Origin of the sequence: Diaphorobacter nitroreducens (assembly GCF_002214645.1) — a bacterium.
GTDB classification, from domain to species: Bacteria; Pseudomonadota; Gammaproteobacteria; order Burkholderiales; family Burkholderiaceae_C; genus Diaphorobacter; species Diaphorobacter nitroreducens.
Window position 1 is genome coordinate 1,578,624 of sequence record NZ_CP016278.1, and the last position, 110,391, is coordinate 1,689,014.

The window sequence follows — 110,391 nt, forward strand, 5'->3', positions numbered from 1 at the left end:
CAAAGACCACGGCAAACGGCACCAGAAACGCCAGCGCCCACGCGGCGGTGACCTTGCCGAAGTGGTGGTGCCAGAACAGCGGCGCCAGCAACGGCAGCAGCGCAATGCTCAACAGCACGCCTGCAAACGGAACACCCCACAGCACCGACAGCTGGCTGCCGTCGATCTCCGCCGCCCCCGCCAGCGCGGGTGCCAGGCACAGCAGCCCAAGGGCCAGGGTGCGGATCGGGTTCATGGACAGGTCTCCTCGGGTCGTTCTTGGGAAAGTTGAAATGCCGCCGGCGGCGCCAGGCGCGCGCTCACTGCGGCGAGGGAATCTCGAACACCTGGCGCAGGTAAGCCAGGTATTTCTCGTCGTTGCACATGTTCTTGCCGGGTGCGTCCGACAGCTTGGCCACGGGCTGGCCGTTGCAGCGCGTCATCTTGATCACGATCTGCAGTGGCTCGTAGCCCAGATCGTTGGTCAGGTTGGTGCCGATGCCGAACGCCAGCTGGCAGCGGCCATTGAAGCGCTGGTACAGCTCGATGATGCGAGGCACGGTCAGCGCGTCGCTGAAGATCAGCGTCTTGGTCAATGGGTCCACGCGGTTGTCGCGGTAGTGCTGCAGCAGCCGCTCGCCCCATGCGAAGGGGTCGCCGCTGTCGTGGCGCGCGCCATCGAACAGCTTGCAGAAGTACAGGTCGAAGTCGCGCAGGAAGGCGCTCATGCCGTACACGTCGGACAGCGCGATCCCCAGGTCGCCGCGGTATTCCTTGGCCCACATCTCGAAGCCGAACACCTGGCTGTCGCGCAGCCGCGGGCCGAGGGACTGGCAGGCCTGCAGGTATTCGTGTGCCATGGTGCCCAGCGGCGTCACGCCCAGCTTCATTGCGTACAACACGTTGCTCGTGCCCGCAAACTGCCCCGGCGCGCAGCGCCGGTCGTCAGAGCCCAGGCGCACGCACAGCACGCGCAGCACCTCCTCGTGCCAGGCGCGCGAAAAGCGCCGGCGCGTGCCGTAGTCGGCAATCTTGAGGCTGTCCAGTCCCGGCTGCTGCAGCTGGCCGATCTTGGCTTCGAGCCGGCGGCGCCCCTCGGGAAAGTCGGGCACCTTCTGCGTGTTGCGGAAGTACACCTCGTTCACGATCGCCAGCACCGGGATCTCGAACAGGATGGTGTGCAGCCAGGGCCCGGTGATGGTGATGTCGATCTCGCCCGAGGGCAGCGCGCTCACGCGGATGTACTTCTCGTTGAGGCGAAACAGCCCCAGGAAGTCGACGAAGTCGCTCTTGATGAAGCGCAGCGAGCGCAGGTAGGCCAGCTCCGCGTCCTGGAACTGCAGGCTGCACAACGCGCGGATCTCGTCGCGGATCTCGCTGACGAAGGGCGCCAGCTCCACACCCGGGTTGCGGCACTTGAAGCGGTACTCCACCTGCGCACCCGGAAACTGGTGCAGCACCACCTGCATCATGGTGAACTTGTACAGGTCGGTGTCGAGCAGGCTGGTGATGATCATGGATGCGCGCGGGGCAGACTGTCCCGCTACTGGACATGGCGATGGGGATCCGCCGCGCCGCCACACACGCGTGGCCGGGCCGGCGAGCCCCTGATTCTGGCATCAACCCACCCGGGCCGCCGCAAACCGGCGCGCCGCCCCGGCAGCCCTCAGGGAAAGCCGGCGCGCCACGCCCGCGATCAACGCGCCACGCACAAGGGCTGCAGTGCCTGGCGCAGCCGATCGGGCAGCGCACGCGGACGGCGGTCGTCCCGTCCCACGTACACATGCACGAAGTGGCCGCAAGCCGCACTCATGGCCTCGCCCTGGGCGAACAGGCCGACCTCGTAGCGCACGCTCGTGTCACCCAGCCGCGCCACACGGATGCCGGCGTCGATGGTTTGCGGGAACGCCAGCGACGCGAAATAGTTGCACTGCGTCTCGATGACCAGCCCGATGGTGTCGCCGTGATGGATGTCCAGCGCGCCCTGCTCGATCAGGTAGGCGTTCACCGCGGTGTCGAACCAGCTGTAGTACACGACGTTGTTCACATGGCCATAGACGTCGTTGTCCATCCAGCGTGTACCAATGGAGCGAAACACCGCGTAGGCCTCGCGCGGCTGCGGCCGGGGCCGCTGGGCCGTGCCTGCAGCGCCTGCCGCACCTGAGGGAGAGAGGGACGTGTTCATGAGGCGCTGATTCTGCCAGCGGCCAGCGGCGGCCTCCCCTTGTCCCCTGTCTTCGTAATAGGCAGCGCGCAGTCCACCGCCGGTCCAGATGTAACCAACAGAACTTTGGGAGTTGCCCCTAAAAATGCTGCATTGCAACAAAAATGCTTGCGCCTATCGACAGGATCCCTAAAATTCGGTTCATGCTGCACTGCAACATGACGCACAGGTCAGTCAGGGCAGATGTCTCAACCCGCCCATCCCGGGCATTCAATGGAGATATGACATGTCGCTGACCCCTGAGCAAATCCTCGCTTCCCACAAGGCCAACCTGGAGACCCTGTTCGGCCTGACGAACAAGGCCTTCGAGGGCGTGGAGAAGCTCGTCGAACTGAACGTGACCGCCTCGCGCGCCGCCCTGGCCGAAGCCGCCAGCCACACCCAGGCCGTGCTGTCCACCAAGGACGCACAAGAGCTGCTCGCACTGCAAGCCAGCCTGTTCCAACCCCTGGCGGAAAAGGCCGTGGCTTACAGCCGCCACCTGTACGACATCGCTTCCGGCACGGGCGCCGAGTTCGGCAAGACCTTCGAAGCCCAGGCCGCAGAAGTGCAGCGCAACTTCACCAACCTGGTGGACAGCGCCGCCAAGAACGCCCCCGCTGGTTCCGAGACCACCGTCGCCGTCTTCAAGAGCGCTGTGTCTGCCGCCAACAACGCCTTCGAGTCGGTGCAAAAGGCCGTGAAGCAGGCCAGCGATGTGGCCGAAGCCAACTTCAACGCCGTGGCCAGCTCTGCCGCCACCGCGGCCAAGACGGCGACCGCCGCAACCGCGGCTCCCCGCAAGCGTTGAGTGAATCGCTGCCACGTCGCTGGCAGATTTCAGGGTTTACCCCTATAATTCACTCACTGGCCCGGCGATGGGAATGAATGTCGCAGGGCCCTCCAGTTGTCTCCTTGGATCCTCTCGAAACTCTGGTTTCCTGGATCCCTTCAAGCCCAGTCCCTGACTGGGCTTTTTTTTGGGCGGATGACCGCCGCGGCCTACCGGCGCCTTCGGCAGCAGCCGAGGCCCCGGCAGCGCCCGTCAATCAGCGGCCTGGATGGCGCCCGCCTGCGTGAGGCGCTCGGCCACCAGCAGCTTGTGCATCTCGGCCTGGGTCATGATGCCCAGGTCCTCGGCCACCACGGCAATCGGCTTGCCCGTGGCAATGGCCGACTTGGCGATGGCGGCCGCCTTCTCGTAGCCGATCAGCGGGTTGAGCGCGGTCACCAGCGTCACCGACGCGGCGATGCGTTCCGTCAGCAGCCCCTGGTTGGCCACGATGCCCTCCACGCAGTTCACCTGCAGGGTGTGGCAGGCCCTGGCCAGGTGGTGCAGGCTCTTGTGCAGCGCCCAGCCCATCAGCGGCTCGAAGGCGTTGAGCTGCAGTTGGCCCGCTTCGGCAGCCATGGTGATGGCGGCGTCGTTGCCGATCACTTCGAAGCACACCTGGTTCATCACCTCGGGGATGACGGGGTTGACCTTGCCGGGCATGATGGACGAGCCCGCCTGGCGCGCGGGCAGCTGGATATCGCCCACGCCGGCCTGCGGGCCCGAGGACAGCAGGCGCAGGTCGTTGCTGATCTTGGAGAGCTTGGCGGCGATGCGCTTGAGGACGCCAGAGATGTCAACGAAGGCCCCTGTGTCCGACGTGGCGGCGATCAGGTTGGCCGCAGCCTTGACCGGCACGCCCGACAGCCGCGCCAGCTCAGGGATGACCACGTCCACGTAGCCGACGGGCGCGTTGATGCCGGTGCCGATGGCGGTGCCGCCCATGTTCACCTCGGTCATCAGGTAGGCGGACTCGCGCAGGCGGCGCTCATCGTCGGCAATCATGGCGGCGAAGGCGGCGAACTCCTGGCCCAGCGTCATGGGCACGGCATCCTGCAACTGGGTGCGGCCGATCTTCAGGATGCCCTTGAATTCCTCGGCCTTGGCCTCGAACGCGCCGCGCAGGGCCGACAGGGCCTTGAGCAGCGTCTCGATACCGAAATAGGTGGCGATCTTCAGCGCCGTGGGGTAGGCATCGTTGGTGCTTTGCGATGCGTTGACGTGATCGTTCGGGTGGATCGTGTCATAGCGGCCTTTGGGCAATCCCAGGTGCTCCAGGGCACGGTTGGCGATCACCTCATTGGCGTTCATGTTCGTGGAGGTGCCGGCCCCACCCTGGATCACGTCCACGACGAACTGGTCGTGCAACTGTCCGGCGATCAGGTCGTCGCAGGCTTGGGCAATGGCGTGGGCTTGGGTTGCGTTGATCGCGCCCAGCTGCAGATTGGCGTGGGCGGCGGCCTTCTTGACGAAGGCAAAGGCCCGGATCAACTCGGGCATGTGGGCCACGGTGTGGCCGGTGATGGGAAAGTTTTCTACGGCACGAGCGGTGTGGACGCCCCAATACGCGTCCGGGGGAATGGTCTTGATACCGATGAAGTCATGTTCTTGACGCATGGTCGATCTGCTTTCTAGCGAAATGGAATAAATAAAAGGGGAACAAAGCCAGGCCCCAAGTGAAAACACCGCCTGAGGTGCAGGCGGTGCTTGGTGGGTGCAGCCGTGGAGCGCCCTGGAGCCGGGCGCGCACCTTGTGGGCGCAAGTGCCGGGCCAGACGTGGCAATGCCCCGGGCACCATGGCGCCCAGGGCATTGGGTGCGGATTATGGACCACTACCACGCGCGCGCATGAGAACCTTAGCTTTGCGCATAACCATGCCCACGCGGCGGGCAGGCGGCGGCCAGGAGCGCTCTACACTGCGGCCGTGCCATTCCCTTGCGACCCCACTTTTCCGCCCCTTTCCCCCTCAGGCGCACGGCGCCGCACGCTGCTGCAGGCGCTGGGCCTCGCCCTGGCGCCCGGCATGCCCGCGCTGGTCCGGGCGGGCACCGCCCAGCAATGGCCGCAGGCCCTGGCCGTGCCCGGGGGCGTGGCCCGGCTGTCGCTGGGCCCCGCGGCCGAGCGGCCGGTGGTGCACGCGGGCGACATCCCGGTGCTGGTGCTGGGCGATGCGATCGAGTGGACGGCCATCGTCGGCATCCCGCTTGCCGCGCCCGTGGGCGAGGCCGAGGTGACGGTACAGGCCACGCCGACCGCACCGGCGCGGCGCGTGGCTTACCGCGTGGCAGCCAAGCAGTACCGCGAGCAGCGCCTGACCGTGGCACCGCGCACGGTGGACCTGGCACCCGAAGACCTGGCCCGCCACGAGCGTGAGCGCGCGCACCAGCAGCACGTCATGGCCACCTTTTCAACGCCCCTGCCAGAGGGGCTGCAGATGCGCCAGCCCGTGCCGGGACGGCGCTCCAGCAGCTTCGGCCTGCGGCGCGTGTTCAACGGTCAGGCGCGCAATCCGCACAGCGGCATGGACATTGCCGCCGCCACGGGCACCCCTGTCGCCGCGCCGCTGGCGGGCCGGGTGATCGATGTGGGCGACTATTTCTTCAACGGCGGCACCGTGTGGCTGGACCATGGCGGCGGCCTGCTCAGCATGTACTGCCACCTCAGCCGTATGGACTGCCAGGTGGGTGACGTACTGCGCACGGGCGATGCGTTCTGCAGGGTAGGGGCCACCGGCCGCGTGACCGGCCCGCACCTGCACTGGGGCGTGATGCTCAACCGCACCATGGTGGACCCGGCCCTGTTCCTGCCCGCATGAGCACGCCCCCCGCCCCACGCCCACGCCCGCGCCTGGCGCTGCGCCGCCCCGCGGCCGCGCCAGCACCCGCCCCCCAGCGCGCGGCGCGGCTGCTGCGCTTCAACAAGCCCTATGGCGTGCTGAGCCAGTTCACGCCCGAGGGGCGCTGGCGCGGGCTCCAGGACTTCATCGACGTGCCCGGCGTCTATGTGGCGGGGCGGCTCGATGCCGACAGCGAGGGGCTGCTGCTACTCACCGACGACGGAGCGCTGCAGGCACGCATCAGCGATCCGCGCCACAAGATGGAGAAGACCTACTGGGTGCAGGTGGAGGGCATTCCTGACGAGGCCGCGCTGCAGGCCCTGCGCCATGGCGTGCAGCTCGGCGACGGCCCTACCCTGCCCGCACGCGTGCGCCGGCTGGAGCCGCCCCCCGCCCTCTGGGAGCGCGATCCGCCCATCCGCGTGCGCCAGAACATTCCCGACTGCTGGATCGAACTCATCATCCGCGAAGGCCGCAACCGCCAAGTGCGCCGCATGACCGCCGCCGTGGGCCACCCCACGCTGCGGTTGGTGCGCGCGGCCATCGGCCCCTACGCCCTGGACGGGCTGGAGCCGGGCTGCTGGCAGCCCGCCAGCCCGCCCTCGCCGGTGCCGCACCACCGCAAAAAGTAGAGCTGCTGGCGCTTTCCTGCATTGGCTTTGCGCCGGGTTCTTCACCTACGCTCAGCACCCTCCACCCAGCAGCGACAATCGCGGCGGGAGGAACTGAACACCATGACCACAAACCCTGGCGACGGCCTGTCCCTCGCCCCGCTCGACCCCGCGCCCACGCAACCCGCGCCTGCTGCGGCCTCATCGCACGTCGCACGCACCTGCCCACGCTGCCACTACACGCGCCAGGCCAGCGACACCGCCCCCGCCTGGCAATGCCCGCGCTGCGCGGTGGTCTACGACAAGGCCACGCCGCGCCCACGCGCACGCGCGGGCCACGATGAAGAGGACGATACCCAGCCCGTCCCGCTGGACCCGCGCCGCGCCCGGGCCAGCGCGGGTCTGCCCTGGGCCTGGATCGCCCTGGGCAGCGCCGTGCTGGCCGGGGCTGCGCTGCTGGGCTGGAAGTGGAACGGCGAGCGCCAGCGCAGCGCCCAGCAGGAGCAACGCGCCGCCAGCGACAGCCGCGCCGCCGATGTCAGCCAGGCCCGCGCCGTGCAGGACGGGCGGGCGCGCATCGATGCACTGGAACACCAGTGGCGCATGGGCGAAGGCGCCCAGGCGCTGCCTGCCGTGCGCGCGCTGGCCGATGAGGGCGAGCCGCGGGCCATGGTGCTGCTGGGCTCCATGCTGCTGGGTGGCAGCAGCTACCGCAACGCCATCGGCCAGCCGCTGGACCCGGCCGAGGCGCTGCAATGGCTGGAGCGCGCCGCCCGCGCGGGCGATGCCACCGCCGCCGTGCGCCTGGGGGGGCTGTATGAGCGCGGTGAACATGTGCCGCGCCAGCCCTCACTGGCCGAGAACTGGTACCTGCGTGCGGCGCGCCAGGGCGACGGCGCGGGCCTGTACAGCCTGGGCATGCTCTACGCGCGGGGTGCCGATCCCGTAAGCCAACGTCCCGTCCCCGCGTGGATGCTGCTCACGCTGGCCGAACGCGCCTCGCGCGCCGCGCCGGTGCGCGACGCGCTGCTGACCGAGCAGCACTACCCGTCCAGCGCCCGTGCAGGCCTGGTCCGCCTCAAGGACAAGCTGCATCCCAGCGACATTGCCGAGGCCGAGCGCCTGGCCGACGCCTGGAAGCCCGGCCAGCCGCTGGGCTTCTAGCGCGGCACGCGCCCGCCAGCGCCACGGGCGGCCTGCACGGTGTGCAGTGCGCCGCGCGGCGCTAGCGCTTGCGCCACCAGACGACCAGCGCGAGGAACACCACACCCGTGAGGAGCGGCACGGCGGACATGAGCAGCTCGACAAACGAGCTGCGCCGCATGCCGGACCACACCTCCACGCGCACGCCGTCCAGCCGCAGGTTGCTCGCGCCTGCGAACTCCAGCGCCGGCGCCACCTTGCGGTCCTCCTTGAAGCTCACCGGCCCGGCCGTGCCCGCCAGCTGCAGCACCTGGCCCGCGCGCGTGCCCGTCCCGAACGAAGCGCCCTGCACCATCGACAGGCGCGTGCCGTTGTCCGTGTCCCAGCCGGCCATCCAGCGCGTGAGGCCTTCGCCGTCGGCCTGGGCCACGCCGGCCACGTGCACCACCAGCGTGTAGGGGTTGCCGCTGGCGGGCAGGTCCAGCGCGCGCGGCGCCTTCCAGGCCACCGTTTCGGAGAAAAAGCCCGCGGGCTTGCTGCCGGCCGTCTTGTCCTGGTGGCGCGCCAGTCGCGCCAGGTCTTCGGGCGTCAATTCGAACGACTCCACCAGGCGCTTGCCCCAGGCGGTAGACGCGTCGCGCGCGCCCGCGGGCGTGGCGGGCAGCGCCAGCAGGCCAGCGGTGGCCAGGGCGAAGCACACGCCCGCCGCAGAAAAGACGCGCAAACGCTGGCGCGGACAGGACACGGTGGCGTGCATGTGGGGGCTCCCTCGGGTGGCTGTGCGGTGCTGCGAATGGCACCGTTTGCATCGATTTTAATAGCTGCCAGCGCTTGATGGACGGGCGCTAGAGCGGTTTTTTGTCTTGAACCTGCACGGCTGGACGGCGCAGGCGCAGTGCGCCGTCCAGCACCAGCAGAGCCACGGCGGCGAAAATGGGGCCGTAGGTGGGCCACTGCGCCGCGCCGATGCTCTCGCCCAGCGCCAGCGCCACCAGTGCCAGCAGCACCGGCTCCACATAGCTCAAGAGACCAAACAACCCCAGCGGCAGCAGGCGGCTGGCGGCCATGTACAACGCCAGCGCCACGGCACTGAGCACGCCCAGGACGGGCACCATCGCCCATAGGTGCGCATGCTCCAGCACCAGCGGCAGGGACGACGGCGCACGCACCACGAACCACAGCGCCGCGGGCACCAGCAGCAGCATGTCCAGCCAATGGCCACCCAGGTGGTCGGTGGCCAGGCGCCGGCGCAGCACGAAATACGCGGTGTAGCCCAGCGCGACCAGCCATGTCTCCCACGACATGCCGCCGGCGCGCAGCACCTCGTGCAGCACACCCGCGCCCGCCAGTGCCGTGGCCAGCCCCTGCAGGTGCGACAGACGCTCGCGGTACAGCACCCGCCCGGCCAGCACCATCACCAACGGCAGCAGGAAGTAGCCCAGCGACACCGGCAGCGCCCGCCCGTGCAGCGGCGCCCATAAAAACAGCCACAACTGCACGCCCAGCATGGCGGCGCTGGCCAGCAGCCCCAGCGCCAGCAGCGGCTGCCGCCACGCGCGTGCAGCCAGCAGGCGCACGCGCGGCCACTGCCCGCGCGCCAGCAGCAGCGCCGTGGTGAACGGCAGCGTGCACAGCACGCGCCAGCCGAAGATCTGCTCGCCATCCAGCGGCGCCAGCGCCGGTGCCAGGTAATACATGGCGCCGAACAGAACGGACGCGACGATGGACGCAACAAGACCTTGGATCACAACGGCAGCAGGTGGACAAGAAACGATGCGGGAAACCCGGCGACGACACAGCGTCGCCGCCGCGGGCAAGACACGAGAGGCACGCATCCGGACGAGGACAGCAGGCAGGCGCCCGAACGAGGAAAGGGGTGTTCGCCCGCGTGCGACCCGCGATTGTCGGCCATTGGCGCATGCCCCGCCGCCGCACCTACTTATGCCCACCGCCTGTGGGCGGCCCTGTGGACAACCGCCGGGACAACCGCGCGCAGGCCGCGCCGGCATTGGGCTGCAGCGCATCGCTCATTTTTTAGGCAATCGGTACGGGCAAGGCCGCGATGCCGCGCGGACCGGTAAGCGTGCACCCCACGCGGTTATAGTGCGCGCCCTTGCGGCGTCACCGTGCGACACCGGCGCGGCCGCAGCGGCCGCATGCCGACGCGCCACCGCCACCGCGCCGCGCTTTTATCCGCTCTTCACCTTTGCCCCACCCGTGCCCGCTGCCGCCCTCCTCTGCCTTGTGATTGCCATCAGCGATGGCGACACGCTCACCGTGCGTTGCGGCACGGCGGGGGCCTGGCGCCCGCAGCGCGTGCGCGTGGTAGCGATCGACGCGCCCGAGAGCCGCCAGGCCTTCGGCCAGCGCGCGCGCCAGAACCTGGCGCGCCTGTGCTTTCGCCAGCAGGCCGCCCTGCGCACGCTGGGCCACGACGACTACGGCCGCACGCTGGCGCATGTGCGCTGCCAGGGGCAGGACGTGGGCACGGCCCAGGTGCGCGCCGGCCTGGCCTGGGTTTATGCACCGCAGGCCAAGCGCTATCCGCACCTGGTGGCGCTGCAGCGCCAGGCACGCGCCACCCAGACCGGGCTGTGGTCGCAGCCGCGCCCGCAGGCGCCCTGGGACTACCGGCGCCGGCAGCGCTAGGCGACTATCATTTCAATAGCTGTTCGCGCTTTTCCATCAAGCGCTACAGGCCATTTCGGCTAACAATTCACACCGTTCCATCGGCCTGGAACACGCCTGACAGCAACTGCGCCAGCCGCTCGCCAGGCAGGCGAAAGCCGCAGGCCTGGGCATGGCCGCCGCCGCCCATGCTCACGGCCAGGGGCGAGCAGTCATAGCCGCGCTGCGAGCGCAGGCCCACCTTGACCTGCCCGTCCTTGCCCACCACCCACATCAGCGCGAAGGTGCCGCTCTGGCGCGACAGCAACTCGCCCACCAGGCTGTGGAAGGCGCCGGGCGCATTCACCATCAGCCCGGCCTCGCCGTTGAACACCAGCGGCTGCGCACCGCCCGCCACGTCCTGCGCCAGGTGGCGGAACTTCTCGTCCATGGCCTGCCCGCGCGCGACGAAGGCCGCCGTCTCGGCGGGCGTGAAGTCGGCGATCTGCTGCCAACGGGCGAAGTCGAACGGCTCCATGTCCAGCGCCGCCACGTAGCCCGCGGTGTCGGGGTACTGCCAGGCCCACAGGTCGCGGTCTTCCACGTGGCGCACCAAGGCGGGCAGTGGTGCGTCACGGTGGAAAAACTCCCACGCCAGGCGCGCGCCAGACTTGCCCATGTCGAAGTGCAGGCCCCCGCAGCGGCAGGCAAAGCCCTCCAACTGCTCGGCCGCGCTCTTGTGGTGGTCCAGCAGTACCAGCCGGGCGGCACGCGCGTCGATGGCGGCGAGCAGGTCGGGCGCAAACGCAAAGTCCAGCACGTACACGGCCCGCCCCTGCAGCGGCGGCAGGTCGTCCACGGTGGCCACCTGCCCGTGGGTCAGCCCCAGGCATTCGACCTGACCGCCATAAAAACGCCAGGCGGCCAGCGCGGCGGCAAAACCGTCGGCGCAGCGGCCGTGGTACAGCACCAGCGGGTGCGGGTCGTCCCGCTGCGGCGCGGCCAGCAGCGACAGGGGCAGGAAGGTGGAGCGCGAAGACACAGTCATGGCGGGATTGTCGGTCAGCGCACGGCAACGAACTGCCTACTTGAGAACGGGGCCTTTGTTGTACCGGCCTCGCCCCAGGGGCCACAATAACCCCGTCCGCCGCACCGTTTGCGCGGCGCAGCACCGGGAGCCAGTCACATGCCCATGGAACTTCTCCGTCAACTTGCGCAGCGGGACCAGTTTCCCGCCCCCGTCGTCGGTGAGGCAGAGGTGGACAAGCTGCGTGTCCTGCGCGCCGCGGGCATGGTGCAGGCTGAACTGCCCGGCGAAGGCGAATCCGTGCGCTCGGCACGCGTCATCACCATCACCGGGCTGGGCCGGGCCACCCTGCGCGCCCAGGCGGCCCGCGAATTCATCGCCCGGCGCGACCGGCTCCCCGGCTCCCCCCTCTCCACCGCCAAGGCGTAGCGCGCCCGCGTCGCCTGCGGGAGTTCCTGGCCGCTGCAGCCCCCGCCACTGTTATCATGGCTGTACAAACATCCAGTTAACACCCTATCGCCACGCAACGGCCACATCACCATGGGACTTGACCAGATTGCCATCGCCCTGCTGGGTGCCACCGCCGCCTGGCTGTCGCAGGCGCGCAGAACGGCGCTGCGCCGCTGGGCCTGCATCTTCGGGCTGCTGGGGCAGCCGTTCTGGTTCTACGCCTCGTGGAAGGCCGAGCAGTGGGGCATCTTTACCGTGTCCATCATCTACATGGGCGCGTGGCTGCGCGGCCTGTGGGTGTACTGGCTCACCTCGCAGCAGGACCCGCCCCATTCGGGCCTGAGCACCATCCAGCTCACCCCGGGGCGCAACCCCTGACGCCCGCGCACCCTCCGCTGCGCCTGCTGTGGCAGGACGCGCACATGGTGGCCGTTTTCAAGCCGGCGGGCTGGCTGGTGCACCGCACAGGTCTGGACGCAGGCGAAACGCGCTTCGTGATGCAGGCGCTGCGCGACCAGATCGGCCAGCACGTCTACCCCGTGCACCGGCTGGACAAGGGCACCTGCGGCGTGCTCGTCATGGCCCTGCACCCCGCCGCCGCGCGGGCCCTGGCCGACGCCTTCGCCCGGCATGCCGTGCGCAAGCAATACCTGGCGTTGGTACGCGGCTGGGCACCGGCGCAGGCCGAAGTGGACCACCCGCTGCGCCCCGACGACGCGCCGCCCGACGCCCCCACCCAGCCTGCCCACACGCGCCTCATGCGCCTGGCGCGGCTGGAGCTACCCGAATGCAGCGACCCCCGCTTTGCCACGACGCGCGCATCGCTGGTGCTGGCCGAGCCGACCACGGGGCGCCGCCACCAGATCCGCCGCCACCTCAAGCATCTGGCCCACCCCATCCTGGGTGACGCCACCCACGGCAAGGGGCCGCTCAACCGTTGGTGGGCAGAGCGCCTCGGCCTGCACCGCCTGTGGCTGCATGCGTGGCAGCTCAGCCTGCCCCACCCCGCAGACGGCCGCCTGGTCACGCTGCACAGTGGATTGCAGTGGCCCGCTGCCAGAACATCCACCACCGACAGCGCACCCCCGCAGCCAAACGCGGACGCAGCGCCGGATTGGCAGCAACACATCTGGACCCTGCCCTGGCAGCAGGACATCGAAGATTCGCTACCAAAAGAGTAGCTTTTAGCGCTTACCTAGCAAGCGCTACCGGCCAATTTTTATCTAACGCCCTGCAGCTTTTCGGAGCATCCCGCCACCCGGCCGTGTCCTACCCACAGGAGCGGCGGCCGCCGCTGCCCACCCCTGTCTGCGCGCTTCACACTGGCGGCCATGCACCGTGCAGCGCCCCAAGCTTTCCTCCCCGCTTTGCCCCTTTGTCGCCTGGTCTTCAGGCGTGGCACGCCATGACCGGCTGGTGGGCTGACGCCCTGGCCGTGGCCGCCCACGAGTTCTCGGACATTGGCGACCCCCAACAAACCACGCGGGTGGTCTTGCGCATGGGCGTGGCCGCGTTGCTGGGCGGCCTGCTGGGGTGGGAGCGCGAGCAGGCCGGCAAGGCCGCAGGCATGCGCACCCACATGCTGGTGGCCATGGGCGCCGCGTTGTTCGTGCTCGTCGCGCAGCAGGCGGGCATTGCCCCGGCGGACAACAGCCGTGTGCTGCAAGGGGTGATCGCCGGCATCGGCTTCCTGGGCGCGGGCACCATCCTGAAGGGCGACGCGGAAAGTCAGGTCAAGGGCCTGACCACCGCAGCCGGCATCTGGCTCACGGCCGCCATCGGCGTGGCTGCGGGCCTGGGGCGTGAGAGCACGGCCATCCTGGCCACGCTGCTCGCAGTGGTGGTGCTGTGGGTGATTCCGCTGGTACAGCGCGCCGCCCCGACGGGCCCGGGCCAGCCCGCGGCTCGACGCAAACGCCTGCGGCGCAAAACGCGCGCTGGTCTGACAGCCGACACCCCGCAGGATGGCCTGTAATGCGGTAGGGGGCACCCTTCCCCCTTTTGACCGCAACGACCCAGGAGCACGCACATGCCCCAGCAAGCCACCATCCAAGGCCACGTCACCTACCGGGAAGGAGACGGCATGCCCATTGCCATTCCGGAAGGACCGGTGGAACTCACCTTCGCCACCGACAGCGTCACGCTGAGCTGGCGCGACGACAACAACACCGCAGGCCTCACCGCCCTGCCGCGCGACCAATACGAGCTGTATGTCGCCGACGGCAAGATCGTGCTGTAGTCCGTCCCGCGTGCGGGCCCCGGTCGGCAAGGCCCCGCGCTGCCCGCCGCAGCGGCAGAACCCAGGCCAAGCCATGGCCGACGCCCCGCTACCCAAGGCCTGTAGGGGCCCACGGGCCGCACATTGATGGCGCAGCGGTGTCGGCGCTACCATGCGCCACACAACCGTGCGCCTTTGCCATGTCCAGCCCCTCTTCATTCGTGCCTCCGCCTGCCAGCGCGGTCAAGCCGGCTGTGTCCGAAGAGCCCGGGCTGCCGGTGGACGACGGATTGTGCGCAGGCGATGCAATGGACGCGGCGCAACTGCGGCGGCTGCTCCAGGCCGCCCTGCCCGACAAGAGCCAGCACAAGGCAGCCGGCTGGTTCGGGCAGACGGACTTTCTGCTCACGCGCAGCCACGTGGATGAAGACCAGGACGCCTACCACGACGCCCTGTTCATCACTCTCTGGAAGCGCTGGGACTTCTGGCTCGCCCTGCCCCCGGCCGAGAGCGCACCTACCCACGCGCTGGCGCAGGCCTGGGCGCGGTTGCGCTCTGGCATCCCGCCTCCGCCCCCCGGCGCGGACGGCCTGGTGCGCCAATACCGCGCCTACGACAGCGCCGGCCAGCCCGGCGCATGGCAACCGCTCCCCGCACAGGCCGGGGCGGGCGACGCGGCAGCCGGCGCGCTGGTCGCCTGCGGAGAGGGCTGGCGCGAGGTGCTGGCCTACTGGCGCCTGGCCGAGGGCCAGCGCCGCGCCGGCCGGCCGCTGCGCGAGCGGCTGCATGCCACGCTCACCCCCGCACGCATCGAGGCGCTGACGCTGCTGCCCGTATTCACCACCCGTTACAACACATGGAGCGACCCCGAGCGCAACGGCTGGTGGGAGGGCGACGTGTGGATCGGCGCGCGCCAGCCCGGCCAGCAGGGGGGCATTCATGGGGGCGGGCGCTCAAGTTCAGCTGGCGCAACGGCAGCGAGCGCGCCGGCGACCCCGAGGACGACGCACATGCCTGCTACCAGATCGACCTGACGCCCGGCGATGCCCTGCCGGAGGGCACGGCCCACCCGAACGGCCTGCGCATCAGCTACAGCCAGCGCCAGAGCGATCCGCGCACGCCGCTGCCCAACCACGCCGTGCAGCACATGCAGCACCTGCTGGAGCTGTTCACCACGCTGGAGCAGCGCCTGCACGCCGCCCATGCACAAGAGCAACAGGCGCTGCACTCCAGCGGCTTGTCCGGCGATGCCCCGCCCCTGCCCCGCCTGCCGCCCTTCGCGCCGCACGAGGCCGACGCCGAGGTGTTCGGGCCCGTCCTCATGGCGCTGTCGCACGACTGGCAGGCCCACGGCCGGGCCCACGCCGCCCGCGTGCGGGAGCACTGGCTGAAGCAGGCCGTCGCCGCTGAGGCCGCGGCGGCCCTGGAGCACGGCACGGAACCCGCGGCGTCATCCGCTGAGGCGGCGGCCGCTGCCGTGGCGGCCGCTGCGGTAGGCGATGCTGTACCCGCCCATGGTGTGGCGCCCGGTGCCGCGGCAGCCGGCACGCCCCCGGTGACCGTACCGCCGCCCGCCCCTGTGCACTTCATGCCTGCGCAGCCCACCGACCCGCGCGGCCCCCAGGCTGGCGCCGTGCTGCAACTGGCACGCGCTGTACACGCGCTGGCCGACGGCGACCTGTCCGCACGCTTTCACCGCCGCTTTGCCTTCGCGCCCCATGTCTATGCCCACCACGCCGCACGCACCGGCCACGCCGTGGATGCCCTGCAGTGGCTGGAAGATGGCCGTCTGCTGGCCCGCACGGAGCCCGTGCATCCCACGCAAGCACCCGCGTGGTGGCGGGTCAGTGCCGATGCGTGGGCGCTGAGCCCCACGGCCGCACCGGCAAACCTGCCTGCATCGTGCCCCGCCGCCACCGTCCATGGCCTGCGTGTGGAGGGCGACGCACAGGGCGATCTGCACGGCCTGGCCGAGGACGGCACGGCCCTCTGGCGCCACCACATCGGCGGCGCCATCCTGGCGATCGCCGCAGCGCCCGACGGCCACACCCTGGCCGTGGGCAGCGCCAGCGGCTACCTGGTGCTGCTGCGCAAGGGCAGCGGCACCGACCCGGCCCTGCTCAGCACGTCGCGCTATGCGGAGCTGCGGCGCTTCATCTTCTGGGCGGATGCATCCAGCCCCCTGGCCTGGTAGGGGCAGCGCGTGCATTGCTTCAATATCCATAGCTGCTCGCGCTTGACAGGCGGTCGCTAGAGGCATTTTTCATTCAAACACCACCATGGCCATTTACCACGCCGAAATCACCTGGACGCGCGACGCCACGCCGCAGGACTTCCTCAAGAACCGCTACAGCCGCCGCCACCTGCTGCGTTTTGACGGTGGCGCGCAGTTGGCCGGCTCCTCGTCGCCCCATGTCGTGCCGCTGCCCTGGTCCGACGCGGCCGCCGTGGACCCGGAGGAAGCCTTCGTCGCCGCACTGTCGAGCTGCCACATGCTGTGGTTCCTCTCCATCGCCGCGCGGCAGGGTTTTTGCGTGGACGACTACCGCGACGCAGCCGAGGGCGTGATGGCCCGCAACGCCCAGGGCCGCATGGCCATGACCGTGGTCACGCTGCGCCCGGCGGTGCGCTTTGGCGGCGACCCGCAGCCCACGCACGAACAGCTGCACGCCCTGCACCATGAGGCGCATGAACAGTGCTTCATCGCCAACTCGGTCACCACCGAGGTGCGCTGCGATCCGGTGCTGGCCTAGGGCCTGTGAACTGCGCAGATCCTGCGAGCGGACCTGGCCCCGATCAGTCCTCGTCCCGCGGGGCGTTGCGCGCGCGGCGCTCGTTGCGGCGCAGCTGCTCGGCCTTGCGCGCGGCGCGTTCCTTTTCCTGCACCTCGGCGGCGGCCAGCCAGGCCTCGAACTCGGCCGGCGTCTCCAGCGTCACACGGCCCAGCGCTGCGCTGCGCAGGTCGGTGAGCACGATCTCGGCAGCCTTTTGCAGGTTGAGGCGCCCGCCGCTCATCACCGCGCCGCGCTTCCTGGCAATCAGCTCCAGCAGCTCGTCGTCGTGCTTGGCGGCGATGGCCGCCGCGTCCAGCCCCAGCTTGTAGCGCGCATCCAGCAGCGGCGCGTAGTGCTGCTTGAGGTAGGCCAACAGTTCCAGCGCCACTTCTTCCTCGTCGTACGCATTGCGGCCCACGGCGCCGCTGGCGGCGAGCTTGTAGCCGCTTTCGGGCACGGTGATGCGCGGCCACAGCATGCCGGGCGTGTCCCACAGGTAAAAGTCATCGTCCAGCACGATGCGCTGCTCCTGCTTGGTCACGCCGGCCTCGTCGCCCGTCTTGGCTTCGCGCTTGGCGGACAGAGTGTTGATCAGCGTGGACTTGCCCACGTTGGGAATGCCGCAGATCAGTACTCGCATGGGCTTGGAGAGGCCGCGCCGGTTGGGCGCAAGCTGCCGGCACGCGTCGATGAGCCGGCGCGCGGGCGCGGCGTCGGACGCATCCAGCGCAATCGCGCTCGTGCCGGGCCGCGCGTTGTACCAGGCCAGCCACGCCGGCGTGCGCGCCGGGTCGGCCACGTCCTGCTTGTTGAGCACCTTCAGCGCGGGCTTATGGCCCGTCAGCTCGGCCAGCAGCGGATTGCTGCTGGAGCCGGGCAAGCGCGCATCCAGCAGCTCGATCACCACATCGATGTCCTTGATGCGCTCGCCGATCGCCTTGCGCGTCAGGTGCATGTGACCGGGAAACCACTGGATGGCCATGGACTGTGTACTTTCACGAATGGGGCTTGCGAAGCCGCCAAGGATAATCGCCGCCATGCCCTCTTTCTCCCAGCGCAAACAAGATTCCGAGCTGCTGCTCAAGGGCGCGGTGTGCGCGCTCATTGGCGTGATCATCCTGCTGGCCCCCTACATTGCCCGCTCGCCCGACGTGCGCGAGATGATGGCCCAGGGCCACGTCGTGGGGTGGTTCGCGCTGGTGCTGGGCTGCGCCTTCCTGGCGCGCTACGGCCTGATCCGTTGGCGCGGGCGCCGGTAAGGCCCCGTCACCTTCATGCTGCAAGCCACCCGCCAGCGCTTCGCCGCCCTGCAGGCGCAGGCCGCCCACGCCGGTGTAGCGCTGCGCCCACCGCCGCCTGAGCCCACCACCTGCTGCGGACGCGGGTGCAACGGGTGCGTGTGGGAGGGCTTTTATGCGGCGGCGCAGTGGTGGTGCGAAGATGCGCAGGGCGCGCTGGCGCAGCCCGGCGGGGGCCCCTCCTGACGCTGCACCGGGGCTGAACGTGTACCGCGGCCCGCGAGGCTCTTGCATGCCAGGAAGAGCCGCCTCTGCAGGTCAAGGCTCCAGCAGAGCCCCCAGCGCCTTTGCGCCCACGGGCGGGGTCGCCGCCCAGGGAATCAGATAGAACCGGCCTTGTGCCAATGCTTGAACCCGCTCCATCTGCCGCCTCTCGCTGTTCAACCGGGCCTGAAGAAGGGGATCGCGGGTGTTGCTGGCCAACAGTGACTTGTTGACCACCCAGGCGAAGGTGCCGATCCGGGCCCGCTGCAGGTCCTCCTTCAGCGCGGCGGCCTGCGACACCGGAGTGGCCTCGGGCAACGTCACCAGAATGATCTTGGTGTAGTCAGGGTCCTGCAGCCGCATCAGGGGCGTGGTGATGCGCCCGGACGCCTTGCCTTCAAACTCCCGCACCATCTGGCGGTGGTAGGCGCCCGTGGCATCCATGAGCAGCAGCGAGTGGCCCGTGGGCGCGGTGTCGAGCACCACGAACGCACTGCGGGCCTGAGACACCACATGCGAGAACGCATGGAAGACCGCCACTTCCTCCGTGCATGGAGAACGCAGATCTTCCATCAACAGGTCCTTCTCCGCCGGCGTCATGCCGGCCGACTTGGCGGCAACGACCTTGTCCACGTATTTCTGGGTCTCTGCTTTGGGGTCAATGCGCCCGACGGTCAGGCCCGGGATCTCGCCGTCCAGCGTCACCGCCAGGTGGGCGGCGGGGTCCGTGGTGCTCAGGTGTACGGACTTGCCAAGCTTGACCAATCCCAGGGCGATCGCCGCGGCAATCGTGGTCTTGCCCACGCCACCCTTGCCCATCACCATGATCAATCCACGCTCGCCCCGCGCCAGCTCCGCCACCAGCGCGGACAGTTTCTGGTGCGCGAAGTCGGGTGCTTCCAGGGCGGCCGCAGGCACCTCGGTCGGTGATGGCGACAGCAGCGCCCGCAGCGCTTGCAGCCCCACGGAATCGACGGGCCGCATGGGAATCATGTCGGCCGCCAGACGTTTCAGCGCCTGCGGCATCTCCCGCATGGCCTCCTGTCCCAGAGCCTCGATGGCCAGGGCGACGGCATCGCGAGGGTCTTGCGCCTTGAAAACCGCGTTGATCACCAGGCGCTGGTGGGAAAGGCCCAACTCACGCAGTTCGTTTGAAGACCTGGCGGCTTCGTTGAGCGCTCCCGCCTCAGGCCTCGCCACCAGAACAATGGTGGTGAGCGAAGCGTCGTTCAGGGATGCCAGCGCCCGGTTGAAAAGCTGCTCCTGCATCTTCAACCCCGAATGCGGCCCCAGGCAGGATGCTCCGCGGTCATTGCCCTTGAGGAACCCGCTCCATGCCTTGGGCAGGCTGAGAAGCCTCAAGGTATGGCCCGTGGGGGCGGTATCGAACACGACATGGTCGAAACCCCGCCCTCCCTCCGACAGAAGTTGAGAGAACTCATCGAAGGTGGCGATCTCGGTGGTACAGGCACCCGAGAGTTGCTCGCGCACGAGGTCCACCTCCTCAGCCGTAGCCTGCGTGCCCATCTGTTCAATGACACGGGCACGGTAGTTCTGCGACGCGGCTTCCGGATCGATGTTCAGGACCATCAGGCCCGGAACCCCTGGCACAGGAACCGGATGGTTGCGCAGCGCAATGCCGAGCATTTCATCAAGGTTCGATGCCGCGTCGGTACTGACCAATAGAACCTTCTTGCCCGCGTCTGCCAAGGCGATGGAAACCGCTGTGGATACCGAGGTCTTGCCGACACCACCCTTGCCGGTGAAGAACAAGTACCTGGTGGGCGCGTCCAGAAGGGTGAAGTGAGATGGCATAAGCGTTCGTGGTCAATGCACCGAATGGGCGGGGATAAGGGATTGCCTCAGGCATGCGTAATGTTGCACCGAAGAAATTTACAATAATTCCAATATCGTTGTATAGTTGTTTTATGCAAGAAATCGATGTCATCCGCTCCCTCGCAGCGTTGGCCCAAGAAGTACGCCTGCGGGTGTTTCGCGCACTGGTCGTGGCTGGCGCAGAGGGACTCACACCGGGCTCGTTGTGCGAGCAACTGGCGGTAGCACCCAACACCTTGTCCTTTCACCTCAAGGAGCTGGTGCACTCCGGCCTCGTCAGCCAGGAGCGTCAGGGGCGCAACCTGATCTACCGGGCCTCCTTCGACACGATGGACGATCTGCTCGGCTACCTCACGGAGAACTGCTGCCAGGGCGCGTCCTGCCTGGCGGAGGCAGCAAAGAGCTGCGACTGTTGACCCACTTTTGAAGGAGAACCCCCATGAAGCGATTCCATGTCCACCTGCATGTAGAAGACCTGGCCCAGAGCATCCGTTTTTACTCCCAGCTTTTCGCGGCTGAGCCCGCTCGCGTGGAGGCCGATTACGCGAAGTGGATGCTCGACGATCCGCGGGTCAACTTCGCGATCTCCACGCGGGGCAGCCAACCGGGCCTTGACCACCTGGGCTTTCAGGTGGACGACGCGGCCGAACTGTCAGAACTGAAGGCCAGGGCCGCATCAGCCGACATGGCCCTGCTCGACGAAGGCGCCACGACCTGCTGCTATGCGCGCAGCGAGAAGCACTGGGTTACCGACCCGCAGGGCATCGCGTGGGAGCACTTTCACACGCTCGGCGACATTCCCATGTTCAACGAATCCAGCCCAACGGGTGCCGCCGGCGCGTGCTGCGCGCCAAAGGGGTCTGCGGCCACGGCATCCAAGGCGCCCTGCTGCGGGCCCGCCACTTCCTCATCCACCTGCTGCTGATCCGCTGAAGGTTCTTCATGACAACGCCCTTGAACGTTCTTTTTCTCTGCACGCACAACTCCGCGCGCAGCATCCTGGCCGAGGCCTTGCTCAACGCCATGGCGGGCGGCCGCTTCAAGGCCTGGTCTGCCGGTAGCAGCCCGCGCGACAACCAGCAGCCGCATCCCCTGGGCCTGCAGGTCCTGCAAAAGGCAGGCGTCTCCACCGAGGGCTTGCGCAGCAAGAGCTGGGATGAGTTTGCCGCCCCAGGCGCGCCCACGATGGACCTGATCATCACCGTGTGCGACAACGCGGCGGGAGAGGTCTGCCCGATCTGGCCGGGGCACCCCGCAACGGCGCACTGGGGCTTTGCCGACCCGTCCGAAGGCGACGCGCCTGATTCAGAAAAGCTGGAAGCCTTCCGCCAGACGCTGCACCTGATCAAGCGCCGCCTGGACCTGCTGATCAACCTGCCCTCCGACAAGCTGGAGAAAGCGGTATTGCAGACCAGCGCCCGCGAACTCGCAGGGAAATGACATGAGTGCCCAGTGCGAAACGACCGCCCAACGCGCGGCAGGCGCTCCCATGAGCGTGTTCGAGCGCTATCTCACCGTGTGGGTGCTGCTGTGCATCGTGGTGGGCATCGGGTTGGGCCAGGCGTTTCCCGGTGCAGCGCGGACCATTGGGTCGTGGGAAGTGGCCCGCGTGAACCTGCCGGTGGGGCTGCTCATCTGGGTGATGATCATCCCGATGCTGCTCAAGGTGGACTTCTCCGCCCTGGGCGAGGTGCGGCACCACGTGCGCGGCATCGGGGTCACGCTGTTCGTGAACTGGCTGGTCAAGCCGTTTTCCATGGCCTTTCTCGGCTGGCTGTTCATCCGCCAGTGGTTTGCCCCCTACCTGCCAGCGGACCAACTGGACAGCTACATCGCCGGCCTGATCCTGCTGGCCGCCGCCCCCTGCACGGCCATGGTGTTCGTATGGAGCCGCCTGACCGGCGGCGACCCCCTGTTCACGCTGTCCCAGGTCGCGTTGAACGACAGCATCATGATCGTGGCGTTCGCGCCGCTGGTGGCCTTCCTGCTCGGCCTGTCGGCCATCACGGTGCCATGGGACACCCTGCTCACCTCGGTGGTGCTGTACATCGTCATTCCGGTGGTGCTGGCCCAGTGGTGGCGGCGCGCCTTGCTGGCACGGGGGCAGGCCGCGTTCGATGCGGCACTCCAGCGCATCGGGCCATGGTCCATTGCGGCGCTGCTGCTCACGCTGGTGCTGCTGTTCGCCTTCCAGGGCGAGGCCATCCTGCGCCAGCCCCTGGTCATCGCACTGCTGGCCGTGCCCATCCTGATCCAGGTGTTCTTCAACTCGGCGCTGGCCTACTGGCTCAACCGCGCGGCGGGCGAGAAGCACGCGGTCGCCTGCCCGTCCGCCCTGATTGGCGCATCCAACTTCTTTGAGCTGGCCGTGGCCACCGCCATCAGCCTGTTTGGCTTCGAGTCGGGCGCGGCACTGGCCACGGTGGTGGGCGTGCTCATCGAAGTGCCGGTGATGCTGCTGGTCGTCAAAGTCGTGAATTCATCCAAGGGCTGGTACGACGCGGGTGCAAAGCGTGCAGCGTAGAACCACCACCACGCTGATGCTGGGCGTAGCCCAGACACTGGCGTGGGCGTCGTCGTACTACCTGCCGGCCGTGGTGGCCGCGCCGATGGGGCGAGACGTCGGCATGTCCTCGTCGGCGGTGTTTGGGGCGTTCTCGATGGCGCTGCTGTTTGCCGCAGCAACCGGCCCCTGGGCGGGGCGCGCCATTGACCGGGCTGGTGGGCGGCCGGTACTGGTCGTCAGCAACCTGGTGTTTGCCGCAGGGCTCGCGGCGCTCAGCCTGGCCTCACAGCCCGCCCATGTCTTTGCTGCCTGGGCCCTGATGGGCCTGGCCATGGGCAGCGGCCTCTACGAAGCCGCGTTCGCCACCGTGGTCCGCCTGCATGGCCAGGACGCCCGGCGGGCGATCACCGGCATCACCTTGCTGGCAGGCTTTGCAAGCACGATCGGCTGGCCATTGACGGCCTCCCTGGAGTCGGCGTTCGGCTGGCGGCAGGCCTGCCTGACATGGGCGGCGCTGCATCTGCTCATCGGCCTGCCGCTGAACGCGATGCTGCCCACGGCCGCGCCGGCCGCTTCGGCCGATGCGCAGGCCGCTGCGGCAGGGAGTCCTCATCCACAGGCAGCGGCAAGCCTGGCACCGGCCCGGCGGCGTGCGGCCGTGCTCATGGCCTGCGTGTTTGCCATTGCGTGGTTCAACAGCACCGCGATGGCGGCGCATCTGCCGCAGGTCCTGCAGGCTTCGGGCGTGGCCTTGGCTGGCGCGATCGGCATTGCGGCGCTGGTGGGGCCGGCCCAGGTCGCGGGGCGATTGGTCGAATTCACCGTGCTCAAGCGGTCGCATCCGCTGTTGTCGGCGCGGCTGGCTACGCTGGTGCATCCGCTGGGCGTCGTACTGCTGATGCTGCTGGGCAGCTACGCGGCGCCCGCGTTCGCCGTGCTGCACGGGCTCGGCAACGGCATCCTGACCATTGCCATCGGCACCCTGCCGCTGCTGATCTTCGGCGCACAAGGCTATGGGCAGCGGCAGGGGTTCCTGATGGTGCCCGCGCGCATCGTGCAGGCCGGGGCGCCATTCCTGTTCGGGCTGGCCGTGGAGCGCTGGGGCGGCGCGGCGCTCTGGCTCTCCGCCACACTGGCGGTCCTGGCGTTCTTGGCACTGGCCGCCCTGGCCGCAGGCATGAAACGGTCCGGCGACGCTTGACCACTATTGCCAGGGAAGGTGCCCGCCCACAATGCGCACCATGCGCTCATCCGCCAACGCGGCCCAGCTCCCGCTGGCCCGCCACCTCCCGCAGCCACGCCCTGAAGGCCTTCACCCCCGCCGACTCTGCCCGCGCCAGCGGCACCACGAGGTAGTACGCATCGCTGCTGGTCAGCACGCCACCGGGCAGCTCCACCAGCGCGCCGCTCGCCAATTCCTCCTCCATCAGAAACCGCGGCAGCAGGGCCACGCCCAGGCCGGAGATGGCGGCCTGGGCGATCATGGCGAACTGCTCGAAGCGCGGGCCGCGCAGGGCCTGGGGCGCGGGCACGCCCTCCTGCTCGAACCAGTCGGCCCACAGCATGGGGCGCGTGGTCTGGTGCAGCAGGATCAGGCCGGCCACGTCGGCAGGGGTCTCGATGCGGTGGCGGGTGCGCAGCGCGGGGCTGCACACCGGCACCACTTCTTCGTGCATCAGGTAGTCGCACACGGCGCCGGCCCAGTGGGGCGCACCGTAGTGGATAGCGGCATCGAACGGTTCCTGGGCGAAGTCAAAAGGCTCGCCACGGGCAGAAAGATTCACTGTCAGCTCCGGGTGCAGCGCGGCGAACGCAGGCAGGCGCGGCACCAGCCAGCGCGCGCCCAACGTGGGCAGCACCGCCAGGTGCAGGAGTCCGCCGCCATCGGCCAGGGCCATGGCCTTCTGCGTGGCGGCACCGAGCTGCTGCAGCACGGCGCGTACGTCGGCGGCGTACAGGCGCCCCGCATCCGTCAACACCACGCGCTGGCGCACCCGGGTGAACAGGGCCTGACCGAGCTGTGCCTCCAGTTGGCGCACCTGGCGCGAGACGGCGCTTTGCGTGAGGTGCAGCTCCTCCGCCGCACGTGAGATGCTGGCGTGGCGCGCGGCGGCCTCAAAGGCGAGCAGGTCGGCCATGGGCGGCAGGAAGAGTTTGCGAAACATGGCGTTAATTCATGCAATCAGAGAATGAACCCTACCAAGGCTTGTGCTAACACATAAGGCGCCAGCGCTTGATCCATAAGCGCTGGCGGCAGGCAGGGTTGAGACGGGATATTGCCACTTGATGCGATTTAAGCAACAAGTCGTTCCGCTTTTTTGCTATGCAAGCGCGCATGGCTGGGCGATATTTGCAGCTTCGCCTTCTCTTTGACCTCCATGCCGCACACCGCTACCTCCACCGCCGCATCCCGCACGGGCGGGCAGATCCTCGTCCAGCAGCTCATCGTGCACGGCGTGCAGCAGCTCTTTTGCGTGCCGGGCGAGAGCTACCTGGCCGTGCTGGACGCCCTGCACGACGCCAACATCGCCGTCACCGTGTGCCGCCAGGAGGGCGGCGCGGCCATGATGGCCGAGGCGCAGGGCAAGCTGACCGGCCGGCCGGGTATCTGCTTCGTGACGCGCGGGCCGGGGGTCACCAACGCATCGGCGGGCATCCACATCGCGCACCAGGATTCGACGCCGTTGATCGTCTTCGTAGGCCAGGTGGCGCGCGGTGCGCTGGGGCGCGAGGCGTTCCAGGAGCTGGACTACGGCGCCGTGTTCGGCACCATGGCCAAGTGGGTGGTGCAGATCGACGATGCGCGGCGCGTGCCGGAGCTGGTCTCGCGCGCATTCCACGTCGCCACCTCGGGCCGCCCCGGCCCCGTGGTGGTGGCCCTGCCCGAGGACATGCTGACCGATGCCGTGCAGGTGGCCGATGCCCTGCCCTACTCCGTGCCCGAGACCTACCCCGGTGCGCCCGCACTGCAGGCACTGGCGGCGCGGCTGCAGGCGGCCGAGCGGCCGGTGGTCATCGTGGGCGGCAGCCGCTGGTCCGACCAGGCGGTGCGCGACATGCAGGCCTTTGCCAGCGCCTGGCGGCTGCCGGTGTATTGCTCGTTCCGCCGGCAGATGCTGTTCCCGGCCAGCCACGCCAGCTACGCGGGCGACCTAGGCCTGGGCGTCAATCCCCAGCTGCTGGCGCGCATCCGCGCGAGCGACCTGGTGCTGGTGCTGGGCGGGCGGCTGTCGGAGATCCCCTCGCAGGGCTACGAGCTGTTCGACATTCCCGTGCCGGCGCAGCCGCTGGTGCATGTGCATGCCGACGCCGACGAGCTCGGCCGGCTCTACCGCCCGGTGCAGGCCATCCACGCCACGCCGCAGGCCATGGCCGCCGCCCTGGCCAGCCTGCGCCCCGCGGCCGAGCCGCGCTGGACCGCGCACACCGAGGCTGCGCGCGCCGAGTACCTGGCCTGGAGCGACCCGGCGCCCATCCGCATCCCCGGCAAGCTGCAGATGGGCGAGGTGATGCAGCACCTGCGCGAAGTGCTGCCCGCCGACACCATCTTCTGCAACGGTGCGGGCAACTTCGCCACCTGGGTGCATCGCTTCTGGCCGTTCACCACCTATGCGAGCCAACTGGCCCCCACCAGCGGCTCGATGGGCTACGGCCTGCCGGCCGGCGTGGGCGCCAAGCGCCTGTGGCGCGAGCGCGAGGTGGTGGTGTTTGCGGGCGACGGCGACTTTCTGATGCACGGCCAGGAGTTCGCCACCGCCGTGCAGTACGGCCTGCCGTTGATAGTGGTGCTGCTGGACAACGCCATGTACGGCACCATCCGCATGCACCAGGAGCGCGAGTACCCCGGACGCATCAGCGCCACACAGCTCAAGAACCCCGATTTCAAGGCCTATGCCCAGGCCTTCGGCGGGCACGGCGAGCGCGTGGAGCGCACCGAAGACTTCGCCCCGGCACTGGCACGCGCACGGGCGAGCGGGCTGCCCAGCGTGCTGCACTGCCTGATCGATCCGCAGGCGATCACACCCACGGGAACGCTGGATGGCATCCGGTCGGCGGCGATGGCGCGCAAGGGGTGATCTGAAGGGCTAAATGGGGCTCTGCGCTTGTGGGGCAAGCGCGGACAGCTATCGTTTTTGAGTTTTTTGCTGCCGAATGCTTGGGTGCCGACCGGGTTATGCGCCCCCGCGCAGCAACATCAAAAAGAATAGCTGGCTGCGCTTACGCCATAAGCGCCGCCCTCAAAAAACTACCCCAACTGCTCGACCGCCATGAACCGCTCGCGCCACGCCTCGAACGGCAGGTCATCTGCCACTTCAATGGCCCGCTGCTCCTCCAGCGACCGCTCGGCCAGCGCCTGGTAGCGCGCCTGCTGCGACTCGCTCCAGGGCTGCCCCATCAGGATGTCCCGCGCCGACTGGGAATGCGCAAGTGCGAAGGCGGTGAAGTCGTTGTCATGCTGCTGTTGCAGCTCGGCCAGCACACGCGCGGACGGTGTGGAGTGCGGGGCCGCCAGTGTCGCCTGGGCCGCCGTCAGCGCGTGTGCGTAAGCCTCGCCGCCGTGGGCGGCATCCAGCGTGGCGGCGATGGGCGCGCATTCGGCCAGCACCTCGGCGGCCCAATCGGTCAGCAGCACACGCTGGCCGCGGCGCATGAGCTGTAGGCCGGCCTCGCGCCCGCGCTCGGCCGCCAAGTGCTGGTTGTTCTTGAGTTCGGCGATCTCGGCCGGCGTGTCGGGCGGGCTGTCCGACAGCAGGCAGTGCAGCAGGAACACGTCCAGCAGGCGCATGGTGTCGGCGGTGATGCCCACGGGCACGAACGGGTCCAGGTCCATCAGGCGCACCTCGACATACTCCACGCCGCGCTCGCGCAGCGCGTGCAGCGGGCGCTCGCCGCTGTGGACGGTGCGCTTGGGCCGGATGGTGCCGTAGAACTCGTTCTCGATCTGCAGCAGGCTGGTGCCCATCTGGTTGTAGTCGCCGCCGGGGTTGCGCACGCCAATCGCCTCGTAGGCCGGGTAAGGCCGCGTGAGCGCCTCATGCAGCGAATCGGCATAGCCCTGCAAGCCGTTGTAGCTGACGGCCAGCGTGGCCTGGGCGTCGCTCTGGTAGCCCAGGCGCCCCATGCGCAGCGAAGTGGCATGCGGCAGGTACAGCGCGCGCTTGCCGTCGCCCAGCGGCTGCAGGCTGTGTTGTCGCCCTTCGACGAAGCACGGGCACAGCGCAGGCGATGCGCCAAACAGGTACAGGAGCACGAACGCGTGCCGGCGGAAGTTGCGGATCAGCGCAAAGTACTCGTCGCTGCCCACGCCGGGCAGCGACCAGTTGTAGTGAATGCCCGAGATGGTCTGCATGCGCCGGCCGTAGCGGTGGCCCAGGCCCATGCGGTACACGCTCTTGGCACGTCCCGGGTTGGACGAGCCGTAGCGCGCCAACGGAATGGTCTCGTCCGTAGGCAACATGCAGGGCATGCTGGACACCCAGAGCATCTCGCCGCCCGGCTGCTGCTGCAGCACGCGGTGCACGAACTGGTGGATCTCGGTCAGTTCATCCTGGCATTCCTGCACCGTGCGGTGGGCACCGGTGATGAGCTCGATCTGCGATTCGCTGTAGTCCGTGGTGATGCAGGGGTGCGTGAGGGCCGAGCCCAGCGCCACCGGATGGGGTGTGAGCGCCAGGGCGCCCGTGGGCAGCACGCGCAGCCCCTCCTTCTCGATGCCGCGGCGCATGCCTGCCAGCCGGTCGGCGGACAGGGCTGCGATTCGCTGTGGGAGTGTGCTCATGGTGGTGGTTGATCCATCTTTTTTGAGGTGGGGCCGGAACTTAGCACGCCGCGCTGCGGCCTGCCCGCGCCCACATCAAGCGCCGGCCTGACACCGGGGAACTGCCGCCGGCCTCTGCACGGTCGCTCTTGGTACGGTAGCAGCGGGGCAGCACCGCCCCGGACAGGCCGTGTCAGCGGTGCGCAGCCAGGGCCTGCGCCACCTCGTTCGTCCCCTGTGCGGCGCCGCTTTGCGGTACCTGCTCACCCGCTCCGCGGGCCGTCACCTCGGCCAGGCGCGCGGCCAGTTGCTCCGGCACATCGGCACCTTGTCCCAGGTGGATGCCCTGGGTGAGCGTAATGTGCGCGGCCTCGAATGTGCCCGCGCCTGCACACAGAATGGTGCGCGTGGGCGCGCTCTCATGCGCCAACACCAGCATGGCGGGCACCACCGCCTCGGGCTGGAGGGCAGCCAGCACGTCCTCGGGCATCAGGCCCTCGGTCATGCGGGTGGCGGCCGTGGGTGCCAAGGCGTTCACATGGATGCCGTACTTGGCCCCTTCGATCGCCAGCGTCTGCATCAACCCCACCTGTGCCAGCTTGGCCGCGCCGTAGTTGGCCTGGCCGAAGTTGCCGTACAGGCCCGTGGAGGACGTCGTCATCACGATGCGCCCATAGTTCTGCGCCTGCATGTGCGGCCACACCGCCTTGCAGCAATGGGCCGCGCCCATGAGGTGGACCTGGACCACGAGGGCGAAGTCCGCCATGTCCATCTTGGCAAACGACTTGTCGCGCAGGATGCCGGCGTTGTTCACCAGGATGTCCACGCGACCCCACGCGTCCATGGCCTGCTGCACCATGGCCTGCACGGCCGCGAAATCGGTCACCGACGCACCGTTGGCCAGCGCCTCGCCGCCTGCGGTGCAGATCTCGTCCACCACGGCCTGCGCGGCGGACACAGAGCCGCCGCTGCCGTCCACGGCACCGCCCAGATCATTGACCAGCACCTTGGCGCCACGCGCTGCCAGCGCCAAAGCATGCTGACGGCCCAGGCCGCCACCCGCACCCGTCACGATGGCCACACGGCCGTGGAAATCAAGGGACATGTTGAAGTCTTTGAACGAAGGATTGCCGCCAGACACGCAGGCCCGCGGCCACCGGTGGCCGGGCACACGCGCAGCGAAAAGAAATGGCCCCGGCCGATGACCGGGGCGATTCAAAGGATACAGGAAGCAACCAGGTTCAATCAGCGGCTGCCTAGACCGCTTGTATGCCTTCGCCCCACCATGATTGCATGCAAGGCCACCAGGGCTATAGGTGGCGTTTTTCCCCAAGCGCCTTGATCGCCGGCCCGATGGACACGGCAGCCTCGTCATAGCCCGACCAAGGGCCATTGCCCGTCTTCAAGCGCCGGTCCACGGTCTGCACCGTCCAGTGGGCGCCACCCGTGAGCGCGTCCAGTTCCTGCCAGGCGACGGGCACGGACACGCCCATGCCCGGCCGCGCGCGCGCCGTCCACGCACAGGCCGTGGTGGCTCCAAAGCCATTGCGCAGGTAGTCCACAAAGATCTTTCCCACGCGGTTGCGGGGCCCGCTCTTGGCCACGAAACGCTGCGGCAGGGTGCGCGCCAGATGCTGCACCACGGCTTGGCTGAAGTCTTTCACGGCATCCCAGCCGTGCAGTCGCTTGATGGGCACCACCACATGCAGCCCCTTGCCGCCGCTGGTCTTAAGGAACGATGGCAGGCCCAGCTCGGTGAGCATCAAGCGCACGAGCGCTGCGCCCTCTTGCACGTGCGCCCACGGCACGCCCTCGCCCGGATCCAAGTCGAAGGTGATGCGGTTGGGCCGCTCAATCCGGTCCTTGCGAGCATTCCAGGTGTGAAACTCCACGGTGTTCATTTGCGCGGCCGACAGCAGGCCCTGCGCCGTGGCCACTTCCAGCAGCGGCGGGTGGCCAGGATCCAGGTCGGGTGACAGCGCACTCACCCCGTCCAATGCCCCCGTGTCCAGGTGCTTTTGAAAGAAGAGCTCGCCCTCCAGACCTTGCGGCGCCCGCAGCAGGGACACCGGCCGCCCCTGCAGGTGGGGCAACATGAGGGGCGCTACCGTGGCGTAGTACCGCACCAGATCAAGCTTGGTGAACCCGGTGGAGGGATCCACCACGCGCGCCGGGCTTGTCACCTGCAGCCCCCCCACGCGCGCGGCGCGGCTGGGCGCAGCCCCCTGCAGGTGCGCAGGCTCCTCGTGGACGATGGCGGCGGCGGGCTTGTCGTCGCGCAACCCGCGGAACACGGCGTGGCGCACCTTGCCCTCTTTCGTCCATTCGGCGAAGGAAACCTCCGCCACCAGCGTGGGCCTCACCCAATGCACCTTGCGGGGGATGGAGCGCGGCTGGGCAAACGGGCTGTCCTGGGTGCGCAAAGTGCCTAGCCGCCGGGCCAGGTCCGCGAGGACGCGCTCGCTGAAACCCGTGCCCACATTGCCGGCATAGCGCAGGGCGCCGCCCTCGTCATGCACGCCCAGCAGCAGTGAACCGATCCCTGTGCGTGAGCCCTGCGGGTCGGTGTATCCGCCGATGACGAACTCTTGCCGATGGCTGCACTTGAGCTTGATCCAGTCCGTGCTGCGGCGCGAGGCATACACGCTGTCCTTGCGCTTGCCGATCACCCCTTCAAATCCCAGCCGGCAGGCCGAGGCCACCAGGTCCGCCGGCCGGGCTTCGAACGCTTCGCTGAACCGCACACGGTCTGAGGAGGCTGGCTGCAGCACGCTGCGCAGCAGCGCACGCCGTTCAGTGAGGGGCATCTGCGTCAGATCACGCCCGTGCGCAAAAGGCAAGTCGAAGGCGTAAAAGACCAGCGCGTCGGTCGATCGCCCGTCAAACGCATTCTGCAGCGCCTGGAAGTCGGGGACACCCTGGGCGTCCAGCACCAGCACCTCGCCGTCGATCCATGCAGAGGACAGCGGCAAGGCGGCCAGCGCTTGCGCCAGGGCGGGCATCCTGGCGGTCCAGTCGTTGCCGTTACGGGTGTACAGCCGTGCCTTGCCGCGCTGAACCCGGGCCAGCATGCGATAGCCGTCGAACTTGAGCTCCCACAGCCACTGCGTAAGGTCGGCCGGCGGTCCGTCCACCAGCGTGGCAAGTTGCGGGGATAGCTGGTCAGGCAGCGGTGCCGTGGGCGCGGATGTCCACGTCACCGCCGCTGCCGTGGGCTGCATCTGCGCGGGCCCGGCCCGCTGAGCGAATGCGCGCGCTGGTGGCGCAACCGGCGGCTGGTCTGCCACGCTGTCGGGCATTTCGTCGACCACGTTGAACTCCTCGGCCGCACGCTCCAGCCCGTCGCGCTCCTTGATCAGCAGCCAGGGGGGCTGCTTATCGTCGTCCCGGCCATGCATACGCACCAGGGTCCAGTGGCCGTGCAATTTGTGTCCGTGGATCTCGAACTTGAGCTTCCCCTTGCGGTAGTCTTCGCGCGGATTGCCCTGCGGTACCCAATAGCCGCGGTCCCAGATGATGACCCGCCCCGCGCCGTATTGGCGCGGCGGGATCTGCCCTTCGAATTGGTTGTAGGAAATCGGGTGGTCTTCCACCTGCACGGCCATGCGTTTGTCCGCGGGATCGTAACTGGGGCCCTTGGGTACGGCCCAGCTCTTCATGGTGCCGTCCAGCTCCAGGCGCAGGTCATAGTGCAGGCGGCTGGCCCAGTGCTTCTGGATTACGTACTGCAGCGCCTGCGACTGCGCTCCGCCGTCCGCGGGCTCTGGCGTCACGGCAAAGTTGCGCTTTTGCTTGTACACCGCCAGCGGGTCTTTGCGGGGCATGGTCCGTCGCCTTATCCGGTGTACGCAAGGCTATCCGTGCGCGCGGCGAGGCTTCTTGGCCGCAGTGGGCTTGGCAGGCGCCGCCTTGGCCGCCGTCTTGCGGGCCGGTGACTTTTTGGCGGCGGTCGATTTGGCCGCTGCCTTACCCGACGGTGCAAGGCGGGTCACGGAGGCGGGTTTGTCCTTGCGCGGCGGGGTGGCCGAGGCGCCCTCCAGGCTGCGCTTGAGCAACGCGGTGAGGTCCAGCACCTCCGCCCCCGCAGCCACCGCCGGTCCTTCATCCGGCTGAGCGACATGGGCAATCTCTCCCGCAGAGGCCTTGGCCTCGACCAGCCTGTGGATCTCCTCAGAGAAGGAATTGCGGAAGCGGTCCGCGTTCCACTCCTGCGTCATGTCCTCGATGAGCTGCATGGCCATGGCCAACTCCGCGTCCTTGATACCCGCGGCTTTCGCATCCAGCGGCGGCAGGGCCAGCTGCTCGAATGAGCGGATCTCCCCTCCCCAGCGCAGCAGGTTGAGGATCAGCGCTCGGCCGCACGGAATGAGCACGGCCAGGTGCTGCTTGGACTGGATCACCACTTTGGCCACGCCCACGCGGTTGCTCTGGCGCAGGGCCTCGCGCAGCAGTGCGTACACCTTTTCGCCACGCTTGAGGGGTGCCGTGTAATAGGGACGCTCCAGGTAGACAAAGGGGATCTCGTCGGCGTCAAGAAACGCCTCGATCTCGATCGTCTGCGTGACCTTAGGAAAGGCGGCCGCGATTTCCTCGGGCGTCAGAATGACGTAGCGGCCTTCTTCATACTCCACACCCTTGACGATATCGGCCGTGGCGATTTCCTTGCCCGTGATTTTGTTCACACGCTTGTACCCCACCAGCTCCATCGACCGGCGGTCCAGCCAGTCAAAGTCGATGCCCGAGCTGACAGTCGCCGAGTACAACCCCACGGGAATATGGACGAGGCCAAAGCTGATCGCCCCCTTCCAGAGGGTGCGTGTCGAGGTGGGGGCCTTGCCCTGCCCCTGCTTCGCGCCAGATGGGAGAGCGTCGCTCGCGGTGGGTTGCTTAGATCGCATGTGCAAACGCTATCCATGGCGCAGGGGCGCAGATGTAGGACAGCGGTTGCTTCTATCGTGGTGGAATCTCCGGTCATCCTGGGTCTTGGACGATGTGCGGAGGCTTCTTGCCGTCGGCCTGATGTGCGGACGCTGCCGCATCCCCATCGCCGCGCCCCCGGTGCATCGCCCTGCACCGACAACTGCACTGCCCGCACACGGACCAGCGGCTCGCTCTGCTTGTTCAGGCAGCCTGGCAGGCACCAGCACTAAGCCACACGTTCATAGGCAGCCCCTTGTGCGCCCCATTCGGCGCAATCCACGCCCTCTTCCCCAATGCAATCCATACTCACACAAAAAGGCTGCAACTCCTACCTAGCAAGCGCCAATAGCTCCTATTTTTAGAGCAAAAAAACAACGCCCGGCGTTCAGACCGGGCGTTGTGCGGAAGTTGACGGGGGTCACAGGTGCAGCACCTACTGCCTCCTAGACGCCGGTAAGCGTCACTCCCACTCCATCATCAACAGGTCTCGCAAGCCCGCGTGGTTAAAGGGATTTGCGATGATCGACATGGGCCATTACCGTCGCTTTTACCGTCATCCGACAAGAGCTTTGTCTGGCGCGGAGGATGGAGGGATTTAAGGGGCGACGACTCTAGCAACACCATCGTCAATCGCCCTCTAGGATATCGCAGAGCGCAGCGATTCTCCTCCAATCCTCACTTCGTTGCGACCTTTGGGATCGCCTGCCCTCCCCTCTTAAACCCACGATCACCCGACATGAAGGCTTCCAGCATGTGCGGTATCAGGGTCATGGCATCGACTGCCTCGCCATACGTCTGCGCGTGCATCGCCGCGTAGCGGTCGAGGTCGGCTTTCAGGCAGGCCGGGCACGCGAAGGTCAGCTTGATGTTCTCGGTCTTAGGCAGCGGCCCGAGCCGCAGCTTCTTGGTCGTGCTCATTGCGAGACTCCCCGGCCCCGGTTGAAGAACAGCGGCTGGTACGGCCGCAATACCAGATCCCGGTTCACGATGATGCGTACCGGCAGGCCCGGCCGGCTGGTCAGCGTCGGCTGGATGTTCATGTTGCGCCGGGTGATTTCCTGCCCGACCTGATTGATGCCGTCCTGTGCGCTATCGCGCCCGGCGATGACGATGCGGTTGCCGTCCTGGCGATTCTCCGGCGCGGCCAGTTCGGCACCCACGCCCAGCAGCGTGGTCAGCACCGCGCCCGCGACGATGCGATTCCAATGCCAGTCCACGTCGTCCTCCAGGCCGGCATAACCGGCCGGATCGGTGCCGACAAGGTTGTCGAGCGTCAGCGAGGCCGTGTCGGGCAGGATGACGCGGTTCCATACCACCTGTACGCGGCTCATCGCGCAAGCCATTGAGTTGCTGGGCCAGCGGCACCTCGAACAGGCGAACCTCGGTCTCCGGGTCTTCCTCGCGGCAGCGCGCCAGCAGCGCCGGCAGGCGTGAAGGTGTGATGCCATCGGACAGGGCGATGCGCAACTGGCCGTGAAAGCCATTGGCCCCAGCCTTCACGCTCTCGCGCGCCTGCTCCAGCGCCAGGAACACGCGGGGCGCGCTCTCCATCAGCAGCTTTCCCGCCAGCGTCAGCCGCGTGCTTCGGCTGGTGCGCACGAACAGTTGTGCGCCCAATTCCACCTCCAGTTCCTTGATGGCTCGCGACAGCGGCGATTGCTCGATGTGCAACCGCTCAGCCGCGCGCGCGAAATGGAGTTCTTCTGCCACGGCTAGGAAGTAGCGCAGATGTCGTAATTCCATGATATCTACTCCATAGTTTGTGTACGGCGCGCTGCTTTTCTGCAACGCGCCGTCACACATGGCGCTGAAGGCAGCAAAAGCGCGACAGCACCGTCAGCCGAGCCGTGATCTGGCCAGTCGCGGAGCGCGCACTACCAGCCGGAGACGAGACTTGGCAGAGCCACTACACTCATTTCAGTTTTCCATGGCGCTGCGCGCCACCCGCAGGGCATGAAACATAAGAGGAGTCCGCAGGCCGCGGAGCCGGCCAAGTCAGCGAACGCCGTGGCCGGATCTGCGCCGGCCACCGGCGTTGTCCCCCCTCACGCAGGAGAGGGGGGATGGTGCGAAGCGACTCAGGGGGTGTTTCACTTCAGCGTGAAGCGGGCGGTCGCCGCCTTGCCATTGACCGTGACGACCGCCACGGCCTTGGTGCCAGGGCCCACCTTGAAGCTGCCGGTGGCCTGCAGCCTATCGCCAGCCGGTTGGAGCTCGACCTCCTGCTTTTCGGCGCCGGTCAACAGTGTGACTTTCGCGCTGGCCTTCGAGACATCGGCAGGCTTGCCGTGGTCGCGCACATGGAGCTGGATCGCTTCGGGCTTGGCGACGAGTTCGTAGTCCATGTCCCTGACCTCGACCACGACGCCGCCGTGCATCGGCTGGTGCTCGTGGGCGTGGTCATGCTTGCCGCCAGCGGCGAAGGCCGCGCTGGCGAAGGTTAGGCTGATGGCAGCGATGGTGGCATGCGTTTTCATGGGTTTCCTTTCGGGCAAGTGAAGAAAATTGGATGGTTTGGGTGTCACAGCGCCTCGGCATCCTTGTCGTTTTCCAGCCGCTCTGCATCCTTGCGGCCGAATAGCCAGAACAAGACGGGTGTGAGGAAGGTGTCGAGCAGCGTCGAGCTGATCAGGCCGGAGAAGATGACCACGGCTACCGGATGCAGCACCTCGGTACCAGGCTGCTCGGCCTCGAACAGCAGCGGCGCCAGCGCGAAAGCCGTGACCAGCGCAGTCATCAGCACCGGGCTCAACCGTTCGAGCGAGCCGCGCACGATCATCTTCTTGTCGAAGCTCTCGCCCTCGAAGCGCATCAGGTTGATGTAGTGACTGACCTTCAGGATGCCGTTGCGCACCGAGATGCCGGCCAGCGTGATGAAGCCGACGAGCGCGGCCACCGACAGGGGCTGGCCCGACAGCCACAACCCGATCACCGCGCCGACCAATGCCAGCGGGATGTTGACCATGATCAGTGCCGAAAGCGTGCTCGACTTGTAGCGGCTGTACAGCACCACGAACATCAGCACCAGCGACACGATGGACAGCAGGCCGACGAGGCGCGAGGCCTCCTCCTGCGCCTGGAACTGTCCGCCCAGCGTGATGAAGTACCCCTCGGGCAACTTGGTTTCAGCCACGACCTTGCGAATGTCCGCCACGATCTCCGACAGCGCACGGCCTGACGCATTGGCCGACAGCACGATGCGGCGCTTGCCATCGTCGCGGCTGATCTGGTTGGGGCCGTCGCCGTCCTCGATCGTCGCGATCTTTGACAGGGGTATGCGTCCCGTCGGCGTCTCGATCAGGATCTGGTTCAGCCCATCAATTGACCGCGCGGTCTCGGGTAGCTTCACCACCAGCGCAAAGCGCCGACCGCCCTCGACGATCTGCGTGATCTTCTCGCCCTCGACCAACGATTGCAGCGTGGTCAGTACCTGCGGTGCCGGCACGCCATACTGCGCGGCGGCGGCGTAGTCGATATGCACCTTGATCTGCGGCGCGAGCACCTGCTTTTCGATCTGCAGGTCGGCGATGCCGGGAATGGCCGCCAGCTGTTGCCGCAGGGCCTCAGCTTGCCCGCGCAACGCATCCAGGTCCTCGCCGAAGATCTTGATCGCGATCTGCGAGCGCACACCCGAGAGCATGTGATCGATGCGGTGCGAAATAGGTTGCCCGATCTCGATGGCAGCCGGCAGGTTGGACAGGCGCGCGCGAATGTCGGCCCGAACCTCGTCCATGCTTCGCGTCAGCTCGGCGGTCGATTTCAGGCCGACATCGAGTTCGCTCACATGCACGCCCTCGGCATGTTCGTCCAGTTCGGCGCGGCCACTACGCCGCCCGACGTGCGTGACCTCGGGCACCTGGCTCACCAGCACCTCGGCCTGGCGCGCCACCGCGGAGCTTTCGGATAGGGTGACGCCGGGGTTCAGTCGCAGGCCGATCAGCAGCGTGCCTTCGTTGAAGGGCGGCAGAAAGGTCGTCGGGAAGAAAGGCACCGCAGCCGTGGCCGCCACGACCGCGATACCCGCCGCGACGATCGCGGCTTTGGGCCGTTCCAGCACGGTCTCCAGGCCGTTGCGGTAGCGCGCCTTCAGCCAGGCGAGCACCTTGGTGTCGCCGTGGTCGAGGTTCTTCATACGTGGCAGCAGGAAGAAGCTCAGCACCGGCGTGATCGTCACCGACACCACCAGCGAGGCCAGCGTCGAGACGATGAAGGCGATGCCCAGCGGCACGAACAGCTTGCCTTCCAGCCCCGGCAGCGCGAACAGAGGGATGAAGACCAGCACGATGATCACCGTGGCATAGAGGATGGCCGAGCGCACTTCCATCGTCGCGCGGCTCACAACTTCGAGCGGGTGTAGCCGCTTGTCGGGGTGTTTCGCGCGGTCTTCCTTCAGCCGGCGCAGCACGTTCTCCACACCGACCACGGCATCGTCCACCAGCCCGCCGATCGCGATGGCCAGGCCACCGAGCGTCATCGTGTTGATCGATAGGCCGAAATAGCGGAAGACCAGGGCGGTGATGAAGATCGAAACGGGGATCGCGGTCAGCGCGATGACCGTCGGTCGCAGTGTGCCAAGGAAGAAGAACAGGATAGCCGCGACGAAGACCGACGCGCCGATCAGCTTGCCTTGAAGCGTGGTGATCGATGCTTCGATGAAGCTTGCCTGGCGAAAGGTAACGCGAGGCGCTTCCATGCCTGCGGGCAGCGAGGCCTTCAACCCGGTCAGCGCGTCCTCGATGGCGTTGGTCAGGGCGATCGTGTCGGCGGTGGGCTGCTTCTGGATGCCCAAAATCACGGCCGGCTTGCCCTCGAAGCCGGCATCGCCACGCTTGATGGCAGCGGCAAAGGTCACCTCGGCGATCTGGCGCAACAGGATGGGCTGACCCTGGCTGGCGGTGAGCGCAAGGTTCTTTAGATCATCCAGGCGTGAGGTGCGCCCGAGGTTGCGGATCAGGTACTCCCGGCCGTTCAACTCCAGAAATCCACCCGAGGTGTTGGCAGAAAAGCCCTTGAGCGCCGCTTCGAGCTGATCGTGCGTGATGCCGAGCTCGGCCATGCGGGCCGTGTTCGGCTGTACCTGGAACTGCCGTACCTCGCCGCCGATCGGGATCACCTGCGCCACGCCCGGCACCGACAGCAGTCGGGGACGCAGTACCCAGTCGGCGTACTCGCGCACCGCCATCGGGCTGATCTTCTGCGGATCGACGGGAATCGCGATCTGCATGATCTCGCCCATGACCGAGCTGATCGGACCCATGCGCGGCACGACGCCTTCGGCGAGGCCTTCCTCCATGGCCGACAGTCGCTCTGAGACGAGCTGCCGCGCGCGGAAGATGTCCGTGCTCCAGTTGAACGTGACGTAGAGGAAAGACAGGCCAGCCGACGAGGTCGAACGCACCGACTCGACGCCGGGCAGCCCGTTCATCGTCGTCTCCAGCGGGAAGGTGATGAGCTGCTCCACCTCCTCGGCGGCCATGCCGCCGGCCTCGGTCATGATCGTGACCGTGGGCTTGTTGAGGTCCGGGAACACGTCCACCGGCGTTTGGGACAGCGTGAAGGCGCCATAGGCCATCAGCACGACGCTGGCGATGATCACCAGCATCCGGTTGGCCAGGCTGTTGTCGAGAAGCCACTTGAACATGCGGACTCCTCAGCGCACCTGGTTGATCAGTGTGGCCCCCTGCGTGGCCACGCGGTCGCCGGCCTTCAGGCCCGACGTGATCGCCACGTTCACACCGTCCAGCGGCTCGGCCGTGACGGTGCGGGGCTCGAATCGCTCAGGCGCGGTCTTCACCCAGACAATGCTCTGATTCGCCGGGTTCTTCATCAGCGAGGCCAACGGCACGGCGATGCCTTTTACCTTGCTCTTGCTCTGCACGAAGACGCGCACCGGTTGGCCTACCGCCAGCGCCGACAGCGCGGCAGCTTCAGCGCGGAAGGCCAACGGCAATGCCTGTTCGCGCAGACTGTGCGCCGCACCGACGAAAGTCAACGGCACGCGCTCCTTGCCGACGGCGAGCGTGGCGCTACCGACATCCGAGCTGATCGCCGCATCGAAGGCGAGCGCCTCGATGCGCAGCCGCGCCGGATCGATGACTTCGAAGATGAGTTCGCGGGAATCGACTACTTGGCCCGCCACCGCGTTGGCGGAGGCAATCACGCCCGAGACGGGCGCAATCAGCACCTCGCGGGTCGCAAGTCCCCCACCCACAGCAGCGATGCGCTCGGTCAGGCTGCGTGCCTCGCTCTCGGCCGCCTCGATGTCCTTGCGCGGCACGGTGTCGGCCAGCTCCTGCAAGCGCGCGACGCGCTTGTCCGCCAGGCTCTTGGCTGCGCGCAGCTCGGCCAGTTGCGCGGCCTGGTTCGATCGCTCGATCGGCGCGGCCGAGGGCACGACATAGGCCAGCACTTCCCCTTTGCGCACCGCCTGTCCGGGATTTGGCAGACCTCGTGGCCCCGGTTCGATGCGGCCGGCATTCAGTGGCTGTACCTTGCCCCCTGCGTTGGGGTCCATCACCACCTTGCCATTCAGCTCGAACGAGCGCGGCAACTCGGCCTCTTCGGTGAGCAAGGTGCGCACGCCGAGTTGCCGCTGCGCGGGCTTGGGCAGAAACACGCTGCCATCAGGTAAGCGTTGTGGGCCATTGGCGTTCGGCGCGGCGGCTGCGTCGCCATGATCATGGCCTTCGCCGGCGAAAGCTGGAGTGGCTGCACCCAGCGACAGAGCGATGGCTATGGCAAGAAAAATGCGTTTCGAGGTCATGCGGCATCTCCAGCATGGCGTTGACGGGAGGACACCATGCGGCGGCCAATGGTGAACAGGGCCGCAAGCGCGGCCACTATGCCAATGGCCCAGGCCGCATAAGGTGTCCAAGGCTTGGAAGGCCCGGCAGCATCGGTATGCGCTTCTTCGTGGTGATCGAGTTCGCCGGCGAGCAAGTCCACCTCATTGCCTGCGGCGACCGTTGCGGTGATCGGCAGTACCCCAGGCCCAGGCTCAGCCGTCAGAACGACCTCGTAAACATCTTCGTGCTTCTCGGCCTTGAACTTTTCACCGGCAACTTCGAGTTCGATCTGGGCGTCTGTCACCGGGGTGTTGTCAGCGGTACGGTCAAGATAGAGGGTGATGTGCTTGCCGTTGAGCACGCCGACAAGTTCGAAGATGTCGGAGACGGCGATGAACCGTGGGAGCGCGGGGCCAGTAGTGGCCGGGGTCGCGTCGCCGTGGTCATGGCCTTCGCTAGCGCGCGCCAGCGGAGACAGGAGAAGGGCCGTGGCGATGCTGAGCACCGCCAGTAGGGGAGAAAGTTTCATGGTGAAGGTTCCAGATGGGATTCCAGATGGATGTGCTGCGTTATTAATAGCTGTTTACGATTGATGGATAAGCTCTGGGTGCCAATTTCACTCATATCCTGCCGTTCACTGCGGCAGCAGGCCCAGTGCCTGGCGCCATGTGGAAATCGCCGAGGCCAGCTCTATGCGGCTGCGCGCCGCCTGCCGTTCGGCCTCGGTGGCTTCGGCTTCGATGCGCAGCCGTGTCGGAAGATCGGTCTCGCCCAGGCGGAAGGATTTGTCGAAGAATCCGCGCGTCTCACGAGCCAAGGTGGCGCGGCGTTCCGCGGCTGCAAGCTGCGTGCGTGCCGCATTGACCCGGACCTCTGCGGCCTCCCTCTCCGACTGCAACCGCGCACGATCCAGCGCGAATTGGGCCTGTGCTTCCACAGCATCGGCCCGAGCAGCCGCCACGCGGCTGTCGTGGCGAGGGCCTGCGCCGAACGGAATTCGAATGCCCACCGTGATGGCTTGGTCGTAGCGCTCGCCGAATGCCCCACGTTCCCGCGTGGTGGACAGTGTCAACTCCGGGTTCGCCCGCGACTGCTTGGCGGCCAGGGCCGCGGTGCGCTCGGCCACGGCGGCACGGTCTTGCAACTCGTTGAGTGCAGGGTGTATTGGCATGTCTGACGAGGTGGGTTCAACCTCGGCAGGCGATGTACCCGTAGGCGCAGCGAGGGCAACACTGCCGGTCAGCGCCTTCAATTGCTGCTGCGCCGTCGTCGCTCCTGCCTCGGCCTGCGCCACGGCCGCTTCGGCTGCGGCCACAGCACCGTCGGCCTGGTGTTGGTCGGCCTGCGCCAGGTCGCCGGCCTTGGCGCGCCGCGCAACGTCGGTGGCGATGCGGCGAGCATTGTCCAGTTGCCCACGTGCGATGTCGGCGTCGATGCGCGTGCGTTCCCAATTCCACCAGGCCTCACGTACCGTGGCGGCGAGTCGCAGTCGCGCCGCTTCCACACGGCTCTCCACGGCCGCAGTCTGCGCATCTGCCAGTGCACCGCTGTTGCTTCGCTCACCTGGCAGCCACAGAGGGATGGCGATGCCGGCCTCTAGCTCACGGGCACCGTCGTTGCGCGTAAGCCGGTCCGTCTTGTTACTGATTTCGAGCGCGGGTGGCTCGGGCGTCCATGCCGCCGCCGCACGCCGCTGCGCTTGGACGGCATCACGGCGCATCAGCAGCGCCTGCGATTCGGGCTGCCGCGCCCAGGCTGCGTCGAAGACGTCCTTCAGGTTGGCTGGGAGCGCTTCCGGTTGGGCATATACGCCGGCGTTCACGCCGGCCAAGAAAGCGGCAAGTACGGCTTGCCGCAGACGGATTGATGTTTTTGTCTTCGGATACATCCGATGCTCCAGTGTTGAGGGGGATACACGGGAGACCGGCGAATAGCGACCATACGGCCGCGCCACATCTGAACGCCCACGTCAGCAGGCGTTCGGACGCGAACGGGAATCAGAAAAGGAAGACCCCGCCTCGCCGATCAGGCAAGGTGAGACCACTTGGGGCGCTCGGGTCTAAGGGAGTGGTACGCAGTACATGGCTCATCGTTGACCGCGATGGATGGACTGGGTATTTGTTCGAATCGCAGTGACTCGACACGGAGCAGCATGCCAGCGTATTGCCCGTGGCAGTGCCCGCAGTCATGACTCACGCCGAGCGTGGCATCGCTGCTGGAAACCGTCGTATCCGATTCATCGAGGAGCGTGGAAGCATGGCCGTGCGCAGCATGGTCATGGTGTCCGAGATGGCTCACCGCGGAGCCTAGCTTGTGCACGCAATAGCCAGCCACCGCCGCCCAGGTTGCCTGGGTAGGCAGTAGTACGAGCAGAAGTATGGCGAGCCAGCGGCGCATGGAGAAAGTGTAGCAGTAGCAATGTCAGTCCAGGAGCAACGATGAGGGGGTGTCTCTCCGGCCACCTCAATGCCCAGCGAGGTGCTGCTCGCTTTGATGAGGCGAGGCGGCATGGAAACAAACTCTGGCAGAGTGCGCGGGTGTCAGCAGTGTCAACCGCCGGAATACAGTTCCAGTCGCGCACGCTGTGCTTCCGGTGCTTCGCTACGCATCTCATCGACAACCTGCTGGCGCGTCTTCGGTGCTGCGGAACTCTTGATCGGCACCGACCGTCCACGCTGCATCAACGCGAGCGTACCGTCCTTGCGGGCTGCATCGACCTCGGCCATCAGCTGGGCGCGTGTCTTGGTGCTCTTGAAGTGATCGGAGTGATACGTAAAGCCTTGCTCCGTAGGCGCCGGATGCCAGAGCGAATCGGCCTGGGCCGTCATGGGCAGCGCCGTAGCCAGGACGATGGCCTTCAGGGCGATAAGATGGGTCAGTTTCATTGCATGGTCCTTTCCAGCGTGATTTGCAAAAAATCGATATGCCCGAAGGCATGAGCACAATGTAAGAACCGACACCGAACGGGAGTAGAACGTACAGATGACAATTTGGACAGGTTGCGAGCGACCGTGGAAGGAACGGCACGCATGAAGCTGCTAATCGTGGAAGACGAAGCCAAGCTCGCGGACTATCTTCGCAAGGGGCTCTCTGAAGAAGGCTACGCGATCGATGTGGCTGCCAACGGAATCGATGGCCTCCACATGGCCTCGCACGGCAGTTACGACCTGATCGTGCTCGACACCATGTTGCCGGGCATCGATGGCTTCGGCTTGCTGGCCGCGCTGCGGCAGAGCAAGCAGACGCCGGTGATCATGTTGACGGCCCGCCATCGCATCGAGGACCGCGTGCGCGGACTGAAGGCGGGAGCGGATGACTACCTCGTCAAGCCGTTCGCCTTTTCCGAGCTGGTGGCCCGCATCGAAGTGCTGCTGCGCCGCGTTGCTGGCACTGCGCCCGCACCCGATGCGCTGGTGCTGTGCCTGGGGGACTTGCAGGTGGACCTGGCGCGGCGGCGCGCTACTCGGGCCGGCCAGCGCATCGACCTGTCGGCAAAGGAGTTCCAACTGCTGACGCTACTCTTGCGCCGCAAGGGTGAGGTACTGTCGCGCACAGAGATCGCCGAGCAGGTGTGGGACGTGAACTTCGACTACGGCACGAACGTGATCGATGTTGCTGTGCGTCGGCTGCGGAACAAGCTCGACCTGCCCTTCGAGCGTCCGCTGCTGCACACAGTCCGTGGCATGGGCTACATGCTCGAAGATCGTCAGCCGTGAGACTGCGGCCTGCCGGATCACTAGGACGGCGGCTTGCCCGCTGGCTCGCCTTTCTTACGCTGGCCGGACTCGCCTTGATCTGCTTGGGCGTCTACACCGTCACCGCACTGAGTTTCAAGGAGCGGCAGATGGACACGCTGCGGCAGAAGCAGCTCCAAGTGAGCCATCTCATTGCCGAGGCGGGAGAGTTGGACAACGACACGCTTACGCACAAGCTCAATGACGCCATGGTCGGCCAGCAGGACGTGATGGTGATCCTGAGCGGTGCCGACGGCAGTGTTCTTTATGCCAGTTCAGCCGTTCCAATGGATCACCGCACGATCGACATGCGGTTCGAGGCCACGAACGGCACCACCTCCATCCAGGCGGTGCTGATCCTGGACGCCAGCGAGGACGATCGCGTGCTTGAGCGCTTAGCCCGCACGCTGGTCACGGCGGCGCTTGCTGGGACAGTGGTGATTGCCGTCGGTGGATTCACGCTGGTGCAAATCGGGCTGCGTCCAGTACACGATCTTTCGGCACAAATCCAAGCACTGGAGGCCGATACCCTGCACCAGCCTCTGGATGGCTCCGCTCAACCCGACGAACTGGTTCCGCTGGTGGCCCATGTCAATGAGTTGCTGAAGCGTCTGCACAAGGCCTATGAACAATTGGAAGCATTCAATGCCGATGTTGCCCATGAACTGTTCACGCCGTTAGCAACCTTGATGGGAGGCACCGAGATCGCTTTGCGCAAGGCACGCGACGCCGACGCGCTTCGGGATGTACTGGGTTCGCATCTCGAAGACCTCCAGCGCATGTCGATGATCGTGCAGGACATGCTCTTCCTGTCGCAGGCCGACCGCGGAGCCGAGGCCCGCCGCGAACACGTCGACAGCCTGGCCGATGTTGCGGGCGCGGTGGTGGACTTGCACGAGGCGGCCATCGAGGAAGCCGGTCTTCAAGTCCGTATCGACGGCGATGCCACATGCACGGCCGACGTGCGCCTGCTGCAGCGCGCGCTATCCAACCTGATCGGCAACGCAACCCGGCACGCGCATCAGCGCAGCACCATCTTGGTGCAGATCGACCGGCTGGACGACGAGGTGGCCCTACGGGTGGTGAACCAAGGTCACACCATTCCGACTGAACATCTACCCTACCTGTTCCACCGCTTCTACCGGGCGGATGCAGCGCGGTCGAACGCCGCCCGCAATCACGGACTGGGCTTGGCCATCGTGGCCGCCATCGCTCGCATGCACGGAGGGCGGACCGTGGCGGAATCAAACGGTGGCGTCACGTCCATCGGACTCACGGTGCCTGACCCTTTCAAGCCTTCTGCACCGCACCCAGAAGCCGCAACCCGTTGAGCACAACCAGCAGGCTGGCTCCCATATCGGCGAAGACGGCCATCCACATCGTTGCTCCGCCAAAAAGGGCAAGCACGAGGAAGACGGCCTTGATACCAAGCGCCAGCGTGATGTTCTGCCACAACACCGCGTGCGTCGATCGCGAGAGCTTCACTGTCTCGGCAATGCGTCGCAGGTCGTCGTTCATCACGACCACGTCGGCTGCTTCCATTGCTGTGTCGGTTCCGGCCGCACCCATCGCCACGCCGATGTCGGCCTGGGCCAGCGCGGGCGCGTCGTTGATGCCGTCGCCGGTCATCGCGGTCGGCCCCAGGTCTCGCTGCAAGGCCCTGATGGCTTCCAGCTTGTCCTCGGGCAGTAGATTGCCGCGTGCCTGCTCGATGCCGGCTTCGTGTGCTACAGCCGTGGCCGTGGCTTGGTTGTCGCCTGTCAGCATGACGGGAGTGATGCCCAGCGCTTGCAGCGATGCGACCGCCTCACGAGACGAAGGCTTGATGGTGTCAGCGACGGCAAACAACGCGATGACCCGCTCCGGACTGGCCAACAGCGTGACGGTTCGGCCTGCCTCTTCGTGCTGCTTCAGCCGTTCCTCCAGCGCCGGTGAGCACTGTCCGCGCTCTTCGATCAAACGGTGGTTGCCGAGCACATAGCTCACGCCGCTGACCTCTGCTTGTGCACCGCGCCCCGCCAGCGCCGTGAAATTCTTCGCTTCGACGCCATTCGGCTTCAGTCCGGCCGCGATCGCGCGCGAGACTGGATGGTCGGAATGGCTGGCCAACACCACGGCGACGTGTTCCGCGTCCGCCGACTCCGTCTGCGAATCGACGACGGCCCAGTCCACCAGCCTCGGCTTGCCCTCGGTGATCGTGCCGGTCTTGTCCAGCGCAATCGCCTTGAGCTTGCGCGCCTCTTCAAGGTAAATACCTCCTTTGATGAGAATGCCGCGGCGGGCGGCTGCCGCGAGCCCACTGACAATAGTCACCGGTGTCGAGATCACCAACGCACACGGACAGGCAATGACCAGCAGCACGAGCGCCTTGTAGATGGCCTGCATCCAGGTCCAGTCCAGCAGCCATGGTCCGAGCAACGCGACCGCCAGCGCGAGCACGAAGATGGCTGGCGTATAGACAGCCGCGAACCGGTCGACGAAGCCCTGCGTAGGCGCGCGCGTCGATTGCGCTACTTCGACAGCGTGGATGATGCGCGCAAGCGTTGATTCCGATGCGAGGGCCGTGACTTCGAACTCGAAAGTGCCCGACTCGTTGATCGTGCCTGCAAAGACGGTATCGCCAGCCGTCTTGTCGACAGGAATACTCTCGCCGGTGACAGGGGCCTGGTTAATGCTCGTCTGACCGGAGCGCACCACACCATCCATTGGCACGCGCTCACCGGGTTTCACGCGCAGCACTGCACTGACGGCGATCTCGGCCACCGGCAGGGTAGTCCAACTGCCATCGACTTGCCTCACCGATGCCTGCTCAGGCGCCATCTCCAACAGGCCCTTGATCGCATTGCGCGCGCGATCGACTGCCCGCGCCTCGATCGCCTCAGCGATGGCATACAGCGCCATCACCATCGCAGCCTCGGGCCACTGGCCGATCGCAAACGCGCCTGTCACCGCGACAGTCATCAGCGCATTGATGTTCAGGCGACCATGCCGCAGGGCCGTCAGTCCCTTCTTGTAGACATCAAAGCCGGCTAGCCAGATCGCTACCGCCGCCACGGCGAGGCCAGCGGCGCGCCAGATTGCGGTCTCCGGTGCGAAATACCCGATCAACTCGGCAGCGATGGCCATGATCAGCGCGGCAGCCAGCTTGGGCAATTGGCCTCGGACGCCTTCGTGATCGTGGCCGCCTTCCTCCGAATGCACCTGTCCTGCGCCTGCCGCAACGACCGGCTGGGGGTCAAACCCCACCTTGCGAATGGCCTCCAGCGCTGGCGCAATGGACGGTTCGTCAGCATCGACGGTCAGCATCCGCTGGCCGAGTTGAAAGCGCAGCCCACGGATACCTGGAACTCCGTCGAGAGCTCGGCGGATTTCCGACTCTTCCGCCGCGCAATCCATCGTGGCGATACGAAAACTGCGGCCGCGCGTGGCGGTCGGAACACGGGAAATAGGTGCCGTGTCGATGGAGCAGGCGCCGCAGCAATCGTTGCTGCGAGCGTCCGCATAATCTTGGTCAGTGTGAGTGTTTTTCATGGACGATCCTTTAACCTTTCCCATATTGCAAACCCTGTAGTCGGTGTAGAGTCAAGCCCATACTGCCTTGAAGACAGGCGGAAAGGGGCTGCTGATGAAGATTGGAATCTTGGCCGAAGCCACGGGAACGCCCGTTGAAACCATCCGCTTCTACGAGCGCGAAGGTCTGCTGCCGCCTCCGGCGCGTGCCGAAAACAACTACCGTATGTACTTGCCGGTCCATGTCGAGCGGCTGGCATTTGTCCGGCAGTGCCGCAACCTCGACATGACCCTCGACGAAATCCGCGCGCTGCTCGCGCTGCGGGAATCACCCGCGCAGGATTGTGGCGACATCAACACGTTGCTCGACGAACACATCGGCCACGTCGCGCAGCGCATCCGGGAACTTCGCGCGCTTGAGGCAGACCTCAAGGCGTTGCGCGCGCGCTGCATCGCACCGCATGCGGTCACCGAATGCGGCATCCTCAGTGGCCTCGACACCGCGGCTGCGGCGGGGCCGGAGCTAGCTAGGCGACGTCATGTGCATGGCGCGCACTGAGGGGTACAGCGGCGCATAGACTGTCGCCATCTGGGCCAGTCATCGCGGTTCGGCCAAGGGCTAGAGTCGGTTGCAGCACATCTGCTTGACATTGCGTTGACTTCAGGGTTTGAAATGGCACCGTCAAAACTCGACGTTGATTTTGTCAAGCCATGCCCGGCATACCGGCCTCACTGCTGCGGCTGGATGCAATGCGCGCAGCGCCTACCAGTCCCAGGGCCAGCCCTACGGAAACCAGTGTCATCATGACATCGAATGTCGCCACCCGGTGCGCGATCAACGGTTCCAGCGCGGTCTGTTGGCGCTGGAAGTGATCCACTTGGCGCGCGTACCCTTCGCAGTTTGCCGGGTCACCCAATGCCAATGGGAAGCGCAGAACTTCATCCAACGGAATGCGCCTATAGGCCAATAGCCGTGGAAAGCACCGGCGCCGACATCGATGCCAAGACCCTGCCCCGGCTGTTCAACCGCTTCTACCGCGCCGATGCTTCCAGGGCCCATCCGGATTCCGACGGCTCCGGGCTGGGTGTGCCCATCACGCGGGCCATCGCCGAGGCCCATGCCGGCCAGGTCACGGCGACCTCGGGCCAGGGGGCGAACCTGCTTCGCTCTGGTGTTTCCGCATCGCGTTGCCAAGCCCCGAAGCTGACAACAATGTCATCGGGTTGTCTGGGTTCTGTTGGGTAGGGGTTTCTACCATGAACACATCTCCTCAACGCCCGCCCAAGGCATTAGAGATGCAAGTTTCATCCAACCTCGTCAGGAGCTTTGACCATGACCCAACAACGCCTCTCCCTCTCCTCCATGATCGCCGCCGCGGCCGCAGTGGCCGCCCTGGGCCTTCCGGGGATGGCTTCGGCCGCATACGAGCACCCTGCCAACAACGAAACCGGAGTCATCGTTCACCCGGAGCACTTCAAGAGCGAGAAGACACGAGCACAGGTGATTGCAGAAACCAAGGCTGCCATGCAACAAGGCCGCCTTTCCTACGGTGAAAGTAATTACCCGATCGGCACGCCCACACCCGATGCAGGCTCTGGCAAGACGCGAGCACAGGTGATTGCGGAAACCAAGGCTGCCATGCAGCAAGGCCGCCTTTCCTACGGTGAAAGTAATTACCCGATCGGCACACCCACACCCGACGCAGGCTCTGGCAAGACGCGAGCACAGGTGATCAACGAATTGCAGAACGAATCGCCTGCCGAACGCAATGCTCGCCTGCGTTTCTACTCCCGGGGTTGATGGCCCCCCAGTTGGGATTGCAGTGGACTGCGTTGAATCCATTTTATGGGATCGTTGGGGTCGGCCTGACTAGCCTCGGGACAGCCCAGGCCGCCGCCCAATTTCCCATGAAACCCCACCGCTGCGCACCGTCGCGGCGATCTGCCGCCCCAGCCGCTGTTCAATCACCGACCGCCACGGCACCAAGCTAAATCCCATGCCGTCATCGAGTACGGCGTAGCGTCCGCTGGCGAGCATGACCGAGCGCCGGTAGATGCCGGCCACACGCTGCCCGTCTGCCGTGGGGCGGTGCGCCAGGCCGGTTTCGGCGGCAATGTCCTGGGCAACCTGCGCCAGTTCCCGGTTGCGCAACGTGCCCAGCAGGTTGCGTGCCAGGATCACCCGCTGCCCCCGCCGCTCGGCCAGCCCCTGTTCGGCCAGGAAGTCGGCGCGTTGCTGCATCGCCTGCTTGGCCTCGCCGCCAAAGCCCAGGTCGCCTAGGCCCTTGCCGCCGCCGATCAGTTGCTGGTCGAGCCAGGTGGCGCCGATCACGCGGGCCTGCCGCTCGATGGGTATGTGCGATTTCAGCTCCACGGCCACGCCGCCCAGGCGCTGCGCGTCGTACTGGCGGCCACGCTCGGGCAGGTCGTCCGGCACCTTCCATAGCCCCTCGGCCACGCGCTCCACGATGCCCGCTCGGCGCAGGGCTTCCAGGCGCCGGACGTGGACCGCCACGACTTCGTGCGGGTCGCGGTCGGGCGTGGCCTGACCTTGCGCGATGGCGAAGTGATGATCGGTGCGGTACAGGCCATCGCTTGCCAGTGCGGCGATGTTCTTGTCGGCCGCCCGTACTTCGGCGGAACCGCGCACCTCAACCACGGCTCCGGTGGGATAGTTCGCCAGCTCATCGCGGGCATTGAGCGCGACGTAGTGGGCCTTGCCGTCCACGCCGTCGATGACCAGATAGCCCCGGTCGCGCAGCTCGTCGGCCAGCCCCTTGGCGGCCACGCGGCCGACGATGGTTCGGCCACTTTCATTGTCATCTTGGCCCGGCTCGAACACCGCCAGCTCGCGCGGCTGGCCGCTCATGGCGCGCTGCATGGTGCGGATGATGTCGCCGCGCTCGCCCAGGGCGCGCAAGGTTTTCTCCGCGTCGGCATGGACAGCCCATGTGCCCGGCTGCGTCTCGTCGGCTAGGCCCAGGCGCTGCAAGCGTTGCAGCCGGCCGATCAGCAGCAGGCGCTGGCGTTGCAGCGCCGGTGCGTTGAACTGTTCGATCTGCACCCTGCCATCGTCGCCGGCTTCGCGTTGCAGCGTCCGGTCGAGACTCGTCCACCGCTCCTGTTCCACCTCGCGCCCCAAGGTCTGCTGGATCTCCAGTTCGGTGCGCGGCCCCAGCCATTCCGTCGCCAGCTCGGCGGCCCGGTGGCGGAAGCCATCGGCGATGTAGTCGCCCGCGATGATGAGGTCTTTGCTTGTGTCGTCGCGCCCGCGCACGACGATGTGCGTGTGTGGGTTGTCGGTATTCCAGTGGTTGACGGCCACCCAATCGAGGCTCGTGCCAAGGTCGGCTTCCATGCGGCCCATCAGGTGCCGGGTGTAGGTGCGCAGGTCTTCCAGCTCGGCGCCATCCTCGGGCGAGAGGATGAAGCGGAAATGGTGCCGGTCGTCCTGGCAGCGTTCTTTGAACGCATCGAGGTCGGCTTCGTCGGTCTGCGACCCGTAGGCCCGGCCCGGCTCGCCATCGCGGCCCACGCCGTCGCGCTCGATGTAGCGCAGGTGCTTGGCGAGCGACTGCGGGCTGGCCTGGCGTTGATTGACCAGCAGCGTCTTGATGGTCACGCGCCGCGACATGGGCGTCAGCTTTGCGCCCGCGAAGCGCGCGGCCGTGTGGCCGCGCCCCAGGCGCGAGCCGGGCCGCTGGCCGGTTCCGGCACCCTTGCCGGCTCCTCCGGGACGGCGCACCGAAGACTTGCCGCTGCTGGCCTTGCCGGTCTGCTTGAGCACCTTGGAGACGAAGCCTTGGCCCCGATTCTTCGGGGCGCTGGGGCGGATGCGGAAATCATCGTCGCGGCGGTCGGTCATGGCCGCGCTCCCTGCAAGCCCCGGCGTGTCCGGTCGTGCGAAGCACGCGGACATGCCTGCATTGGTGCGGGCCACGCGCCCCACGCGGCACGGCGGCGAAGCCGCCCCGTGCCGCGCCACCCCCACGTGCAGACTGGCTTTGCGGGCGGCCAGGTGTCGCCCCCTTTTGTCTTGCCTTCCGCCTTTGCCCTTCGCTGTCGCTCCGGGTGTCGGCGGTCCGGCGGCGCTGTGCTGCTTGCAACCCGCCCGCCGGCGAACGCGCCAATGGCCGCAGGCCGGGCGCGTTCGAGGCAAGACGCCTGCACGTTGGACGGCTGCGCCGGATGTTGCGCGAGGCGCGGCGCGGATGCGTTCGCGCTGCACGCGCGACGACACGGCGGCAGCCACCGGAACGACATGCCCGATGGCACGATGAGATGCACGGCAACGTGCAGCGAATCGGCGGCCATCATGGGCGTGTCTCCAGCCAGACCGGATACGCGACGCCGATCACGGCGGATGCGCTGACTGGCCCGAAATAGCGGCTGTCGAACGACGCTGGATTGGTCACGCTCAACAGGAACAGCTCGCCCGATTCGAGGCGGCGGCAAAGCTGCAAGGATGGCAGCGGCCGGCCCAGCCGATCAGCAGGCAGCGCGGCGGCCGTAGGCACGCCGTCGATGCGTACCTGACCGGCGACGATGCAGACGTGTTGCGGCGCGACCGCGCCCACACGTTTGAGCAGCGGAACGTGTGCCGGCAGGTAGCCGCGCTGCGCAGCGAGCGCGGCAGCGTCGGCAGGCAATAGGGTCAAGACGATGCTGCCCACGGACAAGGAACGTGGCAGCGAGGTGGCCCGATGGTCGAGCGGCTTCACGCGATACCAGCCGACCGGCACGCTGTCGGACGGGTTGTAGATCAGGCGCGGCAGCGGCTGCACGAACGCCGCCCAGGCCAGCGCAGCGAGGCCGCAGGCGGACAGGCCAGCCAGCACGATGCGAGCGCGCAGGCGCGAGCGAGGATGCGGCGCGGCTTCGGGCGTGCGTGCGACAGTGGAATGGACCGTCATGGCAGCGCCCTCCCGGTCAGCCAAGCGGCGTGCCGCTCGGCGGTGTATTCGGGCAGCGGCAGACGGGCCGCCAGACGGTTGCCCAGCGTGCGCCAGTACGCGGGCGAAACGTCGATGGCGGCGATGCCCTGCGCGCCGATGCCGTCGATGCGTTCGAGCACGGCACGCACCGCGTTCTCGCCTTCGGCGTGCAGCAGCAGGCGTGCGCCGGGCCGCACGCCGGGGATGCGCTGCACGTCGTCCAGCGGCGTGCCAGCCTGCATCACCATGAGCTGCCAGCGGATCGTTCCGTAGTCGTTGGCCTGCCAGCGAATGCGGCAGAACATAGCGCCCGGCAGGAACACCGCGCAGCGCCGCCAGCGGTCGAGCCGCAGCATGCGTGCCGGTTCGCCGAAGCGCAGGTAGAGCTTGAACTGCGGTTCGATGTAGGCCAGCGAAACGCGCGTCAGCGGCACGCTGCCGACGAGGCCAGCGAGTACCGAAGGCGCGCGCAGCGGCGCAGCCGTGGCCGCGTGCGCCGCAGGTAAAGCGGATGCGTTCATGGCATCTTCTCCGGGGGAAACTCCCGCTCCAGCAGGCCGCGCAGCAAGTCGGCCACGGTCACGCCCTGCGTGAAGGCCGACACCTTGATACGCGCCCGCAGCGCGGGCGTGATGTCGAGGGTCAGGCGGGCTGTGTAGAGGTCGCCCTTGTTCAGCGCATCGGCATCGCCCTGGCGAATCCACGCCTCGGCGTGTGGATTCGTGGGCGGACGCGCGCCAATGCCGACGCGCTTGGCGCGTGGTGACGGTTGCGCTGTCATGTCGGCCACCGCAGCAGTTCATCCACCAGGGCGGTGATTTCGCGTGCGGCGGCGCTGTCAGGTGCCGTTTCGCGGGCGAGTCGGCCAGCGGCCACGCTGTCGGCGAACACAATGCGCTGATGCACTTCCGCGCGCAGCGCAGGTAGCGGCTGGTCGGCGAGCGCCTGGCGTGCCTCGCGCCCGATCACGGTGGTGCTGACGCGCCGATTGATGACAAAGGCCGCGCGCAGCGCAGGCCGAAAGACTTGCGCCTCTCGGATCAGCGCCACCATCTCGGCGCTGGCCCACAGGTCATAGGGGCTGGGCTGCACCGGGATCAGCACGCGCTCGGCCGCCAGCAGCGCGGAACGCGCCAAGGCGGCGATGCGCGGCGGCCCGTCGATGACGACGTGATCGGCCCGACTGGCGAGTTCTGGCGCTTCCTGATGCAGCGTTTCGCGTGCCAGGCCCACGGCGCTGAACAGCCGTGGCAAGCCTTGCTGACTTCTGCGCTGCGCCCAGTCGAGCGATGAACCCTGCGGGTCGGCATCCAGCAGGATGACGTGCTGGCCACGCATTGCCAGTTCGCCGGCGATGTGTGTGGCGAGCGTGGTCTTGCCGACGCCGCCCTTCTGGTTGAGCAGAGCGACGATCATGGCGTGGCCCTCCATGCTGGAAAGCCTTGCTTTGATCGGTCTGCAAAACCTGTCGGCTGGTGGCTGGTATTACCTGCCGTTTCTGGCCGCGTGGTGGTTGTCCACCGCAGCGGCGTTGCCCTACTAAAAGTTAGAGAAATTAAGTTAGGGAAGTTAGAGGGCGCGCAAACCCAATGCTGGCGCGGGTTTGCGGCCGATCGGCACGCCTGATAGCACGATAGTCCCACGCCTGATAGCACGATACCCCGCACGCCTGATAGCACGACACCATTCACAGGCTCTCCCGGAGTTATCCCCGTGCCGTATGCGGCACTGGCCGGAACGTCAGCAGCTCCATGCCGTTGTCCGGCATCCGCTCGATGCCCAGGACGTAGCCGGGCAGCGACTGCCGCGCGACCAGGGCGCGCAGGTCGCAGGCGAAGTCGTAGGGCTTGGCGGTGCTGCCGGATTTCTGGTGCAGGTAGCGGAAGTCGAACTGCCAGCCGTATGCCTGCTTGCCGCCGTGCTTGCGGACGAGCCGGTACAGCCACCGCTCGATGCCGCCGGTCAGCCGGAAGTACGCCGGGTCGATGGTCAGCACCAGGGCGGCGTCGAGCACGCCGGCATAGAACCAGTCCGGCAGGATCAGTTCGATGCCCAGCGGCGTGCCGCTGGCATCGGCCAGTTCCTTCCATTCGTTGATCCACGAAAACCGATGCAGACGCCGCCCGGTTGTCTCGCGGATGGACGTGGCCACCGTGGTCGATTGCAGCCGGTCGAGTGCGGCCTTGAGGCGCTGGTAGTCGCGCAGCGACTTGCCGCGCCCGATGAAGCGCAGGATCTCGTAGGGCGTGACCCGCATCAGCCGCGACGGGCGCAGGCCCGCGTCCTTCGCTTCCACGATCTGCGAGGCCGCCCAAATGAGGATGTCCGCATCCCAAATCGTGGCGATGCCGTGCTCGGCGGTGCCTTCCACGCGGATCGTCACGTTGCCCGCGCGGAAGTCGATGGGTTTGACCCGCTTGGACTTGGCGAGCGAGAAGAAGGGATAGGCCATCAAGTCCTGACTGTCGCGCGGCGCCATGTCGCCCGGCAAGGCGCGGAACAGGTCGAGCTGTTCGCGCTCTTGCAACGGCCGCTGCCGGGACGGCAGCGCAGGGCTGGACATGGCGATGGCCTGCCGCGCGCCGCCGATCAGCGCGCACGGCTGTCGGCCGAGTGGTGCTCGGCGTATTCGGGATCGGAGGTCGTCTCGAAGCTGCGGTCGGCAGCCCAGGCATCGAGGTCGGCCACGGCGTACATGACGCGCCTGCCGAACTTGCGAAAGCGCGGGCCGCCACCGATCACGCGCTGCTTTTCCAGCGTGCGCGGCGACAGGCGCAGGTACTCGGCGGCTTCGTCGTTGGTGAGATAACGCTGGGGCTGCGCGGCAGCGGTCGAGACAGTGGCGGCAGGCCGCAAGGGAGCGGGACGCATGGTGTGAACCTCCATCGGTTGAAAGCGCCCGGCCACACAGCGCGACCGGATGGAGGCAGTCTCAGAAAACGCGGCCTTCCTGCTCAGGGTCGTTTTGCGTCGTCTTCAGAACGACCCTTCTCAAGCGGCGGAAGCTGTGCTAATTGGCGGTAGCCGCCGCGCATCAGCGCATCGCCGCGACGCGCCAGGCGGCGCACCTTGGAGCGCAGCCCGCCATCGCTGTACCAGTCGGCCACGGCTTCCACGCCAAACAACCCTTCGCCCACCTCGCGCAAGGACGCACCCGCCAGGGTCGCGTCAAGCGCCTGCAAGGTGTGCAACTCCAGCAGCGCGGCAGGTGTTGGCCTGGGCTTGGCGGCAGCCAGTGCCGCGTCGGGCGCATGGCCGCGCGCAGGCACGGCAGCGCCGCCGCGGCGGGCATAGACCACGGCCTTGCCATCTTCCAGGCCGGGTGCCAGTGCGTAGCGCTGGCAATGGTCTGGGCTGCGCGCGATCAGCGTCAGCCCCTTGCCGTCGTGGAGCAGTTGCTTATGACCCGGAAGGCTCCAGAACGCGAAAGCCGTGGCATCGGGCGGTGGGTCGGCATCGGGATAGAGCTGCACCACGGCGGCATGGCCGGGCAGCCAGACCGGATGCGCGTCGCGCGCATCCAAGGTCGGGTCTTCCAGCAGGCGCAAGCCCCAGCGATGCGCTGCCTGCTGTGCCACCTGTGGCCGGCGATGACGGCGCAGCCAGTCGAGCCGGTAGTCGGGATGTCTGCGCAGGTACTCCCAGGCCAGCGCGAGCGCATCCAGCCATAGGACATACAGGTACGCAGCGGTCGGATAGGCGTACCGTTGCGAGCGGCTTTCGTGCGGCGCGTCCGCGAAGATGGACGGGGCCACGCGATGAATCTGGTCATCGGACAGCGGGTAATCGCTGCGCAGTACCGGGGAATGGGAAGCGAAACGGGATGCGAGTTGCATGATCTTTCTCCTGACAAAAAGGTTTGCTGTTCACACCGCACACCGGATTCCTAGATTCGGAGCCCAGCCTTTCGGCTGTTCGGTGCGGTTGGCACGAAGAACCCGGTTGGCCTCGTTGCCACCGTCTTTCCTGAGTTCATCGCCCGCGACGGTCAGGAGCCCACGGACGTGGGCCGTCAAGGAGGAAAGCGGCAGGTTGGTGCGGCCCGCAGGCGCAGCCGAGGACACGGCCTGGCGCGCCTTGACGGCACGCGGCCACGGGCTACAGTCGCGAGCAAGGTGATGAAATCAGGGGAGACGGCTGGACATGGCAACGGCCGCCTCGATGTGCAGCCCGCACGCAAGCGCAAGCGCGCAGGCCCGGATCTGGAAGCCGGGCCGTAGGCGTCAGCCGAGCAGCGCGAGGGAACGATGAAAGCCCGAAGGGGCGAAACCCCGCAGGGGGTTCGATGCGCAGCACGACAGCGCGACCGGCCATGCTGCTTGGCCGGGGACGCCCGGACTTCAAGGCTCGATGCACAACCTCATACTCCTGGCATCGGGAAGCAGGGTTGATTGCGCTTGTGGCTGCTGTCGTCTGGCCGAGCCGGCGCAGCCGGTTCGGCGGTTTTTGAGGGGCGCCAAGCTCTGCGCGGCGGGGATAGCCCGCAGGGCTTTCCCCTGGAGGCAAGCGAAGCGCGCAGCGCCCCATCGGGGCGCGAAGGCATCAGGACGACTCGTCAGGACGCAGGCTGGATTCCGACACCGGCATCCAAGGCGAAGACGAGTTCAGCAGATAGCGCGCACCGCGCGCGTACAGGCCCGAAGGCCCGGCAGGCTGGTAGAACCCGGTGACGCGGCGCCGGAACTGCAAGCCGGCGTCGTTCGTGTAGATCACCGCGTCGCCAATCTTGAAGCGCAGGGGCTGGCCGTTCTCCGGCGCGAACGGCTTGAGCGCATCGTGCTGCGCAGTGACTTCGATGATCCAATCGTGATGGCTGCTCATGGCATTGATCTCCTTCGACAGTTGAGAAAGGAGCGCCTTGCGGCGCTCTAGGGCCGGGTCAGACGACGATCCGCCCGGCCAGCCGCGCATCGCGCGCGTAGGCGCTCAACCGCTTCTCGGCGCGGAACGACAGGTCGCGCTCGATCGGCAGGCCCAGCCCGCCGCGCACGTTCGCCAGCTCGTTCAAGCTGACCCAGCCGATTTCCGGCATCCCCAAGCCCAGGTCGCAAAGACCAAAGGCGTGGTCGTGGTCATCGGGATCAATCTCGGTCAGCAGCCAGGTCGCGCCGGCATCCGGCGTGAACAGCTTGATCACGGGCGCCGGATCGAAGTCCGGGTTCTCCAAGGATTCGCGGCCGTTGGCCAGCAACACGATGCGTTGCTCGTCGGTGATGAATGCGTTGTTCATGGTGAACTCCTGAAAGGTTGCCGGGCGGAATTGCCCGACCCTTCCGGGGCACGGCGCAGCGCAAGCAGTCAGGGGTCAACGACGGCCGCCAGGACGCAAGCGCCATCGGCGCGCAGCCCTTGACGGCGAGAACGCCGTGGCACGATGAAGGGAACAGCAAGACCGCCCCCTCGCACCTCCACACACTCCGGCTGTCGGCAAGTGCGCAGCACGCGCAGGCCCGCGCGGGCCGGAGTGCGATACAGGGCGCAGCAAAAAGGGGGCCGAAGCCCCCTCGATCAGATCAGGCCGCGTTCGGCAAAGGACGTGGTGGTGCCACCCGCCACGATGATGTGATCCAGCGTGCGGACATCCACCAGCGCCAGCGCCTCCTTGAGCCGCTGGGTCAGCATCTTGTCGGCACTGCTCGGCTCGGGATTCCCGCTCGGATGATTGTGCGAAATGATGACTGCCGCCGCGTTTTGCCGCAGGGCCGCCTTGACCACTTCGCGCGGATGCACTTCGGCTGAGTCGATGGTGCCGCGGAACATCTCAGCGTACTCGATCAGGCGATGCTGCGTATCGAGGAACAGCACCGCGAACACCTCATGCTCGAAGCCGGCCAGCTTGGCGCGCAGGTACTCCTTGACCGCCGCCGGCGAACTGAACGACGCACCGCGTTGCATCTTGTGCTCGATGGCCTGGCGCGCGGCCTCCAGAATCTGGTCGGCTGTCGCCAGCAGGTAGTGACCCTGTGCATCGCGCACCATCAGCGAGGCATCGAACGAGGAAAAGGACAGTTGCGACATGATCGTGCTCCGGTTGCTCGGGCGGAATTGCCCGGAACCGTGGTCAGCACGGCGCAGCGCAAACAGTCAGGGGGCGCAGCCGGACGCCAGGACGCCAGCGCGCATGGCGCGCGCCGCCCTTGACGGCGAGAACGCCGTGATACGGTGAAGGGAACAGCAAGACCGCCCACACCCCGCCCACTGCACACACCCGATTTTCGGCAAGCGGAGCGCGCAGGCTCGGATCAACAAGCCGGGCCGGAGGCGTCAGCCGAGCAAAGCGAGGAAACGATGGAAGCCCGACAGGGGCGAGACGCCGCAGGCGGCTTGATGCGCAGCACGACAGCGCGACGGCGGCACGCCGGGACGCACGAGCATTTGGCAATCCGCACTGCATATGCGCCCATGAACGCACGGAGTTCGCCCTTCTACGCCGCAGCAAGTTGTTCCGATAGGTATTGAACTTCACCATGTCTCCATGCAGCAAGTTCATGGAGTCCGAGGTGGAACAGCTATCGCAAGCATCCAACACCGCCGGCATCGACGCCGACCAGCCCCTTCCCTTGCCGGGCACGGAAGCCTACGAGACACTGCCGCAATTTCCGAAGCGCGGCCCCCTTCCCTTCCGTCGCACCATCCGCCGGCACGAGTTACACCAGATCGTCCCCCTGGCAGAGACAACGGTCTACGAAATGGAGCAGCGCGGCGAATTCCCCAGGCGCTTCCGGCTCACGCCCCGTTGCGTTGTCTGGGATCTGGAAGAGGTCGAAGCATGGATCGAAGAACGCAAACAGGCCTCGCGCTCAGCGAAGTCCGCCCCGCCCACCGGGCCCGATGTCAGACTGCGCCAGTACCGGCAGGTTCGGTGAGCAGTCTCAGCAACGCGGCCAACGTCAGGGCGAGCCGGCCTCCACCCGAACCAGTGACGCGCCCGTCAGGATCTGCGCTATCTGGGCGACAGCCTGAGCCACCGCCGCATCGTGGTCGAACGCCTCTCGGCTGAAGGCCAGCGCGACATACCCAGGTCGGCCCCAGCCCACCGTGACATCGGCACAGTCGCTGGCGGCCAGCCGGTGCAGTACTTCATCCAACGAATCCACCTCCGGATTCAGCGTGCAGACCAGTGTGAAATCGTGAACCATCGCCATCGCTCCATCTGCTTTTCTTCCCACCGCATCAGCGCGCCATGATGCGCGCCAGGGCGTCCGCCAACTGATCACGATCCGCGGCGCGCTTGGCCGCCGTGCGCTGCGCCAGGTTGTGCAGCTTGCGCCGCACGCCGGGCAGATCGGCCGCATGGGCAAGCCCGATCAAGCTGAAATCTGGCCGCTCATCCTCGACCGATTGCAGAAAGGCCAGCGACGGCTCATCCAGCCACGCTGCCACGCGCGACAACAGGCGCTCGCGGCTCTCCAGCAAGGCCCCTACTTCGATGGGATCGGTCGTCATGCCCTTGAAATGGGCCTCGAAGGTGGCCGCGAAATCCGCGGGCACTCGTGGCGCCAGCATCTCCCAGGCCGGCTTGGGACTGCACGTCAGGTACACGAGGAAGGTGCGCCAGAGCGCTGCGTCCGCACGCTCGTCCTGAAGTAGCAAGCCCACGTCGAAAAGATCGCGCGGATGCTGCCGCGACAGCGCTGCTGCCAGCTTGCCGGCGTACAGGTCGGCGAAGTCCAGCACCCGCACCTCGGCGAAGCCGAACGCCTCTTCTACCCTTGGTCGCACGACCATAGTGCGCACCGGATGCACTGTGCCGCGCATGACCGGCGTGGTCTCGATCTGCACGCGCGCACGGCCACGGCTGGCTACCAGCCGCGTGACCGTTCCTGTGCCCTCGCCTGCCGAGGTCTGTACCTGCAGTTGCAACGGGCGGGCACGCAGCACATCGGCCAATCGCCCAAGGGCTTCCTCGATCAGCTTCGCATCCTCGGCATAGTCATGTACCGGCAGCCAGGCCAGATCAATGTCCACCGACAACCGCGGCAGGTCATGCTCGAACAGGTTGATGGCCGTGCCGCCCTTGAGCGCGAAGCGCGGCTCCTGCGCCAGCACCGGCAGGATTTCGACCAGCAGCCGCACCCTGTCTGTATAGCGCCGGTCCCAATGGTTAAGCAAGGTGCTCATCGAGGTCTCCCGGCAAGGTGATCTGGTAGGTCGGATGCAAGCGCCCGCCAGGCACCAGCGCGCGCTTGCCCCGGCCCAGATCGACGCCATCCAGCGGTACATGCGATCGCCACGCATGTCGATGGCGATCGGCCAACGCGAGGAACAACCGCTTGGCCTTGATGCTGCCGCAGTGGCGCAGCAGCAGGCCGACCCGCTGCGGCCGCAGCGTGGTCATGGCCTGCATCAGCGCATCGGCCTCGTAGACCCCTGCCGCATCCGATACGCCGTCGCACAGTTCCAGCATGGCCCGCTCAGGCGTCGAGCAAACCAGGGCATCGATCCCAGGCGCCGCGGAATGCCAAGCCAGGCCCGCTTCCGACAGCGCCTTCTCGGAGACTTCCGCAGTGACGGACACGGCCGGCAGATCGAGCGGCCCCTTGCCCAGGAACGCGAAGCGTTGCTCCAATGACAGCTTGCCCAACCAGCCCGGCGGCTGCTGTGGCCCATACAGCGTGATCGTCCCGGCATCGCCCAGGCGCAGGTAGTGCTCATGTCCCTGCAGGGCCAGCGCAAAACGCCCCCCGACATGCAGCGGCACCCCCTCCCCAACCTGCAAGCTGCGCACCACGCCTTCCCATTGCAGGCGCCCGCCCTTGCGCATGTAAACGCCGCGCGCTGGCGACACCAGCCAGCCGCTGCCCACATAGCGCGCGACAAGGCTGTTGGAGTAGCCGTGCGCGCGCAGCCAGCGGCTGGACACCAGGCGCGTATCGCCCAGTTCGGCCAGCAGGCGGTTCAGTTTTCCTGAATTTTGAGCATTCACAGTGCTCAAAATAACATATTTATAAACTATCGCCAAGGCTGAATAGTTTGACAAGAGCTTGAAAGGATCATCCAGAGTGATCTTTCCTCGATGAATGCAAACCTCGCGCTGTCCACCGACAGCATGCCCTGATGAAGTCATCATGCGGCCCTCCCTCACAAAGCCGCACTGAGCACTGGGACCGGCACGTTCTCCGGCAGCAGCTTCGGCACGTGGGTACGCCCGTCGATCCAGGCATCGACCATGTCCGCCCACTCCTGCAGCATGTGGCGCCGCTGCTCGGCGTACTCGGCCTTGTTGTACACCGAACGCGAGGAGCGCCCTTCCTCGTGCGCCAGGCACTTCTCGATCCAGTCACCGTTGAAGCCCACCTCGTTGAGCAGCGTCGCGCCGGTACGGCGCAGGTCATGCACTGTGAAAGGCTCCAGAGGCAGGCCCGCAGCCTTGGCCCGCTCGGCAATGAGCTGGGTGACGCGGTTCAGGGTCGCATGCGACATGCAACAGCTTGGCTCGTAGCGCGAGGGCAGCACGAACTTCGAGCCCGCAGCGCAGGTATGCAACGCCACGAGAATGTCCAGGGCCTGCCGCGACAGATAGACCACGTGCGGATTGCGCCCCTTCATGCGCTGCTTCGGAATCGTCCAGGTGGCGTTCTCGAAATCGACCTCATCCCAGGTGGCCTCAATCAATTCGCTCTTGCGCACCAGGGTCAGCAGGACCATGCGCAGGGCCAGGCGGATCGTCGGATAGGTCGCGATGGATTCCAACTGGTGGAACGCCAGCCGGATCTCTGTTGGTGAGAGCGCCCGGTCCTTCGGCACAAAGGTCGCGATCGAGGCGGCCGCCACATCGCTCGCCGGGTTGTCCACCTTCTCGCCGTGCAGGGTGGCGAAGGCATAGACCTGCTTCACGATGTCGCGGACATGCACCGCCGTGGCGGGCGCCCCGCGTGCCTTCACCTTGTTGCACAAGGCCCGCAGGTCATCCGCGGTGATTTCGTTGAGCAGCCGGTTCTGGAACGCCGGCAGGATGTCGCGATCGACGACGTGTTTGCGCATCGCGCGCGTGCTGTCGGCCATCCGGGCGTCCGCCAGCCATTTGACGGCGATATCGCCGAAATTCTTGGCAGCGGTCAGCCGGCGCTTATCACGCTGCTTTTCCAGTGCCGGGGAACGGCCGTCGGCGACGGCCTTCTTGGCGTCGAGCAGCTTTTCACGGGCTAGCGCCAGCGAGATACCGCCAGGGCCATAGCGGCCAATCGTCAGGGTCTCACGGCGCCCGTTGAGACGGTAATCGTAGCGGAAGGTGACGGTACCGGCGGCCGATACCGTCACGTACATCCCATCCCGGTCAGAAACCTTATAAGTCAATGACTTAGGTTTCAGATTGCGCAGTGCTGTGTCAGTAAGCATCGAGGTTTTTCCTCCTGTTCGCGACGGCTTTTTACCGTCAGGGGTCAGGAGACCTGCTGATGCCTGGAAAGCCGCATGAAACAAGCTTTCCAGAAGAGTGATTTACCGTCAAAGACCGATTTGGTCTCAATAGTAAACGGGAGGGTCTTAATCCGACCCCCGGTTCTTACCGTCAGTTCTACCGTCAACCCGTTTTGCTGGCCGGCGATAGCCACCGATAACTGCCATGACGTATTTCCTTCTAAATCAACACGTTACAGCGGTTTTTCGATACCTGGCGATAGTCCCCGAAGGACCTGATTTCACTCCCACTCGATGGTGGCAGGCGGCTTGCTCGAAACGTCGTAGGTCACGCGGTTGATGCCGCGCACCTCATTGATGATGCGGCTGGAGACCTTCTTCAACAGCGCGTAGGGCAACTCCGCCCAGTCGGCTGTCATGAAGTCGCTGGTCTGCACCGCGCGCAGTGCCACCACATAGTCGTAGGTGCGGCCATCGCCCATCACGCCCACGCTCTTGACGGGCAGGAACACGGTGAAGGCCTGGCTGGTGAGGTCGTACCAGGTCTTGCCCGTGGCTTCGTCGGTGAAGTTGCGCAGCTCTTCGATGAAGATGGCATCGGCGCGGCGCAGCAGGTCGGCGTATTCCTTCTTCACCGCGCCCAGAATGCGCACGCCCAGGCCCGGGCCGGGGAACGGATGGCGGTAGACCATTTCGCGCGGCAGTCCCAGGGCCACGCCGAGCTCGCGCACCTCGTCCTTGAACAGGTCGCGCAGCGGCTCCAGCAGTTTGAGGCCGAGTTGCTCGGGCAGCCCACCCACGTTGTGGTGGCTCTTGATGGTGACGGCCTTCTTGCTCTTGGCACCGCCGGACTCGATCACGTCGGGGTAGATGGTGCCTTGCGCCAGGAAGGTCGCGCCCTTGTGGCCCTGGCCGCTGGCCTTGAGCTTTTCGGCTTCGGCCTTGAACACGTCCACGAACAATCGGCCGATGATCTTGCGCTTTTGCTCGGGCTCCGACACACCGGCCAGCTCACCCAGGAACAGGTCCGAGGCATCCACGCGCACCACCTTCGCGTGCAGCTTGCCTGCGAACATGTCCATGACCATGTCGCCTTCGTTGAGTCGCAGCAGGCCGTGGTCCACGAACACGCAGGTGAGCTGGTCGCCAATCGCGCGGTGAATCAGAGCCGCAGCCACCGACGAATCCACGCCGCCAGACAGGCCCAGGATCACTTCCTCATCGCCCACCTGTTCGCGGATCTTCTGCACGGCTTCCTCGATGTGGTCGCGCATGACCCAGTCCGCCTGGGCACCGCAGATCTCGCGCACGAAGCGGTTGAGCAGCGCGGCGCCCTGCACCGTGTGCGTGACCTCGGGGTGGAATTGCACGGCGTAGAAGCGCCGCGTTTCGTCCGCCATGCCGGCGATGGGGCAGCTGCCGGTGGAGCACATCAGCTTGAAACCGGGAGGCAGCTCGGTGACCTTGTCGCCGTGGCTCATCCACACCTTCAGCATGCCGTGGCCCTCGGGCGTGGAGAAATCCTCGATGCCCTTGAGCAGCGCGGTATGGCCATGGGCGCGGACTTCGGCATAGCCGAACTCGCGGCTGTGCGAGCCCTCGACCTTGCCGCCCAGTTGCGCGGCCATGGTCTGCATGCCGTAGCAGATGCCCAGCACGGGCACGCCCAACTCGAACACGGCGTCAGGGGCTCGGTCGTCCACTTCGTAGACGCTGGCGTGGCTGCCCGACAGGATCACACCCTTGAGCTTGCCGTCTGCGGCGAACTGGCGCACCCAGTCGCTGCTCACGTCGCAGGGGTGGACCTCGCAGTAGACATGCGTCTCGCGCACGCGGCGCGCGATGAGTTGGGTGACCTGGGAGCCGAAGTCGAGGATGAGGATCTTGTCGTGTTGCATGGAGAGCGACAGGGTCGGTAAAAGACAAAAGGCCCGAACACCTGGAGACGGGTTCGGGCCTGCGGAATGGCGAAGACTCAGTCCGCCCGGTAGTTGGGGGCTTCCTTGGTGATCTGCACGTCGTGCACGTGCGACTCGCGGATGCCAGCCGCCGTGATCTCCACGAATTCGGCCTTGTTGTTCATCTCTTCGATGGTTGCGCAACCACAGTAGCCCATGGCCGCACGCACGCCGCCGGCCATCTGGAACACGATGGACACCATGGAGCCCTTGTAGGGCACGCGGCCTTCGATGCCCTCGGGCACCAGCTTGTCAGCGTTGGGATTGCCCGTGGTGGCTTCCTGGAAGTAGCGGTCGGCCGAGCCCTGCTGCATGGCGCCGATCGAGCCCATGCCACGGTAGCTTTTGTAGGAGCGGCCCTGGTACAGGATGACTTCGCCGGGCGCTTCTTCGGTGCCAGCAAACATGCCGCCCATCATGATGGTCGACGCGCCCGCGGCCAGCGCCTTGGCAATATCCCCCGAGAAGCGGATGCCGCCATCGGCGATCAGCGGCACACCTGTGCCCTGAAGCGCGGTGGCGACGCTGTCGATGGCCATGATCTGGGGCACACCCACGCCAGCCACGATGCGTGTGGTGCAGATGGAGCCGGGACCGATGCCGACCTTGACCGCATCGGCGCCTGCCTCGGCCAGGGCCAGCGCGGCAGCGCCGGTGGCGATGTTGCCGCCGATCACATCCACCTGCGGGTAGTTCTGTTTGACCCAGCGCACGCGATCGATCACACCTTTGCTGTGGCCGTGGGCTGTATCCACCACGATGGCATCCACACCGGCCTTGACCAGCAACGCCACGCGCTCTTCGGTGCCCGCGCCGACGCCCACGGCAGCGGCCACGCGCAGGCGGCCTGCCGCATCGCGCGCGGCGTTGGGGAACGTGGTCTGCTTGTTGATGTCCTTGACCGTGATGAGGCCCTTGAGCTCAAAGGCGTCGTTCACCACCAGCAGGCGCTCCAGCTTGTGGCGGTTGAGCAGTGCCTTGGCCTGGGCCGGAGTGGTGCCGTCTTTTTCGTTGACGGTAATCAGCTTCTCGCGCGGCGTCATGATCTCACGCACCTTGACGTCGTAGCGCGTCTCGAAGCGCACGTCGCGGCTGGTGACGATGCCCACCACCTTGCCACCATCACAGACCGGGAAGCCCGAGATGCCCAGGTTCTCGGACAGTTCCAGCACCTGCAGCACCGTGTGTTCGGGTGTGATGACCACGGGATCGTGCACCACGCCGGATTCATGCCGCTTGACCTTTGACACCTCGGCCGCCTGCTGCTCGGCCGTCATGTTCTTGTGGATGACGCCAATCCCCCCTTCTTGCGCGATGGCGATGGCCAGACGCGCTTCGGTCACGGTGTCCATGGCGGCGGACACGAGCGGGAGGTTCAGGGTGATGTTGCGCGTGAAGCGCGTGACGAGGGAGGTGTCCTTGGGCAGGACCTGGGAGTACGCCGGCACCAACAACACATCGTCGAAGGTGAGCGCTTTTCCAAGAAGGCGCATGTGAAAGCTCCAAAAAAAGGATTGTACCCGCCGCGCGACAAATCGCACACACCCCGCGTGAACGCCCCTTGGTGGGTGCAGCCGCTCACCGCTACACTCGCTCGCATGAAACCGCACAAGCTTCTTCTGCTGACGCTGGGCTGCTCCTGGGCCATGGGCGCATCGGCTCAATGGCAATGGGTGGACAAGGATGGGCGCAAGGTGTTCAGCGACCGCCCGCCGCCACAGGACATTCCTGACAAGAGCATCCTCAAGCAACCGCAGCGCGCCCTGCCGCGTACCGCGACGGCGGCGCCCGCATCGCCAGCGTCGGCCCCCGCATCCGAAGCCGCCCCGCCTGCCAGCGGCAAGGACAAACAGCTGGAGGAGAACAAGGCCAAGGCTGACGCCGCCGAAGCCGCCAAGAAGAAAGCGGAGGAGGACCGCGTGGCCAAGGCCCGTGCCGATAACTGCGCGCGCGCCAAACGCGCAAAGGAGCAGTTGGCGCCCGGCCAGTTGGTGAGCAATGTCAATGCCAAGGGGGAGCGGGGCTTCATGGACGATGCAACCCGCGCAGCAGAATTACGCCGAGCGGAAGCAACCATCGCTTCCGACTGCAAGTAGCAGCTACCCCATAACCGTCGCCACCGGCCGCCCTTCCGCATGGATGAGGCGGCCGTTTTGTTTTCAGCGCATGCTGGGAAGCACTCTCAATAACCGGACTTGGCCCCCGGCCGGCGTTTGGCGAACAATCCCGCCGCACGAGCGCCCTGGCGCGCAAAGCGCTGGCGGCGCGCCAGCTTCGGGTCAACCCGCAAGGGGCGGCAGCCTTCCACGCGGTCACCATCGTGCAGCAGGTCGTCGAGTCCGCCTTCCCTGCCCCAAATGCCCCAGACAAGCCTCTCAGCCTGTGCATCCAGTCCGCAGGCGCTCAGAGCATCGGCCACCGTAGCGCCAGCGGGAAGTAGCACCTCCCACTCCTGCACATCGGCAGGTTGCCGCGAGATGGCCACCGTGATGCGCAGCCGCCCCGGCGGGGGCGAGGTTTCAGCCATAAACCTGCTCGGCCCGTTTGATGAAGGCATCGATGAACGTGGCGGCGATGCGGTCAAACACGGGGCCCACCAACGCCGCCAACGCCCGGTTGTCAAAGCCGTAGCTCAGCTGCAGTTCGACCTTGCATGCGCGCTGCGTGCCGTCTCCCACAGGATGAAAGTGCCAGTCGCCGTCGAGCTGTGAAAAAGGGCCCTCCACCAGTTCCATCTTGACGCGGCGTCCTGGCTCATGCGTATTGCGCGTGACAAACGACTTGCGTATGCCGCCCAACGCAATGCCCACTTCCGCCTTCATGCCGTTTGCATGGGTTTCCAGGACGGTGGCGTGGTCGCACCACGGCAGGAACTGCGGATACTTGGCCACGTCCGTCACGAGGGCGAACATTTCTTCGGGGCTGTACCAGATGAGGACGGACTTGTTGACAGTTTTCATGCAGGCGAAGGCTGGATGGGCCTGGTGGCACAGCCGGCCTAGAATCGATGGTGCGAGACGACAACAATTGTAGGGAGACCCTTGATCTCCCGGTTTGCGCCGCATCTATTCACCATGGCCAAGAAACCTGACACATCGTCCCGCATCGCCGACAATAAGAAGGCGGCATACAACTATTTCTTTGAAGAGCGCTACGAGGCGGGGCTGGTGCTGCACGGCTGGGAGGTCAAGGCACTGCGCGAGGGCAAGGTGCAGCTTACCGACGGCTACGTGATCATCAAAGATGGCGAACTGTTTCTCATCGGCTGCCAGATCAACCCGCTCAAGACCGCGTCCACGCACGTCAGCCCCGACGCGGCGCGCATCAAAAAGCTGCTGATGCACAAGGACGAAATCCGGCGCCTGATCGGCAAGGTCGAGCAAAAAGGCTACACCCTGGTGCCGCTGAATCTCCACTGGAAAGACGGCCGCGCCAAGTGCGAGATTGCGTTGGCCAAGGGCAAGGCCGAGCACGACAAGCGCGACACCATCAAGGAGCGCGAAGGCAAGCGCGAGGTGGAACGCGTCATGAAGAGCCGCCACCGCTGATCTTTTTTTGGCGGAGGGTGGAATAAACGCAGCGCCCCCGGTGTTCATGCCAGCGTCCGGCCACAATTCCTGTGGCCGGCACCCTTCCGGAGAACACCATGACCAAGCTCAGTTCCCTGCTCGCCGCGCTGGCACTCGCCGGCTGTTATTCCCTCGCGCCCGCGCAAGTCAGCACCCAGGACGGCGTGCTCGTCGGCCCGAACGGCATGACGCTCTACACCTTTGACAAAGACGTAGCGGGCGATGGCCAGTCGGCCTGCAACGGCGCCTGCGCCACCAACTGGCCACCCCTGAACGCCACCAGCGCCCCCGCGGGTGAAGGCTACAGTCTGATCCAGCGCGCCGACGGCAGCAAGCAGGTGGCCTACAAGGGCAAGCCGCTGTACTACTGGATCAAGGACGGCAAGCCCGGCGACAAGACGGGGGACGGCGTGAACAACCTGTGGCGCACCGCCAAGCCATGAGCCCCACAATGCGTCCATGAACCGCGTCCAGATCGTGGAGCAACTGCCGGGGTTGCGCCGCTATGCGCGCGCGCTCACCGGCGACGCATGGGCAGCCGACGATCTGGTGCAGGACACGCTGGAGCGCGCCTGCCGCAAGTGGCTGCTGTGGCGCGGCGGCAGCAATCTGCGCGCCTGGCTTTTCACGCTGATGCACAACCTGTACCTCAACCAGCGCCGCGGCCTGGTGCCCGTGCAGGCGATGGATGTGGAGGCCCTGGCGGCCATCGCGGACGCGCCTGACGCCTCCCACGAAACAGCCCTGGACCTGGACCGCTGCCTGCAACGCCTGCCCGCCGATCAACGGGCCGTGCTGCTCCTGGTGACACTGGAAGACATGGCCTATGCCGACGTGGCGCGTGTGCTGGGTATACCGGAAGGCACGGTGATGTCGCGGTTGTCCCGCGCTCGCGCACGCATGCGCGAGTTGATGGAGCCCTCAGCCCCCGCCCAGCCGTCATCCACCCCGACTGCCTTGCGCCGCATGAAATGAAGCGCCCTTTCCGCCCGTAGTGAGCCCGACATGAAGCCCGACCCTTTCAGCCCTTCGGACGAGACGCATCTGCATGCTCTGGCGGACGACCGGCTGCCGCGCGCCCAGGCAGAGTCGCTGCACTCTCGCATGGACTCCTCGCAGAGGCAGCTTGCCGAAGCGTGGGCGCAACAGCGTGCGCAGCTGCAGACCCTGCACGCTGACTGGTTGCGGCAGCCTGTGCCCAATGTGCTGGTACAGGCGGCAGAGCGCCTGCAAGACGCACACGCCACGCAACAGCACTGGGCCCGTTGGGGCGGCTTTGCCGCGGGCTGGGTGCTGGCGTTCGGGCTGGGCTGGAGCCTGCATGCGACGGACGGCAAACAAACCACACTGGCCACGGCCCCCCCGCAACGGTTCGTGCAGCAGGCGGCCGTGGCGCACGCGGTCTACCAACCCGAACAGCGCCATCCTGTGGAAGTGGCGGCCGCGCAGCAGGACCACCTGGTGCAGTGGCTGTCCAAGCGGCTGGAGCGCCCGCTCACCGTGCCGCGGCTGCAGGCCGAGGGGTTCGAATTGATGGGCGGGCGCCTGCTGCCCGGCGGCAGCGGGGCGCGCGCGCAATTCATGTACCAGAACGCCGCGGGCGCGCGAATCACGCTGTACCTGGGCGCACTCGACGGCCTACAGGCTGCGGCGGCACCGACCACCGCGTTCCAGTTCCACGACGAAGGGACCGTGTCCAGTTTCTACTGGGTGGACCAGGGTTTTGGCTACGCCCTCAGCGGCGAACTGCCGCGGCCCACGCTGCAGGCGCTGGCCACGGCGGTGTACCAGCAGATCAGCGCAGCGCCGCCAGCGGGTGCGCGTGCGCCGGCCAAGGGCTCTTGAAGAACGCTTGCACCAGCGCGGGCTCCACATCCTCCACGCGCGCGGGGTTCCAGCGCGGGCTGTGGTCCTTGTCCACCGCCAGGGCGCGAATGCCCTCCACCGTCTCGCTCTGGCCGGGACGCAGGTAGAAGCAGTGCCGAACCATGTCGCGCTCCATGCGCAAGTCGTCGGCCAGACCCATGCTGCGCGCACGGCGGACCTGCTCCAGCACGACATGCAGCATCAGTGGAGAGCGCTTGCGCAACGTGGCAGCCGTGGCGCGTGCCCACTCGTCGTCAGACTGCTCCAGCGCAGCCACGATGGCCGCCGCATCATCCAACGCGAAGTAGTGATCAATTTGGCCTCTAGCGCTTACAGCGCAAGCGCCAGCAGCTACAAATTTTGATGCAACCCACTGCTGAACGGCAGCGCCGTCGGCAAACGTCTGCAACGCCAGACCGTCCCACACCGCCGCTTGCTGGTCCGCCGGCAGGAAGCCGTCCGCCAGGCCGAAGTCAATGGCATCGGCTGCGCCGATGGCGTCGCCCGTCAGTGCCAGCCACTCGCCCACGCGGCCAGGACAGCGCGAGAGGAAGTAGCCGCCGCCCACATCGGGGAACAGGCCGATCGCCGTCTCCGGCATGGCCATCTTGGTGCGCTCGGTCACGATGCGCAGCGTGCCGCCCTGGCTGATGCCCATGCCGCCCCCCATGACGATGCCGTCCATGAAGGCGATGTAGGGCTTGCCGAAGGTGTGGATCAGGTGGTTGAGGGCGTATTCCTCGGTGAAGAAGTCCTCCAACTGCGGATTGCCCGTGCTGCCCGCGGCGTGCAAGAAGCGGATGTCGCCGCCTGCGCAGAAGGCGCCGAAGGGCCCTTCGCGGCCGTTGCCGCGGATCGCCACGGCCAGTACCTTGTCGTCATGCTGCCAGGCCAGCAGCGCCGCCATCAGGTCGCGCACCATGCCCAGCGACAAGGCATTCAGCGCCTTCGGGCGGTTCAGCGTGATGCAGCCCACCTGGCCGCACACCTCGGTCACGACTTCCGCCGTCATCTCCGTCATTGTTGTTCCTTCCATCCAAGCAGTTCATTGAAAACGAGCGCGCCGATCACCAGCGCGCCTCCCATCAGCACGGCCGGGGCTGGGCGCTCTCCAGCGCCCACCCAGGCCAGCAGAATGCCAAAGATCACTTCCAGCAGGCCCAGCAGCGCAATCTCAGGCGCCTTGAGCACGCGCGCGCAGTACACCACCAGCACGCAGGGGATCGCCAATTGGACCAGACCCAGCAGGGCCAGAAGGGACAAATCACGCGCCGTGGCCTGGAACGGCCACGCAAGCGGCAGCGTGGCCAGGGCGGACAGCGCCGCCCCCAGCAGCACGGCGGGCACCAGGTCCACCGCATGGCCCTGGCGCTGCGAGTGCTGCACCACCACCCAGTTCACGGCCGCCGCGACCGGCACGCACAAGGCAACAAGCACGCCCACCACGGACAGGCCGGAGATGCCCGAGCCATACATCCACCCGATGCCTGCGCCCGCCAATGCAATCGCGCACCAGGTGCGCGGCGCGATGTGGTGGCCAATGAAGGCGCGCGCCAGCAATGCCGTGAGCAGCGGTCCGATGGCCATGGTGACCAATACGCTGGCCACTGGGATGAGCAATATGGCGATCATGAAGGCCGTGAACATCACGCTCCAGCACACGCCAGAGATCCACACCGCCCGCCCCCCGCGCCGCAGATTGGCCAGCAACGCCCTGCCCTGCAGCACCGGCAGGATCACGCACAGCGACAGCAGCATGAAGAAGCTGCGCCAGAAGGTCACTTCAAAGCTGCGCGCCTGGTCCAGATGGCGCGTGACGACGCCCGCGATGGACCACATGAAGGTGACGGCCACCATCAGCCAGACCGCCCGCGCGTGGCCGGGCAAGGCATTCGCGGTCATCGCTGTCTCCTCCCTGTGGATTTCTTGTGTCGTCGGCATGTGCTACCCACGCATGCCGTGAGCCCCGCATGGTAGCGGCTGGCGCCATACCGCGCTGCCTCAGATGCGCGAAGGGCGAACCCTCCTTGCGGATGGGCTCACCCTTCGTCGGCTCGCAGCGCCTTGGCTGCCGCAGCAAGCCGGTTCAGGCAGAGCAGTCCTTGCCGATCACGCGCCTTCGCGGCTGGCGCGCTTGCGCTCGTGCTCCTTGAGGTGGCGCTTGCGCAGGCGAATGCTCTTGGGCGTGATCTCCACCAGTTCATCGTCCTCGATGAACTCCACGCCGTACTCCAGCGTGAGGTCGATCGGGGGCGTGATCTTGATCGCGTCTTCCTTGCCGCTCACGCGGAAGTTGGTGAGCTGCTTGGTACGCGTGGCGTTCACCACCAGGTCGTTGTCGCGGTTGTGCACGCCGACGATCATGCCTTCGTACACCGGGTCGCCTGCCTTCACGAACATGCGACCACGGTCGTCGAGCTTGCCCAGGGCGTAGGTAAAAATTTCACCATCGTCCATGGAAATCAGCACGCCGTTCTTGCGGCCGCCAATGTCGCCCTTATGCGGCTCATAGCTGTCGAAGATATTGCTGATGAGGCCCGAGCCGCGCGTCAGGTTCAGGAATTCGTTGGTGAAACCGATCAGGCCACGGGCCGGGATGCGGTACTCCAGGCGCACGCGGCCACGGCCGTCGGGCTCCATGTTCACCAGTTCACCCTTGCGCTCGCCGAGGGCCTGCATCACACCGCCTTGGTGGCCTTCCTCGATATCAGCAGTCACCAGTTCGATAGGCTCGCAGCGCTCGCCGTCGATGTCGCGGTACACCACGCGCGGCTTGGATACGGCCAGCTCGTAGCCTTCACGGCGCATTTCTTCCAGCAGGATGGTCAGGTGCAATTCGCCGCGGCCGGACACCTCGAAGATGCCGTCCTCGTCGGTTTCCTTGACGCGCAGGGCCACGTTGGAACGCAGCTCCTTCTGCAGGCGGTCCCAGATCTGGCGGCTGGTCACGAACTTGCCTTCACGGCCCGCCAGCGGCGAGGTGTTCACGCAGAAGTTCATCGTCAGCGTGGGCTCGTCGATCTTCAGCATGGGCAGCGGCTGGGGGTTGGCGGGGTCGGTGAGGGTCTCGCCGATACCCACGTTCTCGATGCCGTTGATGAGCACGATCTCGCTGGGGCCGGCTTCGCTCACCTGCACGCGGTCCAGGCCCTGGAACTGGTGGATCTGGTTCACGCGGCCCTTGTAGCTGGCGCCGTCCGGCCCGGCCATGACCAGCACATCCTGCCCGGCCTTGAGTGTGCCCTGGGTGATACGGCCCACGCCGATACGGCCGACGAACGTGGAATAGTCCAGCGCCGAAACCTGCATCTGCAGCGGCGCCGTGGCGTCGCCCTTCACGGACGGCACGTGCTTGAGGATGGTCTCGAACAGCGCCGACATGTCGGGGCCCCACTGCTCACCGGGGTTGCCCTGCTCCAGCGCGCTCCAGCCGTTGATGCCCGAGGCATAGACCACGGGAAAGTCCAATTGCTCGTCGGTGGCGCCCAGCTTGTCGAACAGGTCGAAAGCGGCGTTCACCACGTAGTCGGGGCGCGCGCCGGGCTTGTCCACCTTGTTGACCACCACGATGGGCTTGAGGCCCAGCGCCAACGCCTTCTTGGTCACGAAGCGCGTCTGGGGCATGGGGCCTTCCTGCGCGTCGATCAGCAGCACCACGCCGTCCACCATCGACAGGGCACGCTCCACCTCGCCGCCGAAGTCCGCGTGGCCGGGCGTGTCCAGGATGTTGATGTGCGTGCCGTTCCAGCTCACGGCGCAGTTCTTCGCCAGGATGGTGATGCCGCGCTCGCGCTCGATGGCGTTGCTGTCCATCACGGTGTCCACGACCTTCTCGTGCTCGGCGAAGGTGCCGGACTGGCGCAGCAGTTGGTCCACCATCGTGGTCTTGCCATGGTCGACGTGAGCGATGATGGCGATGTTGCGGATTGTTTGCTCATAGCGTAGTTGCTTCCAATGTGCCGCGTTCAGCCCGCGGCGAGCTCTCCAGAATCTGTTGAATTTCAAGGGGGCTGAGCAGCCGGTCTGGAATCAGCTCTCCTCCCCGCACATGCCCGACCCCCAGCAGCACGCGCGGGCACGCCCCGAACACGGCCACGGCGGGCGCGTCGGGCCAGGCGCCGCGCCGGCGCATGCCCGAGAGGAAACGCCCGGCATTGTCATCGTCCAGCGTGACAGCCGTGTGCTGCGCCAGCAAGGTCTCCACCGGGTGCACGCAGGCCATGCGCGCATCCTCGTCCATGGCCTGCAGCGCCTCCAGCGTCACGCAGCGCTCCACGCCGATACCGCCCGTGTCGGTACGGCGCAGGAACGTGAGATGCGCGCCGCAGCCCAGCGCCTGGCCGATGTCTTCACCCAGGGTACGGATGTAGGTACCTTTGCTGCAGGTCACTACCATTTTAATAGCTGGTTGCGCTTTCTCCGTGTGCGTTAGCGCCAATTTCAATGCATGGATCGTGACATCACGCGCCTCGCGCTCCACGGCAATGCCGGCACGCGCGTACTCATACAGCGCCTTGCCGTCTTTCTTGAGCGCGCTGTGCATGGGCGGCACCTGGCGGATGGGGCCGGTGAACTGCGCCTGTACCGCCGCCAACCGCTCGGGCGTGAGCATGGCCGGATCGACCGCGCACCGAGCCAGCACCTGACCCTCGGCGTCACCGGTGGTTGTGGTGGTACCCAACAATGCGACGGCTTCATAGGTCTTGGGCGCTTCCAGCTGCAACTGGCTGAACTTGGTGGCGGCACCAAAGCACAGCGGCAGCACGCCACTGGCCAGCGGGTCCAGCGTGCCCGTGTGGCCGGCCTTCTCGGCGCGCAGCAGCCACTTCACCTTCTGCAAGGCGTCATTGCTGGATAGGCCCAGGGGTTTGTCGAGCAGCAGCACTCCGTGCACCGGGCGCCGCTGCACCCGGATGCGGGGAGCGCGTTCGGTCATGCTGCGTCGTCGTCTTTGGAACGAGAGGCTACCGCGCGCGCGATCAGCGCATTCATGTCGGCCGCCTTCTCGGTGGTGCGGTCGTACACGAAGTGCAGCGTGGGCACGGTGTGGATGTGCAGGCGCTTGAACAGGCCGTTGCGTAGAAAGCCAGCCGCCTGGTTCAAGGCCTCCTCGGAGGCCTCACCATCACCGATGAGCACACTGAAGAACACCTTGGCGTGCGCATAGTCCGGCGTCACCTCGACCCCTTGCAGCGTCACCATGCCGATCCGCGGATCCTTGAGATCGCGGATCAGCTCGGTGAGGTCGCGCTGGATCTGATCCGCGACCTTGAAGCCGCGGTTGGGGGACGAGGATTTCTTGGCAGCCATGTCGTGCGGACCTTACAGCGTGCGTGCGATTTCCTTGATCTCGAAGAACTCCAGCTGATCACCTTCCTTGATGTCGTTGTAGTTCTTGAGCTTGATACCGCACTCGAAGCCTTCCTTGACTTCCTTGACGTCGTCCTTCATGCGGCGCACCGATTCCACATCGCCCGTGTAGATGACGATGTTGTCGCGCAGCAGGCGGAACTTGCAGTTGCGCGTGACCTGGCCCGACGTGATGTACGAACCCGCCACGGTACCGATCTTGGAGGCCACGAACACGGTACGGATCTCGGCCGTGCCGATGGCTTCCTCACGCTGTTCGGGCGCCAGCATGCCGGACATCGCTGCCTTCACTTCATCCACGGCGTCGTAGATGATGTTGTAGTAGCGGATGTCCACGTCGTTGCCTTCGGCCGTTTTACGGGCCTGCGCATCGGCGCGCACGTTGAAGCCAATGACGATGGCCTTGGAGGCAATCGCCAGGTTGACGTCCGACTCGCTGATGCCGCCCACGCCGGAGTACACGATCTGCACGCGGATCTCTTCGGTGGAGAGCTTGAGCAGCGAAGCCGCCAGCGCCTCCTGGGAGCCCTGCACGTCCGCCTTGATGATCAGCGGCAGGGTCTGCACCTCGCCCGCCCCCATCTCGGCAAACATGTTCTCCAGCTTGGCCGCTTGCTGCTTGGCCAGCTTGGTGTTGCGGAACTTGCCAGCGCGGTACGTCGCAATCTCGCGGGCGCGGCGTTCGTCCTGCAGCACCATGAAGTCGTCGCCCGCCTGGGGCACTTCGTTCAGGCCCTGGATCTCCACCGGGATCGACGGGCCGGCTTCCTTGGTCTGCTTGCCGTCTTCGTCCAGCATGGCGCGCACGCGGCCGAAAGTCTGGCCTGCCAGCACCACATCGCCCACCTTGAGCGTACCGGACTGCACCAGCACGGTAGCCACGGACCCGCGGCCCTTGTCCAGTTGGGCCTCGATGACGATACCCTTGGCAGCCGCATCGACGGGAGCCTTGAGTTCCAGCACCTCGGCCTGGAGCAGCACCTGCTCCAGCAGAGCATCGATGCCCATGCCCGTCTTGGACGACACGGCCACGAACGGCGAATCGCCGCCGTATTCCTCAGGCACCACCTGCTCGCCCACCAGTTCCTGCTTGACGCGCTCGATGTTGGCCTCGGGCTTGTCTGCCTTGGTAAGCGCCACCACGATGGGAACACCAGCCGCCTTCGCGTGCTTGATGGCTTCCTTGGTCTGGGGCATCACGCCGTCGTCTGCCGCACACACCAGAATCACGATGTCGGTGGCCTGGGCGCCGCGCGCACGCATGGCCGTGAAGGCCTCGTGGCCCGGCGTGTCCAGGAACGTGACGATGCCGCGTGGCGTCTCCACATGGTAGGCGCCGATGTGCTGGGTAATGCCGCCAGCTTCGCCAGAGGCTACCTTGCTGCGCCGGATGTAGTCCAGCAGCGAGGTCTTGCCGTGGTCCACGTGGCCCATCACCGTCACCACGGGGGCGCGGGACAGTTGTTCGGCATCCTGGCTGGACACTTCCTCGGCGGTGAAGGCTTCCGGATCATCCAGAGCGGCCACCTTCGCGGTGTGGCCCATTTCCTCCACCACGATCATGGCGGTGTCCTGGTCCAGCGGCTGGTTGATGGTGACCATCTGGCCCATCTTCATGAGCGACTTGATCACTTCGGAAGCCTTGATGGCCATCTTGTGCGCCAACTCGGCCACCGTGATGGTCTCGGGCACATAGACCTCGAGCACGCGGAACTCTGTGGCTGCCTGCTGCTGGCGCTGGTCGTCGCGGTCATTGCCGCGGCGGCCGCGGGGGCCGCCACGCCAGTTGTTGCGACCCACGCCGCCACTGCTGTCGCCGCGGGTCTTGATTTCCTTCTTCTTGGTCGTGTCGTTGGCCCAGCTGGACGACAGCTTGGCCGACTTGACCTCCTTGCCCGCCCCGCCTGGCGCCGATGGCGCAGCGGCGCGCGCGCCCGTGCCGGAACCGGTGGCGGGTTTGTGCAGCGTACCCTTCTTGGCATCCCCGGAAGCTCCCGCTTTAGCGGCAGGCTTGGGTTCCTCGGGCTTCTTCGCCACGAGCACCTTCTTGGGGGCAGCCATCATTGCGCGAATGGCCTCGGCCTCGGCAAGCGCCTTGCGGCGGCGCTCGTCCAGGTCGGCCGCACGCGCAGTTTCTTCCGCCGCACGTGCCTTGGATTCTTCATCGGCCTTTGCCCGGGCATCGGCCTGCGCCTTCGCACGTTCTTCGGCCTCCACGGCAGCTTCGCGCTGCGCCTCGGCACGCTCCGCAGACTCCTGCGCCTTCTTTTCCGCCTGCTGGGCGGCATAGGCGGCAGCGCGTTCTTCGGCTTCGCGCTCGCGGCGCTCGCGCTCTTCACGCTCGCGGCGTGTCAAGGCCAACTCTTCCTCCTGGCGGCGAATCAGCTCTGCCTGACGGCGCGCCTCTTCCTCGCGGCGCACGAGCTCGAGATCCTCCGCCGAAGGAGCAGATTCAGCCGCATCGGAAGGCGCGTCGACACTGTCGTCACGCTTGATGAAAGTACGCTTCTTACGCACTTCGACCTGGATCGTGCGTGCCTTGCCAGAAGCGTCGGCCTGCTTGATCTCGCTGGTGGACTTCTTGACCAGGGTGATCTTTTTGCGGTCACCCCCCGCAGTGCCATGACTGGCCTGCAGGTGGGCCAGCAGCTTTTGCTTGTCGGCTTCGTTTAGAACGTCCGACGGCGACGCCTTGACCACACCGGCGGACTTCAGTTGGTCCAGCAAGGTTTCAGGCGATTTCTTGAGCTCTGCAGCGAACTCAGCAACAGTGTTACTCGACATATTGTGTTCGAACCTCCCTGACCCTTACTCTTGCCCCGTGAACCAGTGCTCGCGCGCCTTCATGATCAAGGCGGTCGCATCTTCGGCAGACTGGCCGGTCAGCTCGGTCAGTTCGTCAATGGCCAAATCGGCCAGGTCGTCACGCGTATGCACGCCACCTTCCGCCAACTTGGCGATCAGTTCGGGCGTCAGACCTTCGAGGTCACGCAGGTCTTGCGATACGCTTTCCACGCTTTCTTCACGAACGATTTCCATGGTGAGCAGCGCATCCTTGGCGCGTGCGCGCAGCTCGTTCACCGTGTCCTCGTCGAAGCTCTCGATCTCCAGCATTTCCTGCAGCGGCACATAGGCCACTTCCTCGAGGCTGGCGAAACCCTCCTCGATCAGGATGTTGGCGATCTCCTCATCCACATCCAGCTTCTCCATGAACAGGCGACGTGCGGCATCGGTTTCATTGGCCTGCTTCTGCGCGGATTCAGCCGCATCCATGATGTTGATCTTCCAGCCCGTGAGGTCGGACGCCAGGCGCACGTTCTGGCCGCCGCGCCCGATGGCGATGGCGAGGTTTTCCTCGTCCACCACGACGTCCATGGCGTGCTTCTCTTCGTCGACCACGATGGAAGTCACGTTGGCCGGAGCAAGCGCGCCGATCACGAACTGCGCAGGGTCGTCGGACCACAGCACGATGTCCACGCGCTCTCCCGCCAGTTCGTTGGTCACGGCGTTCACACGCGTTCCGCGCACGCCCACGCAGGTGCCGATGGGGTCCACGCGCTTGTCATGGCTGAGCACAGCGATCTTCGCGCGGCTGCCGGGGTCACGGGCACAGCTTTTGATCTCCAGCAGACCCTGTTCGATCTCGGGCACCTCGTTGCGGAACAACTCGATCATGAACTCCGGCGCGGAGCGCGAGAGGATGATGGGCGCTCCGCGCAGCGTGAGGTCCACCTCCATGATCATGGCGCGCACACGGTCCCCATTGCGCAGGTTTTCCTTCGGGATCATCTCGCCGCGACGCAGGCGCCCTTCCACCCGGCCGCTCTCGACGATGATGTCGCCCTTGTCCATGCGTTTCACCGTGCCGGTGAAAATTTTGTCGCCGCGTGACATGAAATCGTTGAGCAGCATCTCGCGTTCGGCATCGCGGATCTTCTGCAGGATCACCTGCTTGGCCGCCATGGCCCCAATGCGGCCGATCGGTACCGACTCGACGGCTTCCTCGATGTACTCCCCCACCTCGATATCGGCCACCCGTTCGCGGGCATCCATCAGCAGCTCTTCTGCGTCGGGGTTCTGCAATCCGGCATCGTCGGGCACCACCAGCCAACGACGGAAAGTCTCGTATTCGCCGCTGTCGCGATCAATCGACACGCGGATGTCCACTTCACCCTGGTAGAGCTTCTTCGTGGCCTGTGCCAGAGCAGACTCCACAGCGCCCAGGACCACATCGCGCTCCACGTTCTTTTCGCGCGAAATGGCTTCTACCAACATCAACAACTCGCGATTCATGCGACGGCTCTCCTGTTTCTCAATTCCTGACGAACTGCCCGTTCAGAGGACAGTCCGGTTATGCAACCTTCAGCCCGGCTCCCCAGGCTTGGTCCCTCGTCCTTTGAAATCCACGATCGGCGCAAGCCGCGCCTCGCGCAACTCATCCAAAGTGAAACCAAGGGCCTGCAAAGGCGCTGGCACGCGCTTCTTGCTGATGCGCTGCCCCGGCTTCACGGGCGGCTCATCGCTCCAGACAATCTGCCAACCGCCCGAATCGGCACGCTCGAGCGTTCCCCGGAATTTCTTGCGGTTGGCATGCACTTGCCCTCCCGCCGCAGCGCCCATGGGCTGCTTGAGGGTGATGTCGATCACCTCGCCCTCGAAACGCTTGAAGTCCGCCTCGTTGCGCAACAAGCGGTCGATCCCAGGAGATGAGACTTCCAACCGCGTGTAGTCCACCCCCTCCACCTCCAGCGCGAACTGCAACTGACGGGTGACCTTTTCACAATCCTCTACGGTAATGAATTGCTCGACGCCTACGGCAGCGGACACCTCATCCCTGGGCGGCACCCAAACCAGGTCAATGGTAATGCGCAGCAACCCTCCGGCGGAGCGCTCAATCTCCACCAGGTCATAGCCCAACCCGGCCACGGTTTGTTCAACGATTTGCTGCAATGCCACGTGCGTGTGCTCTATCCAATTCCAAGTGAAGGCCCCGCCGGGGCCGGCAAGGCTGCAAAAACCAAAATCAAACGCCCAAAAAAAAGGGCGGTAAGTACCCGCCCGTTTTGGTCGTGAAGCCAGTATTGTAGCCAATATGCGAGGCACCTGCAAAGATCAAAGGCACGTATCTTGCATTCGGGCGGGAATCAACCCTGGCGGCTTGACCGTATTCTCTCAAAAAGGTCCTGCGCTGCGCTGTCCATCATGGCTACTTGGGAAGCCTGCTGCATGCTTTGAAGCATGCGCCCCAACACTGTGGCCTGAGGCAATAGGGGTCCCAGAAACCGTGCAGCCCTACCATCGGCAATCAAGACAGTAGGAAAAGTCTCTACATCCAGGTCGCCGACCACTTCTTCCTCATCCTCCACATCCACCCATTCAAAGCGCATTTGCGGCCAAGCGCGCGCAGTTTGCTCGAAGGCTTGACGGTATTCACGGCATACACCGCACCATTGTGCGCACAGGCACACAACCCACCACTGCGGCGTTGCGCTGGCATGTGAAGCAGCATCCGGCAAAAAGGCTTCGGAGCCCATGAGAAGTTCCTTAAGAATCACGCCCCTCACGGGCCCGATGGACATCGATCGTATCGACCCTGGAAGCCGCATTACCCCAGGCGTTGCGAATATATGAAAGCACATCCGCCACTTCTGCGTCACTCAAACGCTGCAGGAATGGCGGCATGCCATGGGGTTGCGGATTACCGCCGGTGGCTGGCAGATACCCGCCCCGCAGCACCATATGCACCAGATTGACAGGATTTTCCAGCATCACCGCCCGGTTGCCTGCCAGCGGAGGAAAGGCCTCAGGATCGCCCTGGCCCTCGCCTCCATGGCACTGCGCGCATTGACGCTCGTACGTGGCCCGCCCACGCTGCATCGACGCAGGTGAAGGGGGCCGCCGAGACGCGGCGACCTTGTCCGTTGGCGGCAGCGCTTGCAGGTAGTCCGCCATCGCTTGCAGATCGGCATCGCTCAAATACTGAAGGCTGTGGTAGACCACCTCCGCCATGGGGCCGGATACCGCGGCCCGGGGAGAGCGCCCCGCCCCCAGGAGCATGACCACATCCTGTCTCGGCCATTCCGCCACACCTCCTTCATTCGAGGTGTTGAGCGCTGGGGCGTACCAGCCTGCCGCCATCCCCCCGCTCAAACGCCCGTCTGAAGATACCGCCCCCATAGCGTTGCGCGGCGAATGGCATGCAGCACAGTGCCCGAGCCCCTGCACGAGATAGGCGCCTCGATTCCATTCCGCAGAGCGGGACGGTACGGGCTCGAATACACCAGGCCGAAAATACAACGCTCGCCACACTGCCAATGCCGCTTGGGTATTGAACGGGAAGCGCATGCGCGACGGCACGCTGGGTTGCACCACCGGCGGCAAGCTTTGCAAGAAGGCAAAGATGGCATCCGAGTCTTCACGGGTGACGCGCGTATAGCTGGGATAAGGAAAGGCCGGCGAAAGCAGCCTGCCATCGCGCGAACGGCCATTGTGCAGGGCACGCCAGAATTCCGATGCAGACCACGCTCCGATACCCGTTTCCCGGTCGGGTGTCAGGTTGGGGGCGTAAATCACGCCAAAAGGCGTCTCTATCCCACGGCCCCCTGCGAATGCCACGCCCCCCTGCCGGGTGTGGCAGGCGAGGCAGTTACCAGCACGTGCCAAGTACCGGCCTCTGGCAATGTCGAGAGAGGCCGTGGTGGTCACGCGTTCGGCGTGCGGCAGCGGAGCCTCATCCACCCGGTTCAATACCCAGATCCCTCCCGCAACCAGCGCCACGCAAAGCCCCGCCGTCGCAAGCCTTTTGCGCCAAGCACTCATTGCACCTGCTCCGCGCCAGCCTGCAACGCCGGAGAACCCATGCCGCCACAAGGTATTGGCAGCGGCGCCTTGAATGCCGGCGCCGGTGTGAACCTTGAGGGAACAGGACGGGAGGACAGCCACGCCGCGATGGAACTTACATCGTCAGCGGTCAGTTTGCCGGCGATGCGCGCCATGCAATCTGGCGCATGGGCGCGCCGCAGACCGGTCTGCCAGGCCCCCAACTGGGCGCTCACATAATCGCGAGACAGCCCCAGCAACCCTGGAATGAAAGGCGCGACGCCCGCCAGAGCATCGCCATGGCACTGCACGCAGGCCGGCAATTGGCGGCTCGCATCCCCCCACCGCACAAGCGTCTCTCCCTGCGCCAGTGTGGCTGCTGATACAGCTGCAGCTACCGGTGGCGCATAGGGCAGGTCCAGTCTTGCGAAGTAGTCCGCCATCTCCCGTAGATAGTCGTCCGTCAGATGCTGCAGCAAGTACGCCATCTGCGGATAGCTGCGCCGGCCATCACGGAAATTGAGCAGTTGGTTGTGCAGATATCCCGCCGGTTTTCCCGCGATGCGAGGGAAATAACCGTCAGGAGTGGCACGCCCCTGTTTGCCATGGCACGCGGTGCAGGCCTGCACACGCGGCGCCATATCCACGGCCGGCGCGGCGGCCACCGAGGCAGCGAGCAGCATGCACAGCGCCCCTGCCGCGTGCAGCAAGGGGCGTACGAGTTTCTCAGCCACGCCCGACAAAAGGCATTTTGGTCGCCATGACGGTATGGAACAACACATTGGCCTCCAGCGGAAGATTGGCCATGTAGAGCACGGACTGCCCCACGATGTCCACGTCCATCAGAGGTTCCGCCGCAATCTGGCCATTGGCCTGTTGCACGCCCTGCGTCATGCGCTGGGCCAGGTCGGTCTGGGCGTTCCCGACATCGATTTGTCCCACCGCAATATCGTACTTGCGCCCATCGAGAGCCGCTGTCTTTGTCAGGCCCATCACCGCATGCTTGGTGGCGGTGTAGGCGATGGAGTTGGGCCGCGGGGCGTGCGCTGAAATCGAGCCGTTATTGATGATGCGCCCGCCCCGTGGCGACTGCGTCTTCATGACCCGAAAAGCGTTCTGCATGCAAAAAAACATGCCATTGAGGTTGACGTCAACCACCTGCCGCCACTGCTCCACCGCCAGATCCTCCAGCGGCACGGCGGGAGCACTCACGCCCGCATTGTTAAACAACAGATCCACCCGCCCGAACTGAAGCACAGCCCGGTCAAACAGCGTGCGCACCGCAGCGGGGTCGGACACATCGGTGGGAACGGCGAACGCACGCACCCCACCCTCTGATTCGCCCACGACCTCCTGCAATAGCGACTCACGCCGCCCAGCGAGAACAACGCTCCATCCATCGCGCAGCAGCGCCAAAGCCGCCGCCTTGCCAATCCCTGACCCAGCCCCCGTAACGATGGCCACCTTCGATGCTTTAACCATATGCGACGCTTGTCTCCTGTCCTTCTTACCCATCAATCTACTCAACCGCGGGATTTGCGGCCCTTAGAAGGGTTCTTGCCACCTGCCGCTTTTTTGCCGGCCAAGGCCTGCTTATGCGGGCGTCGCCGGCTCCCCTCCTCTCTGCTTTCCCGGGCCGTGGGCACCGAGGCGGATCGACCATCCAAGGCCGCTGCCGAGGAACCGCGTTTCGCGCCATCCCTGGACTTGGGGCCTTTGGTGGAGAAACCGTCGCCGGCTTCGTGCACCAGCCGGAAGTCGATCTTGCGGCCATCGAGGTCGACGCGGCTGACCTGAACACGCACGCGTGCACCAATCGCATAGCGGATACCCGTGCGCTCCCCCCGCAGTTCTTGCCGCGCCTCATCGAACTTGAAGTACTCCCCACCCAGTTCTGTGATGTGCACCAGCCCTTCCACATAGAGGGCATCAAGCGTCACGAAGATGCCGAAGCTCGTCACCGCGCTGACGACACCGCTGTACTCCTCACCCAGATGCTCACGCATGTACTGGCACTTGAGCCATGCTTCCACGTCACGACTGGCCTCGTCCGCACGGCGTTCGTTCGCACTGCAGTGCAGTCCCGCGGCCTCCCACGCCTGCGTCTCCCGGACGCTGATAACGCCACCCGTCTTGGAAGGGCGTGCAGAGGATTCCCCCCCCTTGGAAGCCAGACGCTTGGCCAGCTTGAACTGAGCCTCCCCCGGCGTCGGCAGCGCGGGCAGCACATATTTTGTGCCGCTCAAGATGGACTTGATCACGCGATGCACCAGCAGATCCGGGTAGCGGCGAATAGGACTGGTGAAGTGTGTATAGGCTTCGAATGCCAAACCGAAGTGACCGCTGTTGACAGGCGTGTAGATCGCCTGCTGCATCGAACGCAGCAGCATGGTGTGGATTTGCTGCGCATCCACTCGGTCCTTGGTGGCCTCGGCAATCGCCTGGAATTCTGCCGGCCGCGGGTCGTCCCCGATCGACATGCCAACACCCATGGCTTTGAGATATGCACGCAGGATCTCTTGCTTCTCCGGCGTAGGCCCCTCATGAACGCGATACAGCCCCGCCCGGCCGGCATGACCGATGAAATCGGCGCTGCAGACGTTGGCGGCGAGCATCGCCTCCTCAATCAGGCGGTGCGCCTCGGTGCGTACACGCGGGACGATTTTCTCGATACGGCCATTGTCATCACAGACGATTTGCGTCTCGGTCGTCTCGAAGTCCACGGCGCCGCGCGCCTGGCGCGCGGCCAGCAATGCGCGGTAGACCTCGTAGAGGTTGAGCAGGTTGCCCACGCGCTCTTGATGCTTCAGCGCTTCCGGGCCGCGCGTATTGGCCAGCACCGCAGCCACCTCGGTATAGGTAAGCCGCGCGTGGCTGAGCATGACCGCAGGATAGAACTGATAGGCGTGAATTTCACCCTTGGCGGTAACCATCATGTCGCACACCATGCACAGGCGCTCGACATGGGGGTTCAGCGAGCACAGCCCGTTGGAGAGCTTCTCCGGCAGCATGGGGATAACGCGCCGCGGGAAATAAACGCTGGTCGCGCGGTCGTAGGCGTCAATATCGATGGCATTGCCCGTCTCCACATAGTGGCTCACGTCCGCGATGGCCACGAGCAGGCGCCACCCCTTGGCGCGCCCGATCTTGGCGGGCTCGCAATACACCGCGTCGTCGAAGTCGCGCGCGTCTTCACCATCGATGGTGACCAGGGGGACATCTGTCAGATCAACGCGTCGACGCTTGTCCTGAGCGCGCACCTTGTCCGGCAGCGCCTTCGCCTGGTCAAGGCACGCTTCGGAGAATTCGTGCGGAACCCCGTATTTGCGCACGGCAATTTCCACCTCCATCCCGGGGTCGTCTACCTCCCCCAGCACTTCGACCACCCGCCCCACGGGTTGCCCAAACAAAGCCGGCGGCTCGGTCAGTTCCACCACCACGACCTGTCCCGTCGCAGCAGCCCCCGTAGCACCCTTGGGAATCAGCACGTCCTGGCCGTACCGTTTGTCCTCAGGGGCGACCAGCCAGACACCGCTCTCCTGAAGAAGGCGCCCGATGATGGGTTGGGGCGGGCGCTCCAGAATCTCGACCACGCGGCCTTCAGGCCGGCCGCGCCGGTCCTGGCGCGCGATGCGCACGCGCACCCGGTCCTTGTGCAATACCGCCCGCATCTCATTGGCAGGAAGGTAAATGTCAGGCTGGCCGTCATCGCGCAGGACGAAGCCATGCCCGTCGCGGTGTCCCTGGACGGTGCCTTCGATCTCGTCCAGTGAAACTTTGGCGACGGATGATTCAGAGTGATTTTTTTTGCTATACAATCTATGTCTTTCCTGAAATGCCCAGGTGGCGGAATTGGTAGACGCACTAGTTTCAGGTACTAGCGAGTAACATCGTGGAGGTTCGAGTCCTCTCCTGGGCACCAAGTTTAACGAGAACCCGCCAGGGTTCTGACAGCAAAGGCCGCTTCATTTGAAGTGGCCTTTTTTGTTACCTGGGTCTCAACAATGTGGGCGTGTTGGAGCACCGCGAGGGACACATAAAATTTTTGGAAATGTCGTTCAGGCGATCAAAAAGGCTCCTATAATCTGAGCTTCCCTGAAATGCCCAGGTGGCGGAATTGGTAGACGCACTAGTTTCAGGTACTAGCGAGTAACATCGTGGAGGTTCGAGTCCTCTCCTGGGCACCAAAGACAAGCAAAAGCCGCTGATTTTTTCAGCGGCTTTTTTGTTTGTAACGCCCCTGCAGGCCCGAGATTCACTGCTGGCGCAGCGAGCCACACAATAAATACTACCGGAGGAAAATCATGAAGCGACCCACTTTCGCCCTGCTGGGACTGATGCTCACACTGAGCGCCCCGCATGCCCTGGCCCAAGATGCCGTAATCGGCCGGTATGGCCATCATGTGTATGTGATGGTACCGACCGACAAGGCGGGCAACCGCGCCTATGTGCAGCGCGCCGCGGCGAATGCCTGCGAAGGCAAGAGCCTGTGCCATGCCTCCGTGTGGGCCGAGAGCCTGGACCGCCCCGAAGGCGCGCCGCCCCATCCGCGCTACGAAGAGAACAAGCTGGCGGCATTTCAACGCAACCGCAACGCCGGCGTGGAAGCAAGCCACTCAATCAATTGCCGGCTGTTCGCGCGCGACATCAATGTGCCCTGTCTCGCGGGCACTGAGTAGGCTCTCCAACCGATTCGCCCTACCGCCGGCGGACGCGCGGCCAGGTCCGTGAACGCCTCAGCCAGCCGAGTCGCGCGCCGCAGCGCTGGCATGGAGGCAGATGGCCGCGGCGGCCCCCACGTTGAGCGACTCCTCGCCCCCAGGCTGGGCAATGCGGATGTGGCGCCGCGCACGCTGCTGCAGGGCGGGCGAGACGCCCTGCCCTTCGTGGCCCATGATCCAGCCACACGGCCAGGGCAAGGCTGCGCGATGGAGGAAGTCGCCCTCGTGCGAGCTGGTTGCCAGCAACGGGACCTCCAGCCGGTCGATGTCTGCGGGCGCCAACCCCTCGACCAGCCGCAGGGCGAAATGGGCGCCCATGCCCGCGCGCAGCACCTTGCCACTCCAGAGCGCAGCGGTGCCTTTCAGCGCCGCCACTTGCGTGAACCCGAATGCTGATGCGCTGCGCAGGATGGAGCCCACGTTACCCGCATCCTGCAGGCGGTCGAGCACGACAGTCGGCATCCTGCCGTCCAACCCCTCCGCTTCAGGCAGCGGCAACACAAAACCCATGGGCGCCGGAGATTCCAGAGCACTGATGTCACTCCAGAGCACATCAGCGATCACTACATTTTTTATAGCTGCTCGCGCATATTCCGCGGGCGCTTTGGGCCAAAATGACTCCGAGAACACCGCTATCGCTGGCTTTTGTCCACGCGCCAGCGCGGCGCTGCACAGATGATCTCCCTCCAGCCACACACGGCCCTGTTTGCGGTATGCGGAACTGTCCTGCGACAGGCGGCGCAACTCCTTGAGCAGTGCGTTGTCGCGCGATTGGATGAAAGCAGGCGTGGCGTGCATAGGAAACGCAAAGGGGGATAGCGATCTGACTCAGGCGGCGACGGGCGCCTGCAAGGCGCGCGCCACCGGCGCGAACGAGCGCCGGTGCTGGGGACAGGCCCCATGCACTTCCAGCGCGGCCAGGTGCTCTGCCGTGCCGTAGCCCTTATGGCCGGCAAAGCCATACACCGGGTATTGCTGGTGCAATTGCGCGCACCAGCGGTCGCGCGTGACCTTTGCAAGAATGGAGGCGGCTGAGATCGACGCGACCAGCGCATCGCCCTTGACGATGGCCTCCGCCGGAACGTCCAGCGGCGGCAAGCGATTGCCATCCACCAACACCCGCACCGGCTTCAGCCGCAGCCCCAGCACCGCACGGCGCATGGCCAGCATCGTGGCTTGCAGGATATTGTGTTGATCGATCTCCTCCACCGATGCTTCCGCAATGCTGCAGCACAGCGCCTTGGCGCGGATCTCGTCGTAGAGCTTCTCGCGCCGTGCGGCCGTTAGCACCTTGGAGTCGGCCAGGCCAGCGATGGGCTGCAGGTCGTCCAGGATCACCGCAGCCGCCACCACGGGGCCGGCCAAGGGCCCGCGCCCGGCCTCATCCACGCCAGCGACGAGGCCGGGCGGATGCCAGTCCAGGGCGGCCTGTTCAAGCAAGGAGGTTCTGGATCGCATGGGCAGCCAGTCGCGGGGTATCGCGCTGCAGATCGTCGTGCAATGCCGTGAAGCGCTGTTCCAGCCGTTGGATACGGGCCGGATCCTGCAACCGCGCGTCCAGCCAGCCCTCGACCGCGGTGGCCAGTGCGTCGGGCGTGGCGGCGTCCTGCAACAGCTCGGGCACCACGAACTCCCTGCACAGGATGTTGGGCAAGCCCACCCAGGGCTGCAACTGCTTGCGGCGCATGAGGCGCCAACTGATCGGATGCATGTGGTAGGAGATGACCATCGGCCGCTTGAACAGCGCGGCCTCCAGCGTGGCAGTGCCACTGGCGATCAGCGTCACGTCGCAGGCCGCGAGCACCAAGTGCGATTGGCCCGTGACGATGGTCAGCGCATCCAGCACCCCGCATTCGCGCGCGATCTGCTCGATACGAGCCCTCAGGGCAGGCACCGCGGGTACTACTATTTTTATAGCTGGTCGCGCTTTTTTGATAAGCGCTGCAGCCTGAAAGAACGGCTTGGCAATGTAGGCCACCTCCGCCGAGCGACTGCCCGGCAGGATGGCCAGCACTTCATCGTGTACCGCCAGGCCCAGCTGTGCGCGCGCAGCCGCCTTGTCGGGCACCCGGGGGATGACACTGGCCAATGGGTGGCCGACATAGGTGGCGGCGATGCCCTGGCGCGCGAGCAGTTCCGGTTCAAACGGAAAGATGCACAGGACATGGTCCGCGCTGGCACGAATCTTCTCGACCCGATCGGCGCGCCACGCCCAGATCGAAGGGCAGACGAAGTGCACCGTCTTTATGCCGGCGGCACGCAGGTCCGCCTCCAACCCCAGGTTGAAATCGGGCGCATCCACGCCGATGAAGACGTCGGGCTTGTCCGCCAGCAATCTGGCACGCAGCTGCCGGCGGATCCGCAGAATGCCCAGCAGGCGCCGCACCAGCTCGACGCTGTAGCCGTGCACGGCCAGCCGTTCGCTGGGCCACCAGGCCTGAAAGCCCCGCTCCTGCATGCGCGGCCCGCCGATGCCCATACTGGCCACGGCGGGCCACCGCGCACGCAGGCCGTCCAGCAGCAGGCCGGCCAGCAGGTCGCCAGAGGTTTCGCCAGCCACCATTGCGACGCGGGGAGACTCAGCCACCATGGCGCCAGCGGCGTCTCAGCGCGCGATACCGCGCTGAGACGCGATCACGAAATCACGCAGCAGGGCGATATCGCCTTCCGCCTCGGGATGCGAATGCGGCACGTCGGCCATGGCCGACAGCGCGGCCTCCAGCGTGAGGCCCTGGCGGTACAGCAGGCGGTAGGCCTGCTTGATGCCCGCCATGCGCTGCGCGGAAAAACCCCTCCGGCGCAGCCCTTCCAGGTTCAGCCCGCGCACGGCCAGCGGATTGCCGTCCACCATCATGAAGGGCGGAACATCTTGCGAGATGCGGCTGGCAAAGCCCGCCATGACGTGGGCGCCGATGCGTGAAAACTGGTGCACGCCGGTCAAGCCGCCGATGATGGCCTGGTCACCCACCTGCACATGTCCGGCCAGCGTGGCGTTGTTGGCCAGGATGGTCTGGTTGCCCACCACGCAGTCGTGCGCGATGTGCACATAGGCCATGATCCAGTTGTCGTCCCCGATGGTGGTGACGCCCCGGTCCTGCACGGTGCCGACGTTGAAGGTGCAGAACTCGCGGATGGTGTTGCGGTGGCCGATCTCCAAACGCGTGGGCTCGCCCGCGTATTTCTTGTCCTGCGGAGCTGCTCCCAGCGAACTGAACTGGAAGATGCGGTTGTCTTCGCCAATGCGTGTATGGCCCTCGATCACGCAGTGCGCGCCAATCGACGTGTGCGCGCCGATTTGCACGTGGGGGCCGATAACCGCATACGGCCCCACCGTAACAGTAGGGTCCAACTGCGCGGCCGCATCAACGAGGGCCGTGGAATGGATGTTGGGCGCCAAGCGAAATCCTCGGCCCGTCAGGCCACCGTGCGCATGGTGCACATGATCTCGGCCTCGCACGCGACGCTGTCGCCCACGCGCGCGACGCCCTTGAACTTGTAGATGCCGCCCTTGATGCGGTCCAGTTCCACGTCGAGGATGAGCTGATCGCCTGGCTCCACGGGGCGCTTGAAGCGCGCACCATCGATACCGACGAAGTAAAAAACCTTGTCGTCGCCCGGCGCCTCACCCATCATGTCGAACGACAGCAAGCCCGCCGCCTGCGCGAGTGCTTCGAGAATCAACACCCCCGGCATTACCGGGCGTGCGGGGAAGTGCCCCGTGAAAAACGGCTCGTTGATGGTCACGTTCTTGATGGCCAGGATGCGCTTGCCGCGTTCGAGCTCATTCACCCGATCCACCAGCAGGAACGGATAGCGGTGGGGCAGGAGTTTGAGAATTTGGTGGATATCCATCATTTTTCTGTGAGCGGCCTAGCCGTCTTTTCGTGTTTGTTCGAGAGCCTTGATGCGTTCACGCAGCCGGTACAGCTGCCGCAGCGTGGCCGCGTTCTTTTCCCACTTCGCATTGTCGTCCATGGGAAACACCCCGGTGTACTGCCCCGGTTGCGTGATCGAGTGCGTCACCACCGTGTTGGTGGAGATGTGCACATTGTCCGCCAACTGCAGGTGCCCCACGATGGACGCGGCCCCTGCAATCGTGCAGTGCGCGCCGATGCGGGTGCTGCCCGCCACCGCGGAACAGCCCGCCATGGCGGTGTGGCGGCCGATGTGCACGTTGTGAGCGATCTGGATCAGGTTGTCGAGCTTGACGCCGTCTTCGATGACCGTGTCGTCGAGCGCACCGCGGTCGATGCAGGTGTTCGCACCGATCTCCACATCGTTGCCAATGCGCACCGCGCCCAGTTGCTCAATCTTGATCCATTCGCCGCGCTGCTGCGCAAAGCCGAAGCCGTCGGCCCCGATGACCACGCCAGGGTGCAGGATGCAGCGCTCGCCAACCGTGCAACGCTCGCCGACCGTCACCCGCGACTTGAGCACCGTGTGCGCTCCAATCACTGCGCCGCGCTCGACCACGCACAGGGGACCGATCGAGGCTGTCGAGGCCACCCGGGCTTGCGGATCAACCACGGCGCTGGGGTGGATGCCCGCAGGCGCACCTTGGCCATGCGCACGCACCCACAGCTGCGTCACGTGTGCAAAGTATGTGTAGGGCTGCTCCACAACGATGCACGCGCCGCGCTCCAAGGCTGCATTGCGCATCGCGGGGGCCACAATGACACAGGCCGCCTGGGAGGCGGCCAGTTGTGACTGGTAGCGCGGATTGCTCAGGAAGGACAGGTCACCCGGGCCGGAGGATTCCAGCGGGGCTATGCGGAGGATTTCGGTATCCCTCTCCCCTCCTTCCAGGCTGCCCCCAAGTGCATCGACGATCTGCCCGAGTCGCAAGCTCACGCGCTACTGTCCCGTGCCGGTGCTTTACTTGCCGCCGTTGGCAGCGTTCATCGCCTTGATCACCTTGTCGGTGATGTCGTGCTTGGGATTGATGTAGACGGCCTCCTGCAGGATCACGTCGTACTTCTCCTGCTCGGCCACCTGCTTGACGACGCGGTTCGCGCGCTCGAGCACCTGGCCCAGTTCCTCGTTCTTGCGCGCGCCCAGGTCCTCCTGGAATTCGCGGCGCTTGCGCTGGAATTCGCGGTCCTGGTCCACCAACTGGCGTTGCCGTGCGGTGCGCTGGCTCTCGGCCATCGTGGGCGCCTCACGCTCGAACTTCTCGGTGGCGGACTTGAGCGAATTGCCCATGTCCACCAGTTCTTTCTCCCGGCGGGAGAACTCCTGCTCCAGCTTGGCCTGCGCCGCCTTGGCGGTGTTGGCTTCGCGGAAGATGCGGTCGGTATTCACAAAGCCGGCCCTGAACTCCTGTGCCTGTGCAGGCACGGCGGCAGCCAGGGAGCCCAACAGGACGACCAGGGGAATGTGGCGGGAAAGGGATTTCATTAGAAAGACGTTCCGATCTGGAATTGCAGTTTCTGGATTTTATCGCCGGCGAACTTGCGCACCGGTTGTGCAATGGCGATACGTAGCGGGCCCAGCGGGGAAATCCAGCTCAGGCCCAGACCAGCCGAGACGCGCATGTCGCCCAGCTCCCAGCTCTCATCCTCGCCGTACACGTTGCCCGCGTCCACGAAAGTGAACCAGCGCAGCGTGCGGTCGTTGCCGGCGCCGGGGAACGGCGCGATGAGTTCGGCATTCAGCGTGATCTTCTTGGGGCCGCCCAGCGACGCACCGGTCACGTCCCGCGGACCCAGTGTGCCCTGGTCGAAGCCGCGCACCGAGCCCAGGCCGCCGGAGTAGAAATTCTTGAACACCGGGAAGGGACGGCCATTCATGCCCTTGCCTAAGCCCAACTCACCGTTGAAGGCGATGGTGAACTGCTTGTTCAAGGGAATGTACTGCTGGTATTGGTAGTTGGCTCGCACATAGCGCGCATCGCCGGCCACGGACCATTCGGAGTTCAGGCGCTGGTACCGCCCGGAGTTCGGTGCCAACGCACTGTCACGGTCATCGCGCGACCAGCCAATGGTGAGCGGCACTGATAGGCTGGTTTCACCAAACTGCTGCGCATAGGCGAGGTAGGCGGCGGGGATATTGGTACCGGCCTTGATGCGCGTCTGCTCCACTCCCCCCCCGAAGAACACGGTGTCGGTCTCGCTGAAGGGTACGCCCAAGCGCACACTGGTGCCCGCGGTGACCAGCTCATAGTTGCCGCCCTGGTCTTCGTAGGGCTTGGCCGTGCGGTAGTACACGTCGAAGGTACGGGAGATGCCATCCTGCGTGAAGTACGGATCGGTGGTGGAGAACACCAGCGTGCGGCGGTACTTGCTGGTGTTGACGTCCACGCCAAGGTAGTTGCCTGAACCGAAGACGTTCTCCTGCTTGATGGCAAACGACACCGAGACCTTCTCGGCGCTGGAAAAGCCCGCCCCCAGTTGCAGCGATCCCGTAGGCTTCTCGGCCACGTTCACCACCAGGTCCACCTGGTCGGGCGCGCCCGGCACCTCCTGGGTTTCCACATTCACCTCAGTGAAATAGCCCAGGCGGTCCACGCGGTCGCGCGACAGCTTGATCTTGTCGCCGTCGTACCAGGAGGCTTCAAACTGGCGGAATTCGCGGCGGATGACTTCGTCGCGGGTGCGGTTGTTGCCGCTCACGTTGATCCGGCGCACATAGGCGCGGCGCGAGGGCTCTGCACGCAGCACCAGGGCCACGCGGTTGTTCTCGCGGTCGATCTCGGGCACGGCCTCCACACGCGCGAAGGCGAAGCCGAAGTTCCCGAAGTGGTCAGTGAAAGCCTTGGTGGTTTCGGCCACCTTGTCGGCGTTGTAGGGCTCGCCAGGGCGGATGGTGATGAGCGACTTGAACTCGTCATCGCGGTCCAGGTAGTTGCCTTCCAACTTCACTCCTGAAACCACATAGCTCTGGCCTTCGTTCACGTTGACGGTGATCGAGATGTCCTGCTTGTCGGGCGAGATTGCCACCTGCGTGGACTCGATGCGGAACTCCAGGAAGCCGCGCGCCAGATAGTACGAGCGCAGCGTCTCCAGGTCTGCATTGAGCTTGGCGCGCGAATAGCGGTTGGATTTGGTGTACCAGCTCATCCAGCCGCCCGTGTCCTGGTCGAACAGCCCCTTGAGCGTGGATTCGCTGAAGGCCTTGTTGCCGACGATGCGGATTTCCTTGATCTTGGCGGGCTCGCCCTCGGTGACGGTGAAGGTGAGGTTGACGCGGTTGCGCTCGATCGGCGTGACGGTGGTCACCACCTCCGCGCCGTACAGGCTGCGGTTGATGTACTGGCGCTTGAGCTCCTGCTCGGCGCGGTCGGCCAGGGCCTTGTCGAAGGGGCGCCCCTCGGTCAAACCCACGTCGCGCATGGCCTTCTTGAGGGTGTCCTTGTCGAACTCCTTGGTGCCGGCGAAATCCACGTCGGCGATGGTCGGGCGCTCTTCCACCACCACCACCAGCACGTTGCCGGAAGCCTCCAGGCGCACGTCCTTGAACAGCCCAAGGGCAAACAGCGCGCGGATGGCTGCTGCACCCTTGTCGTCGTTGTACTCGTCACCCACGCGCAGCGGCAACGACGCGAAGATGGTGCCCGGCTCCACACGTTGCAGGCCTTCCACACGGATGTCCTGCACCTTGAACGGCGCCAGCGCCCATGCGGCTTGGGAGGCAAAAACCATGGCTGCGAGGGCGGATGCCGTACGCACGCCCAGGCGATTGATATGTTTTCTCATGGATGAAGCTGGAGCCGACAGTGCAGCGCAACAGCGGCGAAAAGGTTAGCCAAAAAGCCGGGTGAGGTCGTTGAACAGGGCGATGGACATCATGAGGAGAAGCACCGCGACGCCTGTGCGCTGCAGCCGCTCCATCCAGGCTTCGGACACGCCCCGTCCCGTCACCCCCTCCCAAAGATAATACATCAGGTGCCCCCCATCCAATACGGGCAGCGGAAGCAGGTTCAGCACTCCCAGGCTCACGCTGATGAGTGCGAGGAAGCTGAGGTACTGGGTCAGCCCCATGCTGGCGGAACGGCCTGCGTAATCGGCGATGGTCAGCGGCCCGCTGAGGTTCTTGAGCGAAGCCTCACCGATCACCATGCGGCCCATCATGCGCAGCGTGAGGACCGACACCTCCCATGTGCGCACCGTGCCTTTCCAGAGCCCTTCCAAGGGGCCGTAATGCACGTTCACCATCTCGGGCGGCGCGCCCACATAGGCGCCGACGCGTCCCACGGCGCCGCCCGCCTCCTGCGCCACTTCGGGCGTGACTTCCAGGTCGCGCGGCTGACCGTCGCGCTCGATGCGCCAGACCTGCGTGAGCGGCCGGCCTGCCTGCACGGACGCGCGTATCAGCTCGCGCAGTTGCACGCCATCCACCACCGCCGCATTGCCCAGGCGCAGAACCACATCGCCAGCGCGCAGCCCCGCACGCGCAGCCGCGCCGCCTAGCACGACCTCGCCCAGCACGGGACGCGTCCAGGGCGCGGTGATGCCGATGCGGCGATACAGCTGCACATCGGCCTCGCGCACGTCCAGCTGATCTATGCGCAACAGCACCTCGCGCGGCGTCGTTCCGCGCTCTGGCTGCAGCAGCAGCCGCACGTTCTGCCCGTCCAGCGCGCCGCGCGTGAGCGTCCAGCGCAGGTCTTCGAACGAGCGCACGGGCTCGAAATCGCCCTCACCCAGCCCGGCGGACACCACCAGTTCGCCGCCGCGCAGGCCCGCCTGCTCGGCCACCGACCCCGCTACAGGGCTGGCCAGGTAGGCCTTGGGCTCGTCCACGCCGCTCCAGTTGACGGCGGCGTACAACAACACCGCCAGCAGTAGATTGGCCAGCGGCCCCGCGGCAACGATGGCGGCGCGCGAACGCAGGGGCTGGGTATTGAAGGCCAGGTGGCGTTCATGCGGCTCGACGGGCGCTTCGCGCTCGTCCAGCATGCGCACGTACCCTCCCAGCGGAAAGGCGCCGATGACGAATTCCGTGGGTGAGCCCTTGGGCTGCCAACGCAGCAAAGGCTTGCCAAAGCCGACCGAGAAGCGGAGGACCTTGACACCGCAGGCCACCGCTACGCGGTAATGGCCGTACTCGTGCACGGCGATCAGCACGCCCAACGCGACGATGAAGGCAACGACAGTCAGCAGCATGCCTGGGGTTTCCTACAAAAATCAGAGCGCCTTGCGCTTATCCAGCAATGGTTTGAATATAAAAGTCACCTGTAACCCTTGTATGACAAGCGCAAAACGCTCACCTTTTAAGAGCATCCCTCACAGGCGCGCCATCAGCTCCGCGGACCGCGCACGCGTGCGCGCATCCAGCGCCAGCAGTGCGTCCAGCGAGTCCGGGTTGGACGGTTCGACGGCTTCCAAAGTTGCAAGGTTGAGCGCATGGATCTGGTCGAAACGTATGCGCTGCTCCAGGAAAGCCGCCACTGCCACCTCGTTGGCGGCATTGAGCACGGCCGTGGTGCCGGGCGCCGCGCGCAACGCCTGCCAGGACAGGTGCAGGCCGGGAAAGCGCGTGGCATCCGCTTCTTCGAAGGTCAGCGCCGCCAGTTGCGTGAAATCCAGGGGTGCCGCGCCGCTTTCCACCCGCTCGGGCCAGGCCAGGCCACAGGCGATGGGCACGCGCATATCGGGCGTGCCCAACTGGGCAATGATGGACGCGTCCACAAACTGCACCATGGAGTGGATGATCTGCTGCGGGTGGATGACCACCTTGATCTGCTCGGGCGCCAGGTTGAACAGCCAGCGCGCCTCGATCACCTCCAGCGCCTTGTTCATCATCGTGGCCGAGTCGATGGAAATCTTGCGGCCCATCGAGAAGTTGGGATGCGCGCAGGCCTGCGCCGGCGTCACGTCGCGCAGCGTGGCCGGGTCGCGCGTGCGAAACGGCCCGCCCGACGCGGTGAGCAGCACGTGGTCCACGCGCCGCGGCCAGGTGGCGGGGTCTTCGGGCAGGCTCTGGAAGATGGCGGAATGCTCGCTGTCGATGGGCAGCAGCGTGGCGCCGCCTTCGCGCACCGCGGCCATGAACACCTCGCCCCCGACGACCAGCGCCTCCTTGTTGGCCAGCAGCAGGCGCTTGCCCGCACGCGCGGCCGCCAGGCACGGCGCCAGTCCCGCCGCGCCCACGATGGCCGCCATGACCGCGTCCACCTCTTCGTGGGAGGCAATGGCTTGCAGCGCATCGGGTGTCTGCAGCACCTCGGTGGGCAAGCCGCGCTGCTGCAGTTTGTCTGCCAGCTGCCTCGCGTGTGCACTGCTGGCCATCACCGCATAGCGCGGGCGGAACTGCGCGCATTGCGTCAGCATCAGGTCCACCTGCGTGGCCGCGCTCAGCGCAAAGACTTCGTAGCGATCGGGGTGGCGTGCCACCACGTCGAGGGTGCTGGTGCCGATGGATCCCGTAGAACCCAGCACCGTGAGACGTTGTTTCATGCGGATGCGAAATGAGAAAGCATCATGGCCAGGGGCAGCGTGGGCAGCAGCGCATCGATGCGGTCCAGTACGCCGCCGTGGCCGGGCAGCAGGCCGCTGCTGTCCTTGACACCGGCGCTGCGCTTGATGAGCGACTCCACCAGGTCGCCTACCACGCTCATGGCGGCCATGAACAATGCGCCAACGACCAGCAGCCATACGCCCTGGGCTGCCAGGCGTGAGTACAGGCTGGGCACGCTGGCCTGCCAGGCCCCATCGGCCGCGGTCCAGGCCGCGGCCAGCACCAGCACACCCAGCATGCCACCCCACACCCCTTCCCAGCTCTTGCCGGGGCTGATAGAGGGAGCCAGCTTGTTGCGCGTGAAGCGCAGGCCAAAAGCGCGGCCGGCAAAGTAGGCAAAGATATCGGCCGCCCACACCAGGGTCAGAACCGACAGAAGGAAATTGACCCCCACCACGCGCGCCTGGGCCACGGCCAGCCAGGCCATCCACAGCGCCAGCACGCCCCCAGCCACGCGCAGCCCGCGCGGCAGCTGCGGCCAGCCGGCCACGCCCACGCGCAGCAAGGCGGCCCCGCCCAGCACCCAGGCAGCGCCGCCCACCAGCCACAGCCAGGGCAGCGGCTGGTGCAGCCAGCCCGCAGCCCACCCGAGGCCGCACAGCACTACACACGCGGCCCCCAGGCCGATGCTGCCGCCACCGCCGAGGCCGTTGAGCCGACCCCATTCCCACGCCGCCGCAGCCATCATGACCAGCGTCACCACGGCAAAGGGCACGAACGAGGGATAGAACAATGCCGGCAACAGAATGGCCAGCAGGACCAACGCGGTGATGACACGTTGCTTGAGCATCCAGGCCCCTTCAGCGATGTGCGGTGGACGGAATCAGGCACGCAGCGAACCGGGCTGCTGCGCTTGTACCTGGTCGGAGGTTTGGCCAAAGCGGCGCTCGCGCGCCGCGAAGTCCGCGATGGCTTCATCCAGTGCGGCCTCGTCGAAATCGGGCCACAGGCGGTCACTGAAATACAGTTCGGTATAGGCGGCCTGCCACAGCAGGAAGTTGCTGATGCGCCGCTCGCCACCGGTTCGGATCAGCAGATCCGGATCGGGCACATGGGCCATGCCCATGGCGGCATGCAGGCTGGCCTCGGTGATGGGCTCGCCCCGCGCTGCAAGCGCAGCTGCGGCCTGCGTGATGTCCCAGCGGCCGCCGTAGTTGAAGCAGACATTGAGCACCAGGCGCTGATTGCCTGCGGTGGCCGCCTCGGCACGCTGAAGCCCTTCGCGCACCTGCGCCGAAATGCCCGATTTTTCCCCCACGAAGTGCACCTGCACGCCATCCCGGGCCAGTTGCGGCACCTCACGTGTCAGCGCCTTGGCAAGCAGATCCATGAGACCGGACACCTCGTCCGCCGGACGGTTCCAGTTCTCGGAGGAAAACGCGAACACGGTAAGCACGCCCACGCCGCGTTGGACGCAGGCATGCACGCAGCGCCGCAGCGATTCCACGCCCTGCCGATGCCCCGCCAGGCGCGGCAGGAAGCGGCGCGTCGCCCAGCGGCCGTTGCCATCCATGACGATGGCAATGTGGTGGGGAATGGCTCCCTGCACGGTGGGCATGAATCCAGGATCGATCCGCAAAACCGGATCAGATCGCCATGATTTCCTGCTCCTTGGCCGCCACCAAGGCATCGATCTCTGCAATGTGCTTGTCGGTGGTTTTCTGCACATCGGCCTCGGCGCGCTTTTGGTCGTCCTCGGAGGCGAGCTTGTCTTTGACCAGCTTCTTGACGCCCTCATTGGCATCGCGGCGCAGGTTGCGGATGGCCACCTTGGCGCCCTCGCCTTCGCTGCGCGCCAGCTTGGTCATCTCCTTGCGGCGCTCTTCACTCATCGGCGGCATGGGCACGCGGATCAGGTCGCCCATGGAGGCCGGGTTCAGCCCCAGATCGCTTTCACGGATCGCCTTCTCGATCTTGGCACCCATGTTCTTTTCCCAGGGCTGCACACTGATGGTGCGCGCGTCGAGCAAGGCCACGTTGGCCACCTGGGACAACGGCACCATGGATCCGTAGTACTCGACATGGATCGTGTCGAGCAGCTGCGGGTTGGCGCGGCCGGTGCGGATCTTGGCCAGGTTGTTCTTGAAGGCGGCGATGGACTGATCCATCTTCGCCTCGGTCGTCTTCTTGATGTCGGCAATCGTCATGTGTGGTTCCTCTGCAAGCGGGCAATCAGGCCAGGCGCGGCAAAGCCATCAAGCGTACACCAACGTGCCTTCGTCTTCGCCCATCACCACGCGCTTCAGCGCGCCATGTTTCACGATGGAGAACACGCGGATCGGCAGCTTCTGGTCGCGGCACAGGGCAAAGGCCGTCGCATCCAGGATGCCCAGGTTGCGGCTCATGGCCTCGTCGAACGTGAGCTTGGCATAGCGGGTGGCCGACGGGTCCTTCATCGGATCGGCCGTGTACACGCCGTCGACCTTGGTCGCCTTGAGCACCACCTCGGCGCCGATCTCGGCGCCACGCAGCGCGGCGGCCGTGTCGGTGGTGAAGAAGGGGTTGCCGGTTCCGGCGGCGAACACCACCACTTTGCCCTCTTCGAGGTACTGCAGTGCCTTGGGACGCACGTAGGGCTCCACCACCTGCTCGATGCCGATGGCGGACATCACGCGGGCCGTCAGCCCCTGCTTGTCCATGGCGTCCGCCAGGGCCAGCGCGTTCATCACGGTGGCCAGCATGCCCATGTAGTCGGCCGTGGCGCGGTCCATGCCCACGGACCCACCCGCCACACCGCGGAAGATGTTGCCCCCGCCGATCACCACCGCCACTTGCACGCCCAGGCGAGTGACCTCGGCGATCTCCTCGACCATGCGCACGATCGTGGCACGGTTGATGCCGAATGCGTCATCGCCCATGAGCGCCTCACCAGACAACTTGAGCAGGATGCGCTTGTGGGCTGGCGTGGCGAGGGTCATGGGCAATTCTCCGTAAGGCTGGACTGGGGGGATGAAGGGCGGCGTGGGCGGCAGGCGCTATCAGGCGCCCGACTTGGCGGCAGCGACTTGCGCAGCCACCTCGGCGGCGAAATCGTCCACCTTCTTCTCGATGCCCTCGCCCACCACGTACAGGGTGAAGCCCTTCACCGTGGTGTTGGCGGCCTTGAGCATCTGGGCCACGGTCTGCTTGCCATCGGCGGCCTTCACGAAGACCTGGTCGGCCAGCGAGACTTCCTTGAGGTACTTCTGCACCGAGCCTTCGACCATCTTGGCGGCGATATCGGCCGGCTTGCCGGACTCGGCGGCCTTGCCCTCGGCCACGGCACGCTCCTTGGCGATCAGGTCGGCAGGCACGTCGGCGCTGGTCAGCGCCACGGGCTTCATGGCGGCCACATGCATGGCCACGTCCTTGGCGGCCACGGCATCGCCGTCGAACTCCACCACCACGCCGATGCGCGAGCCGTGCAGGTAGGCGGCCAGGTTGGAGCCGCTGAAACGCTTGAAACGACGGAAAGACATGTTCTCGCCGATCTTGCCGATCAGGCCCTTGCGCACATCTTCCAGGGTGGGGCCGAAGCCGTCCTGCTCATAGGCCAATTGGCCCAGGGCTTCGATATCGGCGGGGTTGTGTTCCGCGACCAGCTTGGCGGCGGCGTTGGCCATGGCGATGAAGCTGTCGTTCTTGGACACGAAATCGGTTTCGCTGTTCACTTCGATCAGCGCACCCACGTTGCCGTTGATGAACGATGCCACCACGCCTTCGGCCGTTACGCGGGAAGCAGCCTTGCCGGCCTTGGTGCCCAGCTTGACGCGCAGAAGCTCTTCGGCCTTGGCCATGTCGCCGTCGGCCTCGGTCAGGGCCTTCTTGCATTCCATCATGGGGGCATCGGTCTTGCCACGCAGTTCGGCAACCATGCTTGCGGTAATTGCAGCCATCGTGTTTCTCCAGTTCTTGAGTTCAGTTCGTTACAGGATCAGAAGCTAAAAAAAGGGGGCTCACCAGGGGCCCCGCTTTTTTTGCGACGCATCGCGCGGCCCTTGACTTAGGCGGCGTTCTCGTCCACTTCCACGAATTCGTCGGAGCCTTCAGCAGCCACAGCCTTGGCCACTTCCGTCACGGCGTTGGCACGGCCGTCAAGGATAGCGTCGGCGATGCCGCGAGCGTACAGAGCCACGGCCTTGGCCGAGTCGTCGTTACCCGGGATCACGTAGTCAATACCCTCGGGCGAGTGGTTGGAGTCCACCACACCGATCAGCGGGATGCCCAGCTTCTTGGCTTCGGACACGGCGATCTTGTGGTAGCCCACGTCGATCACGAAGATGGCGTCGGGCAGCGCAGCCATGTCCTGAATGCCCCCGATGTCCTTCTCGAGCTTTTCCAGCTCGCGCGAGAACATCAGCTGCTCCTTCTTGCTCATGGACTCCAGGCCGGCTTCCTGCTGTGCCTTCATGTCCTTCAGGCGCTTGATGGAGGTCTTGACGGTCTTGAAGTTGGTCAGCATGCCGCCCAGCCAGCGCTGGTCGACATAGGGCACGCCAGCGCGCTGGGCCTGCTCGGCCACCAGTTCGCGGGCCTGGCGCTTGGTGCCGACCATCAGGATCGTGCCGCGGTTGGCAGCCAACTGCTTGGCGAACTTCTGCGCCTCCTGGAACATCGGCAGCGACTTTTCCAGGTTGATGATGTGAATCTTGTTGCGATGGCCGAAGATGAAGGGGGCCATCTTGGGGTTCCAGAAGCGCGTTTGGTGACCAAAGTGGACACCGGCTTCCAGCATTTCACGCATGGTGACGGACATGAGGTTTCTCCGAAGGTTGGGTCTAAAATCCAGCCTCAATACTTGCCAACTGAATCGCTCTTGCGTGGAACTTGCAGTCCCACGAGAGGGCAGAGGGCAACACCTTGAGAGGGCTGGTTTGCGATTAAGTTCTGCATGGTGTCTGGCAGCACGGCGGCGGCGCAGCTCTCAGCAAAACCCAAAGATTCTAGCATATCCCCATGTTGGCTGACCTCTTCTCCACCCGCAGCCACGTAGCTGCCGGGCATAGCAGCGCACGCGATGAAATCGAGCGCTGCATCGCCGTCGCCGAAGGGCCCACCTGCGCCCATGTGTTCCGCCAGACCAGCTACGACCAGGCCCGCGCAGCAGCCGCCGTGCCCGGCGTGGAGCGTCTGCCGCTGGCAGGCCTGGCCGTGTCGGTCAAGGATCTGTTCGACATCCAGGGCATGACCACCGCCGCAGGCTCCACCGTGTTGCAGGATGCGCCGCCCGCGCCGGCCGACAGCCCGGCCGTGGCGCGCCTGCGCCGCGCGGGCGCAGCGTTCATCGGCCGCACGCACATGGTGGAGTTCGCCTTCTCCGGCGTGGGTGTGAATCCGCACTTCGGCACGCCCGCCGCATTCGACGCCCGCCACGGCGCGCTGCCCGGCCCTGCGCGGGTGTGCGGGGGCTCGTCGTCGGGCGCCGGGGTGTCGGTGGCCACGGGCGCGGCCTTCATTGGCCTGGGCTCCGATACGGGCGGCTCGATCCGTATCCCGGCCGCGCTGAACGGCATCGTGGGTTTCAAGAACACCGCGCGCCTCGTGCCCACAGAAGGCGCTGTCCCCTTGTCCACCACGCTGGACACGGCCTGCGCACTCACCCGCACGGTGCGCGATGCCGTGGTGGCGCACGAGATCCTGGCGGCACGGCGCGTCACGCGCAGCCCCGCACCGCTGTCGGCCTGGCGGCTGGCCGTACCCGCCACACTGTTCCTGGACGGACTGGACGCCACCGTGGCACGCGCCTTCGACCGCACACTGTCACGCCTGCGCGCGGCCGGCGCGCAGATCACCGAGATTGACCTGGCAGAAACCGCCCAGTTGGCCGATGTGAACGCCACCGGCGGGTTTTCCGCCGCCGAAAGCTACGCCTGGCACCGCACGCTGCTGGCGCAGCACGGCAACGCCTACGATCCGCGCGTGAAGAGCCGCATCGAGCGCGGTGCTGGCATGTCCGCGGCCGACTACATCGATCTGCTACACGCGCGGCGCGCCTGGATCGCACGCATGCAGACCGCCATGGCCGACTTCGACGCCCTGCTCTCGCCCACCGTCCCCATCGTGGCGCCCCCCATCGCATCGGTCGCGCCGGGCAGCGAGCGCGACGCGGAGTTCTTTCGCGTCAACGGATTGCTGCTGCGCAACACCAGCGTGGTCAACATGCTGGACGGCTGCGCCCTGTCCCTGCCCTGCCACGAAGCGGGCGAACTGCCCGTGGGCCTGATGGTGTGGCACGGCGCACTGCGCGACGACCCGGTGCTGAACATCGGCCTGCTGATCGAACAAGAACTACAAAAACAATAGCTACCAGCGCTTATCCTACGAGCGCTAGAGGCATATTTCGCTTCAATTCTCATGCACATCATCATCGTGGGCGCCGGCATCGTCGGCGCGGCCACTGCTTATGAACTGGCCGCGGACGGCCATCAGGTCACCGTGGTCGAGCAGCGCGGCGCCGCGGCAGAGGAGGCGAGCTTCGGCAGCTCCGGCCTGCTGGCGCCCTCGCTACTCATGCCGTGGGCGGCGCCGGGCCTGGGTGGGCCGATCGGCCGCTGGCCTTGGAGCCGCGATGCCACGCTGCGCCTGGTACGCGGCGCCGGCATGGCAGGCCGGCGCTGGCGCTGGCGCTGGTCCCAGGCGGGTCGCCGGCCCGAGACGGCGGCGCGGCTGGCCGCGCTGGAAGGTCTGGGCCGCTACAGCCTGGCACGCACGCGCGAACTGATCCACCAATTGGACGTGGACCTGGAAACCAGCCGCGGCACTCTGGTGCTGCTGCGCCGTCCTGAAGATGTGGAGCGCCTGCAGCCCGCGCTGAAGGTGCTGCGCGACGCTGGCGTGGGTCTGCGCGATGTGGATGCCGACACGGCGCAGCTCATCGAGCCCGGCCTGTCCACCGACGTGCCGCTGGCGGGCGCCGTGCATGTACCGGATGGCGAATCCGGCAACTGCCGGCTGTTTGCGCAGATCCTGCGCCACGCGGCGCAGGAGCGCGGCGCACAGTTCGTGTTCGGCGCGCATGTCCGCGCTCTCAGCGCATCGCCGCCCGGCGTCCACGTCGTAGGCGAAGCCGCCCCGCGTCAGGCCGACGCCGTGGTGCTGTGCGCCGGCGTGGCCAGCGCCGCGCTGCTGCGCCCGCTGGGGCGCCACCTGCCCCTGGAGGCCGTCCATGGCTACACCGTCAGCGCGCCGGTGCGCGAGGACAGCCATGCACCCCAGGGCTCGGTGATCGATCCGCTGCACCGCATCACCATCACCCGCCAGGGTCAGCGCGTGCGTGTGTCCGGCGGCGCCGAGATCGGGCACAGCAACGGCAGCCACCACGCGCCCACGCTGCAGACGCTCTACCTCGCGCTGTCGGGCTGGTTCCCGGGCGGCGCGCTCACCTCGTCCCCGCAAGTGCAGGTCTGGCGCGGCGCGCGCCCCACGCTGACCGATGGCGCCCCCGCCATCGGCGCGAGCGGTGTGTCCGGCCTGTGGATCAACACCGGCCACGGCGCTTGCGGCTGGGCCCAGGCCTGTGGCAGTGCCCGCGCCCTGGCGGACCTGATCGCCCAGCGCACCCCCGCGATTGACCTGCAGCCCTTTGCGCCGCAGCGCTTCTAGCGCGCTTTGCACGGCCCCCACCCGGCGCCACAATGCCGGGCATGCAGCGCATCGCACCTGACCGGCCCCATCCCCTGTTCGACACTGCGGCCACGCGCCGCCTGGAGGCCAGCGCCGCCGCTGCCCTCGCGCCCCACATGCTGATGCAGCGCGCCGGCCAGGCCACTGCCCGGTTGGCGCTCGCGCTGGCTCCACATGCGCGCACCTTCTGGTTCGCCTGCGGCGGCGGCAACAACGGCGGCGATGGGCTGGAGGCCGCCCTGCTGCTGCACCGCGGCGGCCACCCGGTCGTGGTGACCTGGCTGGGAACGCCCGAGACGGCGCCTGCCGACGCGCGCCAGTCCTGGCAGCGCGCACAAGAGGCCGGCGTGCCGTTCGCGGCTGAGCCGCCCTTTCTCGGTCCGCAGGACCTGTGCGTGGATGCGCTGCTGGGCATCGGCCTGAGCGCCGATCCGCGCCCCCGCAGGCCCGACGCGCGGCTGCTGCAATGGCTGGCCCGCATGCACGCCTGCGCGGCACCCACGCTGTGCGTGGACCTGCCCTCCGGCCTGGTAGCGGAATCAGGCCAGTACATCCCGGGGCTGGCGCCGGCCCAACCAGGTGCCACGGCGGCGCGCCACACGCTGAGCCTGCTCACGCTCAAGCCAGGCCTGTTCACCGGCCAGGGCCGCGACGCAGCGGGCAGCGTGTGGTTTGATGACCTGGGCGTGCCGGCATCAACCGAAACCCCTTGCGCCTGGCTCGCCGGCCCCCCCGCCTCGGCCGTGCGCGCCCATGCCAGCCACAAGGGCAGCTACGGCGACGTGGCCGTCATCGGCGGCGAAAGCCTGCAGGCGCGCGGCATGGGCATGACCGGTGCAGCCCTTTTAGCCGCCAGCGCGGCGTTGCACGCCGGCGCAGGCCGCGTAATGGTGGCGCTGCTGGACGCCGGCGCACTCCCCGCCCTGCCGCAGCAGCCCGAACTGATGCTGCGCCGTTGTGACGCGCTGGCGCTGGACCAGGCCACCGTGGTGTGCGGCTGCGGCGGCGGCGCGGCCGTGGCGGCCGTGCTGCCAGACGTCCTGCAGCAATCGACACGCCTGGTGCTGGACGCGGACGCGCTGAACGCCGTGGCCGCCGACCCCCATCTGCAGCACCTGCTGCGCGAGCGTGGCCGGCAGGGCCGCCCCACCGTGCTGACTCCGCACCCCCTGGAGGCCGCGCGGCTGCTGGCCGGCACCACGGCCGCCGTGCAGGCCGACCGCCTGGCCGCGGCGCGCACGCTGGCCGATCAGTACGGCTGCACCGTGCTGCTCAAGGGCTCGGGCAGCGTGATTGCCGCACCGGGGCACACGCCCCTCATCAACCCCACGGGCAATGCGCGTCTGGCCACGGGAGGCACCGGTGACGTGCTGGCCGGTCTGGTGGGGGCGCGCTTGGCCGCGGAGCCTGCACAGGCCGGTGCGGCATTTGCGGCGGCGGGCCGCGCCTGCTGGGAGCACGGCGTTGCCGCCGACCGCTGGCCCGCCGGGCGCTCCCTCACCGCGGGAGCGCTCGCACACTCCCTGAACGCAGGCTGACCACGCAGCGCGCCGCGCGGCCCAGTCGCCGGAGGGATTGCATCCAACGGTAACGGTGGTTTCCAAGCTGCGCATATCTACCTTGTCTTACAGACGGTATGCGGACTGAAGCGCTTTAATCGCTCCATGTCTTGGTATGCATGCATACCGTGTGTTCCACCCACCTGAGGTACTGCCATGAAACGCCATTTCCGCCCCGGATCGCGCGCCTACGCGGCCTTTGTGGTCACCGTGGTCCTGGCCTTCGCGGCCAGCGTCATGACCCTGGTGCCCCACCAGACGACCCAGGTGGCCGACTCGCAGGTGCACAGCCAGCTGGAGCAACTCGTTCCCGCTGGCGTCTTCGACTGAGCTCCCTCTCACTCCTCCCCTCCAGCCGCCTTCGGGCGGCTTTTTTGCGGGCCGCCCGGGCCGGGCTTCAGGGCACGGCGCTGGCGGGTGCGCCGCCGCTTTCCACCACAGCGACGCGCCGCCGCAGCGCGGCCTCCAACGCGGTATCGCCCGCCGCACCCGCCCGTTCGGCGCGCAGCAGCAGCCAGGCCATCAACGGGCGGCGCCAGCCCTGCGCCGAGGCGGTGTCGGTGGCCACCACCATGACTTCCGGCGTAGCGCGCCCGGCGCGCACGGCCGCACCCGCTGCCACCAGGCGCGCCAAGGGGTCGGCAATGCCGGCAATGGACTGGGGGCTGGCTGCTGCGGCGCGTTGTGCCTCGGGCAGCAGCGCCGCCTGCGCGGGCGTGGCGCGGCCTGCCAGGTAGTCGGCATAGGCCTGCTCCGGCGGCGCCGCATCGGCGCGCAGCGGCTCGAAAGCCGTGCAGGGCTGCAGTTGCAGGCTGGCCACCTGCGCGGCGCAGCGCATCAGCTCCACGCGCGCCAGCAACTCGGGCCGGCCGGTGCGTGCCACCTCGGCGCGTGCGCGGGTCCATTCCTGGTCGGCCACGCGGGTGTTGCCGGACAGGTAGGCCTCGGTCGCCCGCTCGGCCGCGCCGTGGGCATTCATCTGCCAGTCGGGCACCGGCGCCTTGCCGGCGCAGGCCGACAGCAACACGGCCAGCGCGGGTGCCAAGCCCCGCCACAAGAGAAGCTGCAGGGAGGTCATGGCAGTTTCAGCTCCGTTTCGCGGGCAAAGGGCCACTTGCGGTTGATCTCGTTCACCAGCGCATCCACCTTGCGCAGGCTGCCTTCCACCTCGGCGCGCAATGCGCCCAGGTCGGTCGTGGCCTCGCGCGCGTTGGCGCCCACGGCCTGGGCCTCGGCCAGCACGGCGTCCACCTTGGTGAGGCTCTGGCGCGCGTCGGCCAGCAAACCGTTGAGCTGCACCACGGCGGCCCGCACCTCGGGCACCAGCCCGGGGTCGCTCCCCGCACCGAAGACCTGTCTGTCCGCCTTGGCGGCCATGCCGTCGATGCGTGCGAGCAACTGGTTGGTGCGCTCCAGCGTGGTGAGGATCTTCTTCGCGTCCGCCTCGTTGCCCATGAGCACGCCCAGGGCGCCGCCAGGCGCGTTGAGCCGCTCGGTGAGCGTACGCATCTGGGCCATGGCGCCGCCCAGGGCGGACTCTGCGCCGGTCATGGCGTTCAGGTTGTCCAGCAGCTGGCGTGCCGATGACATGAGCTGCGGAATCTCCGCCGTGGCGTCGCCGCGCAGCACGGGTCGCTCGGCGCCGTCCTCCAGCGGCGGGTCGGCCAGCATGCCGCTGTAGGCCTTGATGGTGGTGCCGCCCACCAGCCCGCTGACCAGGGTGAACACGCTGGAGGTGCGCAGCCAGTGCGCGTCGCGCTGGGCCACGTCGATGAGGATGCGCACGTTGCCGGTCTCGGCCAGTTCGATGCGCCGCACCCGGCCGATGGGAAAGCCCGAGAACGTCATGTCCATGCCCACGACCACGCCCTCGGAATCTTCGGCCGTGAGCACCAGCCGCTGCGTGGGCTCGAACGCGCCGCGCGCGTACAGCAGGTACAGGCCGGCACCCAGCACGAGCACCAGCGTGAACAGCAGCAGCGCCGCGGCCTTGCGCTCCAGATGGGCCACGGGCCGCAGCAGCTCGACGGGCGCGTTCGCGGGCGGTTCGGACAGCGGGGGTTGGGGACGTTGCGGATCGGTCATCGCGTGGCCATGAAATCAGTAGTAATTGCCCATCAGCGAGATCACCTCGATGAGCAGCAGCACGGCGAACATGCGCGCCAAGCCGCCCAGCTCCGAGTCGGGCTGCTGGGCCTGGCGTGCGTCGCCGCTCTCGTAGAGCCCCGAAGCCATGGGAATCAGCGCCACGGCCAGGCTGAAGAACACGGTCTTGAGCACGAACACCAGCGTGATCTGCGGCGCGAACACATGGCCGAACATGCGCGTGTACACCGGCAGCCCCGCCGTGTTGAGCCCGTACACGCCCAGGTAGGCCATCACCAGCGCCACCACGCACGACAGCGCCGCCAGCGTGATGCTGGCATACACGCCGGCCACCACGCGCGGCAGCAGCTCCATGCGCACGGGGTCGGCGCCGCGCTGGCGCAAGGCCTGAAGGTGGCCCGACTGGCGCATCAGCGCCAACTGCGTGCCGTTGGGGATGGTGGCGCGCATCGCCACGAACAGCGCGGCGGTCAGTGGGATCAGCTCCAGCACCAGTACGCGGATCACCATCTCCAGCGCATAGCGCGACAGGCCGTAGCTGAGCGCCGTCACGACCACGATGCGCGTGATGACCAGACTGATGAGTGCCGCCAGCACCGTGAAGCCCAGCAGGATGGGCGCGGTGTCCTGGTACATGTGGCGCGCCAGCCGCCAGCGCGTGGCGCGGCCGTAGCTGGACGGCGAGAGCATCAGCACCATGACCACGGCGCCCAGGTAGATGATGCGCCACCACGCCACGGCCCAACGCCGCGCCTGGGCCCACAGGCGCCGGGGCACGATGGAAGGGTGCAGGCTGGCGTTCATGCGCGGATCATAGGCGAAGGCTGCATTCGATAAGTAACAAATTGGCCGCTAGCGCTTGTGCAGCAAGCGCTAGCAGCTATTAACACCATAGCAACCTGTGCCATGGGCCTCATACATGCCTGCGGGCCGCCGGCCCTGCGGGCGGCACGGGATCGGCATCGGCGCGTGCGTGCAACGCCTCGATCACGTGGCACTGCCTTCCCGTGCCGTCGCAACGGCTGCGCAGCGACAGCAGTTCCTGCTCCAGCGTCGCCAGCTCGGCCATGCGCGTGCGCACGTGCGCCAGGTGCTCGTCCAGCGTGACGCAGGCGGCATGGCCGTCGGTGGTACTGCAGGCGTCCAATGCCAGCAGGCCGCGCACCTCCTGCAGCGACATGTCCATGGCGCGGCACAGCCGCACGAAGCGCATGCGGTGAACCTCCTCGTCGCTGTAGAGGCGGTAGCGGTTGTCCGCGCGGGTCTGCGCGGGCAGCAGGCCTTCCTTTTCGTAATAGCGGATGTTGGCCGGTGGCACGCCCGAGAGCCGGGCGGCATCACCGATACGGTGGCGGGGGCTTTGTCGCAGCATGGCTTGACCTTGGAGTGGCTTCAAGGTTTCCAATCATGGCATGAGCCAAAGCCATTCCTCCCATTCCGCGTCCCATTCCCATGGCCCGGGCGCGGCAAACCTGCCTCCTTCGCCTGCATCCGCATGCAGCGGCTGCGCCTGCAGCACATCGGCGGGCGACGGCCACGACCACGGCACCCTGCCCGGTTGGCCGCGCATCGCCGCGGCGCTGGCCCTGGCCACGGGCGCCGAGGTGGCGCACTGGATGCAGCAGGACTACGCCGGCATGGCCCTGGCCGTGGTGGCGATTGCACTGTCGGGCCTGGGCGTGTACCGGGTGGGCCTCAAAGACCTTGCGCGCCTGCGCCTGGGCATCCACGCGCTCATGGCCGTGGCGGTGACGGGCGCCTTCCTCATCGGCCAGTGGCCCGAGGCAGCGATGGTCATGGCGCTGTACGTGGCGGCCGAGCGCATCGAGGACGGCGCC

At 66.3% G+C, this 110,391-nt stretch carries 111 protein-coding genes, 2 tRNA genes and 4 pseudogenes (2 of these 117 running past the window's edge); 40 read left to right on the plus strand and 77 right to left on the minus strand.

Annotation, left to right across the window (positions count from 1 at the left end; translation table 11 throughout):
• The 3 genes from BA022_RS07325 to BA022_RS07335 form a co-directional block, all read right to left on the minus strand.
• Window positions 1-235: the 5' end (the start) of a sodium:proton antiporter gene (locus BA022_RS07325; protein ID WP_088887036.1), read on the minus strand. 1,181 nt of this gene lie to the left of the window's left edge; only the first 235 of its 1,416 coding nucleotides appear in the window; the start codon lies at window positions 233-235; its stop codon lies beyond the left edge, outside the window.
• Window positions 236-299: 64 nt separating this feature from the next.
• A complete protein-coding gene (gene pncB, locus BA022_RS07330; protein ID WP_088887037.1) occupies window positions 300-1,496 on the minus strand; it encodes a nicotinate phosphoribosyltransferase in 1,197 nt (398 codons plus the stop codon).
• Window positions 1,497-1,675: 179 nt separating this feature from the next.
• Window positions 1,676-2,164: an acyl-CoA thioesterase gene (locus BA022_RS07335; RefSeq protein WP_015912986.1), complete on the minus strand. Its 489-nt coding sequence runs from the start codon at window positions 2,162-2,164 to the stop codon at window positions 1,676-1,678.
• A 265-nt stretch (window positions 2,165-2,429) separates the two neighbouring features.
• On the opposite strand from BA022_RS07335, the gene BA022_RS07340 reads away from it, so the two are divergent.
• On the plus strand, window positions 2,430-2,993 hold the full coding sequence (locus tag BA022_RS07340) for a phasin family protein (RefSeq protein ID WP_015912985.1): 564 nt from the start codon (window positions 2,430-2,432) through the stop codon (window positions 2,991-2,993).
• A 234-nt stretch (window positions 2,994-3,227) separates the two neighbouring features.
• Here the strand turns inward: BA022_RS07340 and BA022_RS07345 are convergent, their stop codons facing one another.
• On the minus strand, window positions 3,228-4,631 hold the full coding sequence (locus tag BA022_RS07345) for an aspartate ammonia-lyase (protein WP_088887038.1): 1,404 nt from the start codon (window positions 4,629-4,631) through the stop codon (window positions 3,228-3,230).
• Window positions 4,632-5,038: 407 nt separating this feature from the next.
• Here BA022_RS07345 and BA022_RS07350 point away from each other — a divergent pair, with 407 nt between their 5' ends.
• The 3 genes from BA022_RS07350 to BA022_RS07360 all read left to right on the plus strand — a co-directional run bounded on the left by BA022_RS07350 (window position 5,039) and on the right by BA022_RS07360 (window position 7,626).
• Complete coding sequence (locus BA022_RS07350) at window positions 5,039-5,830, plus strand: peptidoglycan DD-metalloendopeptidase family protein (RefSeq protein ID WP_335583086.1); 792 nt, start codon at window positions 5,039-5,041, stop codon at window positions 5,828-5,830.
• On the plus strand, window positions 5,827-6,483 hold the full coding sequence (locus BA022_RS07355; RefSeq protein WP_088887039.1) for a pseudouridine synthase: 657 nt from the start codon (window positions 5,827-5,829) through the stop codon (window positions 6,481-6,483). The genes BA022_RS07350 and BA022_RS07355 overlap by 4 nt, the downstream gene beginning before the upstream one ends.
• Window positions 6,484-6,585: 102 nt before the next feature.
• Window positions 6,586-7,626, plus strand: a complete 1,041-nt coding sequence (locus BA022_RS07360; protein ID WP_088887040.1) for a tetratricopeptide repeat protein — start codon at window positions 6,586-6,588, stop codon at window positions 7,624-7,626.
• Between the two features lie 61 nt (window positions 7,627-7,687).
• Here BA022_RS07360 and BA022_RS07365 read toward each other — a convergent pair whose 3' ends face one another.
• Together BA022_RS07365 and rarD are read right to left on the minus strand one after the other, a co-directional pair.
• Window positions 7,688-8,362 (minus strand): hypothetical protein, encoded by a 675-nt coding sequence (locus BA022_RS07365; RefSeq protein ID WP_088887041.1) that lies wholly within the window; start codon window positions 8,360-8,362, stop codon window positions 7,688-7,690.
• 88 nt (window positions 8,363-8,450) lie between these two features.
• Window positions 8,451-9,353: an EamA family transporter RarD gene (gene rarD / locus BA022_RS07370; protein WP_088887042.1), complete on the minus strand. Its 903-nt coding sequence runs from the start codon at window positions 9,351-9,353 to the stop codon at window positions 8,451-8,453.
• A gap of 469 nt (window positions 9,354-9,822) precedes the next feature.
• Between rarD and BA022_RS07375 the strand changes: the two genes are divergently transcribed.
• The gene (locus BA022_RS07375; RefSeq protein WP_088887043.1) at window positions 9,823-10,254 is read left to right on the plus strand and encodes a thermonuclease family protein; all 432 of its coding nucleotides are present in this window, start codon (window positions 9,823-9,825) and stop codon (window positions 10,252-10,254) included.
• Between the two features lie 67 nt (window positions 10,255-10,321).
• On the opposite strand, the gene BA022_RS07380 is transcribed toward BA022_RS07375, so the two are convergent.
• Complete coding sequence (locus tag BA022_RS07380) at window positions 10,322-11,260, minus strand: DHH family phosphoesterase (RefSeq protein ID WP_088887044.1); 939 nt, start codon at window positions 11,258-11,260, stop codon at window positions 10,322-10,324.
• Between the two features lie 144 nt (window positions 11,261-11,404).
• On the opposite strand from BA022_RS07380, the gene BA022_RS07385 reads away from it, so the two are divergent.
• The 7 genes from BA022_RS07385 (at window position 11,405) to BA022_RS07415 (ending at window position 16,660) form a co-directional block, all read left to right on the plus strand.
• Complete coding sequence (locus BA022_RS07385) at window positions 11,405-11,668, plus strand: hypothetical protein (RefSeq protein WP_228403741.1); 264 nt, start codon at window positions 11,405-11,407, stop codon at window positions 11,666-11,668.
• Between the two features lie 111 nt (window positions 11,669-11,779).
• Complete coding sequence (locus tag BA022_RS07390) at window positions 11,780-12,067, plus strand: hypothetical protein (RefSeq protein ID WP_088888550.1); 288 nt, start codon at window positions 11,780-11,782, stop codon at window positions 12,065-12,067.
• A gap of 44 nt (window positions 12,068-12,111) precedes the next feature.
• A complete protein-coding gene (locus tag BA022_RS07395; protein ID WP_236884910.1) occupies window positions 12,112-12,870 on the plus strand; it encodes a pseudouridine synthase in 759 nt (252 codons plus the stop codon).
• A gap of 224 nt (window positions 12,871-13,094) precedes the next feature.
• On the plus strand, window positions 13,095-13,664 hold the full coding sequence (locus tag BA022_RS07400; protein ID WP_088887046.1) for an MgtC/SapB family protein: 570 nt from the start codon (window positions 13,095-13,097) through the stop codon (window positions 13,662-13,664).
• A 54-nt stretch (window positions 13,665-13,718) separates the two neighbouring features.
• Entirely contained in the window at window positions 13,719-13,928 is a 210-nt protein-coding gene (locus BA022_RS07405) for a hypothetical protein (RefSeq protein WP_011805706.1), read from the plus strand.
• A gap of 835 nt (window positions 13,929-14,763) precedes the next feature.
• Window positions 14,764-16,101 carry a hypothetical protein gene (locus BA022_RS07410; RefSeq protein WP_228403743.1) on the plus strand — a complete coding sequence of 446 codons (1,338 nt, stop codon included), beginning with the start codon at window positions 14,764-14,766 and terminating at the stop codon, window positions 16,099-16,101.
• A gap of 85 nt (window positions 16,102-16,186) precedes the next feature.
• The gene (locus BA022_RS07415) at window positions 16,187-16,660 is read left to right on the plus strand and encodes an OsmC family protein (RefSeq protein WP_011805708.1); all 474 of its coding nucleotides are present in this window, start codon (window positions 16,187-16,189) and stop codon (window positions 16,658-16,660) included.
• A gap of 43 nt (window positions 16,661-16,703) precedes the next feature.
• Here the strand turns inward: BA022_RS07415 and ylqF are convergent, their stop codons facing one another.
• A complete protein-coding gene (gene ylqF, locus BA022_RS07420) occupies window positions 16,704-17,663 on the minus strand; it encodes a ribosome biogenesis GTPase YlqF (protein ID WP_011805709.1) in 960 nt (319 codons plus the stop codon).
• 55 nt (window positions 17,664-17,718) lie between these two features.
• Here ylqF and BA022_RS07425 point away from each other — a divergent pair, with 55 nt between their 5' ends.
• Both BA022_RS07425 and BA022_RS07430 read left to right on the plus strand, forming a co-directional pair.
• Window positions 17,719-17,940: a hypothetical protein gene (locus BA022_RS07425; protein WP_011805710.1), complete on the plus strand. Its 222-nt coding sequence runs from the start codon at window positions 17,719-17,721 to the stop codon at window positions 17,938-17,940.
• A gap of 15 nt (window positions 17,941-17,955) precedes the next feature.
• Window positions 17,956-18,165: an oxidoreductase-like domain-containing protein gene (locus tag BA022_RS07430; RefSeq protein ID WP_011805711.1), complete on the plus strand. Its 210-nt coding sequence runs from the start codon at window positions 17,956-17,958 to the stop codon at window positions 18,163-18,165.
• Window positions 18,166-18,237: 72 nt separating this feature from the next.
• Here the strand turns inward: BA022_RS07430 and arsA are convergent, their stop codons facing one another.
• Window positions 18,238-19,998 (minus strand): arsenical pump-driving ATPase, encoded by a 1,761-nt coding sequence (arsA, locus tag BA022_RS07435; protein WP_088887047.1) that lies wholly within the window; start codon window positions 19,996-19,998, stop codon window positions 18,238-18,240.
• 113 nt (window positions 19,999-20,111) lie between these two features.
• On the opposite strand from arsA, the gene BA022_RS07440 reads away from it, so the two are divergent.
• Genes BA022_RS07440 through BA022_RS07460 form a run of 5 tightly spaced genes read left to right on the plus strand, consistent with a single transcriptional unit; the run spans window position 20,112 to window position 23,726 of the window.
• On the plus strand, window positions 20,112-20,435 hold the full coding sequence (locus BA022_RS07440) for an ArsR/SmtB family transcription factor (protein WP_047350588.1): 324 nt from the start codon (window positions 20,112-20,114) through the stop codon (window positions 20,433-20,435).
• A 23-nt stretch (window positions 20,436-20,458) separates the two neighbouring features.
• The gene (locus BA022_RS07445; RefSeq protein ID WP_088887048.1) at window positions 20,459-20,944 is read left to right on the plus strand and encodes an ArsI/CadI family heavy metal resistance metalloenzyme; all 486 of its coding nucleotides are present in this window, start codon (window positions 20,459-20,461) and stop codon (window positions 20,942-20,944) included.
• A 17-nt stretch (window positions 20,945-20,961) separates the two neighbouring features.
• A complete protein-coding gene (locus BA022_RS07450) occupies window positions 20,962-21,459 on the plus strand; it encodes an arsenate reductase ArsC (protein WP_088887049.1) in 498 nt (165 codons plus the stop codon).
• 1 nt (window position 21,460) lies between these two features.
• On the plus strand, window positions 21,461-22,543 hold the full coding sequence (gene arsB, locus BA022_RS07455) for an ACR3 family arsenite efflux transporter (RefSeq protein WP_088887050.1): 1,083 nt from the start codon (window positions 21,461-21,463) through the stop codon (window positions 22,541-22,543).
• Window positions 22,544-22,559: 16 nt separating this feature from the next.
• On the plus strand, window positions 22,560-23,726 hold the full coding sequence (locus tag BA022_RS07460; RefSeq protein ID WP_088888551.1) for an MFS transporter: 1,167 nt from the start codon (window positions 22,560-22,562) through the stop codon (window positions 23,724-23,726).
• A gap of 46 nt (window positions 23,727-23,772) precedes the next feature.
• Here BA022_RS07460 and BA022_RS07465 read toward each other — a convergent pair whose 3' ends face one another.
• On the minus strand, window positions 23,773-24,690 hold the full coding sequence (locus BA022_RS07465; protein ID WP_088887051.1) for a LysR family transcriptional regulator: 918 nt from the start codon (window positions 24,688-24,690) through the stop codon (window positions 23,773-23,775).
• Between the two features lie 213 nt (window positions 24,691-24,903).
• Between BA022_RS07465 and BA022_RS07470 the strand changes: the two genes are divergently transcribed.
• A complete protein-coding gene (locus tag BA022_RS07470; protein WP_088887052.1) occupies window positions 24,904-26,601 on the plus strand; it encodes a thiamine pyrophosphate-binding protein in 1,698 nt (565 codons plus the stop codon).
• Window positions 26,602-26,771: 170 nt separating this feature from the next.
• Here the strand turns inward: BA022_RS07470 and gshA are convergent, their stop codons facing one another.
• The 13 genes and pseudogenes from gshA to BA022_RS07540 all read right to left on the minus strand — a co-directional run bounded on the left by gshA (window position 26,772) and on the right by BA022_RS07540 (window position 42,873).
• Window positions 26,772-28,304, minus strand: a complete 1,533-nt coding sequence (gene gshA / locus BA022_RS07475) for a glutamate--cysteine ligase (protein ID WP_088887053.1) — start codon at window positions 28,302-28,304, stop codon at window positions 26,772-26,774.
• Between the two features lie 172 nt (window positions 28,305-28,476).
• Window positions 28,477-29,388: an SDR family NAD(P)-dependent oxidoreductase gene (locus tag BA022_RS07480; RefSeq protein ID WP_088888552.1), complete on the minus strand. Its 912-nt coding sequence runs from the start codon at window positions 29,386-29,388 to the stop codon at window positions 28,477-28,479.
• A 205-nt stretch (window positions 29,389-29,593) separates the two neighbouring features.
• Window positions 29,594-32,107: a DNA ligase D gene (ligD, locus tag BA022_RS07485; protein ID WP_088887054.1), complete on the minus strand. Its 2,514-nt coding sequence runs from the start codon at window positions 32,105-32,107 to the stop codon at window positions 29,594-29,596.
• 30 nt (window positions 32,108-32,137) lie between these two features.
• Window positions 32,138-33,181: a non-homologous end joining protein Ku gene (gene ku, locus BA022_RS07490; protein WP_088887055.1), complete on the minus strand. Its 1,044-nt coding sequence runs from the start codon at window positions 33,179-33,181 to the stop codon at window positions 32,138-32,140.
• A 697-nt stretch (window positions 33,182-33,878) separates the two neighbouring features.
• On the minus strand, window positions 33,879-34,121 hold the full coding sequence (locus BA022_RS07495; RefSeq protein WP_088887056.1) for a DUF2274 domain-containing protein: 243 nt from the start codon (window positions 34,119-34,121) through the stop codon (window positions 33,879-33,881).
• Window positions 34,118-34,534, minus strand: a pseudogene (locus tag BA022_RS07500) (TraB/TrbI/VirB10 family type IV secretion system protein); the annotation flags it as partial. The gene BA022_RS07495 and the pseudogene BA022_RS07500, both read right to left, overlap by 4 nt.
• 4 nt (window positions 34,535-34,538) lie before the next feature.
• Window positions 34,539-34,946, minus strand: a pseudogene (locus BA022_RS07505) (LysR family transcriptional regulator); the annotation flags it as partial.
• 347 nt (window positions 34,947-35,293) lie between these two features.
• On the minus strand, window positions 35,294-35,680 hold the full coding sequence (locus BA022_RS07510; protein WP_019372880.1) for a type 2 periplasmic-binding domain-containing protein: 387 nt from the start codon (window positions 35,678-35,680) through the stop codon (window positions 35,294-35,296).
• A 44-nt stretch (window positions 35,681-35,724) separates the two neighbouring features.
• A complete protein-coding gene (locus BA022_RS07515; RefSeq protein ID WP_088887057.1) occupies window positions 35,725-38,844 on the minus strand; it encodes an efflux RND transporter permease subunit in 3,120 nt (1,039 codons plus the stop codon).
• A gap of 9 nt (window positions 38,845-38,853) precedes the next feature.
• Window positions 38,854-39,966: an efflux RND transporter periplasmic adaptor subunit gene (locus tag BA022_RS07520; protein WP_051001391.1), complete on the minus strand. Its 1,113-nt coding sequence runs from the start codon at window positions 39,964-39,966 to the stop codon at window positions 38,854-38,856.
• Window positions 39,963-40,517 carry a hypothetical protein gene (locus BA022_RS07525; RefSeq protein ID WP_075807007.1) on the minus strand — a complete coding sequence of 185 codons (555 nt, stop codon included), beginning with the start codon at window positions 40,515-40,517 and terminating at the stop codon, window positions 39,963-39,965. The genes BA022_RS07520 and BA022_RS07525 overlap by 4 nt, the downstream gene beginning before the upstream one ends.
• Before the next feature lie 105 nt (window positions 40,518-40,622).
• Entirely contained in the window at window positions 40,623-41,876 is a 1,254-nt protein-coding gene (locus BA022_RS07530; protein ID WP_088887058.1) for a TolC family protein, read from the minus strand.
• Between the two features lie 661 nt (window positions 41,877-42,537).
• A complete protein-coding gene (locus BA022_RS07540) occupies window positions 42,538-42,873 on the minus strand; it encodes a DUF4148 domain-containing protein (RefSeq protein WP_088887059.1) in 336 nt (111 codons plus the stop codon).
• 144 nt (window positions 42,874-43,017) lie between these two features.
• Between BA022_RS07540 and BA022_RS07545 the strand changes: the two genes are divergently transcribed.
• On the plus strand, window positions 43,018-43,704 hold the full coding sequence (locus tag BA022_RS07545; RefSeq protein WP_088887060.1) for a heavy metal response regulator transcription factor: 687 nt from the start codon (window positions 43,018-43,020) through the stop codon (window positions 43,702-43,704).
• Window positions 43,701-45,053, plus strand: coding sequence for a heavy metal sensor histidine kinase (locus BA022_RS07550; RefSeq protein WP_040435565.1), 1,353 nt, complete (start codon window positions 43,701-43,703; stop codon window positions 45,051-45,053). Before BA022_RS07545 ends, BA022_RS07550 begins: the two co-directional genes overlap by 4 nt.
• On the opposite strand, the gene BA022_RS07555 is transcribed toward BA022_RS07550, so the two are convergent.
• Entirely contained in the window at window positions 45,013-47,253 is a 2,241-nt protein-coding gene (locus tag BA022_RS07555) for a heavy metal translocating P-type ATPase (RefSeq protein ID WP_167372733.1), read from the minus strand. The two genes, BA022_RS07550 and BA022_RS07555, sit on opposite strands and share 41 nt — an antisense overlap.
• A 94-nt stretch (window positions 47,254-47,347) precedes the next feature.
• Between BA022_RS07555 and cadR the strand changes: the two genes are divergently transcribed.
• Window positions 47,348-47,791 (plus strand): Cd(II)/Pb(II)-responsive transcriptional regulator, encoded by a 444-nt coding sequence (cadR, locus tag BA022_RS07560; RefSeq protein WP_019372870.1) that lies wholly within the window; start codon window positions 47,348-47,350, stop codon window positions 47,789-47,791.
• Window positions 47,792-47,969: 178 nt separating this feature from the next.
• On the opposite strand, the pseudogene BA022_RS07565 reads toward cadR, so the two are convergent.
• Window positions 47,970-48,203 (minus strand): annotated as a pseudogene (locus BA022_RS07565) (LysR family transcriptional regulator); the annotation flags it as partial.
• A gap of 2 nt (window positions 48,204-48,205) precedes the next feature.
• On the opposite strand from BA022_RS07565, the pseudogene BA022_RS07570 reads away from it, so the two are divergent.
• Both BA022_RS07570 and BA022_RS19640 read left to right on the plus strand, forming a co-directional pair.
• Window positions 48,206-48,440 (plus strand): annotated as a pseudogene (locus BA022_RS07570) (ATP-binding protein); the annotation flags it as partial.
• A 125-nt stretch (window positions 48,441-48,565) separates the two neighbouring features.
• On the plus strand, window positions 48,566-49,033 hold the full coding sequence (locus tag BA022_RS19640; protein ID WP_088887062.1) for a DUF4148 domain-containing protein: 468 nt from the start codon (window positions 48,566-48,568) through the stop codon (window positions 49,031-49,033).
• Window positions 49,034-49,102: 69 nt separating this feature from the next.
• On the opposite strand, the gene BA022_RS07580 is transcribed toward BA022_RS19640, so the two are convergent.
• The 5 genes from BA022_RS07580 to parA form a co-directional block, all read right to left on the minus strand.
• On the minus strand, window positions 49,103-51,097 hold the full coding sequence (locus BA022_RS07580; RefSeq protein WP_088887063.1) for a relaxase/mobilization nuclease domain-containing protein: 1,995 nt from the start codon (window positions 51,095-51,097) through the stop codon (window positions 49,103-49,105).
• A 448-nt stretch (window positions 51,098-51,545) separates the two neighbouring features.
• Window positions 51,546-52,145 (minus strand): S26 family signal peptidase, encoded by a 600-nt coding sequence (locus tag BA022_RS07590; RefSeq protein WP_088887065.1) that lies wholly within the window; start codon window positions 52,143-52,145, stop codon window positions 51,546-51,548.
• Window positions 52,142-52,687: a DUF2840 domain-containing protein gene (locus BA022_RS07595; RefSeq protein ID WP_041111055.1), complete on the minus strand. Its 546-nt coding sequence runs from the start codon at window positions 52,685-52,687 to the stop codon at window positions 52,142-52,144. The genes BA022_RS07590 and BA022_RS07595 overlap by 4 nt, the downstream gene beginning before the upstream one ends.
• A complete protein-coding gene (locus tag BA022_RS07600; protein WP_041111083.1) occupies window positions 52,684-52,947 on the minus strand; it encodes a hypothetical protein in 264 nt (87 codons plus the stop codon). Before BA022_RS07600 ends, BA022_RS07595 begins: the two co-directional genes overlap by 4 nt.
• A complete protein-coding gene (gene parA, locus BA022_RS07605; protein ID WP_041111085.1) occupies window positions 52,944-53,582 on the minus strand; it encodes a ParA family partition ATPase in 639 nt (212 codons plus the stop codon). Before parA ends, BA022_RS07600 begins: the two co-directional genes overlap by 4 nt.
• Here parA and BA022_RS19545 point away from each other — a divergent pair.
• Window positions 53,581-53,709, plus strand: coding sequence for a hypothetical protein (locus tag BA022_RS19545; RefSeq protein ID WP_257789741.1), 129 nt, complete (start codon window positions 53,581-53,583; stop codon window positions 53,707-53,709). The genes parA and BA022_RS19545 overlap by 2 nt on opposite strands.
• Before the next feature lie 162 nt (window positions 53,710-53,871).
• Here BA022_RS19545 and BA022_RS07615 read toward each other — a convergent pair whose 3' ends face one another.
• The 6 genes from BA022_RS07615 to radC form a co-directional block, all read right to left on the minus strand.
• Window positions 53,872-54,729: a replication initiator protein A gene (locus tag BA022_RS07615; RefSeq protein WP_041111057.1), complete on the minus strand. Its 858-nt coding sequence runs from the start codon at window positions 54,727-54,729 to the stop codon at window positions 53,872-53,874.
• Window positions 54,730-54,755: 26 nt separating this feature from the next.
• Window positions 54,756-55,037, minus strand: a complete 282-nt coding sequence (locus BA022_RS07620; RefSeq protein ID WP_003107109.1) for a helix-turn-helix transcriptional regulator — start codon at window positions 55,035-55,037, stop codon at window positions 54,756-54,758.
• 83 nt (window positions 55,038-55,120) lie between these two features.
• Entirely contained in the window at window positions 55,121-56,002 is an 882-nt protein-coding gene (locus tag BA022_RS07625) for a DUF2285 domain-containing protein (RefSeq protein WP_088887066.1), read from the minus strand.
• Between the two features lie 706 nt (window positions 56,003-56,708).
• Window positions 56,709-56,987, minus strand: coding sequence for a hypothetical protein (locus BA022_RS07630; protein ID WP_088887067.1), 279 nt, complete (start codon window positions 56,985-56,987; stop codon window positions 56,709-56,711).
• 58 nt (window positions 56,988-57,045) lie between these two features.
• Window positions 57,046-57,396: a DUF2958 domain-containing protein gene (locus BA022_RS07635; RefSeq protein WP_088887068.1), complete on the minus strand. Its 351-nt coding sequence runs from the start codon at window positions 57,394-57,396 to the stop codon at window positions 57,046-57,048.
• 278 nt (window positions 57,397-57,674) lie between these two features.
• Window positions 57,675-58,184 carry a RadC family protein gene (gene radC, locus BA022_RS07640; RefSeq protein WP_088887069.1) on the minus strand — a complete coding sequence of 170 codons (510 nt, stop codon included), beginning with the start codon at window positions 58,182-58,184 and terminating at the stop codon, window positions 57,675-57,677.
• Window positions 58,185-58,654: 470 nt separating this feature from the next.
• Here radC and BA022_RS07645 point away from each other — a divergent pair, with 470 nt between their 5' ends.
• The gene (locus BA022_RS07645) at window positions 58,655-59,032 is read left to right on the plus strand and encodes a helix-turn-helix transcriptional regulator (protein WP_088887070.1); all 378 of its coding nucleotides are present in this window, start codon (window positions 58,655-58,657) and stop codon (window positions 59,030-59,032) included.
• A 24-nt stretch (window positions 59,033-59,056) separates the two neighbouring features.
• Here BA022_RS07645 and BA022_RS07650 read toward each other — a convergent pair whose 3' ends face one another.
• The 6 genes from BA022_RS07650 to guaB form a co-directional block, all read right to left on the minus strand.
• Window positions 59,057-59,305 carry a transcriptional regulator gene (locus tag BA022_RS07650; protein ID WP_088888553.1) on the minus strand — a complete coding sequence of 83 codons (249 nt, stop codon included), beginning with the start codon at window positions 59,303-59,305 and terminating at the stop codon, window positions 59,057-59,059.
• 34 nt (window positions 59,306-59,339) lie between these two features.
• Window positions 59,340-60,287 (minus strand): nucleotidyl transferase AbiEii/AbiGii toxin family protein, encoded by a 948-nt coding sequence (locus BA022_RS07655; RefSeq protein ID WP_088887071.1) that lies wholly within the window; start codon window positions 60,285-60,287, stop codon window positions 59,340-59,342.
• Window positions 60,271-61,092 (minus strand): type IV toxin-antitoxin system AbiEi family antitoxin domain-containing protein, encoded by an 822-nt coding sequence (locus tag BA022_RS07660; RefSeq protein WP_088888554.1) that lies wholly within the window; start codon window positions 61,090-61,092, stop codon window positions 60,271-60,273. Before BA022_RS07660 ends, BA022_RS07655 begins: the two co-directional genes overlap by 17 nt.
• A 155-nt stretch (window positions 61,093-61,247) precedes the next feature.
• Entirely contained in the window at window positions 61,248-62,504 is a 1,257-nt protein-coding gene (locus BA022_RS07665) for a tyrosine-type recombinase/integrase (protein ID WP_088887072.1), read from the minus strand.
• A gap of 302 nt (window positions 62,505-62,806) precedes the next feature.
• Window positions 62,807-64,423: a glutamine-hydrolyzing GMP synthase gene (guaA, locus tag BA022_RS07670; RefSeq protein ID WP_088887073.1), complete on the minus strand. Its 1,617-nt coding sequence runs from the start codon at window positions 64,421-64,423 to the stop codon at window positions 62,807-62,809.
• 77 nt (window positions 64,424-64,500) lie between these two features.
• Complete coding sequence (gene guaB, locus BA022_RS07675) at window positions 64,501-65,976, minus strand: IMP dehydrogenase (RefSeq protein WP_011805743.1); 1,476 nt, start codon at window positions 65,974-65,976, stop codon at window positions 64,501-64,503.
• 105 nt (window positions 65,977-66,081) lie between these two features.
• Between guaB and BA022_RS07680 the strand changes: the two genes are divergently transcribed.
• Complete coding sequence (locus BA022_RS07680; protein WP_088887074.1) at window positions 66,082-66,579, plus strand: DUF4124 domain-containing protein; 498 nt, start codon at window positions 66,082-66,084, stop codon at window positions 66,577-66,579.
• Window positions 66,580-66,665: 86 nt separating this feature from the next.
• Here BA022_RS07680 and BA022_RS07685 read toward each other — a convergent pair whose 3' ends face one another.
• Complete coding sequence (locus tag BA022_RS07685) at window positions 66,666-67,010, minus strand: RnfH family protein (RefSeq protein WP_088887075.1); 345 nt, start codon at window positions 67,008-67,010, stop codon at window positions 66,666-66,668.
• Complete coding sequence (locus BA022_RS07690) at window positions 67,003-67,443, minus strand: type II toxin-antitoxin system RatA family toxin (protein WP_011805746.1); 441 nt, start codon at window positions 67,441-67,443, stop codon at window positions 67,003-67,005. The genes BA022_RS07685 and BA022_RS07690 overlap by 8 nt, the downstream gene beginning before the upstream one ends.
• Before the next feature lie 114 nt (window positions 67,444-67,557).
• On the opposite strand from BA022_RS07690, the gene smpB reads away from it, so the two are divergent.
• The 4 genes from smpB (at window position 67,558) to BA022_RS07710 (ending at window position 69,897) form a co-directional block, all read left to right on the plus strand.
• On the plus strand, window positions 67,558-68,031 hold the full coding sequence (smpB, locus tag BA022_RS07695) for an SsrA-binding protein SmpB (RefSeq protein WP_011805747.1): 474 nt from the start codon (window positions 67,558-67,560) through the stop codon (window positions 68,029-68,031).
• 98 nt (window positions 68,032-68,129) lie between these two features.
• Window positions 68,130-68,495 (plus strand): COG4315 family predicted lipoprotein, encoded by a 366-nt coding sequence (locus BA022_RS07700; RefSeq protein ID WP_088888555.1) that lies wholly within the window; start codon window positions 68,130-68,132, stop codon window positions 68,493-68,495.
• Window positions 68,496-68,511: 16 nt separating this feature from the next.
• Window positions 68,512-69,027 carry an RNA polymerase sigma factor gene (locus BA022_RS07705; RefSeq protein WP_088887076.1) on the plus strand — a complete coding sequence of 172 codons (516 nt, stop codon included), beginning with the start codon at window positions 68,512-68,514 and terminating at the stop codon, window positions 69,025-69,027.
• A gap of 30 nt (window positions 69,028-69,057) precedes the next feature.
• Window positions 69,058-69,897: an anti-sigma factor family protein gene (locus tag BA022_RS07710; RefSeq protein ID WP_088887077.1), complete on the plus strand. Its 840-nt coding sequence runs from the start codon at window positions 69,058-69,060 to the stop codon at window positions 69,895-69,897.
• On the opposite strand, the gene BA022_RS07715 is transcribed toward BA022_RS07710, so the two are convergent.
• From BA022_RS07715 to rnr, 13 genes are all read right to left on the minus strand, one after another.
• Window positions 69,848-70,939 carry an enoyl-CoA hydratase/isomerase family protein gene (locus tag BA022_RS07715; protein ID WP_088887078.1) on the minus strand — a complete coding sequence of 364 codons (1,092 nt, stop codon included), beginning with the start codon at window positions 70,937-70,939 and terminating at the stop codon, window positions 69,848-69,850. The two genes, BA022_RS07710 and BA022_RS07715, sit on opposite strands and share 50 nt — an antisense overlap.
• Window positions 70,936-71,820 (minus strand): DMT family transporter, encoded by an 885-nt coding sequence (locus BA022_RS07720; protein ID WP_088887079.1) that lies wholly within the window; start codon window positions 71,818-71,820, stop codon window positions 70,936-70,938. The genes BA022_RS07715 and BA022_RS07720 overlap by 4 nt, the downstream gene beginning before the upstream one ends.
• Before the next feature lie 207 nt (window positions 71,821-72,027).
• Window positions 72,028-73,797: a translational GTPase TypA gene (gene typA, locus BA022_RS07725; RefSeq protein WP_236884918.1), complete on the minus strand. Its 1,770-nt coding sequence runs from the start codon at window positions 73,795-73,797 to the stop codon at window positions 72,028-72,030.
• Window positions 73,798-73,852: 55 nt separating this feature from the next.
• Window positions 73,853-74,854, minus strand: coding sequence for a tRNA pseudouridine(55) synthase TruB (gene truB / locus BA022_RS07730; protein ID WP_088887080.1), 1,002 nt, complete (start codon window positions 74,852-74,854; stop codon window positions 73,853-73,855).
• The gene (gene rbfA / locus BA022_RS07735) at window positions 74,851-75,228 is read right to left on the minus strand and encodes a 30S ribosome-binding factor RbfA (protein WP_011805755.1); all 378 of its coding nucleotides are present in this window, start codon (window positions 75,226-75,228) and stop codon (window positions 74,851-74,853) included. Before rbfA ends, truB begins: the two co-directional genes overlap by 4 nt.
• Before the next feature lie 12 nt (window positions 75,229-75,240).
• Entirely contained in the window at window positions 75,241-78,072 is a 2,832-nt protein-coding gene (gene infB / locus BA022_RS07740) for a translation initiation factor IF-2 (RefSeq protein ID WP_088887081.1), read from the minus strand.
• Window positions 78,073-78,096: 24 nt separating this feature from the next.
• Complete coding sequence (nusA, locus tag BA022_RS07745; RefSeq protein ID WP_088887082.1) at window positions 78,097-79,581, minus strand: transcription termination factor NusA; 1,485 nt, start codon at window positions 79,579-79,581, stop codon at window positions 78,097-78,099.
• Between the two features lie 69 nt (window positions 79,582-79,650).
• A complete protein-coding gene (rimP, locus tag BA022_RS07750) occupies window positions 79,651-80,244 on the minus strand; it encodes a ribosome maturation factor RimP (RefSeq protein WP_088887083.1) in 594 nt (197 codons plus the stop codon).
• A gap of 188 nt (window positions 80,245-80,432) precedes the next feature.
• Window positions 80,433-80,822 carry a thioredoxin domain-containing protein gene (locus BA022_RS07755; protein ID WP_088888557.1) on the minus strand — a complete coding sequence of 130 codons (390 nt, stop codon included), beginning with the start codon at window positions 80,820-80,822 and terminating at the stop codon, window positions 80,433-80,435.
• A gap of 10 nt (window positions 80,823-80,832) precedes the next feature.
• Window positions 80,833-82,107: a c-type cytochrome gene (locus BA022_RS07760; RefSeq protein WP_088887084.1), complete on the minus strand. Its 1,275-nt coding sequence runs from the start codon at window positions 82,105-82,107 to the stop codon at window positions 80,833-80,835.
• A complete protein-coding gene (locus BA022_RS07765; protein WP_187306026.1) occupies window positions 82,104-82,790 on the minus strand; it encodes a c-type cytochrome in 687 nt (228 codons plus the stop codon). Before BA022_RS07765 ends, BA022_RS07760 begins: the two co-directional genes overlap by 4 nt.
• 43 nt (window positions 82,791-82,833) lie before the next feature.
• On the minus strand, window positions 82,834-83,622 hold the full coding sequence (locus BA022_RS07770) for an SDR family oxidoreductase (RefSeq protein WP_418236169.1): 789 nt from the start codon (window positions 83,620-83,622) through the stop codon (window positions 82,834-82,836).
• An 8-nt stretch (window positions 83,623-83,630) separates the two neighbouring features.
• The gene (rnr, locus tag BA022_RS07775) at window positions 83,631-85,925 is read right to left on the minus strand and encodes a ribonuclease R (RefSeq protein ID WP_088887086.1); all 2,295 of its coding nucleotides are present in this window, start codon (window positions 85,923-85,925) and stop codon (window positions 83,631-83,633) included.
• Window positions 85,926-85,944: 19 nt separating this feature from the next.
• On the opposite strand from rnr, the gene BA022_RS07780 reads away from it, so the two are divergent.
• From BA022_RS07780 to BA022_RS07790, 3 genes are all read left to right on the plus strand, one after another.
• A tRNA-Leu gene (locus BA022_RS07780) sits at window positions 85,945-86,029 on the plus strand.
• Window positions 86,030-86,209: 180 nt separating this feature from the next.
• Window positions 86,210-86,294: transfer RNA gene (locus BA022_RS07785), tRNA-Leu, on the plus strand.
• 117 nt (window positions 86,295-86,411) lie between these two features.
• Entirely contained in the window at window positions 86,412-86,786 is a 375-nt protein-coding gene (locus BA022_RS07790) for a hypothetical protein (protein WP_011805764.1), read from the plus strand.
• A gap of 57 nt (window positions 86,787-86,843) precedes the next feature.
• Here the strand turns inward: BA022_RS07790 and BA022_RS07795 are convergent, their stop codons facing one another.
• The 16 genes from BA022_RS07795 to rpsB form a co-directional block, all read right to left on the minus strand.
• A complete protein-coding gene (locus BA022_RS07795) occupies window positions 86,844-87,626 on the minus strand; it encodes a TrmH family RNA methyltransferase (RefSeq protein ID WP_088887087.1) in 783 nt (260 codons plus the stop codon).
• Window positions 87,627-87,656: 30 nt separating this feature from the next.
• Window positions 87,657-88,286 (minus strand): ribonuclease HII, encoded by a 630-nt coding sequence (gene rnhB / locus BA022_RS07800; protein WP_011805766.1) that lies wholly within the window; start codon window positions 88,284-88,286, stop codon window positions 87,657-87,659.
• A complete protein-coding gene (gene lpxB, locus BA022_RS07805) occupies window positions 88,261-89,418 on the minus strand; it encodes a lipid-A-disaccharide synthase (RefSeq protein WP_088887088.1) in 1,158 nt (385 codons plus the stop codon). The genes rnhB and lpxB overlap by 26 nt, the downstream gene beginning before the upstream one ends.
• A gap of 15 nt (window positions 89,419-89,433) precedes the next feature.
• Entirely contained in the window at window positions 89,434-90,225 is a 792-nt protein-coding gene (gene lpxA / locus BA022_RS07810) for an acyl-ACP--UDP-N-acetylglucosamine O-acyltransferase (RefSeq protein WP_088887089.1), read from the minus strand.
• A 17-nt stretch (window positions 90,226-90,242) separates the two neighbouring features.
• Window positions 90,243-90,683: a 3-hydroxyacyl-ACP dehydratase FabZ gene (gene fabZ, locus BA022_RS07815; protein WP_011805769.1), complete on the minus strand. Its 441-nt coding sequence runs from the start codon at window positions 90,681-90,683 to the stop codon at window positions 90,243-90,245.
• A gap of 15 nt (window positions 90,684-90,698) precedes the next feature.
• Entirely contained in the window at window positions 90,699-91,679 is a 981-nt protein-coding gene (lpxD, locus tag BA022_RS07820) for a UDP-3-O-(3-hydroxymyristoyl)glucosamine N-acyltransferase (RefSeq protein ID WP_088887090.1), read from the minus strand.
• Between the two features lie 24 nt (window positions 91,680-91,703).
• The gene (locus BA022_RS07825; RefSeq protein ID WP_015912870.1) at window positions 91,704-92,225 is read right to left on the minus strand and encodes an OmpH/Skp family outer membrane protein; all 522 of its coding nucleotides are present in this window, start codon (window positions 92,223-92,225) and stop codon (window positions 91,704-91,706) included.
• Window positions 92,225-94,522 (minus strand): outer membrane protein assembly factor BamA, encoded by a 2,298-nt coding sequence (gene bamA, locus BA022_RS07830; RefSeq protein WP_015912869.1) that lies wholly within the window; start codon window positions 94,520-94,522, stop codon window positions 92,225-92,227. The genes BA022_RS07825 and bamA overlap by 1 nt, the downstream gene beginning before the upstream one ends.
• A gap of 45 nt (window positions 94,523-94,567) precedes the next feature.
• Window positions 94,568-95,932 (minus strand): RIP metalloprotease RseP, encoded by a 1,365-nt coding sequence (gene rseP / locus BA022_RS07835; protein WP_088887091.1) that lies wholly within the window; start codon window positions 95,930-95,932, stop codon window positions 94,568-94,570.
• Window positions 95,933-96,052: 120 nt separating this feature from the next.
• Window positions 96,053-97,225: a 1-deoxy-D-xylulose-5-phosphate reductoisomerase gene (gene ispC / locus BA022_RS07840; RefSeq protein ID WP_088887092.1), complete on the minus strand. Its 1,173-nt coding sequence runs from the start codon at window positions 97,223-97,225 to the stop codon at window positions 96,053-96,055.
• The gene (locus BA022_RS07845) at window positions 97,222-98,076 is read right to left on the minus strand and encodes a phosphatidate cytidylyltransferase (protein ID WP_015912866.1); all 855 of its coding nucleotides are present in this window, start codon (window positions 98,074-98,076) and stop codon (window positions 97,222-97,224) included. The genes ispC and BA022_RS07845 overlap by 4 nt, the downstream gene beginning before the upstream one ends.
• Before the next feature lie 33 nt (window positions 98,077-98,109).
• Window positions 98,110-98,844 (minus strand): polyprenyl diphosphate synthase, encoded by a 735-nt coding sequence (gene uppS / locus BA022_RS07850; RefSeq protein ID WP_088887093.1) that lies wholly within the window; start codon window positions 98,842-98,844, stop codon window positions 98,110-98,112.
• 28 nt (window positions 98,845-98,872) lie between these two features.
• Window positions 98,873-99,433, minus strand: a complete 561-nt coding sequence (gene frr / locus BA022_RS07855) for a ribosome recycling factor (protein ID WP_011805777.1) — start codon at window positions 99,431-99,433, stop codon at window positions 98,873-98,875.
• A 48-nt stretch (window positions 99,434-99,481) separates the two neighbouring features.
• Window positions 99,482-100,204 carry a UMP kinase gene (gene pyrH / locus BA022_RS07860; RefSeq protein ID WP_011805778.1) on the minus strand — a complete coding sequence of 241 codons (723 nt, stop codon included), beginning with the start codon at window positions 100,202-100,204 and terminating at the stop codon, window positions 99,482-99,484.
• Between the two features lie 60 nt (window positions 100,205-100,264).
• Entirely contained in the window at window positions 100,265-101,161 is an 897-nt protein-coding gene (gene tsf, locus BA022_RS07865) for a translation elongation factor Ts (protein ID WP_011805779.1), read from the minus strand.
• Between the two features lie 107 nt (window positions 101,162-101,268).
• The gene (gene rpsB, locus BA022_RS07870; RefSeq protein ID WP_015912864.1) at window positions 101,269-102,021 is read right to left on the minus strand and encodes a 30S ribosomal protein S2; all 753 of its coding nucleotides are present in this window, start codon (window positions 102,019-102,021) and stop codon (window positions 101,269-101,271) included.
• 200 nt (window positions 102,022-102,221) lie between these two features.
• On the opposite strand from rpsB, the gene BA022_RS07875 reads away from it, so the two are divergent.
• The 4 genes from BA022_RS07875 (at window position 102,222) to BA022_RS19305 (ending at window position 106,777) form a co-directional block, all read left to right on the plus strand.
• A complete protein-coding gene (locus BA022_RS07875) occupies window positions 102,222-103,568 on the plus strand; it encodes an amidase (protein ID WP_088887094.1) in 1,347 nt (448 codons plus the stop codon).
• A gap of 51 nt (window positions 103,569-103,619) precedes the next feature.
• On the plus strand, window positions 103,620-104,867 hold the full coding sequence (locus tag BA022_RS07880) for an FAD-dependent oxidoreductase (protein ID WP_088887095.1): 1,248 nt from the start codon (window positions 103,620-103,622) through the stop codon (window positions 104,865-104,867).
• A 41-nt stretch (window positions 104,868-104,908) separates the two neighbouring features.
• Window positions 104,909-106,426, plus strand: coding sequence for an NAD(P)H-hydrate dehydratase (locus BA022_RS07885; protein WP_088888559.1), 1,518 nt, complete (start codon window positions 104,909-104,911; stop codon window positions 106,424-106,426).
• A 177-nt stretch (window positions 106,427-106,603) separates the two neighbouring features.
• Complete coding sequence (locus BA022_RS19305; protein ID WP_011805784.1) at window positions 106,604-106,777, plus strand: hypothetical protein; 174 nt, start codon at window positions 106,604-106,606, stop codon at window positions 106,775-106,777.
• A gap of 67 nt (window positions 106,778-106,844) precedes the next feature.
• Here the strand turns inward: BA022_RS19305 and BA022_RS07890 are convergent, their stop codons facing one another.
• From BA022_RS07890 to BA022_RS07905, 4 genes are all read right to left on the minus strand, one after another.
• The gene (locus BA022_RS07890) at window positions 106,845-107,525 is read right to left on the minus strand and encodes a hypothetical protein (RefSeq protein ID WP_088887096.1); all 681 of its coding nucleotides are present in this window, start codon (window positions 107,523-107,525) and stop codon (window positions 106,845-106,847) included.
• Window positions 107,522-108,532 (minus strand): MlaD family protein, encoded by a 1,011-nt coding sequence (locus BA022_RS07895; protein WP_088887097.1) that lies wholly within the window; start codon window positions 108,530-108,532, stop codon window positions 107,522-107,524. Before BA022_RS07895 ends, BA022_RS07890 begins: the two co-directional genes overlap by 4 nt.
• 15 nt (window positions 108,533-108,547) lie before the next feature.
• Window positions 108,548-109,357, minus strand: a complete 810-nt coding sequence (locus BA022_RS07900; protein ID WP_011805787.1) for an MlaE family ABC transporter permease — start codon at window positions 109,355-109,357, stop codon at window positions 108,548-108,550.
• 109 nt (window positions 109,358-109,466) lie between these two features.
• Complete coding sequence (locus BA022_RS07905; protein WP_088887098.1) at window positions 109,467-109,925, minus strand: MerR family transcriptional regulator; 459 nt, start codon at window positions 109,923-109,925, stop codon at window positions 109,467-109,469.
• A gap of 40 nt (window positions 109,926-109,965) precedes the next feature.
• Here BA022_RS07905 and BA022_RS07910 point away from each other — a divergent pair, with 40 nt between their 5' ends.
• A protein-coding gene (locus BA022_RS07910) for a heavy metal translocating P-type ATPase (protein WP_088887099.1) crosses the window boundary here: on the plus strand, window positions 109,966-110,391 show its 5' portion. 1,596 nt of this gene lie beyond the right edge of the window; the window shows 426 of its 2,022 coding nt (coding positions 1-426); the start codon lies at window positions 109,966-109,968; the stop codon falls past the right edge of the window.

What these genes read in the sequence shown, in the direction of transcription:
- pncB (WP_088887037.1), bottom strand. Translation starts at nt 1,496, where the DNA reads ATGATCATCACCAGCCTGCTCGACACCGACCTGTACAAGTTCACCATG.
- BA022_RS07335 (WP_015912986.1), bottom strand. Translation starts at nt 2,164, where the DNA reads ATGAACACGTCCCTCTCTCCCTCAGGTGCGGCAGGCGCTGCAGGCACG.
- BA022_RS07340 (WP_015912985.1), top strand. Translation starts at nt 2,430, where the DNA reads ATGTCGCTGACCCCTGAGCAAATCCTCGCTTCCCACAAGGCCAACCTG.
- BA022_RS07345 (WP_088887038.1), bottom strand. Translation starts at nt 4,631, where the DNA reads ATGCGTCAAGAACATGACTTCATCGGTATCAAGACCATTCCCCCGGAC.
- BA022_RS07350 (WP_335583086.1), top strand. Translation starts at nt 5,039, where the DNA reads ATGCCCGCGCTGGTCCGGGCGGGCACCGCCCAGCAATGGCCGCAGGCC.
- BA022_RS07355 (WP_088887039.1), top strand. Translation starts at nt 5,827, where the DNA reads ATGAGCACGCCCCCCGCCCCACGCCCACGCCCGCGCCTGGCGCTGCGC.
- BA022_RS07360 (WP_088887040.1), top strand. Translation starts at nt 6,586, where the DNA reads ATGACCACAAACCCTGGCGACGGCCTGTCCCTCGCCCCGCTCGACCCC.
- BA022_RS07365 (WP_088887041.1), bottom strand. Translation starts at nt 8,362, where the DNA reads ATGCACGCCACCGTGTCCTGTCCGCGCCAGCGTTTGCGCGTCTTTTCT.
- BA022_RS07380 (WP_088887044.1), bottom strand. Translation starts at nt 11,260, where the DNA reads ATGACTGTGTCTTCGCGCTCCACCTTCCTGCCCCTGTCGCTGCTGGCC.
- BA022_RS07385 (WP_228403741.1), top strand. Translation starts at nt 11,405, where the DNA reads ATGGAACTTCTCCGTCAACTTGCGCAGCGGGACCAGTTTCCCGCCCCC.
- BA022_RS07390 (WP_088888550.1), top strand. Translation starts at nt 11,780, where the DNA reads ATGGGACTTGACCAGATTGCCATCGCCCTGCTGGGTGCCACCGCCGCC.
- BA022_RS07395 (WP_236884910.1), top strand. Translation starts at nt 12,112, where the DNA reads ATGGTGGCCGTTTTCAAGCCGGCGGGCTGGCTGGTGCACCGCACAGGT.
- BA022_RS07400 (WP_088887046.1), top strand. Translation starts at nt 13,095, where the DNA reads ATGACCGGCTGGTGGGCTGACGCCCTGGCCGTGGCCGCCCACGAGTTC.
- BA022_RS07405 (WP_011805706.1), top strand. Translation starts at nt 13,719, where the DNA reads ATGCCCCAGCAAGCCACCATCCAAGGCCACGTCACCTACCGGGAAGGA.
- BA022_RS07410 (WP_228403743.1), top strand. Translation starts at nt 14,764, where the DNA reads ATGGAGCGACCCCGAGCGCAACGGCTGGTGGGAGGGCGACGTGTGGAT.
- BA022_RS07415 (WP_011805708.1), top strand. Translation starts at nt 16,187, where the DNA reads ATGGCCATTTACCACGCCGAAATCACCTGGACGCGCGACGCCACGCCG.
- ylqF (WP_011805709.1), bottom strand. Translation starts at nt 17,663, where the DNA reads ATGGCCATCCAGTGGTTTCCCGGTCACATGCACCTGACGCGCAAGGCG.
- BA022_RS07425 (WP_011805710.1), top strand. Translation starts at nt 17,719, where the DNA reads ATGCCCTCTTTCTCCCAGCGCAAACAAGATTCCGAGCTGCTGCTCAAG.
- BA022_RS07430 (WP_011805711.1), top strand. Translation starts at nt 17,956, where the DNA reads ATGCTGCAAGCCACCCGCCAGCGCTTCGCCGCCCTGCAGGCGCAGGCC.
- arsA (WP_088887047.1), bottom strand. Translation starts at nt 19,998, where the DNA reads ATGCCATCTCACTTCACCCTTCTGGACGCGCCCACCAGGTACTTGTTC.
- BA022_RS07440 (WP_047350588.1), top strand. Translation starts at nt 20,112, where the DNA reads ATGCAAGAAATCGATGTCATCCGCTCCCTCGCAGCGTTGGCCCAAGAA.
- BA022_RS07445 (WP_088887048.1), top strand. Translation starts at nt 20,459, where the DNA reads ATGAAGCGATTCCATGTCCACCTGCATGTAGAAGACCTGGCCCAGAGC.
- BA022_RS07450 (WP_088887049.1), top strand. Translation starts at nt 20,962, where the DNA reads ATGACAACGCCCTTGAACGTTCTTTTTCTCTGCACGCACAACTCCGCG.
- arsB (WP_088887050.1), top strand. Translation starts at nt 21,461, where the DNA reads ATGAGTGCCCAGTGCGAAACGACCGCCCAACGCGCGGCAGGCGCTCCC.
- BA022_RS07460 (WP_088888551.1), top strand. Translation starts at nt 22,560, where the DNA reads ATGCTGGGCGTAGCCCAGACACTGGCGTGGGCGTCGTCGTACTACCTG.
- BA022_RS07465 (WP_088887051.1), bottom strand. Translation starts at nt 24,690, where the DNA reads ATGTTTCGCAAACTCTTCCTGCCGCCCATGGCCGACCTGCTCGCCTTT.
- BA022_RS07470 (WP_088887052.1), top strand. Translation starts at nt 24,904, where the DNA reads ATGCCGCACACCGCTACCTCCACCGCCGCATCCCGCACGGGCGGGCAG.
- gshA (WP_088887053.1), bottom strand. Translation starts at nt 28,304, where the DNA reads ATGAGCACACTCCCACAGCGAATCGCAGCCCTGTCCGCCGACCGGCTG.
- BA022_RS07480 (WP_088888552.1), bottom strand. Translation starts at nt 29,388, where the DNA reads ATGTCCCTTGATTTCCACGGCCGTGTGGCCATCGTGACGGGTGCGGGT.
- ligD (WP_088887054.1), bottom strand. Translation starts at nt 32,107, where the DNA reads ATGCCCCGCAAAGACCCGCTGGCGGTGTACAAGCAAAAGCGCAACTTT.
- ku (WP_088887055.1), bottom strand. Translation starts at nt 33,181, where the DNA reads ATGCGATCTAAGCAACCCACCGCGAGCGACGCTCTCCCATCTGGCGCG.
- BA022_RS07495 (WP_088887056.1), bottom strand. Translation starts at nt 34,121, where the DNA reads ATGAGCACGACCAAGAAGCTGCGGCTCGGGCCGCTGCCTAAGACCGAG.
- BA022_RS07510 (WP_019372880.1), bottom strand. Translation starts at nt 35,680, where the DNA reads ATGAAAACGCATGCCACCATCGCTGCCATCAGCCTAACCTTCGCCAGC.
- BA022_RS07515 (WP_088887057.1), bottom strand. Translation starts at nt 38,844, where the DNA reads ATGTTCAAGTGGCTTCTCGACAACAGCCTGGCCAACCGGATGCTGGTG.
- BA022_RS07520 (WP_051001391.1), bottom strand. Translation starts at nt 39,966, where the DNA reads ATGACCTCGAAACGCATTTTTCTTGCCATAGCCATCGCTCTGTCGCTG.
- BA022_RS07525 (WP_075807007.1), bottom strand. Translation starts at nt 40,517, where the DNA reads ATGAAACTTTCTCCCCTACTGGCGGTGCTCAGCATCGCCACGGCCCTT.
- BA022_RS07530 (WP_088887058.1), bottom strand. Translation starts at nt 41,876, where the DNA reads ATGTATCCGAAGACAAAAACATCAATCCGTCTGCGGCAAGCCGTACTT.
- BA022_RS07540 (WP_088887059.1), bottom strand. Translation starts at nt 42,873, where the DNA reads ATGAAACTGACCCATCTTATCGCCCTGAAGGCCATCGTCCTGGCTACG.
- BA022_RS07545 (WP_088887060.1), top strand. Translation starts at nt 43,018, where the DNA reads ATGAAGCTGCTAATCGTGGAAGACGAAGCCAAGCTCGCGGACTATCTT.
- BA022_RS07555 (WP_167372733.1), bottom strand. Translation starts at nt 47,253, where the DNA reads ATGAAAAACACTCACACTGACCAAGATTATGCGGACGCTCGCAGCAAC.
- cadR (WP_019372870.1), top strand. Translation starts at nt 47,348, where the DNA reads ATGAAGATTGGAATCTTGGCCGAAGCCACGGGAACGCCCGTTGAAACC.
- BA022_RS19640 (WP_088887062.1), top strand. Translation starts at nt 48,566, where the DNA reads ATGACCCAACAACGCCTCTCCCTCTCCTCCATGATCGCCGCCGCGGCC.
- BA022_RS07580 (WP_088887063.1), bottom strand. Translation starts at nt 51,097, where the DNA reads ATGACCGACCGCCGCGACGATGATTTCCGCATCCGCCCCAGCGCCCCG.
- BA022_RS07590 (WP_088887065.1), bottom strand. Translation starts at nt 52,145, where the DNA reads ATGACGGTCCATTCCACTGTCGCACGCACGCCCGAAGCCGCGCCGCAT.
- BA022_RS07595 (WP_041111055.1), bottom strand. Translation starts at nt 52,687, where the DNA reads ATGAACGCATCCGCTTTACCTGCGGCGCACGCGGCCACGGCTGCGCCG.
- BA022_RS07600 (WP_041111083.1), bottom strand. Translation starts at nt 52,947, where the DNA reads ATGACAGCGCAACCGTCACCACGCGCCAAGCGCGTCGGCATTGGCGCG.
- BA022_RS19545 (WP_257789741.1), top strand. Translation starts at nt 53,581, where the DNA reads ATGGCGTGGCCCTCCATGCTGGAAAGCCTTGCTTTGATCGGTCTGCAA.
- parA (WP_041111085.1), bottom strand. Translation starts at nt 53,582, where the DNA reads ATGATCGTCGCTCTGCTCAACCAGAAGGGCGGCGTCGGCAAGACCACG.
- BA022_RS07615 (WP_041111057.1), bottom strand. Translation starts at nt 54,729, where the DNA reads ATGTCCAGCCCTGCGCTGCCGTCCCGGCAGCGGCCGTTGCAAGAGCGC.
- BA022_RS07620 (WP_003107109.1), bottom strand. Translation starts at nt 55,037, where the DNA reads ATGCGTCCCGCTCCCTTGCGGCCTGCCGCCACTGTCTCGACCGCTGCC.
- BA022_RS07625 (WP_088887066.1), bottom strand. Translation starts at nt 56,002, where the DNA reads ATGCAACTCGCATCCCGTTTCGCTTCCCATTCCCCGGTACTGCGCAGC.
- BA022_RS07630 (WP_088887067.1), bottom strand. Translation starts at nt 56,987, where the DNA reads ATGAGCAGCCATCACGATTGGATCATCGAAGTCACTGCGCAGCACGAT.
- BA022_RS07635 (WP_088887068.1), bottom strand. Translation starts at nt 57,396, where the DNA reads ATGAACAACGCATTCATCACCGACGAGCAACGCATCGTGTTGCTGGCC.
- radC (WP_088887069.1), bottom strand. Translation starts at nt 58,184, where the DNA reads ATGTCGCAACTGTCCTTTTCCTCGTTCGATGCCTCGCTGATGGTGCGC.
- BA022_RS07645 (WP_088887070.1), top strand. Translation starts at nt 58,655, where the DNA reads ATGGAGTCCGAGGTGGAACAGCTATCGCAAGCATCCAACACCGCCGGC.
- BA022_RS07650 (WP_088888553.1), bottom strand. Translation starts at nt 59,305, where the DNA reads ATGGTTCACGATTTCACACTGGTCTGCACGCTGAATCCGGAGGTGGAT.
- BA022_RS07655 (WP_088887071.1), bottom strand. Translation starts at nt 60,287, where the DNA reads ATGAGCACCTTGCTTAACCATTGGGACCGGCGCTATACAGACAGGGTG.
- BA022_RS07665 (WP_088887072.1), bottom strand. Translation starts at nt 62,504, where the DNA reads ATGCTTACTGACACAGCACTGCGCAATCTGAAACCTAAGTCATTGACT.
- guaA (WP_088887073.1), bottom strand. Translation starts at nt 64,423, where the DNA reads ATGCAACACGACAAGATCCTCATCCTCGACTTCGGCTCCCAGGTCACC.
- guaB (WP_011805743.1), bottom strand. Translation starts at nt 65,976, where the DNA reads ATGCGCCTTCTTGGAAAAGCGCTCACCTTCGACGATGTGTTGTTGGTG.
- BA022_RS07680 (WP_088887074.1), top strand. Translation starts at nt 66,082, where the DNA reads ATGAAACCGCACAAGCTTCTTCTGCTGACGCTGGGCTGCTCCTGGGCC.
- BA022_RS07685 (WP_088887075.1), bottom strand. Translation starts at nt 67,010, where the DNA reads ATGGCTGAAACCTCGCCCCCGCCGGGGCGGCTGCGCATCACGGTGGCC.
- BA022_RS07690 (WP_011805746.1), bottom strand. Translation starts at nt 67,443, where the DNA reads ATGAAAACTGTCAACAAGTCCGTCCTCATCTGGTACAGCCCCGAAGAA.
- smpB (WP_011805747.1), top strand. Translation starts at nt 67,558, where the DNA reads ATGGCCAAGAAACCTGACACATCGTCCCGCATCGCCGACAATAAGAAG.
- BA022_RS07700 (WP_088888555.1), top strand. Translation starts at nt 68,130, where the DNA reads ATGACCAAGCTCAGTTCCCTGCTCGCCGCGCTGGCACTCGCCGGCTGT.
- BA022_RS07705 (WP_088887076.1), top strand. Translation starts at nt 68,512, where the DNA reads ATGAACCGCGTCCAGATCGTGGAGCAACTGCCGGGGTTGCGCCGCTAT.
- BA022_RS07710 (WP_088887077.1), top strand. Translation starts at nt 69,058, where the DNA reads ATGAAGCCCGACCCTTTCAGCCCTTCGGACGAGACGCATCTGCATGCT.
- BA022_RS07715 (WP_088887078.1), bottom strand. Translation starts at nt 70,939, where the DNA reads ATGACGGAGATGACGGCGGAAGTCGTGACCGAGGTGTGCGGCCAGGTG.
- BA022_RS07720 (WP_088887079.1), bottom strand. Translation starts at nt 71,820, where the DNA reads ATGACCGCGAATGCCTTGCCCGGCCACGCGCGGGCGGTCTGGCTGATG.
- typA (WP_236884918.1), bottom strand. Translation starts at nt 73,797, where the DNA reads ATGGTGGACCAACTGCTGCGCCAGTCCGGCACCTTCGCCGAGCACGAG.
- truB (WP_088887080.1), bottom strand. Translation starts at nt 74,854, where the DNA reads ATGACCGAACGCGCTCCCCGCATCCGGGTGCAGCGGCGCCCGGTGCAC.
- rbfA (WP_011805755.1), bottom strand. Translation starts at nt 75,228, where the DNA reads ATGGCTGCCAAGAAATCCTCGTCCCCCAACCGCGGCTTCAAGGTCGCG.
- infB (WP_088887081.1), bottom strand. Translation starts at nt 78,072, where the DNA reads ATGTCGAGTAACACTGTTGCTGAGTTCGCTGCAGAGCTCAAGAAATCG.
- nusA (WP_088887082.1), bottom strand. Translation starts at nt 79,581, where the DNA reads ATGAATCGCGAGTTGTTGATGTTGGTAGAAGCCATTTCGCGCGAAAAG.
- BA022_RS07755 (WP_088888557.1), bottom strand. Translation starts at nt 80,822, where the DNA reads ATGGGCTCCGAAGCCTTTTTGCCGGATGCTGCTTCACATGCCAGCGCA.
- BA022_RS07760 (WP_088887084.1), bottom strand. Translation starts at nt 82,107, where the DNA reads ATGAGTGCTTGGCGCAAAAGGCTTGCGACGGCGGGGCTTTGCGTGGCG.
- BA022_RS07765 (WP_187306026.1), bottom strand. Translation starts at nt 82,790, where the DNA reads ATGCTGCTCGCTGCCTCGGTGGCCGCCGCGCCGGCCGTGGATATGGCG.
- BA022_RS07770 (WP_418236169.1), bottom strand. Translation starts at nt 83,622, where the DNA reads ATGGGTAAGAAGGACAGGAGACAAGCGTCGCATATGGTTAAAGCATCG.
- BA022_RS07790 (WP_011805764.1), top strand. Translation starts at nt 86,412, where the DNA reads ATGAAGCGACCCACTTTCGCCCTGCTGGGACTGATGCTCACACTGAGC.
- BA022_RS07795 (WP_088887087.1), bottom strand. Translation starts at nt 87,626, where the DNA reads ATGCACGCCACGCCTGCTTTCATCCAATCGCGCGACAACGCACTGCTC.
- rnhB (WP_011805766.1), bottom strand. Translation starts at nt 88,286, where the DNA reads ATGCGATCCAGAACCTCCTTGCTTGAACAGGCCGCCCTGGACTGGCAT.
- lpxB (WP_088887088.1), bottom strand. Translation starts at nt 89,418, where the DNA reads ATGGTGGCTGAGTCTCCCCGCGTCGCAATGGTGGCTGGCGAAACCTCT.
- fabZ (WP_011805769.1), bottom strand. Translation starts at nt 90,683, where the DNA reads ATGATGGATATCCACCAAATTCTCAAACTCCTGCCCCACCGCTATCCG.
- BA022_RS07825 (WP_015912870.1), bottom strand. Translation starts at nt 92,225, where the DNA reads ATGAAATCCCTTTCCCGCCACATTCCCCTGGTCGTCCTGTTGGGCTCC.
- bamA (WP_015912869.1), bottom strand. Translation starts at nt 94,522, where the DNA reads ATGAGAAAACATATCAATCGCCTGGGCGTGCGTACGGCATCCGCCCTC.
- rseP (WP_088887091.1), bottom strand. Translation starts at nt 95,932, where the DNA reads ATGCTGCTGACTGTCGTTGCCTTCATCGTCGCGTTGGGCGTGCTGATC.
- ispC (WP_088887092.1), bottom strand. Translation starts at nt 97,225, where the DNA reads ATGAAACAACGTCTCACGGTGCTGGGTTCTACGGGATCCATCGGCACC.
- BA022_RS07845 (WP_015912866.1), bottom strand. Translation starts at nt 98,076, where the DNA reads ATGCTCAAGCAACGTGTCATCACCGCGTTGGTCCTGCTGGCCATTCTG.
- uppS (WP_088887093.1), bottom strand. Translation starts at nt 98,844, where the DNA reads ATGCCCACCGTGCAGGGAGCCATTCCCCACCACATTGCCATCGTCATG.
- frr (WP_011805777.1), bottom strand. Translation starts at nt 99,433, where the DNA reads ATGACGATTGCCGACATCAAGAAGACGACCGAGGCGAAGATGGATCAG.
- pyrH (WP_011805778.1), bottom strand. Translation starts at nt 100,204, where the DNA reads ATGACCCTCGCCACGCCAGCCCACAAGCGCATCCTGCTCAAGTTGTCT.
- tsf (WP_011805779.1), bottom strand. Translation starts at nt 101,161, where the DNA reads ATGGCTGCAATTACCGCAAGCATGGTTGCCGAACTGCGTGGCAAGACC.
- rpsB (WP_015912864.1), bottom strand. Translation starts at nt 102,021, where the DNA reads ATGTCCGTCACCATGCGTGAAATGCTGGAAGCCGGTGTCCACTTTGGT.
- BA022_RS07875 (WP_088887094.1), top strand. Translation starts at nt 102,222, where the DNA reads ATGTTGGCTGACCTCTTCTCCACCCGCAGCCACGTAGCTGCCGGGCAT.
- BA022_RS07880 (WP_088887095.1), top strand. Translation starts at nt 103,620, where the DNA reads ATGCACATCATCATCGTGGGCGCCGGCATCGTCGGCGCGGCCACTGCT.
- BA022_RS07885 (WP_088888559.1), top strand. Translation starts at nt 104,909, where the DNA reads ATGCAGCGCATCGCACCTGACCGGCCCCATCCCCTGTTCGACACTGCG.
- BA022_RS19305 (WP_011805784.1), top strand. Translation starts at nt 106,604, where the DNA reads ATGAAACGCCATTTCCGCCCCGGATCGCGCGCCTACGCGGCCTTTGTG.
- BA022_RS07890 (WP_088887096.1), bottom strand. Translation starts at nt 107,525, where the DNA reads ATGACCTCCCTGCAGCTTCTCTTGTGGCGGGGCTTGGCACCCGCGCTG.
- BA022_RS07895 (WP_088887097.1), bottom strand. Translation starts at nt 108,532, where the DNA reads ATGACCGATCCGCAACGTCCCCAACCCCCGCTGTCCGAACCGCCCGCG.
- BA022_RS07900 (WP_011805787.1), bottom strand. Translation starts at nt 109,357, where the DNA reads ATGAACGCCAGCCTGCACCCTTCCATCGTGCCCCGGCGCCTGTGGGCC.
- BA022_RS07905 (WP_088887098.1), bottom strand. Translation starts at nt 109,925, where the DNA reads ATGCTGCGACAAAGCCCCCGCCACCGTATCGGTGATGCCGCCCGGCTC.